Below are 113,483 nucleotides of genomic sequence, written 5' to 3'. Positions count from 1 at the left end.
GCCCGGGTGCACTTCATCGTGCGTACCGACCCGGCCTCGCCGCCCGCCGAGCTGGACCCGGACCGGCTCGCCGAACTGCTCGCCGAAGCCACCCGGCTGTGGGAGGACGACTTCCGGCTGGTGCTGGAACGCAAGCTGGGCGACGAGTCGGCCAAGTCGCTGCACCGGCGGTACGCCGGCGCCTACCCGGAGGGGTACAAGGAAGAGCACACCGCGTACGAGGCGGTCCAGGACCTGGCCAAGCTGGAGCTGCTGGAGGAGCCCGGCCAGCTGGAGATGCACCTGTTCCGGCCGCCCGGCGGCGCCGAGGTCGACGAGCGGGACGTGCGGTTCAAGGTCTACCGGTACGGCGAACCGATGGTGCTGTCCGATGTGCTGCCGGTGCTGCACTCGCTCGGCGTGCAGGTAATCGACGAACGGCCGTACGAGATCGACCGGGTCGACCAGCGGATCTACCTGTACGACTTCGGGCTGCGGCTGCCGGTCGGCGCGCGGGCGATGGCCGAGGTCCGGCCGCACGTGGAGAACGCGTTTTCGGCGGCCTGGCGCGGTGAGGTGGAGATTGACGGGCTCAACGAGCTGGTGCTGCGCGCCGGGCTGACCTGGCGGCAGGTGGTGGTGCTGCGGGCGTACGCGAAGTACCTGCGCCAGGCCGGCGCGGTCTTCTCCCAGGAGTACATGGAGTCCACCTTCGTCGCCTACCCGGCGATCGCCGCGCTGCTGATCCAACTCTTCGAAACCCGGTTCGCGCCGGGGCCCGCCGTTGACGACGAGCGCCGCCGCCGGCGCGGCCAGGAACTGGTCGCCGTGATCGGCCGCCAGTTCGACGAAGTGGACAGCCTCGACCAGGACCGGATCCTGCGCAGCTACCTGACCCTGATCCTGGCCACCCTGCGGACCAACTTCTACCAGCGCGGCACCGACGGTCGCCCGGTCCCGTACGTAGCGATCAAGCTCGACCCGCAAGCCGTCCCGGACCTGCCGGCGCCCCGGCCGGCGTACGAGATCTTCGTCTACTCGCCCCGGTTCGAGGGTGTGCACCTGCGCTTCGGCGAGGTCGCCCGGGGCGGGCTGCGCTGGTCGGACCGGCGGGAGGACTTCCGTACCGAGGTGCTCGGCCTGGTCAAGGCGCAGATGGTGAAGAACGCGGTGATCGTGCCGGTCGGCGCCAAGGGTGGCTTCGTGGTCAAGCAGCCCGGCGGTACCGCGCGCGGTCGGGCGGCGGCCGAGCCACCGGACCGGGAAGCGGCCCAGGCCGAGGGGGTGGCCTGCTACCAGCAGTTCATCTCCGGTCTGCTCGACGTCACCGACAACATCGTCGCCGGGCAGATCATGCCGCCGGATCGGGTGGTGCGTCACGACGGCGACGACCCGTACCTGGTGGTCGCCGCCGACAAGGGCACCGCGACCTTCTCCGACGTGGCCAACGCAATCTCGATCTCCCGGGGTTTCTGGTTGGGCGACGCGTTCGCCTCCGGCGGGTCGGCCGGCTACGACCACAAGAAGATGGGGATCACCGCGCGGGGGGCCTGGGAGTCGGTCAAGCGGCACTTCCGTGACCTGGGGGTGGACGTCCAACGGCAGGAATTCACGGTGGTCGGCATCGGTGACATGTCCGGCGACGTGTTCGGCAACGGGATGCTGCTGTCCGAACACGTCCGGCTGGTCGCCGCCTTCGACCACCGGCACATCTTCCTCGACCCGGATCCGGACGCGGCCACCTCGTACGCCGAGCGGCGGCGACTGTTCGACCTGCCCCGGTCGTCGTGGGCCGACTACGACACCGGACTGATCTCGGCCGGCGGTGGCGTGTACCCGCGTACCGCCAAGTCGGTGCCGGTCAGCCGGCAGGTCCGCGCGGCGCTCGGCCTCGACGACGGGGTCGACCTGCTCTCCCCGCCGGAGCTGATCCGGGCGATCCTGCGCGCCCCGGTGGACCTGCTGTTCAATGGCGGCATCGGCACCTACGTCAAGGCCTCCGACGAGTCGCATGCCGACGTCGGCGACAAGGCCAACGACCCGATCCGGGTCGACGGCCGGTCGGTGCGGGCGAAGGTGGTCGGCGAGGGCGGCAACCTGGGGCTCACCCAGCGTGGCCGGATCGAGTACGCGACCGCCGGCGGGCGGATCTACACCGACTTCATCGACAACTCGGCAGGCGTGGACTGCTCCGACCACGAGGTCAACATCAAGATCCTGCTGGGCGGCGCGGTGGCCGATGGCGAGCTGACCGTACCGCAGCGTGACGCGTTGCTCGTGGAGATGACCGACGAGGTCGCCGCGCTGGTGCTGCGGGACAACTACGACCAGGCTCGGGCCCTGGCCAACGCCGGCGCCCAGGCACGTCCGCTGCTGCCGGTGCACCGGCGGATGATCACCGACCTGGAACAGTCCGGGCAGCTGGACCGGGAGTTGGAGGCGCTGCCGTCCGACGACGATCTGGCGGAGCGGATCCGCGCCGGCGCGGACGGGTTGACCCTGCCCGAGCTCGCGGTGCTGCTCGCCTACGCCAAGATCTCCATCGAGGGGCAGGTGCTGGCCGACGGGCTGCCCGACGAGGCGTGGACCGACCGGGTGCTGGCCGACTACTTCCCGACGCCGCTGCGCGAGCGGTACGGCGCCCGGATGACCGACCACCGACTGCGCCGGGAGATCGTGGTGACCAGCCTGGTCAACGAGGCGGTCAACCGGGGCGGCATGTCCTTCGTCTACCGGACGATGGAGGAAACCGGAGCGTCGGCCGCCGACGTGCTGCGGGCCTACGTGGTGGTCCGCGACGTGTTCGGGCTCGACACGCTGTGGGCCGACATCGACGCACTGGACAACGTGGTTAGCACCGCCGCGCAGATTGCGGTCTACCTGGAGAGTCGGCGACTGCTGGACCGGGCCGTCCGCTGGCTGGTCACCAACCGCAAGTCCCCGCTGGACGTGTCGGGGGAGACCGCCCGGCTGCGCGAAGGGGTGTCGCGACTGCTGCCGGAGCTGGGCGACTACTTCCGGGGCGACGAGCGGGAGTCGCTGCGGGCCCACGTCGACACCATGACCGGTCGCGGTCTGCCGCCGGATCTCGCCGACCGGGCCACTCGGATCATGTACAGCTTCGGGCTGCTCGACGTGGTGGAGACCGCCGCCGACACCGGCTGCGACGTCACCGAGGTCGCCTCGGTGTACTTCATGCTCTCCGAACGGTTCCGGGTCGACTGGCTGCTGAGCAAGATCTCGCTGCTTCCCCGGGAAGACCGCTGGCAGACGCTGGCCCGTACCGCGCTGCGCTACGACCTGTACGCCGCGCTGGCGGCGCTCACCGTCGAGGTGCTCACCGCCACCCCGGGCGAGCTGGCGGTGCAGGACCGGGCCGAACAGTGGGAGCAGGACAACGCCAGCGCGGTTGCCCGGGTACGGCGGGCGATGGAGGACTTCGCCCACTCACCGGCCGACCTCGCCGCACTGTCGGTGCTGCTGCGCCAGATCCGGACACTGGTTCGCACATCTTCGGCCAACTGACCACATCGGCCGGAAAAGCTGCATACTTTCGGCAGGGTAGACAGAGGCGTTTCCGGGCGGGTGAACGGCTTCTCCATCAGGGCGGCGTGCGGGCCGTTCCGTACGGCAGGAGGCAGGCAGGATGCTGGACAAGCGTCTCTACCACCATCTGGTCAGCTGGCTGGGTCAGTGGCCGGCCGGCCGGGCGTTGCAGGTGGTCGGCTCGGAGCGGCGAGTCCGACCGGGCTGGGACGGCCGGCCGCATCCGGTGGTCGGCGTCGGGGCGCCCGGCGGCGCGGTGCTGTCCGTGCCACCCGACAAGGTCGAGGCGGTCCGCGCGTTGACCGACCTGCCGCTCACCGATCTGCTGGCCAAGTTGCCCACCGCGGTCGGCCGTCCCGGCTGGCGGGCGCAGCGCACCGTGTTCCGGTACTGTCTGGCGCCGGCGCCGCTGCCCGACGCCGGGGACTGGGTCGGCTCCGCTGACGAGTCGTTGCCACCCTGGCTGCGGCAGTTCACCAACCCGGTGCTGGTCGCCCGGGACGCCGATGGGACGTTCCTGGCCGGGGTCGGGCTGAAGCGGCACGACGCGCACGGCCAGGAGATCGCGGTCGGCACCGTACCGGCGGCGCGTGGTCGTGGCCTGGCCCGCCGGCTGGTCGCCCAGGCCGCCCGTCGGGTGCTCGACGGCGGCGCCGTCCCCACGTACCTGCACGCGGTGGGCAACGCCGCGTCGGCGAAGGTGGCCTCGGCCGCCGGGTTCCGCGACCGGGGCTGGACTGCGTACGGCATCTCCGCCGACTGACGTCCGGGCCCGACTGACACCCGGGCCGGCTTCACCCGGTACGGGTGATGCCGTACCACCCGATCGGCCGCGACCCTGCCACTGGGTGGAGGGAGCGGATGATGCCGCAGACGACGCAGCGGGCGCAGACCACACGGACCGCCTCGGCGCGGGAACCGATGCCGGCGACGCGGGAGTTCTTCGACCGCCTCGGCCGTAAGGAGAACGCGTCGCTGCTGCGGCAGATCTCCGGGACGGTGCGGTTCGACCTGGCACACGACGAACAGGTGGACTACTGGTTCGTCACCTTCGACGACGGTCGGGCCAGCCTGCTGCGCGAGCAGCGGGACGCGGAGAGCGTGCTGCGTACCGATCAGGAGGTCTTCGAGGGGATGGCCCGGGGCGAGATCAACCCGATGGCGGCGATGTTGCGCGGCGACATCATGGTGCTCGGCGATCTCCGCCTGCTGATCCTGATCGAGCGGATGATGCCCGGCCCGCCCAATTCCCACGACCCACGCGCGTTCGCCCGGCGGGAGAGGACTGAGCGATGACCGAGGGAATGGTCAGTATCCTGGACGGCAACACCTTCGTGGTCAGCGACAGCCAGGGCGACATCGACGCCTCTCCGGCGGCACCCACCGGGCTGTTCTCGTTCGACACCCGCTTCTTGTCGAAGTGGCAGCTGACCATTGACGGTGAGCGGTTGTCGTCGCTGTCGGTCGACGACCTGCAATACTTCGAGGCACGGTTCTTCCTGGTGCCCGGCGAGCCGACCCACTACGTCGACGCCGAGATGTCGGTGATCCGGCAACGCTGGGTGGGCGGCAGCTTCGACGAGGAGATAACCATCCTCAACCATGCCCAGGAGCCGATGGAACTGAGCGTCCGGCTGGAAGCGGGCAGCGACTTCGCCGACCTGTTCGAGATCAAGGACGTCCGGAACAAGGTCGGCAAACATTACGCCCACGTCGACCGGGACTGCCTGCGGCTCGGCTACCAGCGGGAAAGCTTCCATCGGGAGACGATCATCTCCAGCAGCGAGCCGGCGGCGATCGACGAGCACGGACTCAGCTTCACCATCGTCGTCGAGCCGCACGGCCGGTGGGTCACCCACATCAAGGTCAAGACCACCGCTATCGGTCCGGACGGTCGTGACCTGCGCGAAGGAATGCTCGGCCAGCACTTCGACCGGGCCAAGCCGGAGATGCGCCGGGAACTGGACGAGTGGATCGCCCGGGCACCCCGGCTGTCCTGCGAGTGTGAGCCGCTCGCGTCGACGTACCGGCGGAGTCTGGTGGATCTGGCCGCGCTGCGTTACACTCCGCTGTCGCTGGCCGGGCAGTCGGTGCCCGCCGCCGGTGTGCCGTGGTTCGCCACCATGTTCGGCCGGGACAGCATCTTCACCAGCCTGCAGGCGCTGCCGTTCGCGCCGGAGCTGGCGGCGTCGACCCTGCGGCTGCTCGGCGGGTTGCAGGGCAGCAAGCTTGACGACTTCCGGGACGAGGAACCGGGCAAGATCCTGCACGAAATTCGGTACGGCGAGTCGTCGGCCTTTGAGGAGCAGCCGCACACTCCGTACTTCGGAGCAGCCGACTCGACCCCGCTGTTCGTCGTGCTGCTCGACGAGTATGAGCGGTGGAGCGGCGACGTCAAGCTGGTCCGGGCACTGGAGGCCGAGGCCCGGCAGGCGCTGTGCTGGATCGACACCTACGGTGATCTGCTCAACAACGGCTACCTCTGGTACGAGCGGCGCAACGAGGAGACCGGTCTGGAGAACCAGTGCTGGAAGGACTCCTGGGACGCGATCTGCTACCGCGACGGCCGGCTGCCCGGCTACCCCCGGGCGACCTGCGAGCTGCAGGGGTACGCGTACGACGCCAAGATGCGCGGCGCCCGGCTGGCCCGCGAGATCTGGCACGACCCGGGGTACGCCGACCAGTTGGAGCGGGAGGCGGCCGACCTGAAACATCGGTTCAACCGGGACTTCTGGGTCGCCGATGGGGAGTACTTCGCGCTCGCGCTGGACCCGGAGGGCGGCCAGGTCGACGCGTTGTCGTCGAACATCGGCCACCTGCTGTGGAGCGGTATCGTCGATGCCGGCAAGGCCAAGAAGATCGCCAAACACCTGGTCAGCCCGCGGATGTTTTCCGGCTGGGGGGTGCGGACCCTGGCCGAGGGGGAGGGCCGGTTCAATCCGATCGGCTACCACGTCGGCACGGTCTGGCCGTTCGACAACTCGTTCATCGCCTGGGGCCTGCGCAAGTACGGCTTCGTCGAGGAGTCGGCCCGGATCGCCGATGGGATCATCAACGCCGCGCAGTACTTCAACGGCCGGCTGCCGGAGGCGTTCGGCGGCTACGACCGGGCGCTGACCAAGTATCCGGTGGAGTATCCGACCTCCTGCAGCCCGCAGGCCTGGTCGACCGGGGCCACCCTGCTGCTGCTGCGGACCCTGCTCGGTCTGGAGCCGCAGGGCGAGCACCTGGTGGTCGACCCGGCGTTGCCGATCAGCATGGGCCGGATCGAACTGTTGGATATTCCCGGCAGATGGGGACATATCGATGCGTTCGGTCGCGGTCGGATGGACATCCACGAGCGCGAGCCGGCCTGACCCGGGCGCCCGGCCGGCCCAGCGGCATCCGGGCGTAGGGTGTCGACCGTGCGGGTAGGGATCGTGATCTTGCCGGACGAGCCGTGGTCGGTGACGTCGCGCCGCTGGCGCCAGGCCGAGGAGTGGGGCTTCGACCACGCTTGGACCTACGATCATCTGGGGTGGCGGGACCTGGTCGACGGGCCGTGGTTCGACGCGGTCCCGACGCTGGCCGCCGCCGCGTCCGTCACCTCCCGGATTCCGCTCGGCACCCTGGTCGCCTCGCCGAACTTCCGGCACCCGGTGCACTTCGCCCGCGAGGTCACCGCGTTGGACGACATCTCCGCCGGCCGACTGCTGCTCGGGGTCGGCGCGGGCGGGATCGGGTTCGACGCCACGGTGCTCGGCGCCGGTCCGTTGTCACCGCGCGCCCGGGTCGACCGGTACGCCGAGTTCGTCGAGCTGCTCGACCTGCTGTTGCGCACCGATCGGGTGACCTGGCAGGGCCGGTACTTCCAGGCGGTGGACGCCCGCAGCACGCCCGGCTGCCGCCAGCGGCCCCGGCTGCCGTTCGTCATGGCCGCCAACGGGCCCCGGTCGTTGGACCTGGTCGCCCGGTACGGCGCCGGCTGGGTGACCACCGGCACCGTATTCGACGACCAGGCCGCCTGGTGGGCCTCGGTGGCCCAGTTGACGCGGCGCTGCGACGCGGCGGTGGACCGGGCCGGGCGGGACCGGGACGACCTGCGCCGGTACCTGTCGCTGGACTCGGCACCGGTCTTCTCGCTGACCAGCGCCGACTTCTTCGCCGACGCGGTCGGTCGGGCCGCCGCGCTCGGCTTCACCGATGTCATCACCCACTGGCCGCGCCGGAGCAGCTGGTACGCCGGTGACGAGCGGGTGCTTGCCGAGGTGGCGACCGACGTACTGCCGCAGTTGCGGGCCTGACTCTGCCCGCCGAGCGCCGCCCGCCGACGAGGCGTCAACCGGACCGGTCGGCCGGCCGTGGTTCGGGCAGCTCGGCACGGGGCTGGCGGTCGGCCCGCAATCCGGCCACCTCGGCCCGCAACGCAGCGAGTTCCTCGGTGAGCGCGACGACGTCGGCGCGGGTCGCCGGCGACTTGGCGGTGTCGGCCTCGCCCGCTGCGGAGATGCGTTCCACGATCCAGCTGGCCAGCGAACCGGTGACGAAACCGATCAGGCCGATACCGCCGATCATCAGCGCCAGCGCCACGAACCGGCCGGTGCTGGTGATCGGGTAGTAGTCGCCGTAGCCGACGGTCGTGATGGTGACCACCGACCACCACAGCGCGTCCGGATAGGTGTTGATCGCACCGTCCGGGTGGCTGCGTTCGGCGTCCAGCACCGCCAGCCCGGAGACGATCACCAGCAGGACAGTGGTCGAGCCGACGTAGAGCGCCAGCCGGCCACGCGCCCAGACCTCGGTGCGCCGGGTCAGCAGGAGCACTGCGGTGACCAGCCGGAGCATCCGCAACGGCCGGAGAATGGGCAGCAGCAGCACGATCAGGTCGAACAGGTTGGCGCGGACGAACCGCCACCGGTCGCCGGCCAGCCACAGCCGGACGAGGTAGTCGGCCCAGAAGAGCGCCCAGATCACGATGTTGGCAGCGACACACACGGCGTGCCAGCGCGCCGGCATCTGCGGGTAGAGAATGGGCGCGGCATAGACGACGAGGAACGCCACGGCGAGCACGGTCAACCCGGCCGCTGTCCGGCGCTCCCACCTGGCGGTTCGGTCCTCGCGGTGCGGGCCGGACCCCGGATCCTGGAGAGACATGCCCGACAGGCTGCCTGATGGCGGCAACCGGCCCGCCACCGGCCCCACCGGTGGCGGGTCCCGATGTGGCGGCGCGGTGCCGACCGGTTCCAGCACCCGGCCCGGGTGATCGCCGGCGGGTTCACTGGGCAAAGGCGATCAGCCGGCAGCATGGCCGGATTCTGGAACGGGTCGGCGCCCACCACGTGATCCTGCCGGAGCACGATATGGGCGAGCGGGTCGCCGAGTCCGGCTGACGCCCGGCGGGCGAGCGGTTCAGCGGTCAGCGGCGCGGCCGGGAAGAGCGGTCAGCGGCGCGGCCGGCGGGCGTGGTAGACGAAGGCCGGCGGCAGGTTGCCGAGCACCGTACGCCCCATCACCACCTCCTCGAACCGGTCCCGCAGCAGTTGCCGGAACCGACGGGCCGGCGGGGTCTGCGCGGTCAGTACGTACGCGAACGTGGTGAACGCCCCGTCCGGTCCCAGCACGTCGCACACCGCGCCGAGGGCGGACGACTGCAGATCACGCGGGAAGGAGACCCACGGCAGCCCGCTGACCACCACGTCGGCGGTGGCCAGGCCCTGCCCGGCCACCAGGGCCCGGCAGTCGGCGGCATTGCCGACGATCACCTCGACCTGCGGGTGTCGGCCGGCCAGCAGGTCGGCGAGGGTCGGGCTGAGCTCGATCGCCAGGTGTCGACCCCGGCCGCCGAGCCGCCGCTGGATCACCCCGGTGAAGGCGCCGGTGCCGGGCCCGAGCTCGACGACGACCGGGTCGCCGCGTTCCGGGATCGGCGCGGTGATCGCCTCGGCCAACCGCTGCGAGCTGGGAGCGATCGCACCGATCCGGGTGGGCGACCGGAGGAACTCGCGGAGGAACGCCCCGGCGTCGCCGCGCCGGGCAGCCGGAACCGGCGCGGGCTGCGACGTGGTGGCGCTCTCCGACACGGGAACGGACATGAGGGGAACTCCTCTGCGCGGGTGCTCCGGCGAGCCGGGGAGACAGGGGCCCGAGACACAGCATGCCTATTGCGGCACACCGCGTCAAAAGGGTAGCCGGTCGCGGTCAGCTGGTCGCGCTGAGCAGCCCGCGGAGCCACCCGGCCTGACCTACGTGCTGCAGGTCGTCGTTGGCCACGCTTACCAGCCGTGCGCCGAGGGTGACCGGCGGGTTCCACCGTTCGTCGACGATCCGGTCCAGGTCGGCGTCGGTCAGGCCGACCAGGAACCGCCGGGTCCGGTCGGCGACCGCCATGTAGTAGTCGACCAGCACGGCGGCGCTCTCCGGCGCCACCGCCGCCACCTGCTCGGCGCTGTGCCCGTACCCGGTGTCGGCCGGATCGGCGGTCAGGCCGAACCGCCGCGCCCAGCCGTCGCCGACCCAGACCTGCGGCTCGCCGATCACCTCGGCCAGATGGTCGTCCTGGACCCGGGTCAGGTGCCAGACCAGCCAGCCGATCGGGTTCGTGCCCGACCCCGGCGACCAGCGCAGCTGCTCCGGGCCCAGGCCGTCGACCGCCGCGCGGACCAGCTCGGGCAGCCGGTCGAAGGTCTCCACCAGCAGTGCGCTCGCATCCACCGTGCCTGTCTCCTCCCTGGAGCGTCGATGTCCCCGGTCCTGGGCTGGGCCGTGGCGGACCCTGCCCGGCCGGCCACGGCGGCCGTAGGCTATCAGCGCGCCAGGGCCCGCTACCTGCTCTTCCCCGGTCGGCACCACGTTCTCACCCGGTTCCAGGCCGACTATCTGAGCCGGCTGGCCGTCCGCGAGGCTGCGGCGTCCGACGGGCCGTGCACCCTCGTCTGGGCGGTGACGTCGGCCAACCACGGCAACACCCGGCGCAACCCGGTGCCGTACCACCGGCTCGCCCCGGTCGCATCCCGGTCCACCCTGAATGGTCGTCCGATGGACTGGCCGCTCACCCACGTCCTGCTGGTGGCCCGCCGGCCGGTGAACAGCTGAGCGGTCAGAGCCGCTCGAACGGTTCGGCGTAGCGGAACCGGCCCGGTGTCAGCGTGGCCCCGCCCAGCGGACGGGCCTGAAAGTAGGGCCCCCACCGCGGATCGGGCGCGACGATGCCGAACTCGCTCGCCGGCCGCAGCCCGAACCGGCGGTAGTACGCCGGTTCGCCGAGCAGCGCGACGAGTGTCTCGTCGCGGGCTTCGGCGGCGGCGAGCACCGCGTGCGTCAGCGCCGAGCCGACGCCGGCGCGTTGCCGGTCCGGGCGTACCGCCAGCGGGCCGAGGCCCAGCACCGCCCGGACCGCCGCGACGTCGCCGGCTCGTTCCCGTCTGACCAGCATGGCCGCCATGCGATCAGGCCGGGCCCCAGGCCGGCAACCGGATTCAAGGCGCGGCTTGGGACAATGGAACGCGATGCTCATCGACCTGTACGACGTCATCCATCGGCGCCGTGACGTGCGGGCCGAGTTCACCGGCGCGCCGGTGCCGGACGAGGTGCTGCACCGGGTGCTGACCGCCGCGCACGCCGCGCCGAGTGTCGGGCTCACCCAGCCGTGGGACTTCGTGCTGGTGCGCGATCCGGCGGTGCGTGACGCCTTCCACGCACATGTGCAGCGGGAACGGCAGACGTTCGCGCAGACCCTCGACCCGGTCGCGGCGGCCCGGTTCGCGCACATCAAGATCGACGGGGTACGGGAGGCCACCCTGTCGATCGTGGTGACCTACGACCCGCAGCGAGGCAGCCCGGCGGTGCTCGGCCGGCACGCCATCGCCGACGCCGGCCTCTACTCGGTCTGCCTGGCCATTCAGAATCTCTGGCTGGCGGCCACCGCGGAAGGTCTCGGGGTCGGCTGGGTCTCTTTCTACCGGGAGCCGTTCCTGCGGGACCTGCTCGCCATACCGGCCGGCATCCGACCGGTGGCCTGGCTCTGCATCGGGCCGGTCAGCCGGCTCGCCGACGAACCCGACCTGGAGCGGCACGGCTGGCGGCGGCGCCGGCCGGTGACCGACGCCGTGCACCACGACCGGTGGTGAAGCCCCGCAGAGCCTGCCGACCACCGGCGTTTGCCAAAACGGCAAGAAAGTTTGCCGCTACGCTGGCAGCGGCGGATCGTGGGTGCCGGAGGTGGTCAGGATGGCTGACAACAAGGTGGGGGGACCCACGTACCGGGTCGCCGTGGCGGTGATCGGCGGCGGTGCCGCCGGGTTGAGCGCGGCGCTGACCCTGGCCCGGGCCCGGCGGGCCGTGATCGTGATCGACGCGGGTGAACCCCGCAACGCGCCCTCGGCCGGCGTGCACGGCTTCCTCAGCCGCGACGGCATCAGCCCGGCCGGGCTGGTCGCCGCAGGCCGGCAGGAGGTCGAACGGTACGGCGGCGTGGTGCTGCCCGGCCGGGCGGAGGCGGTCGAGCGGGTCGACAGCGGATTCGAGATCAGCCTGGCCGACGGCCGTACGGTGGCCGCCCGGCGGCTGCTGTTCGCCACCGGCGTGGTCGACGAACTGCCCGACATCCCCGGGCTGCGGGACCGCTGGGGCCGTGATGTGCTGCACTGCCCGTACTGCCACGGGTGGGAGATCCGGGACCAGCCGGTCGGGGTGCTCGCCACCGGCGAGATGGCGCTGCACCAGGTGCAGCTGTTCCGGCAGTGGACCTCCGACCTGGTGCTGTTCACCCACACCGGTGTCGACCTCACCGACGAACAGGCTGAACAGTTGGCGGCCCGCGGCGTCCGGGTGGTGCCGGGCGAGGTCGTCGGGCTGGAGGTGACCGACGACCAGCTCACCGGGGTACGGCTGGCCGACGGGACCGTGGTGCCCCGGTCGGCGGTGACCGTCGCTTCCCGGCTGCGGGTCGACTACCGGCTGCTGACCAAGCTGGGGGTGCCGGTGACCAGCCATCCGAGCGGGATGGCCGAACAGGTCGAGGCGGACCCGACCGGCCGTACCCCGATCCCGGGAGTCTGGGCGGCCGGCAACCTGACCAATCCGTTCGGCCAGGTGATGGCGGCGGCTGCGGCCGGCACGATGGCGGCCGCGGCGGTCAACGGCGACCTGGCCGAGGAGGACACCGCCGACGCGGTACGCCGGCACCGGGCCGCCGCCGCCGGCGAGGACGACTCCGGCCTGTCGGTGCACCACGGGCCGGCGGACGTGGCCGCCATGGTCAGCCAGGAGTTCTGGGACGAACGGTACGGCTCCGTCGACCGGGTGTGGAGCGGCAACCCGAACCCGCAACTGGTCACCGTCGCGACCGAACTGCCTGCCGGCACCGCCTGTGACGTCGGCGCCGGCGAGGGCGCCGACGCGATCTGGCTGGCCGGCCGAGGCTGGGAGGTGACCGCCGTCGACGTGTCGGCGGTGGCGCTGCGGCGCGGTGCCGAGCAGGCGGCGACGGCCGGCGACGACGTGGCCGGACGGCTCACCTGGCAGCCGGCCGACCTACGGACCTGGGATCCCGGACCGGACCGGTTCGATCTGGTCACCGCCCAGTTCATGCACCTGCCGGACCCGGACCGGGCGATGCTGCACCGCCGGCTCGTTGCGGCGGTACGCCCCGGCGGCACCCTGCTGATCGTCGGCCACCACCCGTCCGACCTGGACGTGCCGGGGCTGCGCCGGCCCCGGATGCGGGACCTGCTGTTCACCGCCGAGCAGGTGGCGGCGGTGCTGGACCCGCAGGAGTGGGCCAGCATCCGGGCCGAGACGGTACCTCGGCCGGGCATCGACCCGGACGGAAACCCGGTGACCGTCCACGACGCGGTGCTGCACGCCGTCCGCCAGCGCTGACAGACGCCCACCCGGCGGTCCGGGCGGACGTCTGTCAGCAATGATCGGCAGTTCCCAGCCCTTAGTACAGGACGAGGTCACCACCGGACGCGGTCAGGTTGATCTCCTCGGTGGCGGTGCCGGTCCAGCTCGACGAGAACATCAGCGTGTCACCGTCCCAGACGGTGATCCCGATCTTGTCCAGCTGGCCCGGCCCGCTGACCAGCGTCGCGCTCACCCGCATGGTCAGTCCGGTCGCCACCGCCACCGGCTGCTGCGGGGTGGACAGGTCGAACAGCGTCACCTGGTAGCGCAGCTGCGCCGTGGCTGGTCCACTGCCGAGAGCGTACGAGCCGTACGACTCCAGAACGTTGCCCTGGAACTTGTACCGCTGGTCGCCGGAGCGGTAGCCGACCAGCACCTTGCCGACCAGCCTCTCGCCGTAGGTGATCCGGCCGTCGAGGTCGAACTCGATCCGGTGATCCGGGTCCAGCGGGTAGGCGCCAGCGGTCGACTCGCTGCGCAGGTAGCCGTCACCGAGGAACCGCAGCCTGGTCGGCGGGGAGACGGTCACCGTCGCGGTGACGGACCCGGTGTAGCGGCCGTCGACCGTGGCGGTCACCGGGTGGTTGCCGACCGGAAGGGTCGCCGTACAGCTGGCCATCCCGCCGGTGCGGTCGCTGCCCCACAACTTCACCTCGGTGGCACACAGTGTGGTGTCGCCGCTGGTGAAGGCGAGCTGGGCACCTCGGACGTCGCCGGCCTCGGCGCTCACCGCCGTCCGCAGCAACACCTGCGCCTGCTCCGCGCCACCCTCCGGGTGCACCAGCGTGTCCCCGGTGTACGCCAGCTCGGCCGCGCGGACCTGGTCGATGCGGATGTCGGCGTCGTTGAGGTCGAAGAAGACGTTGCCGACCGCTTCGATCTTGATCCGACCGGTGGTGGTGTCGATGTTCGGCATCGTCACCGTGGCGGTTCCGTTGTTCGGCACCGCCTCGGCCAGCACGTACGGGAAGGTCTTCGCCCCATCCGTCGACAGCGAGATCCGCACCTGCGCCGCGTTCACCGGCGCCGCGTCGGTGCCGGCCACGTCCCAGGTGACCTCTTGAGTGGACCCGCCGAGGTAGAACGCCGGCGCCGGCTGGGAGGTGACCAGGAACGGACCCGCCTGCGGGGCCAGCACGACCTCGGTCTCAGCGTTGCCGACCCCGCCGCCGCCGATCCGGCCGTCGCGGGCGGTCAGCTTGAAGCGCATGGTCCGGTCGTTGGCGAAGCCGACCCAGTCGGCGGTCGGCAGAAACTCCGAGTAGCAGTCGACCAGCGCCTGCGGCAGGTTCGACGCGCTGCCGCTGCCCGGCGGTGCCGGCGCCGCCGGGCAGGCCCCGGTCACCGCGTTGGTGTTGCCGGCCAGGATCTGCGCCATGTCCGGGAAGACCCGGGTCGGGTCGTCGTCGACCGCGTTCAACCCGGGGGAGTAGTACTGCTCGGTGTCGTCCGGGCCGACCAGCGCCGCCGTGCCGAACACTCGGAACAGCGGTCCGTTGGTCTTGACGTTGTCGGTCAACGCGGTGCCGGCGTTGCTGACTCCGGCGATGCCGCCGCGGTCGTTCTGCTCCCACAGATAGGTCAGGGCGTCACCGTCGGCGTCGGTGGCGCTGCCGGTCAACGCGAACGGGGTCCGTACCGGGATGGTGAACTGGTCCGGCACGGTCACCACCGGGGCGTGGTTGGTGGTCTCGGTAACCTGCCAGCCGCCGTTGTCGACCGGGCCGCCCTTGGCGGTCTCACCGACGAAGCCGTCCATGCCGGAATAGGGGATCAACTCCAGCGGCGATACGTTGGTCTGCGCCACGGCTCCGCCGTTGAACGTCACCTGGAAGCCAGTGTTGTCGAGCGCGCCGACACCGCCGAACGCCCCGACGGTCACCGTCGCGCCGTCCGGCCAACCGGTCATCGACTCGATCGTCTCCTTGATGTAGGCAGTGGTGTAGCTTTCGCCGTAACCGATCAGCCGGGAGTTTCGGCCGTTGAAGGTGAACTGGAACGAGTCACCGACAGTGTCGAAGTCGCGCAGCGACACCGTCTGCACCTCGTTGATCGCCGGCCGGGACGAGTTCACGAACGTGGTGATCTCGTGGTAGCTGCGCTGCGACCAGTACGGGTCGGTGTGCGGCTGCAGGTTGTCCTGCTGGCAGATGCCCGCGTACGCCATGATCGACGAACCACTGCCCGGCTCGTACGAGTTGGCGGCGCTGCGGTTGCCGCCGGAGCAGTTCCACTGGGTGCCGTTGAAGGTGTGGTTACCGGCGAACTGGTGGCCGATTTCGTGCGCCACGTAGTCGACGGCGTAGAAGTCACCGATCGGGTTCGGCAGGCCGGTGCAGCCGCGCGCCTTGCCGTCGCCGCCGACCACCCCCAGCCCGGCGACGCCGCCACCCGGCAGGCCGAAGCCGATGTGCCCGACGTCGTAGCTGCTCGCCCCGACCAGTTGGCCCAGCACGATCCGGTTGCGGTTGAGCGTCGCGCCGGAACAGCCGGTCAGCTGCGCCTCGGAGAAGCACGGCGCGGACCCGCACGGCCCGTCCGGGCCGGTGGCCGCCGCCACGGTGTTCAGGTTGGTCTTGTCGGTGTCGTTGATCAGCACAAGCCGGATCGCGGTCTCGTCCTCGTAGATCTGGGTGACCCGGTTGACCAGCGTCACCTTGGCGGCGGTCACGTTCTGCGCGCCGAAGTAGTCGGCGTACGACGGGTCGGTGAGCAATGCCAGCCGGTAGGTGCGCAGCTTGACCAGCGGACCGGCCGGGTCGTCGGCCTGCGCCTGGTCGATCTCCGCGCCGACCTGCTCGGCGGCCGCGTCGACGTCGCCCCGCTCGGTCAGCGGGCCGTGCCGGTTGACCAGGTCACCGGCGTGGTAGCTGGCATAGACGCTCTGGTCGCGATGGTACGGGTCGACGTACCAGGACCCGGTCGACGAGCGGACCGAGGCGTGGAAGCCGAGCGGGGTCAGGTCGGCCCGGATCGTCGCCGTCGGGTCGTCGACGCCGGTGCCGGCGTACGTGCGGATGTCCGGGTGCCGGGCGGCGAGCCCGTCCTGCATCACCGGAGAGTCGACCACCGCGAACCGTTGCACCACGCCGTCCGGGTCCGGCACGGCCAGCACCAGCGGTGCCGTCGCGGCGGCCCGGTCCGACTCGTCCGGCGCCCGGTCCAGCTGGGCGGCGATCACATCCCGGTCCAGGGTGTACGCCGCGAACCGGTGTGCCTGGATGTCCTGGGCGCGACCGGACCGGCTGGCCGTCGGTACGTCGTCGAGCACGGCCCACGGGGTGCCGGCGATCGGCGTACCTTCCTGCGGCGCGGCACTGGCGGCCGACGTCGGGCCGACCGCCGGCAGCAGCGCCGCCGCGACGACGGCGACGAGCAGGGCGATCAGGCGGCGGTTGCCGGACCGGCCGGTCCCGGGCGGTGGCTGCGAACGGCCGTTCGGCGACGAGTGGCGCCTCGTCGAGGGCTTCCTCAAAATGTCTCCTCGGGAGTCCGTGACGATCCACGACCCGAACGGCCAGGGGTGCGCTGGTCGATAAGCCGTGGCTCTCAAGGGTCGAGAGTCGACGCTAGGCCCCGAGCAGCGGGTACAGCCATCATCCGTACGGATGAGACGGTGCATGATGGCCGGTACTGCGAGACCGGCTCACGTGACGAGCGGAGCCGATCTGCCCGTGACGAGCGGGGCGGCCTACTTGAAAGCGGTGAGGAACCGGTCCCGGAACGAGTCCATCTGCCACACCGGGGCCTGCGGACCGGGGCGCAGCCCTTCCTGCCAGTCCCAGCCGGCGACCCGGTCGAGGACCGCCTGGTCGCTGGTGACGATGGTGACCGGCACGTCGTGGCTGGCCCCCGGACCGGTCACCACCGGCGCCGGCTGGTGGTCGCCGAGGAAGACCACCACCAGATCGTCGTCGCCCTGCGACTCGATGTAGGAGATGATCGTGCTCAACGAGTACGCCACCGCCTTCGGGTAGTCGCTGCGCAATCCGTCCTCCGCGGACTTATTGGCCTGGCCGGCGGCCATCGCCTCCCGGTCGAAGACCGAACCGTCCCGGACCGTGTTCCAGTTGACCAGCTGCGGCAGCGGGGTCCACGGCGCGTGGCTGGACAGCAACGCCACCTCGGCCATCACCGGCTGGTCGTTGTCGCGCCGTTCGAAGCGGTCGAACGCCGACAGCACGTACTGGTCGGGGATGGAGGCGAAGTTGAACCTGTCGCCCGCGTACCCCATGTTGCGCGAGTCGTAGACTTGGTCGTAGCCGAAGAACGCCCCCTCCGGCCAGGCCCGGCTGTTGCCGGGGAAGAAGCCGGCGACCCGCCAGCCGGCGCGTCCGAACGCCCGGGTCAACGTCAGCCGGTCACTGGTCACCAGGCTGCGGTAGCGCTGCTGGTTGTCCACCCACAGCCCGGACAGGGTGCTGGCGTGCGCCAGCCAGCTGCTGCCTCCGACCGTTGACGAGGTGAGGAAAGCGCTGCGCGACTGGTAGCCCCGCGCCGCCAGCCGCTGCGTGCCGTCGTCGAGCAGGTCACCGATCAGTGGGCTGAAGTCGGGGTGGGTGACCGCGTCCCGGCCGTAGCTCTCCACGAACGCCAGCAGCACGTCCTTGCCGCGCAGCGCGGTCAGCAACTCGTCGGCGGGCACGTCCCGGAACGCGTCGACCGCCGCCAGCTCGGCGAACTCCTGCCGGTCCTGCAGGCTCGCGCCGATCTGCATGGTGTGGTCGTACGCCAACCGGGCGGTCGCCCGGTCGGCGACCGGCAGCCCGATCGTGCGCCACTCGTCCTGGTAGACCACCACCTGCGTACCGAGCAGGGCGAACACCAGCCAGCCGGCGGTCAGCGCACCGACCGTACCGCCGCCGATCCGTCGGTGTGCGGCCAACAGCCGGGCCAGCCGCAGCGTCGCGGCGACCAGCAGCGTCAGCACCCCGATCGTGAGCACGACGGTGCCGACCGCCGCGCCGACCGCCGCGGCCCGGCCGTAGGAGGCGTCGACGAACCGGTATCCGTCGGCCAGCAGACCCCAGTCCAGGACCGGGTCGAACGGCCGGTCCAGCACCGAGAAGAAGCCGATGTCGGCGACCTTCAGCGTGATCAGTACGCCGAGCAGCGCGCCGAGCGTGGCAGCCACCGGGGTGCGGACCCGGCCCGGCAGCACCAGCAGCAGCGCGGCGGCGACCAGCGCCTCGACCGGAATGCGGGCGAACGCGACCGGGACCACCAGATCCAGCTGGTATGGCAGGGTCATCGCGGCCAGCACGCCGCCGACCGCCAGCACGTCGGTCGACCGTCGGGCGGTACGCCGTACCCGCTGACGCCATCCGCTGGTCGGCGGTGCCGTCTCGTCCGCCGCCGTCGTCTGGTCCGCCGCCGTCGTCTGGTCCGCCGCCGTCGTCTGGTCCGCCGCCGCCGTCGTCTGGTCCGCCGCCGCCGTCGTCTGGTCCGTCACGTCGTCGGCGGTGACCGGGGCGGAGTTCGTGGCGGAGGACAAGTTGGGACCTTCCTGGTAGTCGGCCAGGCGGTGCGCCTGCCGGACCGGACTCTGCACGATATCCGTACCACCGGGCACCCACAAATACGCACGACCAGCCGGACCGGATCGATCTGCGGACCACCGGCTTGCGGCCGTGACCGGTCCGCCGCGTCGACCGGTCTACTTCTGCATGGACCAGTTGCGGACGTACTTCGACCGGGCGCTCGACGACGAACCGGCACCTGCGGTGCCACCGGACGACCTGGCCCGAGCGGCCATGGTCGGCGGGAGCCGACTACGCCGACGCAGACGGCTCACCATCGGCGGTGCCGCCGTCGCCGTGACCGTCCTCGCCGCCGTCGCAGCTAGCCTGGCAGCACCCGTCCGGGACGCACCGGCCCCGGTGCCGGCGCAGGCGGCGATGCCGTCGGTCTCGCCCGGCTGTGAACTGGTGCGTCCCACCACCGCTGAGGCGGCGACCGAAGCCGCCGTCTACCTGAGCGTCAACGTGACTGCCGAGCAGCGGCGCGCTGTCGACGCGGCGCTGCGGTCCAATCCGCAGGTTGGGTCGGTGGCGTTTGAGAGCCGGCAGGACGCCTACCAGCGGTTCATTCGGCGGTACAAGGACGATCCTGCCGTTTTGCTCGATCATCCAGACCTGATGGAGAAAGTGACCCCGGACCAGTTGCCAGAGTCCTTCCGGATCACCTTGGCGAACCCATCGGCGTATCAGCAGGTCAGCGGCGGACTACAGGCGATGCCCGGTGTCGAGACGGTCACCGGCTGGTTCTGCCTGTACGGCACGGACAAGCAGGTGGACGAGTGAGTGGGGTTCGGGTCGTAGCGCCGGTCGCTGCCGACCTACCGGTGGAGCCGGCACCGACGAGGTCTGAGCGCGGCGGCGGACCGCTGGCCCGGTGGGCCGCCAGCCGTCGGAAGCAGCGAGTGGCCGGGGACGAGGCGTTCACCGCGTTCGTCGTCGACGCGGCTCCCCGGCTGCGCCGCGTCGCGTACCTGATGTGCCGGGACTGGCATCTCGCGCAGGATCTCACCCAGATCACCTTCACCCGGATGTACGCCTCGTGGAACCGGATCTGGCCCACGGCGAACCTGAACGCGTACAGCCGTCGGGTCCTGATCAACGCGGTCTCCGACGCGATGACGCGGCGCAGCCGCACCGAGGTGCTGCTCGCCGAGCCGCCCGAGCCGGCGGGCCGGCCCGCCGGCTCGGGCGGCTCCACCGAACTGCAGGTGGCGTTGCTGCGTGCGCTGGCGGAGATCCCGGTGCGCGACCGGGCGGTGCTGGTGCTGCGGTACTGGGAGGACCAGAGCGTGCAGGCCGTCGCCGAGATCCTCGGCATCACCACGTCGGCGGTGAAGATGTGCAGCATGCGGGCGCTGCAGCGGCTGCGTACCGTCCTCGGCGAGGACTTCCCGACCAGCTGATCGGAGCCGCGCCCTAGGCTGGGCGGCATACCACCCGCGTCGACCTCGCCGTACCGGCCGACGTCGCAGTACCACTGGACTGCTCGCCGCCCCGAACGTGCCGGCGTTCCACGACGTCGCGATGCTGATCGCGATGGTCGCGGTGGCGACCCACGCCGGCCCACCGGTGTACGACTGGCTTGCCGGCGGGTTGGTGCTGGTCGGGGTCGTGGTGGTGGCTGTTGGCCGGGTGCTGCTCCAGGAACTGCGCCATCCGGCGACGCCGCCGGTCTGGATCGTCTACGGTGCTGTTCCAGCGTTCCGCTTGCACGAGCGGCCAGTCCACCATGTTGTCCAAGTCGTCGAGCGCCGTGGTGAAGGCTGACGTTGCGATCGCTGCGTTGTCGTCGGTCGCGAGCCACGCCGCACCAGCCTCCACGACCGCACCGACTGTCACAGCGAGGTAGACCAACGGGCGGTCGCCGTCCGCGTACCGGCCGGCGATGCTGTCGCGATGGTCGCAGGCAATCCGATACATCATGGGTGAACGTGGGGCGAAGTGGAACGGGACGTAGTCCCCAACGTAGCCCCGTGGGCCGATCGGGATCCGCCGTCGGCGGCGAGAGTCCTTGATCGCGGGATCGCCGACCTCCGTGCGCATGATGCCGGCGCGGGCGGAAACATCGCAGGCCAACGGCCTTCTGCAGAGATACTGGCATGATTGTCGATGTCGGTGAAGTGCAGTATCCATCGGCTTCGTGCGGACGTCGACGCCGCTGGGGACATCTGGGTCAAACCTCCGCTGACGTGACCGTGAGGACGGGAGTCTATCGGACTGCCTGTCTGCGAGCGTCGAAGCTCTGACCTGGGGTGGTGGCGCGCCCGGTAGGGTTCGAACCTACGACCTTGGGATTAGAAGTCCCCTGCTCTATCCGCTGAGCTACGGGCGCTTGCTGATCTTCGTCCTAGCGTGCACATAGTAGTGGTCGCAAGTTGCCGTGACGAGTCAGTCGGTCTCCGGTAACCCTCGGTCGACCGGGCGTTGCGCCCTTACCGGTTGACCAGGGTCCGGGCCAGCCGGCTCGGTGGTGAAGTAGCCACGCAGCCAGCGGTCCAGCTCGCTGAACAGCTCGTCGCGGGCCGGCTGGTGGGACAGGGTCAGGTCGTGCAGGCCGCCGTCGATGCGGACCACGGTGACGTGCCGGCCGAGCCGGGGGGCCCACCGGGCCATGTGCTCGACGTCGAGTACCGCGTCGGCCAGGGTGGCCGAATCGTGCCAGCTGTGGCTGCGGTAGGACCGGGAGGAACAGGCCAGCAGGACCGGCGCGGTGATGTGCAGTCCGGCACGTAGCCGCCGCTGGGCGCGTCGGATTGCGGTCAGCCAACCGGCCCGCACCGGGAACCCGGCGAGCGGCTTCCACTCCAGGTCGTAGTCCCAGTGTCCGCGCTGGGAGGCGTGCACGCTCTGCCCGTACACCCGGGAAAGCCCGACCGGGACGACGCGGTAGGGCGAGCGGCCGGTGAGGCGGCAGATGGCCGCCGCTACCGGCCGGCGGAGCAGCCACGGTGCGTTGAGGTCGAAGAACGGGCTGTTCAGGAACAACCCGTCCGGTGCGATGCCCTGGCTGGCCCGCGCGTTGGCCCAGATCGCGGCGATCAGCCCACCGGTCGAGTGGCCGTTGACCAGCAACGTCTCGTTGCCGTCCTGCTCGCGGATGATCCGGGCGGCGGCGTCCAGTTCCGGAAAGTAGTCGCTGAGGTCGCGGCAGAAGTTCGGGGTCTGGTGCGGCAGCAGGCTCCGGCCGTACTTGCGCAGGTCGAGGGCGTAGAAGTCCCAGCCGCCGCGGACGAAGTGGTCTGCCAGATGGGTCTGGAAGAAGTAGTCGACGAAGCCGTGCAGGTAGAGCACCGCCCGCCCGGCCGGGCGGTCCGCCCGGCGGCGGACCAGGGTCGCGACGACCGGACCCTCGTCGTCCGGGTCCAGTTCGATGACCTGCTGCTCGTACGGGGGTCCGAGGATGTCAGGCTGCACGACCTTGACCGTACCGCCGGACGGTTACCTCCGGGTAGCACCGCGCTGCGCGTCGCACAATCATAGGCGGCACTGGCGGCGGCCGAGCGGCGGTGCGCGGCGCGAGGAGGTGCGAGATGAAGGCCGAACAGGCGACGGCGTTCCTGCGGGCGAATCATCGGGCGGTGCTGGTGACCCGGCATCCGGACGGCCGGCCGCAGACCAGTCCGGTGCTGGTCGCGGTCGACGACGCCGGTCGGGTGCTGGTCAGCACCAGGGAAGGCGCGGTCAAGGTCCGCAACCTGCTGCGCGACCCACGAGTCACGTTCTGCGTGACCACCGACCGGTTCTTTGGCGACTGGGTGCAGATCGACGGAGAAGCAGAGGTGGTACGGCTGCCCGAAGCCCTCGACGTGCTGGTCGACTACTACCGACGGATCTCCGGAGAGCATTCCGACTGGGACGACTACCGGGCTGCGATGCGCCGCGACAAGCGGGTGGCGATCCGGGTGAGCGTCACTCATGCCGGTCCGGACGTGCACAGGTGATGGTCCGGATGAGCCCAGGCAACTGCCTGGACGGCCGGCGCGTAGAGCCCACGGGCACGGCAAATGCGGCGGGTGGGGTGTTTAGGTTGGTAGAAGCTCCAGGAGTTCGAGGATCCGTCGGTTCTTGCGGGCGTTGTATCGCAGGGCGGCGTCGATGTTGGTGGTGTCGTGGATTCTGAGCAGGCTGACCACTACGTTTTGGGGGTCTACTGTAGTGGGTAGGAGGCCTGCTGAGTGAACTCAGTCTTCCCAAGTTCATGGCCAAGAGCCGGTCCGAGGTCGGTAGCTGAGCCTACCGGTCACCACCGGACACCGTCCGACCTCCACCCGCCGGTTCCGATGCGCGTCTTAGCAGATCAACTCGGTATCGGAGCGGTTGTCCACAGCCGGGGATCTGTCCACAGCGCCGCCGGACCGTGGCTGGCCGGCAGGGGTGCCGTCCATCAATGCTGAGCATCGAGTCGACTCGATCAGATCAATCCGACGAGCCCCTTGCGGAGATGCGATGTTCGATACGTACGTGACGGTCGTGACAGATCGCAGACAACGAAGACGTCTACCAGCGGAAACGCACCTCAACGCGGTCCGCTTCCGGCTCCCGCCACCTCGCGGCGGCCCGCACCACGACCCGGTCGACGACCGACCGTAGCGCCTTGACCCGGTCGGCGTGCGTCGCCTCCGGCAGCTTCCACAGTGCCAGCAGCGCGTCGACGCCCCGCGCGGCCACCTCCGGATCCGGCGACTCGTCAACGTCGCCGAGCCGGGCCAGTTCGGCGGCGGCAGTCTGTTCGGCGTCGCGCAGCTCTGCTAGGGCCTGCTGGTAGACCTCCACCGGCAGACGCGACATCGCGTGGTCCTTGGCGAGCTTGACCATCGCCTGCCGGGCGTCCGCGACCTGCCGCTCAAGCGTGGCCCGATCGGCACGTGCCGCCGACAGCTGCGCCAGCCGAGTCGCCCGGGCAACGTGGTCGGTGCGCAGCCGGGCGGCCCAGTTGGCCACCTGCCGCAGCACCTCCGCCTCCACCCGGGCAATCAGCGGCCGGCCGACACCGGGGCAGGTGCCGCCCTTGACGTCGCCCCGGCCGTGCCCGTCGACGAGCCGGGAGCCTTGCCGCTGCAGCCCGTGCCCGTCGGGGCAGACGGCCAGTCCGACCATCGACCAGGTGGGTGCGAGGTGACGGGGCGGTACGCCGGCCTCGGCGGCGAGACGCCGTTGTACCCGTTCCCAGGTGTCGGGGTCGGTGAGGGCGTCGTGGGTGCCGTCGAGGACCTGGCCGGCGGCGACAACCTTCCCCAGGTACGACGGGTTGCGCAACATCTTCTTCACGTTCGCCGTGATCATCGGCTTTCCCCTGATCGCAGCCAGGTAGCCGGCGATCTCGCCGACCGGGTCACCAGCGGCGTACCTCCTGAACACCTCGGTGACCGCCGGCCCGAGCGTGGGATCCGGGCGCAGCTGCCGGTTGACCTTGACGTAGCCGAGGGGTCGGCCGTGGTGTTGGCCGCGTTCGGCGCGGCGGGCGATGGTGCCCGACCAGCCCCGCCCGATCTCGCGACTGCGGTACTGGGCGATGTTGAGCATGTTGATGAGCATCATCTCGCCGGCCGGCGTGGAGGTGTCGATCTGCTCGGTGGCGCTGATGATGGTGACTCCGGCGTCGGCGAGCTCACGGAGGAACAGCAGCGACTCGAGCACGTTGCGGCCCAGGCGGCTGACGTCGTAGACGGCGATCGCATCGATCTGCCGGGCGAGCACCATCGCCCGAATCCGCTCGATGCCCTCGCGGCTGAAGTGGCGGCCGGTGCGGTCGATGTCCTCGACGACGGCGATCTCCCGCATCCCGGCGACAACACGTCTCATCGCGCCGAGCTGCACATCGGGTGAGTGGAAGTCGTCGCCGGCGCGGCCCATCAGCGCGGAGACGCGGACGTAGAGCGCGACGCGGCCGGGTTGGTCGGGGACGGCGGCCAGGGATCGGCGGGGCATCAGCTGGCCGTACGGTCGGCGCCCGGTTGCCGGTCGGCGAGGTCCGCGAGGTAGCGCAGCGTGGCCCGGATGGTCGCCTTCTCCGCCTCGGTAGCATGGGCGGACCTGAGCCGTCGAAGGATGATCCGCACGTCCTCGTCGAACTCATCCTCGCTGACGAGACCCGAGTGGCTCGCCGCCCGGAGAGCGGTTGAGACGTCGTCGCCGAGAGCCTCAGCTATGGCCTGGACGCTGGCCATGTTCGCCCCCGCCTTGCCAGACATCCACTTGAAGATCGTTGCTCGGTGGACCCCGGACTCGCGGGCGAGCTTGGCGACGCTCCAGCCGGGTCGCTCCGTCATCCGACGGAGATACTGCGCCCAGCTCTCGCGGATTTCTCGACCGTCGCTCATATGCATACGGTAGGCCGCCGCGTGCGGGTCATGGTGGTTCGGTGGACGTCGTTGTTTCGCGGCGCTACTGCGCAGATCAACCCGCTGTTTGGTGCGTCGCGATCCAACGACTACAACCCTCTGCGCCATGGCCATCTACCCCTCGCCTGTCGTGTAGATGCGACGATACGGCAACTTGTGGACAGTTGACCAGCCCGGGGTTCGGTGGCAAAAAAGTCGCGCTATCGCGCCGATCCTCTTGCGTCGCGCTATCGCGTCGGTCTACGGTGTCGACATGCAAGCGTCGTGCAATGGCGACGCATCGGCCACCCCGAGCGACGCGAAGATTCGTCTCCGCCTCGAGGTGTACGACGCGCTCGCAAACCAGAAAAACGTCCGGCATGTCGTAGCCCAGGCACGCCTCCACGGCATCGGCAGACAGCACATGTTCAACATCCGCGCCGGTCGACACCTGCCTAGCCTGCCGCTCGCGATGCGGATGGCTGCCGACATGGGCACGACCGTGGACGCCCTGTTCGAGCAGGTTGCGCCGTGAGCCGCGTCGTCGCGCCGATCGACCCCGACACGCCCGCCGGCCAAGCTGCCGCCGACGCCCTGTCGCAGGCGCTCGGCGAGATCTACGCCGGCATCGCCCGGCGGCGGGCCACCGCCAAGGGTCGGCCGCCCTCGCCGCAGCCGAAGCCGCCCTCGCCGCCGCCGTACGCCCCAAGGCCGCCGGCAGCACCGCAGACGCCGCCGCCGCCAGCTGGGCCGCGCACGACGCAGGACGCCGCCTGATGCGCCGTCCGTACCCGCGCCGCCTGTCGGCCCTGCTCCAGGCGCTGATCCTCGCCGTCGTGCTGGCCACGGCGCTGCCGCTCGGCCTGTAGACCCCCGGCCGGCGCGCGCACGCCGGGGAGGGCCGCGCGCCGGGGAGGGCCGCGCGCCGGCCGGGCCACCACCCACCGAACAGAGAGAAGCCCCGGCCGCTGACACGACCGGGGCCCACCAGAGAGATCGGAGTCTCAATGACCACCCTAGCTGATCTGACCGCCCAACTGGCGGCCGAGCCGTCACACGACGCGGCCCGAGCGCGGGCCCTGGAGCTCATCCAGTCGGCCGTGACCCGCGCGTCGCTGTCCGGCGACGAGCAGTCCGCCGAGGTGCGCCGCATCCTGGTCGCGCTGGACGGGGCCACCGAGCCGGTCGCCCCGGCCCTGCCGGCCGACGTCGAGGCCGACCTGCGCCGCGTCGCCGCCGAGACCGGCGAGGACTACCGCCACGTCCGCGACCTCTACGACGCCCTGTCGTCGATGGACGAGGAGGAGGAGATCGCGCGCGTCGAGGAGGACGCCGCCACCCGCCGCGAGCACGACGCCGAGGCTCAGGCGGAGGTCGACGCCGAGGCCGCCGAGCTCGCCGCCCAGCTGCGCGCCGAGTCCATCACCGCCACCGAGCTCGCCGCCGTCGAGCTCCTGACCGGCGCCGGCATCCACGCCATCGACGGCTTCCCCGTCCACCGCCTGGCCGGCGGGGCGTCGGGCTGGCGGGTCCGCTGGGATCGGCTGCGGGTCGGCGACGGCTGGCGGATGGACGTCGGCCGGCTCACCGACGAGCAGGCGATGGTGCACGACCTGGCCGTGGCGCTGGCGACCGGTGAGCGGATCGACCTGCGCGAGGTGATGCAGGCCGTCGCGGACGACGAGCAGCTGCGTGGCCTGATCCTCGGCGCGGTCCGGATCGCCCTGAGCCCGATGCCGGCGGTGACCCGGTGAGCGCCCGGCACGTGTCCGCGCTGCGCCGCGCCCTGCGCCAGTGCTGCGGCGGCACCGCCGCCCGCACCGTCATGGTCCGCACCGTCACCGCCGACCCGACCGGCGTCGTCGACCCCGACGTGGCCGCCACGGTCCGGGTGTGCTCGGCCGACCTGGCGCGGCTGATGACCGAGCTGCGCGGCACCGGCGAGCTGACCGGCTACGAGCTGTCGCCGCCGTGGGCGCCGGGCGGTGCCCGGTGCGGTGCGGCGGACCTGGCCGACGGCGAGTCGATCGCCGCCCCGGACGACCAGCGGACGCGGGTGATCGCCGGGCTGAGGCAGCTGGCCGACCTGATCGCCGACCGGCCCGACCTGGCCATCGGCAGCAGCGTCAGCGTCGGCCTGGGCATCGTCGCCGACCGGGCCGCGCTCGCGCCGTGGGCGGGTCTGCTCGGCACCAAGGTTCGCATGAGCGACGACACCCCGGTCGTGGGCGCGCCGCTGGCCGGCGTCAGCCTCTTCGTCCAGTCCCCGGAGGAACGGCCCGCCGATCCTCGTGTCGCCGAGCTTGAGCGCCGCCTGGCCGAGGCTGAGCGCAAGCTGGCCGAGCGCGACGACGAGCCGGAGGACCCGATGGCGTCGGGCCGCGACATCGAGGTGACGGTCAAGCCGCCGCCGCCGGGGGTGGAGGGCATCCCGGTGTCGTCGCCGCCGTCGTGGTCGGGCCGGCCGGTGTCCGCACCGCCCGCGACCGCCGACCAGGCCGATCCGGACCCGATGCACATCGGCCGCGCGTTCGCCGGCAACCAGGTCGAGCAGGCTTGCGCCTGCAAGCTCGCTCAGTGCGGGCTGGTCGACACGTCCGACGTCGACCCGGACTGCGAGCACCACCCGGCTGAGCGCCGCAAGACGATGCGCCAGATGCACCGGGCGAGCGCCTGCCCGGCCCTGCGGGGTCCGCGATGAGCGACTACCAGACCGGCGAAACCGTCGACATCACCATCGGGCGCGCCCTGATCGACCACGTGCACGAGGCGCCCGGCCTCGGCCAAGTGCTGCACGTGCTCTACGTCGACCCGATCGGCGACCAGCGGGTCATCGAGGTGGCGGTCGACGCCGAGTCGGTGACTGTCGAGTACAGCTCCCCACCCGGGTGGCCGCCGCAGTCCCGTGACGTGTGGATCGACAGGGACGGCGACGCCTGGATCGGCCTCGGCGTCGACCTCGCGCAGGCGCTGGGCGACGGAAACATGGTCGCTCCCGACGTGGCAGCAAGGCGGTATGGGCCGCTGCGGCTGGTCTACCGGCCAGGCGGTGACTCCGATGCCTGACTGGTTGCTCATCGCCGGCTGGCTGCTGGTCATCGCCGCCGCCGCCGCGCTCGGCTGGCTGGCCGGTCAGCGCCACTGCCCGACCTGCGCCCGCGACCGCCGGGAGGCGGACCACGCCGCGACCCTGCCCGACGCGCCGCCGCCGGCAGCCGTCGCCGCACTCACCCCCGACGCCCTGCCCGACGGCGCGGCACCGATAGTGCCCGGACCGCCCGCCGACCCCGGCCCGGCGATTGCCGCTGCGATCGAACACCTCGCGTCCGCGATCGCCGCCGAGCGGATGGGCTGCCCGCCGCACATCGCCGACCAGTGGACCGCGCGCGCCATCCGGGCGCTCCACCGCCTCGACGCCGACCAGCTGCGCGACGCCCTGCTGATCGAGCTCGACGCCGCGGCGACGTGCCGCGCCGACGAGCTGGTACCCGCCACCCCGCAGGAGTCCTGACATGCCCCTACCCCCGCGCAAGTGCCCCCTGTGCCTCGTCGGCGCCTGCCAGTCGTGCACCGGCCGGCTGGTCGTCCAGACCGTCGCCGGTGACCGCCGCGACGTGCCGTGCGAGCACCACCACCAGGCCGGCACCGGACCGGCCGCCCGCGTCATCGCCGACATCCCGATCCAGATCGGAGCCTCATGAGCACCCTGATCGCCACCGCCCTGGCCCTGGCGGCCGCCGCGCCGCTGGGCACCATCGTCGCCCTGATCCGCCGCGACGGCGGACCCGCGCCGGCCGAGCCCGCCCCGGCCGAGCCCGCCCCGGCCGAGCCCGCCCCGGCCGCCGCCGAACAGCCCGACACCACCGACGAGACTCCGGCGCCGCCCGTCGACGGGGGCGAGCGGCGCCGGCTCGCCGACGACTGGCGCGACCAGCTGTCACCGCTCGACCCGCCGGAGCTCGAGCACCGCCACCTGATGGTCCGGCCGTACGTGTCCAAGCACCACGAGGACACGGTGGAGATCGTCACCGGCTACTGGCCGCTGGTCGGCCGGGCCCGGGTCCGTGCCGCGCTCGACACCGAGGTCATGCCGGCGGTGCGCTCGTGACGAGCGCGCCCAGCCTGCCCCTCGGCCCAGACGACGCACCCAGCACCGGCCTCGGCCCCGGCGTCCACAACATCCCCATCAACCCCGGAGAGACCCCGTGAAGATCGTCCGCCGCCAGAACGGCCGCAACCACTGGTACATCGACCTCGACACCGGCGACCGCATCCCCGGCGTCACCACCATCCTCGACCAGGGCCTCCCCAAGAAAGCCCTCATCAACTGGTCGGCCACCGCGACGGCAGAGTACGCCGTCGACAACTGGGACGAGCTCACCCAGCTCGCCCCGTCCGCCCGGCTCAAGAAGCTCCAGGGCGGCCGGTACGCCGCCAAGGACGAGGCAGCGAACCGAGGCACCCAGGTCCACAAGATGGGCGAACGGCTCATCAACGGTGAGGCCGTCGTCGTCCCCGACCTGATCCGCCCCTACGTCGACAGCTACGTGCGGTTCATGGACGAATTCCAGCTCCGCGCCAAGCACATCGAGGCCGTCGTCTACTCGGAGACGCACCGCTACGTCGGCACCCTCGACATCTTCGGCGACATCCTGCTGCCGGACATGCCGGAGTACGACCACCTGCCGCGCGACGACGACGGGTTCGTGTGCGACGTGCTGATCGATGCGAAGACCAACCGCAGCGGGATCTTCGGCGAGACGGCGTTGCAGCTGGCCGGCTACCGGTTCGCCGAGTTCATGCAGGCTGACCCGTCCGATCCGGACACGGCGTTCCCGATGCCTGAGGTGGCGTGGACGGGCGCGGTGTGGATCCGCCCGGACGGCTATTCGCTGATCCCGGTCGAGGCGGGCGAGGAGCAGCACCGGTCGCTGTTGTACGCGCGGCAGGTGGGGCTGTTCGACCAGGGCGCCCGGGATCTGATCGGTGCGCCGGTCGAGCCGCCGACGGCGTCGCGGTACGCGCTGGTCAAGGCCGACGACGAGGTGTCGTTTTGATGGCCGCGCCGACGAACATCAACGAGGCGCTGCTCGCCCTGCAGGCCGATCCGCCGGTGCTCACCAAGAACAAGAACGGCCACCAGTCGCGGTACGCCGATTTGGTGCAGGTCAACCGGGAGGTGCTGAGCCGGCTCAACGCCCTCGGTGTCGTCTGGTCGTGCCTGCCGACGCTCACCGACGAGGGCAAGTTCGTCCTGGACTACGCGCTGGTGCACGTGGCGTCGGGCTCCAAGATCTGCGGCCAGTGGCCGTTGAAGCTGTCGGAGAACCCGCAGCAGATGGGCAGCGCCACCACGTACGGCCGGCGGTACGCACTGCTGGCCGTAACGGGCATCGCCGCCGAGGACGAGGACGACGACGGTCAGGCCGCGTCGGGTCGGCAGGTTGCCCAGCGTCGGCAGCAGGCCCGGCCGACGGCGCGGCGCGCGTCCGGTCCCGCCCCGGCACTGCCCGGTGAGGACAAGGCGCGCGGCAAGATGTTCGCCCTGCTACGTGAGGCGGACCTCGGCGACCGGGATGCCGGTCTGGCGTTCATCGGTGAGGCGCTGGCCCGGCCGGTCGAGAGCACCAAGGACCTGACCGGCGACGAGGTGAGCACGGTCATCGACCGGCTGACCGCGTACCTGGAGCAGTCGGAGCCGGGTGGTGACCAGTGAGCGCGCCCCGGGTCGTGGGCCTGGACCTCAGCCTCGCCAGCACCGGCATCGCCGTCGGCCACTGGACCTTCTCGATCAAGCCAGGCGACCGCCGCGACCTGGCCCGCCTGGAGTACCTCCGGGACGCCGTGCTGGCCTACGTGATCGACAACAGCCCGGACCTGGTTGTCGTCGAGGGCCCGTCGTACGGCAGCGCTCGCGGCGCACAGGCCGGCCACCACGAGCGAGCCGGCCTGTGGTGGCTGGTGCGGATGGCGATCACTGGAGGTGCCGGCGGCTGGCCGCTGGCGGTAGTACCCCCGGCCACGCTCAAGCTCTACGCCACCGGCAAGGGGACCGCCGACAAGCCCGCGATGGCGGTGGCCGCCTACAAGCGGCTCGGCATCGAGGGCGTGTCTGACGACGAGGTCGACGCCGCATGGTTGCGCGCCGCCGGCATGGACCACCTGGGGCATCCGCTCGCGGTGATGCCGGCGGCGCAGCGGGCCGCGCTGGACAAGGTGACGTGGCCGGAGGTGACCCGGTGATCCTGGAGCTGGTCCTCGCGCTGCTGATCGCGGTCGCCGCCGGCGTGGTCGTCTGGCTGGCCGGCCCGGACGGCAGGCGCGTGCTGGCGCGCACCCTGGCCGGCATCACCGTGCTGGCCGTCCTGGTCGCCGCCGTCGCCGCCGCCGGCGTGCTGCTCGCGGGAGCGCTGCAGTGACCGCCGACCCCGTCGCCGTCAGCGCGGTCCTGCGCATCCCGCTCGACCGCATCGACCCCGGCCCCAACCTGCGCACCGATCTGGGCGACCTCACCCAGCTCGCCACCAGTCTGCGCACGATCGGCCAGCAACAGCCGGTCACGGTCGAGCGGCCCGACGACGGCCGGTGGCAGCTCGTCGACGGGCACCGCCGGCACGCCGCCGCCCGCAAGGCCGGACTGACGCACCTCGACGCCATCGTCCGGCCGTCGCTCAACGCCGCGCACCGCGACGTCATCCAGCTGGCGATCCAGGCCGGCAGCAAGAGGTTCGACCCGATCGCCGAGGGGCAGGCGCTGCACAGCCTGATGTTCGACGCGGGCATGACGCGCGAGCAGATCGCCGCCGCCGTCGGGCGGTCGCCCATCTGGGTGCGCGACCGGATCGCGCTGACCCACCTGGAGCCGGACGAGGTCCGGCAGGTGCGGGCCGGTCGGCTGACGGTCGGTGAGGCACTGCTGCGTCTGGCCGGCCGACGCGCCGAGCGGACCGGCGAGACGGCCGCACCGCAGCGACCGGCGCCGGCACCGGCGGCAGCGCCCACGTCGCCGCCGTCCGGCGCGCGGCTGCCCGTGCAGCAGATCGCGGTGCTCGCGGCGATCGCCGAGGGGCTGGAGCGAACCGAGATCGCCGCCCGGCTCGGTATCGCCGTGGCGGGCGTCAAGAGCCACACCACCCGGGCGTACGCCGCCCTGGGTGCTCGTAACGCAGCGCACGCCGTGCACCTCGCGCACCTGGTCGGGCTGCTGCCCATCACGACCACCGAGGCCGGCGGCACCGGCCACCACTCCCGAGGAGAGCAATGACCGCCATCAAGATCGACGGCAAGCCCGCCGTCGCCGCCGGCTACGCCCTGGAGCGCTACGGCGCGCAGCTCTACGCCCGCCCCGGCATGCGCATCGTCGGCGTCGTCGAGCTGCGCCACGTCGAGCGCACCCAGCCCGCACCGGACGAGGACAAGGAAGCGTCGGTCAAGCTGCGCATCACCGGGCTGGAGATCGCCGGGCCCGAGCAGGAGGACGCGATCCGGCAGGCACAGGAGGCGCTGTACCGGCACCGCACCGCCTACGGAACGCTCGGCGAGGACGGCGAGATCGCCCTGTCCGAGCAGACCATCAAGCTGACCGGCGGGCTGCTGGACGCGATCGAGGCGGCCCGGATGCGGGTGGCCGTGGCGCACTGGGCGACGGCCGGCCGTCGGGCGTTGGGCGTCGAACAGATCACCACGACGGAGATGCGTCACGAGCTGGACGCGATCGTGTCCGGCCTGGAGTCGGTGCTGACTCCGGACGCGGGCGGCACCGATGGGTGAGCCGCTGACCTGCCCGCTGCCCGACTGCGGCGCCGACCTGCACCTGCGGTGGACGCTCACCGTCGGACTCGACGCCATCGAGCTGGACGCCGCGGGGACCGACAGCATCGGCGACCCGATGACCCCGACCGACGCCGACACGGCCACCTGGCGCGTCGAGTGCGAGGCCGGGCACGTGGTGCTGCTGCCCCGCGACCCGCAGTGCGACGCCCGGTGCCCGGGTGGTGAGGCGTGCGACGCCGAGGACGAGTCGTTCCGGGAGTGGCGGCGGTCGGACGTGGCCCGGCTCGCCGCGCTCCTCCCGCCGACGGGAGGTGCCGCCGATGCCCAGCGCTGACCAGTGCCCCCGCAGCGGCCAGCCGCACGAGCCCCACCGGGTGCACCTCGGCCCGTGGGGCGTGCTCGACTGCCCCGGCGTCCCGGTGCCCGTCGACGAGCAGCCGGCCGCCGAGCTCGACCTGGCCGACGCGACCGAGGCCCGCGCCCTGCTCGCCTCCGGCCTGGAGGCGCGCGGCATCGAGGTGCCGCACCTGGCCGGACCGAAGGCGCTGGCCGAGATCGCCCTCGCCTGCCTCGACGCCGACGACCAGGCCACCGCCGCCCTTCGGGCCGACCTGGCCGAGGCGCGGACTATGCGCGGCGCACACGCGCCCGCCGGCAGTGCGCATGGCCCGGACGGGGCCGCGCATAGCCCGCGCGCATCCGATCTGCGGACCGCGATCCTCCACGCCGTCAGCCCACACGTGCGCGACGGCGGCTGCCGGGTCGACGACGTGTGCGTGCTCTGCCGGTGGGCCGAGGAGCGGACCGACGCGGTGATGGCCGCCGTCGCCGACCACATCCGCCAGCTCGTCATCCCCCGCAGCCACGCCGACCCGCCGGGTCGGCAATGACCGAGCTCGCCGACCTGCTCGCCGAGCGCTACCCGACGCCCCGGGAGACCACCACGGTCCCCCGGGGCGTCCCCGCCCGCCCAGCCCGCGCCCGCCTGGTCGCACGGCTCGTCGCCGCCGGACTCACACCCCGCGCCGCGCGGGCCGTCGCGGCAGGGCGGCGCGAACTGGCACCCGGCATCCGAATCGAGGTGGATCGTGAGTGACATCCTGCTGGTCACCAGCCTCCAAGCCACCGTGCCCTGGCTAGTGCGCGACCTCCAGCGGCTCCCCGCCAAGGTGCGCGCCCGCCGCATCGACCAGTGGGCGGCCGCCGCCGTCGACCAGGTCGGCCACCGAGGCGACATCCTGCAGTTCCGAGGCGGCAAGCCCGGCGAGACCGCCCAGGTGTGGACCGCCCTCGCCCGAGGCCTCGCCGCCGCGGCCATGGCACCCGGCGGCATCACGTTCATGGGCCAGCACTGGTGCGCCGACCACACCATCTGCGACAAGGCAATGGAGGCGCTCGCCACCGAAGCCGCACTCGACGCCATCGGCCCAATCCACGGGCCCGACCCGCTGCCCACCCTCGACGGCCGCCCGGTCGCCACCATCCAGCCCGCCGGCGGTGTCCTGTGACCCGCGCCGACGTGGTGCTGGCCCACGGATTTCGGCTGTCCGACCTCCACCGGATGGCCCGCCAGTCCGCCGCCACCAACCGCACCATGGCCGCCGACCACCGCGACCTGCTCGACACCGCGTGGTCCGCCATCGCGCTGGAGCTCTACACCGCCGACACCCCGCCCAGCGAACATGACCTGCTCGCCGTCGGCAAAGGCGCCATCTGGGCCATGACCAAACAGCACCGCCAGGCCTACGGCTACCGCGACCGCGAGGCCGCCGCCGGCATGGGCTCCGCACCCCGCTGGGCGACGTACTGGTGGGACTTCGGGCGACCTACCCCGTCACCGGAGCCGTCGGTCGTCGAGCGCCTCACCCTGCCCCGTCTGCTCGCGGCACTGAGGGCACCGTACCGGGACGCGATCGCCGCACTCGCCGCCCACGACGGCGACCGCGAGGCCGCCGCCGCCGCGCTCGGCATCTCCATGGCCGCCATGCAGCGCCGCATCCACGTCGCCCGCGCCCGGTGTCTCGCGCTGTGGCTGGAGGGCGAGACACCCGCCCGCAGGGTCAAGGCTCAGCCGGACCGCAAGCGGTCGAGCACCCCGCTGGCACCGTGCGGAACGCCGGCCGCCGCCCGCCGGCACCGGGCCCGCCGAGAAACGCTCTGTCCGGAGTGCCTGACCGCTGAGACCGCGGCGCGGAAGGCCCGGAGGGCGGCCGCATGACGACCTACCGCATCTACCGCCGCCAACCCACCGGACTCCTCGACGCCCTCATCGGCGCCCGCTACCTCACCGTCGCCCCCGACGGCACCGTCATCACCGCCACCGAAACCCTGTCCGGCGCGCACCGGGCCATTCGCCGCCACCAACGCGACCAGCACGACGCCGCGCAGCTGATCCGGTGCGCCCGGCTCGTCGACCAGGTCCCGGTGGCCAGGACGACGTGATGGCCACCGAGCAGCCGGCGTTGTTGCACGACGGCCAGACCGCGATCTGGCCGAGATTCAGGCTGCCGACCGGGCGCATCAACGCCGCCCCCTGGCACCACGCGCTGTCGGCCGGCGAACTGGTCGGCACCTGCCACTGCGGCGGCTACCTCAAACCCGGCCGCCCGTACCAGCTGGGCCGCGTCGACTGGTTCCCCGCCACCTGCCACGCCTGCGGCGCCGACACGGCGCACCGCGGGCCGCTCCCTCGAGGAAGGAAACCCACCCGATGAACACCACCACCACCACCACCCGCCGAGGCCGCCGCCAGGCCGGACCGACCCGCGAGCAGCTGGCCCGCGACACCGCCCGCGCCGTCGGCGGACCCGCCGCCTGCCTCTGCGACGGAGGCCCGACCGTCGTCGCCCGGTTCGCCGATCAGCGCCTGGTCGACGTCGAGCACCGGCACCTGCGAACGGACGGCTGCGGACTGCCGACGACGCACGTCGACCCGGCCGACTGGGTGCGGCAACCGGCCCGCCGCCGACGGCGCTGACGCAAGCGGGAAACGGCGCAGATCAGCAGCGGAATGTGTGAGAAAGAAGGCTCCGACAATGCGACTCAGAACGGCCGGAACGGATATGATCAAGTCGGGCGGAAAGGGTGCTGGTAACACCCGATCCGCCCTGAGGCACCCATCCGAATCGACCGGAAGGAGCCCTGTGGCCATCATGGCACAGGGTGGCCGCGCGTACCCGCGTGCCACCGCACACACCGCGCCTCGCGCCACCGTAGGAGGTGGCCGCTGATGGCCCGTTCCTACGCGAACATCATCACCGCGATCTGGCGTGACCCCGAGTTCCGGGCGCTCACCGCCGACGCTCAGCGCCTGTACCTGCTGCTGGCGACGCAGCCGAACATCTCGGCCGTCGGCATGCTCCCCGTCACCGTCGGACGCTGGGCTGCGATGGCCGCCGACACCACGCCCGCCGACATCCGCGCGGGCCTGGGCCGGCTGGTCGCCGCCCGGTTCATCGCCGTCGACGACCTGTCGGAAGAGCTGCTGATCAGGTCATTCGTCCGACACGACAACGGATACCGCAACAGCAAGCGCGTCCCGGTGATCCGCGACGCGGCCGGCGAGATCGAGTCGCGGACGCTGCGCCAGGTGCTGGCCGTCGAGCTGGTCAAGCTGGGCCTGCCGCCGGAGTGGACCGGAGAGCTGCCGGTCGAGCCGGATGGCCCTCCCGATGGCCCATCGCATGCCCCATCGGATAGGGCATGCGATGGCCCATCCCGGCCCACGACCGCCGCCGAACCGCCTCGCGTCACCGAGCCAACACCGACCGTAGAAGCTTCCGCGTTTTCGCAGGTCGATAGCCTATCCGATACGGCATCGGATAGGGCATCCGATGCCGTATCGGATGGCATATCGGGTTCCGAACGGGTTGTGGTTACTAGAGGTACGTACGTAGAACCCCAACCCCCAACCCGCAATCCGCACTCCGCAACCTCTGCGCTCGCTCCGCTCGCGGCCGCGCCGCCGCTCGCGCTCGTACCGCCGCCCGTCACCACGCAGACCCTCGTCGCCGAGTGGCTCGACCACTGCCGCAAGCGGCCGCCCGAGAACGTCATCGGCCACGTCTCGCGACTGGTGAAAACCATGCTCGGCGAAGGAATCGACCCCGCAGACGTCCGACGCGGATTCGCCGAATGGGCCAGAAAAGGCCTACACCCGTCGACCCTGCCGTCCGTCGTCAACGAAGTCATGAACGCCGGAATAGCCGGCGCGCCCAGAAAACCATCCACCACCGACCAGCGCGTAGCCGACGGGCTCGCGCTCGCCGCGAAATACGACGCAATGGAGGCCAGCGCATGACCCCCGGAGACACCGCCCGCGTGCTGGCCAAGGCCGCCGCCTTCGACCAGCGCACCATCGGAGAGGCCGACATCGCCGCCTGGCACGAGGCCCTGGCCGACCTGGACGGCGCGGACTGCCTCGCCGCCGTCACCCGGCACTACGCGACCAGCGAGAAGCGGCTCATGCCCGTGCACGTCCGCGCCATCGCGGTCGAGATCCGGCGCGAGCGGCAGCAGCGCGACCGCGAGGCCGACCAGCGTCGACAGCTGGCCGCGTACGCCGACAACGCCGTGGGGGTCCGTGACCGTTCCGCCGAGGTCGGCGACCTGCTGGCCCGGCTCGCCGAGAAGCTCGGCCCGTCCGACCCCACCGTGCTCCGCCGCCGCGAATGGGTCCGCCACGAACGGCACCGTCGGCTGTCCGAGGCCCCGCCGAACCCGCACTACCAGGGACCGCCGCCGCCCGGAGGCTGGCCAGTGCCCGGACAGGAGAGCGCCTGATGGACCCCCTCGACCCCGAGCGCGGCCCCACCCCGCACACCCGCGGCTGCGGCGAACTGCTCATCGCCGCGCTCGCCGCCGTCGCCCTCGTCGTCACCTGGCTGTGGGTCGGCTGACCGTGTCGACCCGCAACTACCGCTCCAGGCTCGGCCCCGCCCCGTGGGACCCGCACCCCGACGCGCCCACCCAGCCCGCCTGCCGCGACCACCCGGACCTCGACCCCGAGCCTGGTTCCCCGGCGCCGGCACGCTGACCGCCGCCAACATCGCCGCCATCGCCGTCTGCGGCGGCTGCCCGCTCCGGGTGCCGTGCCGCGACTGGGCCCGCGAGCAGATGCCCGCCGGCACCTGGGGCGGCGAGACCGAGGGCGACCGCTGGCGCCGGCACGCCCGACGACGCAAGGCCGCATCCCGCAACCGCACCGACCGAGAGGCCATCCGATGACCCAGACCTGCGTGACCGACGGCTGCGGCCGGCCCGTCGACGGCCAGGCCTACGCCTGCACCAGCTGCGCCGACCGGGCCGCCCGCGACCTCGACCAGATCGCCGACCTGGCCGACGCCGCCCACGACGTCGCCACCGGGCAGACGCGGCGCGGGCCCGCCGTCCACGGCTCGGGCGACAGCGCCCGGTTGCCGATCCGCCTGGAGGTGATGGCCCGGCTCGACAGCGCCACCACCGCCGTGACGACGTGGGCCCGGCACATTGCCTCAGAGCGCGGCATCCACCCGCCCAGCGCCGCCGTGGGCCGACGATCACCCCGTCCCGAGGGGGATCGGGTGGGCCAGAGCGGCAGAGACGATCTCAGCGGGCCGCTGGAGGCCGCCGCGCGGTGGCTCCCGGCGCACCTGGAGTGGGCGCGGCACCGCCGCGAGTGGCCCGAGCTCGCCCGCGACATCCACGCCGCCGCACGGCTGGTGCGCGCCATCACCGACAGGCCCGCCGACCGGCAGCTCGTCGGCGCGTGCCAGTGCGGCGAGGTGCTCTACGCCCGCGCCCACGCCCGCACCGTCGACTGCGGCGAGTGCGCCGCCGTGTGGGACGTCGACGCCAGCCGGCAGGCGCTGCTCGACCACCTCGGCGACCGGCTGCTCACCGCCGCCGAGATCGCCGGCCTGGCCGTGGTGCAAGACCCGGAGCGCGACCGGCAGCGGGTGCGACGGCACATCAACGTCTGGGCCGGACGCGGACCCGTCAGGGGCATCGCCCAGCGCGGGCAGACCACCGACGGCCAGCCGCTCTACCAGGTGCGCGAGGTGCTCGCCCGCATCGCCCAGGCCGAGGCACGAGCGGCGGAGAGGCTCGCGTCGTGATCGTCTGTTATCGTCGGCTGCAGCGCCATGAGTGTCCCCGGACCCCAGGAGTGACGCCGTGAGCGACCTGATCGCCTGGCTGCGGGAGCAGCTCGACGAAGACGAGCGAGTAGCGCGGGAGGCCAGCACGGCGAGTGCGGAATGGCGCGAGGGATCATCCTGGCTCGCCGACCTCCGCGACCCGCTGCCGAGTCAGCGCCGCGCGCTCCGCCCCGGGGCAAAGCTCCTGTCCGACGCCGATGCCCGCCACATCGCCCGCCACGACCCGGCCCGCGTACTGGCCGAGGTGGAGGCCAGGCGGGCGATCATCGACGAGCACGAGATGTGGGCCAGATACCAGGACGACGACCACGAGCGCGCCGTCACCGCCGCTGCTGGTCGCCATCCGCATGCTCGCCCAGCCGTACGCCGGCAGGCCCGGATGGCGCGAGGAGTGGCGGCAGTGAGCGAGCTGGCCGACAACGACGAGATCCGCCGGACCACCTTGGCCGCCCTGTCGGAAGCCCACGCCGTGGTGACCTTGAAGTGCTGGATGTGCGGCGTCGAGCCGACCGGCCTGGCCGAGGTCACCAGCTTCGGCGACCTGGCGGGCGGACGCCGCGTGGTCGTGTCGACCGGATGGCCAGACGGTGACCACGACCACGAGGTGATACCGCCCAGCCCCGGCGAGCTGGCCGAGCGAGGCGACCGGGCGGCACGGCGCATCCTGGCCATCGCCGCCGAGTAGCCATGCCCCGCGCCATGCGGGTCTGCAGCACGCCAGGCTGCCCCGAGCTCACCACCGGCGGACGCTGCCAGGCGCACCGACGCCAGGCGGAGCAGACCAGGGGCAGTCGGCAAGCACGGGGCTACGGACCCGGGCACACCGGGAGGTTCAGACCCGGAGTCCTGCAACGTGAGCCCATGTGCGTCTGCGAAGACGCCAGCCACGGACACGGGCCGCGATGCCTGCGCCCGTCGACCGTCGCCGACCACTGGCCGCGCGACCGCCGCGAACTGGTCGCCGCCGGGCTCGACGCCGACGACCCGCAGTACGGCCGCGGACTGTGCGCCCGCTGCCACAACCAGCACACCGCCGTCGCCCAACCGGGTGGCTGGCACAGTCGCTGACCTGTCGACGGTGACCGAGCGTCACCACCCCAGGGGGAGGGCCCCCACCCGATGGGGCTTCCGGACCGCCGGGGAGGTACCTCGCTGTCCAGACCCCTGAGTTTCCCCAGGAGGTGACCCGCTGTGACCGATGCCCCGCCCCGACCCCCGGTCGGCCTCGGCACCGGCGGGCGCGCCCTTTGGCGAGACATCGTCAGAGACCACGACTTGGACGCGCCGCAGCGGGTGCAGCTCCATGAGGCGTGCCGGGCCAAGGATCGGCTGGACAAGCTGGACGCCCTGCTGCGCGGCGACGTCGGCTCATGGGCCCGGCTGACGCACGACCTGCGCACCGAGGACTACGAGCTGAGGATCGACGCCGCGCTGTCCGCCGCCAACAACACCGCGAACCTGATGAAACAGCTGATCGCCGCGCTCCGGCTGCCCGACGAGGCGACCGGCAAGCGCCCGCAGTACCGCGGGCCGCGTGGCGCGCAGAAGCCGTCGAAGCCCGGCGGCGGCACGGTGACCGCGCTCGACCGGGCCCGCGCCGCCCGCAGCGGCTGACATGGCCGGCCGCGTCCAGCGGCACGAGCGGTGGGCCGGCCCGCTGTTCGACGGCCACGTCTGCTCGCTCGGCTACGAGCTGATCGACTGGATCAACGCCTACACATGCCACGGCCCTGGCGACGTCCAGGGCGAGCCGGTCAACATCACCCCGGAGACGGACCACGAGTGGTTCAACTTCCTCGTCGAGGTGTACCGGCTGGACCCGGCCACGGGCCGGCGGGTGTACGACGAGGGCGTGTTGTCCCGGCCGAAGGGCCGGGCGAAGTCGGAGCTCGCCGGCCTGATCGGGACCGCCGAGGCGTTCGCGCCGGCCCGGTTCGACGGCTGGGACGCCGACGGCCAACCGGTCGGCAGGCCGGTGCGGTCGCCGCTGCTGAAGTGCATGGCCACCGAGGAGAGCCAGGCCGGCAACACGTTCGAGAACATCGCGTTCATCGCCGGCACGTGGGGGCCTGACGTCCACCCCGACATCTACGGCGGGGTGTCCGGCATCCGGCAGTACCAGTCGGCGAGCGCCATCTATCTGCCCCACGGTGGCGAGATCAGGGCGTGCACGTCCGGCTCGGCCAGCAAGGACGGCGGCAAGGAAACGTGGTGCTGCGCCGACGAGACGCACCTGTACGTGCTGCGCGAGCTGAAAGCGATGTACGGCACCATCCAGCGGAACCTCGGCAAGCGGAAGCTCGCGAACCCGTGGCTGTTGCAGACGACCACGATGTACCGGCTCGGTGAGCAGTCGATCGCCGAGGAGACGTTGACGGCGTGGCGCAAGGGCGAGCTGCCCGAGTCGGTGCTGGTCGACCACCGCGAGGCCAAGGGCCGCATCGACATCGGGAACCGGGAGCACACGCTGCGGCAGCTGGTCGACGTGTACGGTCCGGCGGCCGGGTGGCACGACATGGACCGCAAGTACCGCGACATGCGCGATCCGCGGATCTGTCGGGACGACGCCGAGGCGGCCCGCTACTTCCTGAACCGGGGCATCCCGTCGGCTGATTCGTGGATCGCTAAGGACGTTGTCGAGCGCCAGGCTCGGGCGGACGTTGTGGTGCCGGGTGAGTCGATCGCGCTGGGCTTCGACGGGTCGCTGTACGACGACTCGACCGTGTTGATCGGGTCGCGGATGTCGGACGGCTTCCTGTTCCCGGTGGGCATCTGGGAGCGCCCCGCCGGCCGGGCCGGCATCGGCTGGGAGGTGCCGCGGTCGGATGTGCTCGACGCGGTCCGTGAGGCGTTCGGCCGGTACGACGTGATCCGGATGTACGCCGACCCGCACGAGTGGCGATCCGACATCGACGACCTGTCGCAGGAGCTTGGCGCCGAGCGGGTGCTGTCGTGGGAGACGCGGCGGGACGTGCAGATGGCCGCTGCGTTGGACCGGCTGCACGCCGATCTTGTCAACGGCGTGGTGTGGCACTCGGGCGACGGCCGGTTCGTGGAGCACTTCGGGAACGCGTACGTGCGGGAGCGTGGCCGGCACCGGTTGGTGCGCAAGGAAAACGACAAGTCGCCTCGGAAGATCGACAGCGTGGTTGGCGCCGCACTGGCCCTGGAGGCGAGGGCTGACGCGATCGAAGCGAAGCTTTGGCCGTCGACGGGTTCGTACGCCTACAGCGCATAGGAGGTCTACGTGCCACTGACCTCCGATGAGGCGCTCGCCCAGGTCGCCGCCCTGTACGACGTGATCGCCGGGCGCCGTGCCGACGTCCAGCGCGCCGACGAGTACTACCGCGGCAAGCAGCCGCTGCGGTTCGCGTCGGACAAGTGGCGGGAGTACCACGCCGCCCGGTACGAGCGTTTCTCCGACAACTGGTGCTCGCCGGTCGGCAACAGCCCGAACGAACGGCTGCGCGTTGACGGGTTCCGCCTCGACGACGACCCGGGCCGGTCGGACGACGAGAAGGCGTTGTGGCGGGACTGGCAGGCCAACGACATGGAAGCCCAGTCGTCGCAGGGGTGGCTGGCGTCGATCATCTCCCGGCGCAGCTTCGTGCTGGTGTGGGGCGACGACGACGACGAGCCGGTGGCGACGTGGGAGCGGCCGGATCAGGTCGCGATCGCCTACGACGTCGAGCGGCCAAGTCAGCGCCTTGCCGCGCTGAAGACGTGGCACGACGGGTCGACGGAATTCGCGACACTGTACACGCCGGACGAGGTGTGGAAGTGGGAGCGGCCGTACCAGGACGTGACGCCGGTCGACCTGGTTGGGCTCCCGCCGACCGCGGGCGAGTTCTTCGCTCGCACGTCCGGCCTGGTGGTGCCGGCCGTCGACCGCGGCGCGTGGAAGCCGCGGGCGGGCGTTGACCCGAACCCGATGACGAACCCCATCGGCGTGGTGCCGATGGTGGAGATGCCGAACCGGCCGATGCTCGGCGGCGACCCGCTGTCGGACATCGCCGGCACGATGGCGATGCAGGACGCCATCAACCTGCTGTGGGCGTACCTGTTCACGGCAGCGGACTCGGCGTCGATGCCGGCGCGGGTAGTGATGGGCCAGGAGCCGCCGAAGATTCCGATCCTCGACGACAACGGGCAGAAGGTCGGCGAACGCACGGTCGACCTGAAGAAGCTGGCCGAGGACCGGATCTTGTGGCTGACCGGGCAGAACACGAAGATCGGCCAGTGGGACGCCGCGAACCTGGCCGCGTTCACGCCGGTGATCGAAACCTGTGTGACGCACGTGGCCGCGCAGACCCGGACGCCGCCGCACTATCTGGTGCTGGGCAAGGGCATGGTCAACGTCAACGCGGAGGGCATGAAGGCCGCTGAGACGGGCCTGGTGATGAAGGTCCGGGAGATGCAGCTGTTCCTGGGCCCGGCCGTCCGAGAGGTCTTCAGGCTGTTCGCGCTGGTGCGCAACCAGCCGAAGCTGGCCCGGCAGGCCCGATTCGGTGTGACGCAGTGGAAGGACGCCGAGAACCACAGCGAGGCGCAGCGGGCCGACGCGCTGCTCAAGCTGGGCAGCCTCGGGTTCCCGTTCGCCTGGTTGGCCGAGCGGTACGGGCTGTCGCAGCCGGAGGTGGCTCGCCTGCTGGAGATGCGCGAGGCCGAGCGTCGGGCGGATCCGATCGCCGAGCTGGCTCGCGCGCAGGCTGGTTCGCAGCCGCCCGACGCACCGCCGCCGGAGTAGCTGCGGTGAGCCTCCAGGGCGTGGCGCTGGAGCACTACCGCGACCGTGAGCGGCTGGTGCGTGGTGTCGACCGGGTGGCGTCGCAAACATGGCGCCGGGTGGATCCTGGCAGCATCGCGGCGTCGTGGCGATCACTGCTACCTGCGGTGCTGGCCGCGCTGGTCGGCGCGCAACGCCTCGCCGCTGGCGCCGCCGGTGGCTACGTCAGCGCGGCGTTGGTCGAGCAGGGCCTGCCGACGGCGGCCGAGGGCCGGGTGGTCGTCGACGCGCTGACCGGTGTCGCGTCGGACGGCAGAGACCTGGCGTCGCTGCTGTACCGGCCGGTCGTGACCAGCCTGGTGGCGATCCAGGGCGGCACCTCGACGACGCGGGCGCTTGCCGGTGGTGAGGCCGCGCTGCGGATGATCGTCGGCACGCAGGTCGCGGACGCGGGCCGGGCCGCCGACCAGGTGGCGCTGACGGCGCGACCGGCGGTGTCGGGCTACCGGCGGATGCTGGTCGGCCGTTCGTGCTCCCGCTGCGTGATCCTGGCCGGGCGCTGGTACCGGTACAACCGCGGCTTCGACCGGCATCCGCGCTGCGACTGCACACACGTGCCGGCCCGCGAGGACACCGGTCAGGACGTGAGCACCAACCCGCGCAAGTACTTCGACAGCCTGTCGGCCGCCGAGCAGGATCGGGCATTCACGGCGGCCGGTGCCGAGGCGATCCGGCTCGGCGCCGACATCAACCAGGTCGTGAACGCCAGGCGTGGCATGTCGACCGCCGGCCCGCCGGGGCGCCGCCGCCTGGTCGCGGTCGACGCGTTCGGCCAGCGGGTCTACGTCACCAGCGAGGGCGTTACGACTCGCGGTGTGGCCGGCCGCCGGCTGGGCGCACGGGAGACCGGCACCCGGGCCGGGGGCGGCCGGTACCGCTCGGCGCGAGTGCCCCGGCTGATGCCGGAGACGATCCTCGCGGTCGCCGATGACCGCGAGGACGCCGTGCGCCTGCTGCGCAGGCACGGCTACATCACCTGACCACCGACGCGCAAGGCGTCGGCCGACCCCGCAACGGAGTCACCACATGTCCGACCAGGACGACGACAGCACCAAGCCCGAAACCGACGACGTCGACGCCGATCGGGTCGACGACGAGCCGGACGGCGCCGACCAGCTCGGCGACGCGGGCAAGAAGGCCCTCGACGCCATGAAGGCGAAGTGGCAGCGCGAACGCGACCAGCGCAAGGCTCTCGCGGACGAGCTCGCCAAGCTGAAGGCGCCGAAGGGCGAGGAAGAGGACCAGGTCGACCCGGACGAGATTCGCAAGCAGGCGCAGGCCGAGGCCCGCGCCGAGGTGCTGCGCGACCGGGCCCTGGACAAGGTCGAGGCGAAGGCAGCGAAGCTGTTCGCCGACCCGGAGGATGCCCGCGCACTGCTGGCCGCCCGGGTCGACGACTTCGTCGACGACGGTCAGGTCGACACCGACGCCATCACCGAGGCGCTGGACGACCTGCTGAAGAAGAAGCCGCACCTGGCCGCCAAGGCCGACAAGCGGTTCGCCGGCTCAGCCGACGGCGGTGCCCGCAAGGGGTCCAAGCCCGACCAGCTCACCCGGCAAGACCTCAAGCGCATGACGCCCGCCCAGATCGTCAAGGCCCAGGAAGAGGGCCGCCTGGCGGACCTGATGGGCGTCGACACCTGACCCTGAAGGGGCAACCATGGCCATCGACCGGTTCATCCCGGAGATCTGGGCCGCACGGCTGCTGACCGCGCTGAGCAAGTCGCTCGTGTTCGCGCAGCCGGGCATCGCCAACCGCGACTACGAGGGTGAGATCTCGGAAGCGGGCGACACCGTGCGGATCACCTCGATCTCCGACCCGACCATCGGCAACTACACGCCGAACTCCACGGTCATCACGCCGGAGGAGCTGACCGACGCGCAGCGCACCCTCAGCGTCGACCAGGCGAAGTTCTTCGCCTTCAAGGTCGACGACGTCAACGCCCGGCAGGCGGCCGGCAACGTGATGCCGGAGGCAATGCGGCGCGCGGCCTACAAGCTGCGCGACGAGGTGGACCGGTACATCGCCGCGTTCTACACCTCGGTGCCGTCGGGCAACGACCTCGGCACCGTCGCGGTCGCCGCTGCGACGCCGGAGGACTTCTACGACGACGTCCTGGTGCCGCTCGGCGTGCTGCTGGACGAGGCCGACGTGCCGACGGAGGGTCGCTGGACGGTGGTCCCGCCGTGGCTGCACGGCCGGGCGCAGCGCGACGACCGGTTCGTCGACGCGTCGAAGTCGGGCACCACGGAAACGCTGCGCAACGGCTTCATCGGCCGCGCCGCAGGCTTCGACATCTACAAGAGCAACAACGTGGTCAACTCGACCGGCGACGACTACGAGGTGCTGGCGGGCGGCGGCGACATGGCCATCAGCTACGCCGAGCAGATCAACAAGGTCGAGGCGTACCGGCCGGAGTCCTCGTTCAGCGACGCCGTCAAGGGCCTGCACCTGTGGGGTGCGAAGGTCATCCGCCCCGAGGCGCTCGCCGGCGCCACCGTCTCGCAGACCTGATCGGAGATCAGCATGGCAATCGTGGCACTCCCGTACACCAGCCTGGTCGCCAACGGCCAGTCTGCCGACCTGAACAACGGGGCCGGCACCGCGTTCGAGGGCGACGGCATGCGCATCTCCGACGCGGTTCCGGAGCGCACCATCCTGCGCGTCGAGAACGCCTCGGGCGGCGCGGTCACCGTCACGGTGTCGGCGGGCGACAACCCGCCGGCCCTGGCCGCCGGCCTGGGCGACTTCACCACGACGTCCCTCGCCGACAACGACATCGCCTACCTGGGCCCGTTCGAGTCGGGCCGGTTCCTGCAGGCGGACGGCAGCATGCTGGTCACCCCGTCGGCCGAGGGCGACGGCGGCGGCCGGATCACCGCGCTGCTGGTTCCGAAGGCGCAGTGATGTCCGAGGAGATCGTGTACCTGGCCACCGCCGCCCGGGTGCGGCCCCACCGGCTGCCGCTGCCGGCCGCGGTCGCGCAGCAGCTCGCCAAGGGGCAGGTTCGGCGGGTCAACGCCGACGGATCCGAGTGGCGTCCGGACGCCGACGGGGCGGTGCACGCCCCGTCGGACGGCGTGGTCGCGCCGGTCCGCCCGGCGGACAAGGCGACCAAGGCGGAGTGGGTGGCGTGGGCTGTCCACGTCGACCCGGACCTGCCGCTGGACGACGCCGAGGCGATGACCAAGACCGACCTGGTCGACCGGTACGGCAAGTAGGGGGGCGGGGGCGATGGCTGACCAGCTCGCGACGCCGGAAGACCTCGCCTCCCTGCTCCAGCAGGACCTGGACGCCGCGACCGCCGACCTGCTGCTCGACCTGGCGACCGCCAAGGTGCAGCGGGCGGCGGGCGGTCAGCGGATCGTCGAGGCGACCAGTACGGCCGTCATCGACGTGATGCCGTACAGCGATGACCGGTTCCTGGCGCTGCCGCAGTTGCCGGTGCGGTCGGTGTCGTCGGTGACCCTCAACGGCGTCGCCATCACGGACTGGACGCTGACGGCGCAGCAGCTCTGGCGGCTGGTCGGCTGGAATCCGCTGTGGTGGCGGCCGTCACAGGTGGCGGTGACCTACGCGCACGGGTACACCACCGGGTCGCAGTACCTGCAGCTGGCCCGCGACTGCACGCTGTCGCTGGCCCGGGCGGGCTACTCCAACCCGGCCGGCGATCTCGGCGGCGAGGCGATCGACGACTACCGGGCGCCGAGGCGGGCGGAGGTGGATGCCCGGATGCAGTTGACCGAGGACATGCGGGCCGCGATCGCCGACGCCTACGGCACCGGTGCCCACGTCACGATGTCGCGATAGGGGGCAGCGTCATGGCCGTCCGTATCTCCACCGCCGCTCGCAACGCCGCCGCCGACGCGATCGCCGCTCTGGCTGACGGCGGGTCCGGTGCCGGGGTGATCCGCATCTACACGGGCAGCCAGCCGGCCGGCCCCGGCTCGGCGGCGACCGGCACCCTGCTGGCCACGGTCACGCTCAACGATCCGGCGTTCGCCGCGGCATCCAGTGCTGAGGCCGCGCTGGATGTGGACCCGGTGCCGTCGGGTACGGCGGTCGCATCCGGGACCGCCGGCTGGTTCCGGCTGCTCGATTCGACGGAGGCCGGCTCGACCGGGCTGGGCATCCTCGACGGGTCGGTGACTGCCACCGGCGGCGACGGCGATCTGACGCTGGCGACGGTGACCATCACGACCGGGCTGACGGTGGAGATCACCGGCGGAGAGCTGACGATGCCGGCCGAGCCTGCCGGAGCCTGACGTGGCCGAGGTGTGGTTCGACTTCGGTGAGCCTGCCTCGCCGGACCTGATCGACCCGGGCGAGGACTACACGCTCGCGCTCGGATTCGCGGCCGGTGAGGACTGTCCGTGCCTCGGCGTACGGTGGCGGGTCCCGGACACCGCGCCGACCGGCACCTGCTCGGCGGCGGTCTGGCGCGTTTCGGACGAGCAGCTGCTCGCCTTCAAGGACTTCACGATCACGACCGAACAGGGCGCCGAGCTCAACATCTACTTCGACCAGGTGGACGTGCCGACGCTCTCGGCGTCGGTCGGCTACAGGGCGTCGATCTACACCCCCAACCGGTACGTGGCTACCACCTCGTACGGCTGGCCGGTAACCGAGGGCATCTTGACCGCCGGGTCAGCCAATGGCTGGCTGGCAACGGCGCCCCAGTTCCCGGCGATTCAGTCCGGCAACAGCGCCAATTACCACGTCAGCCCGATCATCGAGGGCGCGACCGTCGACGGCGTCCTGGCCGTCGCGCTGCCGGCCGCCGCCGGATCACTGGCCGCGACGCTCACCGTCAGGGGCGCTCTCGCGGCGATACTGCCGGCCGTGGGGGTGTCGCTGCGGCAGTCGGCGGGGACGGTGATCCGCCCCGCCAGTGGCACAGTGTCTCGCCCGGACGCCGGCACGGTCACCAGGCCGAACACCGGGATCGTCTCGCGCCCGTAGGAGGTGGCCCGTGTCTGTTGCATCCGCGCTGGCCGCTGGCCGCCGTGCCGCCGAGGCGCTGATGGTGGACAGCTGCGTGATCCGCCGCCGGGTCGGTGAGTCGACCAGTCCGGACACGGGCGTGGTGACGCCGACGTACAGCACGATCTACTCCGGCGCATGCCGGGTGCAGCAGCCCGGCGCGCAGGCCCGACCGGTCGACGCCGCCGAGGACTACGCGCTGATGCTGCGTCTGGAGGTGCAGCTCCCGGTCGTCGGGTCGGAGGGTGTGCGCGCCGAGGACGAGGTGGTCCTCGGCGCTGGTGCGCTGGACGCGGACCTGACCGGCCGGGTGCTGGTCGTCCGGGATCTGGCGCACAAGTCTCACGCCACCAGCCGGCGGCTCGGCTGTGAGGAGCGGACCTCGTGAGCACGATGAGCGTCGACCACCGCGACGTCGACCGGTGGGTGCTCCGGCTGGACGAGGCGGTCAGCGCCGCGCCGGAGGAAGCCACGAAGGTGGTCGCGAAGGGCGCGCTGAACATTAAGAACGGCGCCAGGCAGCGACGTGCCGGCTCGCGGTGGGCACCGGCATACCCGGCCAGCATCGGCTACGACATGATGCAGGGCCTGCGCGGCCCGGTTGCCGAGATCGGCCCGGACAAGCTGAAGCGCCAGGGCGCACTCGGCAACATCTTGGAGTTCGGCACGATCCACAACGCGCCGGAGCCGCACATCCGCCCGGCCGTCGACGAGGAAATCCCCCGCTACGAGCGGGCGATGACGGATCTGGCGGCCAGGCTGCTGGAGGGTCGATGATTCAGGCGCACGCCGACGCGATCCTCGACCTGCTGCGCGCAGACTCGGAGCTGACGGTCATCGACGGGCCGGTGCCGCAGGGCACGGTGCCGCCGTACGTCGTCGTCTACATCGACGACAGTGATCCGGAGCTGCCCGACTCGCGGCCGCTGACCGGCGATTCGGAGCGCCACGTCACCCGGGGCTACATCCACAGCGTGGGCAGCAACGGCGTCGCGGTCCGGGCGGTGCGGCAACGGGTACGCGCGGCACTGCTGGACGTCCGCCCGACGATCGCGGGCCGGTCGTGCATGCCGATCCGGCGGGAGGACGGGCAGCCGGCCCGCAGCGACGAGGAGACCGGCAGTCCGCTGGTGTCGGCCGTGGATGTGTACCGGCTGGAGTCGGTGCCGGCCTAACGCCGACCGAGCAGGGCCCACACGAGCACGGCGACCACCACCCAGACGACCAGGGCCGCTGCCGGGTCGCCACCCAGCAGCCCCACGACGAGTTGGGCCACAAACCCGGCACCGATGCCGATGAGAATCCGGGGTCCGCGCCCCAGTCCGGTCCTGCGTGCATCTCCATCCATGGCCGTCGACCGTACGGGCACCGCGCAACCATTCGCCTCCACCGATCGGGTGGGGGCTCTGTCGCAGAGGAGACAATCATGGCGGCACTGACCGCTCAGACCGTGACGGCGGCCGGCGCGGAGCAGACCGCCGCCGTCCAGATCAGCGCCTGGTCGAGCCCGGACACGATCGCGTCGAGCGTGATCGGCTCGCGCGGGGTGGTGGCGATCGTGGCCAACTCGTCGGGCGGCCCGCTTGAGTTCCGGGTGCAGGACCCGGGCCGGACGCCGGCCGGAAATCCGGCAGCGGACGGCTACACCACCGTGACCGTGCCCGACGGGGAGACGCACGTCGCGTTCATCGGCCCCAACAACGTGGACCCGGCCGACGGGCTGTGCGACGTCGGCGCGGACACGACCAACGCCGGCTTCGTCGTCCAACTGCTGCGGTACTGAGCGATGGACACCCACGTCTGGCTGCACCACGCCGAGACCGGCGGCTACTGGGAATGCCCGGTGCCGGCCGTCGACGACTGGCGGTCGCGCGGCTGGGTCCCGTCCGATCCGCCGCCGCCCGCGCCCGATCCGGCCGTCGCCGAAGGCCTGGCCTGGCGCGAACAGCAAGCCGCCGCCTCGGCGGACACCCCGCCCACGACCACCCGCGCCCGTCGCGGATCGACTAAGGAGCAGTGATGGCCGACGTCTTCGCCGACGGCAATGTCCGGGTGGCCTTCGTGGCCTCCATCGCCAACATTGCGGCCCCGACCGTGGCCGAACTCAACGCCGGGATCCTGCTGCAGTCGACGCTGACCGCAGACGGACTGGTCGGCTACGAGGCGACCACCGCCGAGGTCGACACGACCAGCCTCGCGTCCACCTTCGACACGAAGAACATCGGCAGGGACGCGTACAGCGGAACCATGCTGCGGCTCAAGAAGCAGACCGTCGGAGCGGACACGATCCGGTCGACGCTGACCCGGGCCACCACCGGCCACATCGTGATCCGGCGCGGCATCGCCGAGACCACGGCGTGGGCAGCGTCGCAGCAGGTCGAGGTGTACCCGATCATCTGCGGCCGCCGCAAGGAACTCGCACCGGAGGCGAACACGGTGATGCGGTACGAGGTGCCAACCATGGTGTCGGCCCCGCCGGAGCCAGACGCTGTCGTCGCAGCCTGATCCACTCGTCAGCCAGCCCCGGTCGGTCCCCATCCCGGCCGGGGCTGCTCGTCTCGATGGGGGCCGATGGGGACGACATGAGCAAGGACGTCAAGGCGCTGATCAGGGGCGGGCGGCTGCCGGAGCGCACCGTGCCCGTCTGCCTGCAGGCGGACCTGGTCGCGGAGCACGAGCTGGCCGAGCGGCAGCTGGCCGAGGCGACCCGGCGGGCCAGTGACTCGCTGGCCGGCGGGTCCGGGATGCGGGAGATCGCCGAGCGGATCGAGGCGCTGCGCGTCGAGATGCAGGACCACACGATCGACTTCCGACTCCGGGCGATGCCGCGCCCGAGGTGGAAGGCGTTCATCGCCGCGCACCCGCCGCGCAAGGACGACGCCGGCAAGGTCGACGAGCGAGACCGGGCGATCGGCGTCAACACCGAAACGTTCTTCGACGCCCTGGTGCGCGCGAGCGTGGTCGAGCCGGAACTCGACGCCAGCGACTGGGATCTGCTGCTCGACGAGCGGCTGACCGACCGTCAGTTCGACGAGTTGGCGGATGCCGCCTGGGGGCTCAACCGCAGGGATGTGGACGTCCCTTTCTCGCCCGCCGCCTCCAGAGTTCTCCGGGGCTCCGAGCCCGAGTAGAGGCGGCCGAACGACTCGGGATCAGCCCGCGCCGCCTCGACGGGTGGGAGCCGACCGAGACCACCGTCTACGAGTACGACGAAGATGGCCGGCTGGCTCGCAGCGTCACCACTCGTGAGAGCGAGTGGTCCGACGACGACACGGCCTGGCTGGAGGCGCTCGCCGAGTGGCGGGCGTCGCGATGTCCGCACTGCGGCCGCGACCTGGACGAGTGCACCGACGCCTCGGCCGACGGGGCGTACACCGTACCGCCACCGACGAGATGCCACGCCACGACGGCGGTCGAGATCGCACAGCAGGCGTACCGCGAGCAACCGCAACCGGGCGCGCTGCTGTGGCGGGCCGAGAGACGGAGGTAGGGCGTGGCGCTACGCACCGTCGGAGTCAGGTTGTCTGCCGAGGTGGCGGGTTACGTCGCCGGCATCAAGCAGGCCAACCGGGCCACCCGCGACTTCGCCGGCGAGCTCGACAAGGCTGCGCGCGCCGGGTCTCTGGACGCGGTCGCCGACCAGGCGGCCCGGGTCGGCACCGGCATGGTCGCCCTCGCCGGCATCACCGTGGTGTCGGCCGCACGGTTCGACAAGGCCATGTCGGGTGTGGAGGCGGCGACGCACGCCTCCGCCGAGCAGATGGAGCTGTTGAGAGAGGCCGCGATCCAGGCCGGCAAGGACACCGCGTACAGCGCCACCGAGGCGGCGGGCGCGATCACCGAGTTGTCCAAGGCCGGCGTGAGCGCGGCGGACATCCTCGGTGGTGGCCTGGACGGCGCGCTGGCCCTGGCGGCGGCCGGTGAGCTCGACGTCGCCGAGGCGGCCGAGACCGCGGCCAGCGCGATGACGCAGTTCAAGCTGCAGGGCCGGGACGTCACGCACATCGCGGACCTGCTGGCCGCCGGTGCCGGCAAGGCGCAGGGGTCGGTGCACGACCTGAGCATGGCTCTGTCGCAGGGCGGCCTGGTCGCCGCACAGATGGGTCTCAGCGTGGAGGACACCACCGGAACGCTGGCGGCGTTCGCGAACGCCGGCCTCATGGGCAGCGACGCCGGCACGAGCCTCAAGACGGCGCTGCTGATGCTGGCCAACCCCAGCGGCGAGGCCGCCGACCTGATGCGCGAGCTGGGCATCCAGACCTACGACGCCAGCGGCAACTTCGTGGGCATCACGGCGCTGGCGGGCCAGCTGCAGACGCAGTTGGGCACGCTCACCCAGGAGCAGAGAAACGCGGCGCTCGCGACGATCTTCGGCGCAGACGCGATCAGGGCGGCGAGCATCTTGTACGAGCGCGGTGCCGACGGCGTGCAGGAGTGGATCGACAAGGTCGACGACGCCGGATACGCGGCCGAGACCGCGCGGATCAAGACCGACAACCTGATCGGCGACATCGAGAGGTTGACCGGCGAGCTGGAGACCCTGGCTATCACCTCGGGCTCCGGCGCGACCGAAGGCCTCCGCTGGCTGGTGCAGGCGGCTGAGGCGCTGGTCGCGCAGCTGGGCGGCTTGCACCCGGCCATCGGCGGCACCGCCGTCGTCATGACCGCGCTGACCGGCGCCGCGCTGCTGGGTGCTGCGGCGTGGATCAAGATGCGGTCGACCACGGCCGAGGTGACCGCCCAGCTGCGCGAGGTCGGCCCGGCCGGCCGGAGGGCAGCCCGCGGTCTGGAGCTGACCACGAAGTGGGGCGGCCGCGCGGCCGCGGCGTTCGCCGGCTTGCAGGTCGTCGGCGCGGTCGCGGCTGGCTTCTCCGACGCGGCGGCCGACATCGACCGGCTGGTCAAGTCGATGGAGGAGTTCGCGAAGACCGGACGCTCGTCCGGTGAGCTGGCCCGCATCTACGGCGAGGACCTGGCGCAGCTGTCCGACGACATCAAGGTTCTGTCGAACAACAGCTTGGCCGACCTGGAGAAGGCCGCGAACATCGAGACGCTCGGCGGCCTGGTGCAGACGATGCGCCTGATCGACGACTCGATGGTCAACACGCTCGACCGCACCAAGGCACTCGACGCCGCGCTGACGCAGCTGGTGCAGGGCGGCAACAGCGAGGCGGCGGCTACCCAGTTCGGCGAGATCCGCCGCCGCGCCGAGGAGGCCGGGATCAGCGCGGAACAGCTGGCTGAGCTGTTCCCCGGCTACACCCAGGCGGCGAAGGACGCGGCAGCCGGGTCTGGCGACGCGGCTGATTCGATCGGCGGTGTGGGTGATGCGGCGGCCGAGACCGCCAAGGACATCGCCGATCTCAACGACGCGTTCGACAAGCTGTTCGACGGTGCCATGTCGTTGGACCGGGCGACGATCGCCTACAAAGAGGGCCTGATCGAGCTGCGCGAAGAGCTGCAGTCGGGCGCGCGATCTCTCGACGTCAACACCGTCGAGGGGCGCAAGAACCGCAGCGCGGTGCTCGACCAGATCGACGCGATCAAGGACCTGCGGGACAGCCGCCACGAACATGGCATGAGCCTCGACGAGGCCAACCGGAAATACGTCAAGGACATCGACGGCTTGCGCCGGAGCATGCTGCAGGCGGGTTTCACGAAGGACGAGGTCGACGACCTGATCCAGACGTACCGCGACATCCCCGGCAAGGCCGCGACCGACGTGCAGGTCACCGGAGCCGACGGCGCAATGCGGGTCATCCGCAATTACACGGACTGGCTCAATGCGATTCCCAAGACGGTCTACACCCGGCTGATCGCCGAATCGCAGACGTCGCGCGGCGGCCACCGGGAGTTCCGGTGGGGCGGCATCGTCGAGCACGCCGAGAGCGGTCTGCTGCGGGAGGCAGCGACGTGGGGCCCGGGGCAGACGCTGTACGCCTGGCGTGAGCCGGCGACCGGCGGCGAGGCGTTCATCCCGCGCAACGGCGACATGGACCGCAGTCGCGCGATCGCTGAGCACGTGGTCAGCAAGTGGCTCGGCGGTCAGGTCAGCTGGGGGCAGCAGCAGCCGACGGCGGAGGTGCGGCCGGTGATCGTCGAGTCGGTGACCGTCCAAGCCTGGAGCGACCGATTCAGCCTGCGCCAGGTGGAGCAGGAGCTGGCCTGGCAGGGGGCGATCTGAGTGCCACTGGCCGAGGGGCAGATCCAGATCCGCGACCTGGTGCTCGGGCCGGGCACGCCGTACAACCTGTCGCCCGACAGCAACCCGCTGGCGCTCGCGGCCAGGGCGACGCAGACCGGGGCGCGCGCGTGGGCCAACGGGTCCTGGTCGGGCGTCGAGTGGGCCGACGAGCGTGCCATTCCGCTGCGCCTGATGATCCAGGCGCAGCCGGCGTCGACGGCCGGATGGCTGACGGCGTGGCAGCAGCTGGCGGCGGCGATGGCGCCGAGCCACACCGACGTGCCGCTGCGCTGGGCGCTGGGTGGCGTCGAGCGGCTGATGTGGGTGCGGCCGCGGATGGCGGAGCCGGATCTGCATCTGATCGCGGATGGTCGGGGTCGGGTGCGGCTCGGCCTGGTGGCACTGGATCCGCTGGTGTACGCCGGCGACGAGTCGAGTGATTCGACCGGGCTGCCGGTGTGGTCGGGCGGGTTGACGGCGCCGTTCACTGTGCCGGTCACGATCGGCGCGACCCGGTCGTCGGGTGCGATGACGGTGGTCAACTCGGGCACCGCTGACGTGGGGCTGATCCTGCGGGTCGACGGCCCGGCGGTGACGCCGAGGGTGACGCTGGTGCCCGCGACCGGTGACCCGCAGGTGTTGACGGTGGACATCGAGCTCGGCACCGGGCAGTGGCTGGACATCGACACGCGGGCGCGGACGGTGCTGCTCAACGGCACGTCGAGCCGCCGGGGGGTGGCGTCCGGGGATTGGCCGATCGTGCCGCCCGGCACGAGCGAACTGCGGTACGACGCGGCGCAGTACAACGGCACGTCGACGCTGACCGCTACATGGCGGTCGGCATGGTGGTGAGGATGAGAGGGCAGCGTCGTGGCAGCCAGTGACCCGAAGTGGATCAACGCCGACGGCGGTAGCCCCGCGTACGCGGCTGTGGAGCTGCGCCGGCTCGACGGCGCCGCCTGGTGGAAGGGCGGCGAGGCGGATCGCCTGGGCGCGCGCGCCGGTGTGCTGCCGGGCGGGTCGGCGGTGCTGTCGCTGTCCGGCACCACGGTGACGGTGCGGGACCTGCAGGCCGTGGTCTATCCGGGCCTGACCGCGACGAGTGGCCCGTACACCGTGGCGCACCTGGAGGAGACACACGAGCTCGATCCGGCGGACGTCACCAACGCCCGGGTCGACATCGTGGTGCTGCGCGTCTACGACGACGACGAGGACAGCTCCGGCGACCGGGAGGCCGTCACCGAGCTGATCACTGGCACCCCTGCCGGGTCGCCGACCGCGCCGTCGACGCCGGCCGGGGCGGTGCGCCTCGGCTTCATCGACGTGCCCGCCTCTGGTGGCGGCGATCCGACACTGACGGTCGACGCGCCGTGGACCGTGGCGGCCGGTGGCATCCTGCCCGTGCGCACCGACGCCGAGCTGACCGGTGCGTCGTCGGGGCTGCACGACGGCGCGATGCGCTGGCGGCAGGACGCCGGGGTGCTGGAGGTGCACAACGGGTCGTCGACGTGGACGGAGATCGCGCGGCGGACGGTGCCACGTGCCCGGCTGCGGCGCACCGCCGGCCAGGCGATCACGAACAACACGGACACTACGGTGGACTGGAACGCCGAGGACTGGGACACCGCAGCCGGCCACGACAACGGCACCAACCCGTCGCGGTACACGGCGACGGTGGCGGGGTTCTATCGGGTCGAGGCGAGGGTGCAATGGGAGTTCGACACCACTGGCCGCCGCATGGCGTGGCTGTGGCTCAACGGGTCGTCGGTGGTCGGGTCGCGGCAGATCGACGAGCCGGGGACGAATGAGACCTGGTGCACGCCGACGGCCGCGACGGTGCAGCTGTCGGTCGGTGACTACGTCGAGGTAAGGGTGGCGCAGACCAGCGGCGGCGACCTCGATGTCCAGGGCGGCACCACCCAGGCGTCGTCGACGCTGACGGTCGATTACCTCGGTCCGCTCTGATGGCGGTCACGCACGCCTGGGTGGGTGCGACTACCCAGGCCGGGGCGTGGGTCCGGGCCAAGGTCTCGGGCTCGTCGGCGCGGCTGGCGGTCGCCGACAACGTCGGCCTGACCGGCCCGACGTGGCTCGGCCCGGTCAGCCCGGACGCGCAGGGCATGGTGTCGTGGGAGGTCACCGGACTCGACCCGGACTCGCGGTACTGGTGGGCGGTCGAGGTTGACTCGGTGGTCGACACCGACTGGTCGGGGCAGCTGCGAACCCACCCGGTGCTGGGCGACCCGGCGTCCTTTACCTTCGCGGCGAGTTCATGCGCGGGGTACGTCGGGTCGACGCCCGGTGCCGGCTACATCACCGACCAAGTGAGCGACCATCCCGTCTTCGACACGATCCGTGCCTCCGACCCGTTGTGGTTTTCGCACCTGGGCGACCTGCACTACCGGGACATCAACAGCAGCGACCCGGCTGACTACCGGACTGCCTACGACGACGTGCTGACCTTCAATGGCAGCCTGGGCGCGGCATCGAGGCAGGGGCAGCTGTACCGGGCGGTGCCGCTGCAGTACGTCTGGGACGACCACTGCTACGGGCCGGGTGACAGCGACGGCACCTACAGCGGCAAGGCAGCGGCCGCGCAGGTGTACCGCGAGCGGGTGCCGCACTACGCCCTGCCCGGGGAGGGCGTGCACCAGAGCTGGCAGGTCGGCCGGGTGCTGTTCATCGCGGCCGACTCGCGCTACTACCGGTCGCCGAAGACCGATGCGGACGGTCCGGCCAAGACCATGCTGGGCAGCGAGCAGCTGGCCTGGATGGAGTCGACGCTCGCCTCATCCGACGCCGCCGCGCTGGTGTGGATCCATCCGGTCGAGTGGCTGGGCGACCCGCAGTCGGGCGGCGACAACTGGCGCGGCTACAGCTACGAGCGCGACCAGGTCACGGCGATGTTGCAGGATCTGGGCTGGGCCGACCGGATGATCATGCTGGTTGGCGACCGGCACAGCATGGGCATGAGCACGGGGGGCGACAACAACCCGTGGGGCGGCTGGCCCGTCTACATGTACAGCAGCATGGACTCGTCGTACGGAACGCTCACCGCTGCGCCGTACTACGACCTTGGCCTGTCGCCCGGCCGCAACCAGTGGGGCCAGCTCGTCGTGGTCGACGACGGGTCGCAGATCAGCATCACCAACCGGGGCATGATCGGCTCGTCGCCCTGGCGCATCCACACGCACACGATCGGGGCATCCGCCCCGCCGCCGGCACCGCCGCCCACACGCACCCAGGCGGTGCCCCGCGACAGGGTGACGTGGCTCGGCTGCGACCTTGTTTCGGGTCGGATCATCGCCGAGCTGCCGGAGATCACCGGCCGGATCTCGCGGGTTCTCGGCGCGTACACGTCTACGGAGTTGACGTTGCCGATCCCGCTCGGCGGACCCGGCGCGGTGCCGATCGGCGTGGTCGAGGAGGCCACTGTCCCGGCGCAGACGATGATGGTCGCGGTTGTCAACGACGTGCCGACCTGGGCCGGGATCGTGATCGCCCGGCAGGGCGGAACCGACGCGACGTTGCGGCTCGGCTGCGTCTCGCTGGAGGGCTACCTCGACCGGCGCTACGTCGGCGACCACGCGTGGACCGGGCAGGACCAGGCGTCCGTGATCGCGGCCGGTCTGATCGCGGACGCGCAGGTCGAGGGCATCGGCCTGGACGTCGACGCCCCGGCGTCCGGGGTGCTGCGCGACCGGACCTACGCCGACCAGGACGACGCAACCGTCTATAGCCGGCTGCGGGAGCTGGCTGCCGTCCAGGGCGGCCCGGAGTGGACCGTCGATCTCGACTGGGCGTCGCCGACCCGGCAGGCGGTGGCCAAGGTCGTGCGCGTCCGGTCCCGGATCGGCGAGGCCGCCGCCACCCCGCACGCGGTGTTCGCGTCGGTCGGCAGCAGCGACGCCACCTACACCTACACGGAGGACTACAGCGACGGCCGCGGCGCCAACCACGTCGTGGCCACCTCGTCCGGTGAGGGCGAGTCACGACCGCAGTCGACACCCGCCGCTGATGTGCCGGCCGGCCGCGCCCGATGGGAGCGGCGCTGGTCACCCGGCAGCAGCATCACCGACCAGGCGGTGCTCGACGCACACGCCGTCGCCGAACTGGCGCTCCGCCGCGACGGGGCCACGACGATCCAGATCACCGCCCGCTGGGATCAGACACCACGGCTCAACGTCGACTGGCAACTCGGTGACGACGTCGGATGGGACCTACAAGGACATCGGCACCCCGGTGGTCTTGTCGGAACCGGCCGGGTCATCGGCTGGGAGCTCGACATCCAGGCCGGACTGATCCGGCCGATTCTTTGGCAGCCGGGAGGCACCCTGTGAGCGTCGGGGACGCGGCCCTGAGCCAAGGCGACGTGATGCGCCGCCTGCGGGACCTGGAACGGCAGATGCGAGAGCTGCAGGCCGGCCGCCGGCTGCAGGCCGCGACTATCGGCGCCGGTGGGATCGCGATCCGGGGCGGCAGTCTCCGCACCCTGGACGACCTGGGCCGGCTGGTCGCGCAGGTCGGCGAGTTGCCGGACGGCACGCACGGTGTGGCGGCGGTCGACCCGGCCACCGATGAGCTGGTGTCGCTGGCGACGCTCGCGTTCGGCGTACGCGCCGACCGGGAAGGCGGCGCGACCTCGGTTACCAGCACCTCCTACGCGCCGCCGGGTGACGCCGCCGGCCCGGAGGTGACCGTGCAGGTCGGCACCTCGACCAGGATGTTGGTGTTCGTGTCGGCGCGGATCAGCATCACCGACGACGGTGGCTTTCCGACCGCCACCGGCTACATGGGATTCCAGGTCGACGGGCCGGGCGGCTACTCGGCAACCCCAGGGGATGCCGCAGCGGCGACCTGGACGGGTGCGGAGTCGACCGGCGCGGTCAGCACCGTCGCGACCTTGCTCGGGCCGGGTGGACCGCTGGAACTACCGGAAGCCGGGGCCTACACCCTGTCGGCCCGGTACCGGGTCAACGGCGGCGAGGCGTCGGTGCAGAGCCGCACGCTGATCGCGCTGCCCTACTGATGGGAGGCACTGATGGGCTGGCGGAACGCGCGCTCCCTCGACGTCCTGGCCGACGAGATCGAGGCGGTAGCGCCCGGCACCACGGTGTGGACCATCGGCGACGAGGACCACCAAGAGGACTGGTCCGACCACAACCCCAACGAGTGCTGCGACGTGGTGTGCGCGGCCGACGTGCTCGACGACGCCGGCCTCGACCTGCAATGGCTGGCCGACACGATCACCCGGACCGATCCGCCCGCACTCAAGTACGTCATTTGGCGCGACCGGATTTGGCTGCCCGGCTACGGCTGGCAGCCCTACCGGGGCCAGTTCCACACGCACGTGCACGTGTCCGTCGGCTGGGGGCCGGACGGCAGGTCAACCGGACCGTACGACGACACCAGCCCATGGGGAGTAGACGAGGGAGACGACATGCTCGTACGGCAGGGACAGAAGAGCGAGATGGTCGCCTACTGGCAGCGCGTGGTGCGCGACTGCGGGCACGATCCCGGCCCGATCGACGGCGACTACGGACCCAAGACCGCGGCCGCCGTCAACGCCCACCGCGCCAAGCACAAGCAGTCGCCGGCGTCCAGCATCACGGGTTGGCAGGCGTGGCAGCTGCACACGGAGCTGGCCCGCAAGCACGGCGGCGGCGAGCGTGGCCCAGCCGGCCCGGCCGGTGCGACCGGACCGCAAGGACCCGCAGGGCCCCGGGGACCGCAGGGCGAACGCGGCGAACCGGGACCCGCCGGGCCGCCCGGCCGGACGCCGACCCGGATCGCCATCACCGGCGAGGTGACCGAGACCGCACCGGCGACCGGCACGTGATGCCCACCCCGCCGCGTCGCGGTGACGATCCACTCGCGGTCAAGATCACCGGCCGCGAAATCTACGACGCCGTGGTCCGGCTGACCGGCCGCGTCGACGTCCTGATCGAACAGCAGACTGCCGTGCGTGCCGACCTGGCCGACCACGAGGAGCGGATCCGGACGGTGGAGCGCCGCCTGTGGCCGCTGCCAACCGTGTCCGTCTTGATCGCCGTGGCCGCGCTGGCGGTGGGCCTGCTGCCCCGCCTCACCAGCTGACCGCGTACCACTGACCCGAGAGGATCCACCGTGACCCAGCCCACCCCCAACCCCGACAGCAGCGAGCCGTTGTGGTCGGTCGGCGGCATCACCGCCGCCGTCACCGCGTTCCTCAGCCTGGTCGTCGCGTTCGGCGTCGACCTGACTGCCGACCAGCAGACCGCGATCCTCGGCGTCGCAGCGGTGCTCGCGCCCCTCGCCGTCGCCCTGGTCGGCCGGAGCCGGGTGTTCTCCCCGGCCACCGTGGCCCAGATCCGCGACGGTGACCGGTGAGCACCATCGTGCGGACGCACACCCGCACCCACGTCGAGATCACGTTCGCCGACCCGCACCTGCAGTGCACCAAGTGCCGGGCCTGGGTGACGGCGTGGCACAACCCGGAGCGGTGCGGTCCCGGCTGCACCGAGCCGTTCGCCAACTCGCCGTGCGGCTGTGAGCGGGCCGGCGTCGACAGCATGTGCCCGTCGTGGGGGCCGGTCGACGGCTGCCGCTGCGATCCGGCCGACCACCCGGTGCCGCCCGGGGCGTGACCCCCGCCGGTAGCGTGTCCGGCATGGACACCACCACCAGCGACGCCGACCTGCCCCTCGTCTCCGGCGACATCCACAACACCCTCGACGGCCGCATCCTGGTCGACGGCCAGCAGCTCGCGCCGGGCCGCTACCGGTACGCCGGCGGGGTGCTCGAGGTCGCCGACACCGAGACCGACGAGGAGTACGCCCGGCGCATCGCCCGCGACGGCGACTGACCCACCAACGACAGCGCCCCCCGCAGCCAGGCCGGCTGCGGGGGGCGCTTCGTCGTGCCCGGGGTCAGTCGTCGACCAGGCCGACCGGCTTGCCCAGCGCCAGGCGCCGCACGATCCGGTAGTACTCGGCCACCAGTTCGGCGGCCGCCCGGTCACCCACCCCGGTCGCCCGGATGTGCGTCTGCGCCGCCCAGATCCCATCCAGCACCGGCACCCGGGCATGCAAGTCGGCCGCCGCCGACCGGTCCCCCTCGGCGACCCGGCCGGCGCACATTACCGTCTCTCGCCAGGCCGTGTCGTCGTCGGCGGCCTTGTCCAGGTAGGTGCGGGAAATCCCGGACAGGTCGGCGGCGGCGTTGCCACCGACCAGCGGCCCGGCGTCGCGGTCGAGCCGCATCAGCTCGCCGAGCTCGGCCATCGCCGCCGCACGCGCGGCCTTGGCTGCGCCGGCCCGCCGGCCGGCCGCGGCGAACGCGGCCGCCAGCCGGGCACGCTCGGCGAGCTGCTCTGGAGTCTGGGCGTCGATCCGGATCGGGTGCGGCTGGCGGCGGTAGACGCTCGGCCGCCGACCGACGGTCGGCCTCACCGGCTGGCGCCGATCGCCGCGCCGACCGCCATCGCGATGACGAGGATGAGGGCCAGGCGGGCGAGCCGCCATCCGGTCCGGCCGGCGCGCGGGTGTGGTCGGTGCACGATGTCCTCCCAGGGCTGGGAGGGCGCGACCCGGCGGGAGCTCCTCCTCAGCCGTCGGGCCGCGCCCCAGTGGGCGGGCCCGGCGGGAGCATTGTGGGTTACCGCCGGGCCCTGTCTGGGTGGGTGGCGGCCACGGGGGTAACCGCCACCCACCAGCAGGATGCGCATCACATCGGGTGACGGTCTACGCGCCGCGCGGTTACGCGGACGGTGCGGACAGGGCGCGGACACCTGCGGACGCCCTGGCCGCGAGCCGTTCGTCGCCGGTCGCGGCCGCCAGCGAGGCGGCCTCGGCGTACGCGGCCTCGGCGTCTCGGTGGGCGCCGACGTGCGCGTGCGCGTCGCCCAGTTCGCACAGATGCGCCCCGGACCACCCCGGCCGGCGCCGGTCCGGCGCGAGACCGGTAGCGAGCAGCTCAACCGCCCGGTCGGCGAAGCCGGCGTGTCCGGCGTCGGCGAGGTTGAGGTACACGATCCCGCGCTGAACCGCGAAGAACTCTTCGGTGTGGAAGTAGTTCCACGCCGGCGGCGGCCGCTCGCCCTGTCGGGCGGCGTGCTCGGCGGACCGATCGAGAACGCCCAGCACCACGCTCGGTTGGTGCCCGCTGGACGCCATGCCGCGCGCCTCCTGCCCGGCCGAGTAAGCCAGCTGACCGGGGTGGACGCCCGGCTGGTGCTGCGCGGCCTGAGACAGCGCGATCATCGCGCCGACCTGGCCCTGATGCTCGGCGGCGTAGCCACGGAAGCTCAGGATCGTGGCGGCGAGGTCGGTGTCTCCGGTCTCGGCGGTCCACGCGAGCCCGGCGGACCACGTGCGCTCAGCTCCGGCAGCGTCGCCCACGGCCGCGTGCAACCAGCCGACGAACTGCGCCCACTGGGCGGCGACGTCGACCAGGGCGTGCCGGTGAGAACCGGCCGCGTCGACGACCAGTCCGCTGATGACGTCGAGCTGCATCGCGGCCGCCGGCAGTACCGCGCCGGACCCGACGGCGTCGTCGAGTCGCCGCTGGGCCGCGAGGAGATCGGCCAGCGCGGTGATCCCGCCTGCGCTGATCTGGCTGGTGCGGCTCGCGTGGTGGAGCCGGGCGACCTGGTCGCCGTCGAGCACCGTGGCGGGCGTGTGGATCATCGCCGTGAGCCGGCCGCCGGCCTGGAGGGCGTCGTCGAGGCGGCCGAGCAGATCGGGGGGTGGCCGCCGGCGGCCGTGCTCGATGTCGTGCAGGTGGGACCGACTGCTGTAGACCCGCTTGGCGAGGTCCCGCAGGGACAGTCCGGCTTGCTCGCGCAGTGCCCGCAGGGTTGCGGGTAGGCGCGGATCGACGACGCGCATCGTGTGCTCCCCAGGTAGCGGTCTGGGCGGCGGCGTGCCGGTCCGCTACTCCCGGCGCGCCGCCATCGACGACTGTACCGGGTCCGGGCCAGACACTCAGTGATTCCAAGTTGACTCCGGGCCGGGGGTCTCGTTGACGGGGTTTGAGCGCCGTCGGTCGACGGCGGCCGACTGTCCGGATGGGACGGATGCACTATCTGCAATCGCGGTCGTCACGCGCCGCAGACCCCTCGCCCCTCGCCCCGCCGGATGATCACGGAGCGTGGAAGATCCACCGCGCAACCTTCCGCCAATCTCACTCTCGGTGGTGGCATAGCAGCATTACAAGATCGACACCAGCCTCACAGTGGATGATCTCGCGATCATCCACTCACCCACTGTCGCGGCCAGCAGTCCACGGAGTGGGATCAGGCCCTCAGCTCCGACCAGCTGAGTCACACAGGGGGACCGATGATCCAGCTCCCGGCCACCGCCGGACTCACCACGACCCGACTGACCACCACCGCCCGCGCTGCCGGCAGCGCCGCGGCACTCCTCGCCCTCACCGCCGGCGTGGCCGAGACCGTCCGCCACACCAGTGGTGTCGGGCCGGGCGCGCATCGGCTGCTGCTGACCGCCACGGTGGTGGCGGTCCTCGCGGCCATGTCGGCGGGGGTGACCGCCGGCATCCGCCGGCTGATCACCACCGCCACCACGGCGGTGCTGGCCGACCAGGCGCGGATCTCCGAGACGCTGCAGCAGCTGACCGCCGAGGTTGCCCGGCTCCGGAGCCTGCTGCGCGACCGAGACGAGCTGATCGCCGAGCAGACCCGCGCGGTCGCCGAGCTGGTCACCGCCGCGCAAGGCCTGGTCGACGCGGAGACCTCGGCGGCCGTGCAGCGCATCAACCTGCGGTTGCTCAACGGCGGACGACCTGGTCACGGGGGCAGGTGACCGTCCGTTGGTGGCGGTTACCTGTCTCCCACGGTTGTCGGTAACGTGCTGACCACGCCGGAGTGGCGGCGTACCACCCAGACCAACACACTGGTCGCCAACTTCAAAGTGGCCTCGACGGCGCGCCGGCTCGACCGGGAGAGCAACCGCTGGGTCGACGGCAACAGCCTGCGGGTCCGGGTGAACTGCTGGCGCAAGCTGGCCGAAGGAGTCTGCTCCTCGGTCATGCTCGGCGACCCGGTCGTCGTGGTCGGCCGGCTCTACACCCGCGACTGGGTCGACGGCGACGGCAACAACCGCCTGCAGTACGAGATGGAGGCCGTGGCGGTCGGCCATGACCTGGCCCGAGGACGGGGTCGGTTCACCCGCAACCGGCCGACGTTGGCGACCAGCGAGGTTGACGGGGACGACCCGGAGCGGCGGGTGCAGGGTGAGGTCACCGCCGAGGTGCCGGCCGACGAGGTGCCGGCGACCCGCAACGAGCTGTTCGACGGTGACGACGACCCGATGTTCCTGGAACCGTCAGTGCCGTCGCCGGTCGAAGGGGAACCGAACCGTCCGGGTGGCCGGCCGGTCACCCTCGCCGTGGACCTGCTCGCCGCCGAGGCGGCCGAGTCCGCCTCGGCTCAGGCCGGCACAGTCGCCGCTTCGACCGAGGACCCCGGAGCCGGCATCGCGACGACGGGCGGCGACTCCGGTCACCGCGACGAGCCATCGGACATGCTGATGGATACGCCGTCGTCGCGGTCGCCCGGCGGCGACGGGAATTCCGACGACCCGATCGGCGATCCGCTGCCGGCCGAGGAGCAGCCGGCTTCGTCCAGCCGGGCCCGGCGGTCGCGGAGCCGGACGGCGGTGCCGGTCTGACCCTGGCCGGCCCCATGCCGACGAGCGCGGTGGTACGGACCCGTCTGCCGTACCACCGCGCCGACGGTCGACCGACCGGTGACCGGTGACCGTCAGCCGACCCGTCACCCGTCACCCGTCACCCGCCACCGGCCACCGGCCACCGGCTCCACGTAGGCTGCCGGAGTGGCTACCAGCGCTGGCAGGGTCAACGCGTCGGCCGCCGCCGCCACGGTCGGCGGTCTGGTCGCCGGCTACGCCCTGGACACCCTGTTCGGCGACCCCCGCCGCTGGCATCCGGTCGCCGGGTACGGCCGGTTGGCCGGTGCCGCCGAGCGCCGGCTGTACCGGCCGACCCGTCGGGCCGGCGTCGCCTACACGGCCGTGGCCGTCGGGGGGCCGGTGATCGCCGCCGTGGCGGCGTCGGTGCTGACCCGACGACATCCGATCGCCCGGGCTGCTCTCGTCGCCGGCACCACCTGGGCGGTGCTCGGCGGGCGGACGCTGCGGACCGAGGCACAGGTGATGGCGCGGGCGCTGCACCGGGCAGACGTACCAGCGGCCCGACGCCGGCTCAACCATCTCTGCGGCCGGGACCCGGCCACGCTCGACGCGCCGGAGCTGGCCCGGGCGACCGTCGAGTCCGTCGCCGAGAACACCTCGGACGCCGTGGTCGCGCCGTTGTTCTGGGGGGCCGTCGCAGGTCTGCCCGGCCTGGTCGGCTACCGGGCGGCGAACACGTTGGACGCCATGGTCGGGCACCGGTCGTCGCGCTACGAACGGTTCGGCACGGCCGCGGCGCGACTCGACGACCTGCTGAACTTCGTGCCGTCGCGGCTCACCGGGCTGGCCGCCGTGTGGTGGTCGCCAGCGGTCAAGGGCGACCGGGCACGGGCCTGGCGGGTGTGGCGTCGGGACCGCGCCGACCATCCGAGCCCCAACGCCGGTCAGTGCGAGGCGGCGTTCGCCGGGGCGCTCGGGGTCCGGCTCGGTGGGCGCAACGTCTACTTCGGGCGTTCCGAGGTGCGTCCGTATCTTGGTGACGGTCCGCGCCCCTCACCTCGGCAGATCCGCCGGGCAGCGACGCTGTCCCGGCGGGTCGGCAACACCGCTGCGGCAGTGTCCGTGTTGGCGGCTCCCGTGGTGCAGCTGGCCGCCGCGCAGCTGACCGCGCAGGCGGTCAGAACCGCCGTGCGGGCCATCCGCCGCCGGTAGCGGTAGGACCAGGAGCGGAAGGGAGGCCGGGGTGCCGGGGAGTGCTGGCCCTGTCGGTGGTGGCCTACTGGTCGCCGGGACCACCTCCGACGCGGGCAAGAGCCTGCTCACCGCCGGAATCTGTCGATGGCTGAACCGGCGTGGGGTGCGGGTCGCGCCGTTCAAGGCACAGAACATGTCCAACAACTCGGCGGTGGTCGTCGGGTCGGACGGTCGGGGCGGCGAGATCGGACGGGCGCAAGCGGTGCAGGCAGCCGCTTGCGGGCTGGAGCCGCAGGTACGGTTCAATCCGGTCCTGCTCAAACCGGGCAGTGACCGGGCCAGCCAGGTCGTGCTGCTCGGGGAGGCGGTCGACACCGTCACCGCGACCAACTACCGCGCGATGCGCTCCCGCCTCGCCGACGCCGTGCACACCACCCTCGCCGAGCTGCGTGGCGAGTACGACGTGGTGATCTGTGAAGGAGCCGGCAGCCCAACCGAGATCAACCTGCGGGCTGGTGACTTCGTCAACCTCGGGCTGGCCCGGCATGCCGGGCTGCCGGCGATCGTCGTCGGTGACATCGACCGGGGTGGCGTCTTCGCCGCCATGTTCGGCACCGTAGCCCTGCTCAGCGCCGAGGACCAGGAACACATCGCCGGGTTCGTGATCAACAAATTTCGTGGTGATCAGGAGTTGCTGCGGCCCGGGGTCGACATGCTGCACCAGGTGACCGGCCGACCCACCTACGGGGTGTTGCCCTGGCAGCCCGATCTCTGGCTGGACGGTGAGGACTCGCTGGCGTACGGCCAGACGATCGGACGACCCACGGCGCCGCGCGGCCGCGACATCCTGCGGGTCGCGACGGTGCGACTACCCCGGATGTCCAACGCCACCGATCTCGAAGCGCTCGCTGCCGAGCCGGGCGTGCAGGTCCGGCTCACCGTCGACCCGACCGAGGTTGCCGCCGCCGACCTTGTCGTCCTGCCCGGCACAAAATCGACCGTGGACGATCTGGCCTGGTTGCGGGGGACCGGGCTGGCTGCGGCGGTGACCACGCACGCCAGCGCTGGCCGCCCGCTGCTCGGCATCTGCGGTGGTTTCCAGATGCTCGGCCGGGTGATCCACGACGAGGTGGAGAGCCGCCGGGGCACGGTACCGGGGCTTGGCCTATTGCCCGTCGAGATCACCTTCGCCGAGCACAAGACCGTGACCCGCAGCGCGGGGCGGGCCTACAGCGACGTCCCGGTGCGCGGCTACGAGATTCACCACGGGTACATCTCCCGGTCCGACGGGTCGATCTCGCCGCTGTTCACCGGCACCGGCACCGAGGTGGGCACCGGCACCGGCCCTGGCGCGACGGGCGGCACCGAGGGCGTACGGCTCGGTCCGGTGTGCGGCACCCACTGGCACGGTGCCTTCGAGTCCGACGAGTTCCGTCGCCGCTACCTCACCGACGTGGCCCGCCAGGCCGGCCGGCACGGCTTCACCGTCGCGCCGGACACCAGCTTCACGGCGCTGCGCCAACGCGGACTCGATCTACTCGGCGACCTGGTGGAGGAGCACCTGGACACCGCCGCGCTGTGGCGGCTGATCGAGTCCGGGCCGCCGGCCGGACTACCGTTCATCCCACCCGGAGCTCCCCGGTGACGCGGGGGATCTCGACCTTCGAGAGTCTGGCCCGGCGGGTGTACGCCGCCCCGGCCCGCCTCGGCCGGGTCCGGCTCGTCGTCGTCGACGGCCCGAGCGGCGCCGGCAAGTCCACCTTCGCCGACCGCCTGGCCACTGCCTGCGCGACGATCACGGCGACAGCGCCGGAGTCGGCCACGGAGCCGTTCAGCACCGCCGCCGACCCCGCCGTGGCGGTCGTGCACACCGACGACCTGCTGGATGGCTGGCGTGACCAGTTCACATTCTGGCCCCGGCTCAGCACCTGCGTGCTCGACCCGCTGCGGACCGGCCGGCCGGCCCGCTACCGACGATACGACTGGGCCGCCGGGCGGTTCGGCGACGGCTGGACCGTGATCGAGCCGCCCGCCGTACTCGTGATCGAAGGGGTGAGCGCGGCCCGCGCGGCGGTCCGGCCGGCCGCGACGCTGTCGGTCTATGTCACCGCACCAGAATCGGTGCGCCTGGCCCGGTCGCTCACCCGCGACGGGGCCGCGATACAGCCGACGCTCGACCGCTGGCGGCGGGCCGAGGAGCGGTTCATCTCCGCCGACGGTACGCCCGGTGCGGTCGACCTGCTCGTCGACGGCGCTGCTGAGCCCGAGTCCGGCCAGCTCCGGTCCGGCCAGCTGGCGTACGGGTGGATCCGGGACTGGCCGGACGTAGACGCCGGTGGCGCCGGTGGGGCACCATCGGCCGGGTAGGCCAGTCAGCCGATCCCGGGGAGCGTCCGCCATGACCGCAGACGACGACGGCACCACGCCCACGGCTGCGGCCAGCTGCGGTACGCCGGACGTCACCACCCCGCCGGACCGGCGGCGGATCACGTTGACCGGGATCAGCTCCCGTGCCTGGGAGCACCCGGCCGACCGGGGCGCATTGACCGCGCTCCGTGAGCTGCGTGGCTTCGACGACGTGGTCCGGACATTCTTCGGGATGTGGAACGAGCGGGCCTTCCGGCTCAGCTACCTGGCGTCGGTGATCCGGGTCGACCACCGCCAGTACCCCCGGGTGCACCGGTTGCTCGCCGAGGCGGCAACCGCGCTGGACGTGCCGGAGCTGCCGGAGCTGTTCGTGACCCAGTCCCCGGTGCTCGGTGCTCAGGCCATCGGCTTGGACAAACCGTTCATCGTGATCAACACCGCCTGCGTACAGCAGCTCGACGACGCCGAGCTGCGGACGCTGCTCGGCCACGAGCTGGGGCACGTCCGCAGCGGTCACGCCGTCTACCAGACGATTCTCACCATCCTGACCCGCTGGGCGGCGAACCTGAGTTGGCTGCCGGTCGGCGCGATCGCGCTGCGGGCGATCAGCGCAGCGATGCTGGAGTGGTGGCGCAAGGCGGAGCTGTCCGGCGACCGTGCCGGGCTGCTCGCCGGTCAGGACCCGGCGGCGGCGCAGCGGCTGCTGATGAAGCTGGCCGGCGGCGGCGACCTCAGCCAGATCGACACCGCCGCGTTCCTGGAGCAGGCCGCCGAGTACGACGGCGGCGGTGACCTGCGGGACAGCCTGCACAAGTTCCGGATGACCGCCTGGAGCACCCACCCGGTGCCGGTGGCGCGGGCTGCGGCACTGCGGCAGTGGATCGACTCCGGTGGGTACGCGCAGGTGCTGGCCGGTGACTACCCGCGCCGTGCCGACGACCCGACCGCTTCGGTGACCGATGAGATCAAGGCCGCCGCGCAGGCGTACCGCGAGGAGTTCGGCCGCAGCCAGGATCCGTTGGTCGGCCTGCTGCGTCGGCTGGGTTCCGGCGCGGCCGACGTCGGCGAGTGGGCCAGCGGCGCCGCCGGCCGCGCTCGGTCCTGGATGGGCGCGGCCAGCTCCACCGGCCGGCCGGGTGGTCGGCGGAGCTGACTTCAGGCCGGCCTGGTGGCCGGCGGGGCCGACCTGCCGCCGGTCAGCGCAGCGCGGCCAGCCGCCGCTCGATCACGTCGGGATCGAACCGCTCCGGGTCCAGGGGTGCCTGCCCGTCGTCGAGACCGAGCCAATCGCGTCGGTCTGCGTACTCCGGATGGGACGGGTCGGCCAGTACGTTGAGCAGATGGGCGTAGCCCAAGACGCCGCCGCAGTCCTCCGGCGGGGCAGCCCGCTCGCCTCCCGTACACCGGGGGTAGACCGCCGTCGGGTCGCGGTCGGTGACCGCCGCGACGGTGATCTCGTGGGTCCAGTCGTCGCCGAAGTCGTACCGGTAGGCAATCGTGTCGCCGACGGCCGGGGCGACCTGCTCCAGGGTGACCTTGCGCTCCGACTGGTGCCCGGTCCGGTCGCCGGGCGGTGCGAAATCGCCGTACGGCGTCTCGAACAGGTGCAGGTGGCTGTCGTCCCAGTCGAACGCCGACTGGATCACGTGGTGCAGGTCCTCCAGCGGAGTATCACCCACGACCTCCAACTGCCGCCGGACCGGCGGCTCGCTGTCGGCCAGCACCACGTCGACCCGGTAGATCGGCGCCGGTCCCTGTGACTTCTTCCGTTTGGCCGGCAGCTTGCGCGTCGGTGCCGGCCGGACCGGCCCGGGACGGCGCTGCGCGGGGAACCCGCCGCCGTCCAGCAGGCCGGGGAGCAGGTCCGCCAGGTCGTCGGGACCGGCGTCATGGTGCGGGGCCGGCGGCCGGTCCGACTCCGGCATGGTGGCCAGCCGGGCGTCCAGCAGGGTGGCCAGCACCGGGTACGGCGGCCCCTCGTCGTCGTCGAGCTCCGGTTCGTCGTCGAGTTCGGCGTCGGCCTCGTCGTGCACGCTGCGGGCGTCCAACGCCTGCTCGACGTGCCACCGCAGGTCGGCCGGGTCGAGTCGGGTCCGGGTGGTGCCTTGATCCCGGGTCAGTTCGTCCAGGGCCGCCGGCAGCTGGTCACCGTCCAACAGCAGGATGTCCTGGGCGGCAGCGCAGTCGGCGTGATCGACGATCACCATCATGGCGTGCCTACGGCCGGCCCGTCGGAAGGCGACGGTGAAGACCGAGTCGGTCCCGTCGGGGCTGTCGATCCGCCAGCAGTCGTCCACCGTCACCTCGGCGGCGACCTCGTCGGCCCACTTCGGCCACGGTACGCCTGTCCCGGCGATGGTCGCCGCCGCGGCCCTGGCAGCCTCGGCGGCGGGCGGTGGCGACACCGCGGCGATCGCGGTCAGCAGGGCCACCGCCTCGGGGCCGCCTCGGTCGGCGAGCTGCGGGATGAGCCCGTCGCGCAGCGGGCGGACGCCGTCGGGGTCGGGTTCGTCGCCGACCATCGCGACGAACATCGCGCCGGTGAGTTCGGCGGCGATCGGGTCATCGTCGTCGACCAGGGCGGCGGCGCCGCTCAGCAGGGTGCCGATGACATCGCCGGGTGCCTCACTGCAGCCGGGGCAGTCGCACGGTTCGGGGTTGTCGGTGCCGTCCATCGCGCCAGTGTGCCCGTTCGCTTGCGGCGGCGCGAGGCGAGCCCCCGGCGTGTCGTCGGGTGAGCACCGGACGGCCCCTACCATCGTCGGATGACGACTGCCATTCCCACCGCCGCCGACCTGCGGTCCGCCATCGCCCGGGAGCTGCCCGGGGTCCGCGCCGACCTGGAGCGGCTGATCCGCATCCCCGGTATCGCCTTCGACGGGTTCGACCACAGCCAGGTGGAGCGGTCCGCCGCGGCGGTCGCCGAGCTGGCCCGGGGCTGCGGGCTGGACGTGCAGGTGGTCCGGGCCGGCGGGCAGCCCGCAGTGCTCGGCCGCCGGCCGGCGCCGCCCGGCGTCCCGACGGTGCTGCTGTATGCCCACCACGACGTGCAGCCAATCGGCGATCCGGCGCTGTGGTCCAGTGACCCGTTCGAGCCGGTGGAGCGGGACGGTCGGCTGTACGGGCGGGGCGCCGCCGACGACAAGGCCGGAGTCATGGCGCACATCGCCGCGTTGCGGGCGTTCGGCGACGCGTTGCCGGTCGGCGTGGTGCTCTTCGTCGAGGGGGAGGAGGAGTACGGCAGCGAGTCGCTGTCCCGACTGCTCGACGCCCACCGCGACGAGCTCGCCGCCGACGTGATCGTGATCGCCGACTCGGCGAACTGGGAGATCGGCGTACCGGCGTTGACCACGTCGCTGCGTGGTCTGGTCAACTGTTTCGTCGAGGTCCGCACCCTCGAGCAGGCGGTGCACAGTGGCATGTTCGGCGGTCCGGTGCCGGACGCGCTGACCGCGCTCTGCCGGCTGCTGGCCACCCTGCACGACGAGGCCGGCGATGTGGCGGTGCCGGGCCTGGTCGGCCGGACGGGCTCCGCCGTGGATCTGCCGGAGCAGCGGATGCGGGACGAGGCCGGCATGGTCGACGGGGTGGGCTTCACCGGCACCGGCGCGTTGACCGACCGGCTGTGGACCAAGCCAGCGCTGGCCGTGCTCGGTATCGACGCCCCGGCCACCGACTGTGCCCCCAATGCCCTGGTGCCGGCGGCGCGGGCCAAGCTGAGTCTGCGGTTGGCCCCGGGCGATGATCCGTCGGCGGCGTACGCGGCGTTGACCGCACATCTGCGGGCAAAGGCCCCGTGGGGCGCGCGGGTCGAGGTGAGCCTGGAAAGTGACGGCGACGCCTGTGTGATTGACGCGACTGGTCCGTACTTCGACGCGGCCCGCGCGGCGTTCGCCGCGGCGTGGGACGGCGTGGCGCCAGTGGACGTCGGCGTCGGCGGTTCGATTCCGTTCATCGCCACGTTCCAGGAGATGTTTCCGGACGCGGCGATCCTGGTGACCGGGGTGGAGGACCCGTACACCGCCGCCCACGGGCCGAACGAGAGCCTGCATCTGGGCGAGTTCGCCCGGGTCTGCCTGGCCGAGGCGCTCCTGCTCGCGGCGGTGGCGGATCCGGCGATTCAGCTGCGCGGGCTTCCGCCGGTACGCTAGTGTTTCGAACATGAGTACGAACGAGGTGATTGCGCGGCTCGACGCCGCGGTCAGTGCTCTGCGGGGCGTCAGCGTCTCCGCTTGGTCCGAGGAGTCGCTGCGCGCCCAGCTCGGCGAGGTCTCGGTCGCCCTCTGCGCCATTGATTCCGCGTTGACCCGGGTGGCCGACGAGGTGCGTGCCCACGGTCTGCGGGTCGAGGAGCCGGTCACGGCTGGCGTCTCAAGCGGGCCGTGACCTGGTCTGTCGGTCGGCCGTGACCTGGGTCCCGGCCGACCGACGGAGGGTCAGGGCCGACGGACGTCGGTCTCAGGCCAGCGGAGTGTGGTCGGCCGGCACGCGCTCGGCGGCCGGTGGCGGCCCCGGCGGGCTGCCGGTGCCGAACGGGCGCCCGCCGAGCCTGTCGCGTCCGTGCGGGGTCAGCCAGTTGGTCAGGTCCGGACCGGCCGGTACCACCCCGGTCGGGTTGATGTCCCGGTGGACCTCGTAGTAGTGCCGTTTGATGTGGTCGAAGTCGATGGTGTCCCCGAACCCCGGCGTTTGGAACAGATCCCGGGCGTACGCCCAGAGCACCGGCATCTCAGTCAGCTTCTGCCGGTTGCACTTGAAGTGTCCATGGTAGACGGGGTCGAAGCGCACCAGCGTGGTGAACAGTCGTACGTCGGCTTCGGTGATAGTGTCGCCGACCAGGTAACGCTGGTTCTCCAGTCGCGTGGAGAGCCAGTCGAGCCGGTCGAACAACCGTCGGTACGCCGCTTCGTAGGCCTGCTGGCTGCCGGCGAACCCGCATCGGTAGACCCCGTTGTTCACGTCGGCGAAGACCACTGAGTTGACCTCGTCGATCTCGTCGCGCAGCGGCTCCGGGTAGAGCTGCGGCGCGCCGCTGCGGTGGTACGCGGTCCACTCGGTGGACAGGTCGATGGTCATCTGGGCGTAGTCGTTGGTCACCACCTGCCCGGTCGGCACGTCGACGAACGCCGGCACGGTGATGCCCCGATCGTAGCCGGGGAACCGGGCGAAGTAGGCGTCCTGCAGCCGTTCGACACCGAGTACCGGATCGCGTCCGTCCGGGTCGAGGTCAAAGGTCCAGCTGCGCTTGTCGTGGGTGGGCCCGGCCACGCCCATCGACAGAGCCTGTTCCAGACCGAGCAGCCGGCGGACGATGATCGCCCGGTTTGCCCACGGGCACGCCCGGCTGACCACCAACCGGTATCGATCCGGCTCCACCGGATATCCGTCGCGCCCGTCGGCGGTGATCCGGGTCGCGATGTACCGCTGATCGCGGGTGAACTCACCGCCGGGGTTGACGTAGCTGCCGTCTGCCGTCTTCGCCATGTCTGCACCGTACCCATTCGACGCGCGCCGCACCTGGTCCGGACGCAGTCGGGTCGACAGCGGCAGCCTCCTGTGCGGTATCGGTCGTGCCGGTGGCTTCGGTGGACGTCGGACGGGGATTGGTAGTCTGCTCAGCCAGTTATCGCCCGGCGACGTGCACCCTGGCTCATCGTCGTGCAACTCTCCGGTGGGCGTTGACCCACCTGAAATCACCCGGAGGCAGGGCATGGCTTCACTCGACACGGCACTCAAGGACGCGATGAGCATCGAGGGTGCCATCGGTGCCGCGCTGGTCGATTATTCCAGCGGCATGACACTCGGTACCGCCGGTGGATCCGCTGAGATGGATCTCGCGGTGGCTGCGGCAGGGAACACGGACGTGGTCCGGGCCAAGATGCGCACCCTGGAGATGTTGAAGATCGCTGACGGCATCGAGGACATTCTCATCACGCTGGACACCCAGTACCACCTCATCCGCCCGGTCTCCTCCCGGTCCGGTCAAGGCCTGTTCTTCTACCTGGCGCTGAACCGTTCCCGGTCGAACCTGGCCCTGGCCCGGCACCACCTGCGACAGGTCGAGGCCTCGCTCGAGCTCTGACCGGGTCGGTAGGAGTTTTGTCTGCTCGCCGGGGCGGGCAGCCGGGTGCGCTCGGTAGCCCTTCCTGGCGAGGACGCTACCCGGGGTGGAACGACGACAGTCGCGCCGTACCGTCGAACGGAGATCAGTCATGTCTGGAACCATCGGCGGCGTTCCGTCGTCTCCGGATCCGGCGTCCGCTGAACTTGCCTCGCTGAAACACGGCGTCACCGGCGTGATCGGCTCGGTGATCGCCGGTGTCGACGGGCTGTTGCTGCTGCACGATCTGACCGACGGGACAGAGCCGCACGACCTGGCGGCGCTCGCGGCGGCGACCTTCGGACTTGGCCGGCAGACCGGCCTCGCGCTGCGGCAGGGCCCGTTCCGGGAGTCCACCGTCCGTAGTCACAAGGGCTATTTCTCGGTGTACGCGATCAACGACACGGCGTTGCTCGCGGTACTCGGCGCCGACGGGCTGAACGTCGCCCGGCTGCACATTGAGGCGCGCGGGGTGGCCGGCCGGTTGACCACGATGCTCGACGAGCACCTGGCAAATCAGGTACGGCTCTGAGAAAACGTCAACCTCGGGTTGACGCCAGACATGCGTCAACCTAAGGTTGACGCATGTCCGAATACCTGCCGCTCGGCACTCCGGTCCGCCTCGACGACCTGATCGCCGGGATCAAACGAGCCAGTGACGACCGACTCGCCCAGCTCAGCAACGCCGTCGTCGTCGGCGACCACCTCGGCGAACTCGCCGATCACCTGATCGGCCACTTCGTCGATCAGGCCCGCCGGTCCGGCGCGTCATGGACCGACATCGGGCGCAGCATCGGGGTCAGCAAACAGGCCGCGCAGAAGCGGTTCGTACCGAAGACCCCGGAGGAACCCAACGACCTCGACCCACAGCAGGGTTTCAGCCGATTCACTCCGCAGGCCCGCAACGTGGTGGTCGCCGCCCAGCACGAGGCCCGCCGGGCCGGCAACGACGAGATCACCACCGGGCACCTCGTCCTGGCCCTACTGGCCGACCTGGACAGCCTCGCCGCCCGGGTTCTGGCCGATCAGGTGGGCGACCTGGACCGGATTCGTCAGGTGGCGGCGACGGCCCTGCCGCCGGCGGTCGACCACGTTCCGGAGCTCGTCCCGTTCGACGCCCAGGTGCGCAAGGTGCTGGAGCTGACCTTCCGCGAGGCGCTACGGTTCGACGACCGGATGGTCGGGACGGCCCACATCCTGCTCGCCCTGCTGGAGTACGCCGCCGGGGTCGGCCCGCTGGCCGATCTGGGAGTCACCAAACCCGACGTCGAGACGTACCTCCGCTCTGCGGCCTCCCGGGAGGACCTGCCGGCGGCCTGATCGACCGTCAGCCGTCGGTCTCGGCGGCAGGCGGTTGGCGGTTGGCGGGCAACTTCCGGGTGTCCCGCAGCTGAAGGTACGGCTCGCGGCCGTCCGGATGCCCGGCCGCGATCGCCCGGCCCCGCTCCAGTTCGGCGTCCAACTCGCCGCCGAGCAGGATCGCGATGTTGGTCAGCCACAACCAGACGAGGAAGACGATCACGCTGGCGATGGCACCGTAGGTCTCGTTGTACGACCCGAAGTTGGCGACGTAGAACGCGAAGCCGGCGGAGACCAGCAGCCAGAGCAGCACCGCCAGGACGCTGCCCGGGCTCACCCACCGGAACCCGCCCTGTCGGGCGTTCGGCGTGGCCCAGTACAGGATCGAGAACATCAGGCTGACCAGAACCACCAGCACCGGCCACTTGGCGATGTCCCAGGCGGCGACCGCCTCCGGCCCGACGCCCAGCAGTTCCCCGGTCCGGGCGGCCAACTCCCCGGTGAAGACCACGATCAGCGCGCTGGCGATCAGCATCAGCCCGATGACTGCGGTGACGCCCAGCCGGATCGGCAACGTCTTCCAGATCGGGCGACCTTCCGGCACGTCGTAGATGGCGTTCGCGGCCCGCATGAAGGCCCCGATGTAGCTGGACGCCGACCAGAAGGCGGCGAGTAGACCGACGACGGCCACCAGGCCGGCCGTATCGGAGTTTTCCCGGACCTGGGCGATCGACTGGTCGAGAAAGCCGCCGATCTCGCCGGGCGCGAGACCACCGATCACACCCTGGACGTCATCGGTAGCGCCGCCGCCGAGCAGCCCGAGCACCGACACCAGCACCAACAGACCAGGAAAGATCGACAGTACGCCGTAGTAAGTGAGCCCGGCCGCCAGGTCGGGCACCGCGTCGGCGGTGACCTCGCGGACCGTACGCCGAGCGGCCGCCCACAGCGACGCAGTTGACAGCCGGGCAGGACTGGCCGGCCCGTCGTCCGGCCCCACCGGCGGCTGGCCGGGATCGTCCGGGTCACGGCGGTTGGTCGCCGGCCCGTCCCGGTCCGGCTGAGTCCCTGTGGTACCCGCTGTCGACATCGTGGCGACCTCCGATCGGTACGGTACGAGGATCCTGCCCAACCGCCGTCCCGGCCAATCCTCGGGCGCCGGCCTGCGCCGGACGGGCCAATCGACTTCCAGGGCACGCCCTGGTATGCCAATTCGGGTCGGACATGTACCCGGGGCCGGATGCGACGATGAACGTCGGCCGTCGGCAGCCGGTTGTCGCCGACCGCATCTCAAGGGGCGCTGCAGTACCTGGCGGCACACTTCTGGGCGCGTGACATACACGACGGAAGGAATCCGGATGACACTTCGTGCCACGATCGTCGGTGCCGGGCTCGCCGGATCGCTGACCGCAGTCGCGTTGGCCCGTTCCGGCATCGGAACCTCCGTCTACGAGGCGTACCTCGATCCAGCCGGGACGACCGGAGGCTTTCTCAACCTGACCGCCAACGCGCTTGGAGCGCTGCAATCGGTCGGCTGTCTGGAGCAGATACAGGCACGCGGGATCGTGGTGAACCGGCTGTGCCTGTGGAACAGCGAAGGCCGGCTGCTGGGTCGACTGTCCCGGGCCCATCGCCTGGCCAACCGGCCGATGAATTTGTCGATCATGCGTGGCGACCTGGTGTCCGTACTTCGCGACGAAGCGGTCCGGGCCGGAGCGGAGGTCCATACCGGCCGCTGGCTGGCCGGTGCCACCAGCAGCACTGGTGGAGTGACCGCGCAGTTCATCGACGGGGCCCGGGTGGAGTGCGACGTGCTCGTCGGTGCCGATGGGACGCATTCGCGGGTGCGCCGGGTGATCAGCAACGCGGCGCCACCGCCCGAGTACGGCGGACACTGCGCGATCGACGGGGTGACTCGGCTGCCGGGCATCGCGGCCGGGACGTTGCATCTGGTGGTCAGCCGACAGGGCTGCTTCCAGTACACCGCCAAGCCGGACGGCACCGTCTGGTGGAACGCGCTGGTGCCCACCGGCGACCTTGACCCGGCGGAACTGGCCGGCATCAGCGAGCAGGGCTGGCGGAGCCGGCTGTCCGCGCAGTACGGCCAGGGCGACACCCCGTGCGCCACACTGATCGCGCAGTGCACCGCGCTGGGCCGCCCGGTGCCGCTCCACCTGCCGCAGCGGTTGGCGCACTGGCGGCGGGGCCGGATGGTGGTGCTCGGTGACGCCGCCCACCCCGTCGGGTACGGGCTCGGTGCCGGTCTCGCCCTGGAGGACGCCGTGGTGCTCGGTCGCTGTCTGCGCGACATCGACGATGTGCCGGTGGCGCTGACCGCGTACGAATCGATGCGTCGGTCCCGGACGGAGCGGGCGCTGCGCGCCGGCACGCGGTACGGCCGGTTCCGCAATCTGCCCGGCCGCGGCTGGCTCGACGTCGCTCTCGCTCCGCTCTACCGCCGGTACTTCTGGGGTGGGGCATCCTCCTGGCTGCTGGCGTACGACGTGGAGTGGCACCGCCAGGTCCGCGTCTGACCAGCGTCGGTCCGACCGGTGTCGGTGGTCGGATCACTGTCCGACTGACCACCGTCGGGTGGCCGCAACGACCGATACGGGCCGCCGCCCGTTCGGCGTCGATCGAACCGTTTGGTCTCGATCGACGCTGGACGATCAGCTGGCGGATTCTCTGGACGTCGCGTGGTTGAATTGCCAGCATGAGCGCCGTTGCGGAGGCGAAGGTCTTTCCTGGACGGGAATTCTGGCTCCGTCGACGCGGTATCCAGGTACGCCTGTTCGCCCTGTCCTGCCTGGCGTTTCTCGCCTTTCCGTTGAGCGTCGTGCATGACCGCAACCAGGCACTCTACGTAGGACTTGCACTGTTCGTGCTCGGGTACGCCCGGGTGGTCGTCCACAACACTCCCCAGTTGCACACCAACCGTGCGCCGGTGACGGTCGCCGTGACGTTGATCTGTGGCCTGGCGATGGTGCCACAACTGCGCTACGACTGGCTGTCCGGGCTGGCCTTCTTCAGCCTGGTGATGCTACTGATCAACTGCCCGTTACGGTGGTGGCCGGCGCTGGTGGTCGGCCACACCGTGGTCTTCGTGGCCATCGCGGTGGGCCTGCTGCGGGTCAGCGCCGACTCGGTCGTGATCCTGATCCTGTTGATCGCCATCACCAGCGGCGTGCAGGTGGCAATCTACAACCAGATCGACACCTCGATGCAGTTGTTGCAGGCGCGGGCCGAGCTGACCCAGTTGGCGGTGGCCCGGGAACGCCTCCGGATCGCCCGTGACCTGCATGACATCCTCGGCCAGCGGCTGTCCGCGGTGACCCTCAAGGCCGATCTCGCCGCCCGGATGGTGGACTCGGCGCCGGACCGGGCGGTGACCGAGATGGCCGAGGTGGCCGAGGTGGCGCGGGACGCGCTGGCCGAGGTACGGGCAGCTGTCTCCGGTTACCGGAAAGTCTCGCTGGCGGTGGAGGCACAGTCCGCCGAGGCGTTGCTGCAGGCGTCGGGTGTCGTGGTCAGTGTCCGTGGCACCCTCGACGAACTGCCGGAGCCGATCGAGGAGTGCGCGGCCTGGCTGATCCGGGAGGCCGCCACGAACATCGTCCGGCACGCCCACGCGCGTCGCTGTGCGATCGCGGTGACCCGCCGCGAGGGACGGTTCATCCTGGAGGTGCACGACGACGGGGTGGGCGCGGGGCTGACCTGCGCGCCGCCGTCCGGTACCGGGCTGACCGGCCTGGCCGAACGGGTGCAGCTCATCGGCGGGGACCTGTGCGTCGGTCCCCGCGACGGCTGGTTCGTGCTGCGTGCCGAGCTGCCACAGACCGTGGCGCCGATGGTCCGGGGCTGACCGGCTCCGCCCCGGCCGGAGGCGGTGGGTACTCGCGTCGGCCGGTCCTGATGGTCAATCGGGCCTGACGGTTACTCTGCTACCCGGGTTCGGGTCGTCCACTGGAAGACCACGGCCGTTCCGTGGTCGACGCCGGTGACGAGTTCGCGCTCGAAGTGCTCATAGCCGCCGAGCCATGGAATCTTGATTTTCCGCTGTCCGGGAGTCACCAGCCGGCGGCGCTGCTCAGCGGTGAGACTCGCCGGACCGCCGTGCAGGACGGCCGTCACCATCGCGGGGTCCACTCCGGCCGGGTGGACCGGGTTGGGGTGGTCGGACATCGGCACCTCCGGATTTCTGCGAGTCACCTGCCGGCCGATCGCTACCTGGCGTCCGACCCGGCTGCGGTGGTCCGTGGCTGTTGCTGTGACGCTAACGATCGGCGCTAGAGAAGCCCTTGAGCAGCGTGGGAGCAGCGCCGGCACCGGTGGCACCGGCTGGCGGCGGCCGGATCAACCGGTGCTCAAGGGCGGCGCAGCACGCTCGACGCATGACGATTGGACCAGGACCTGCTCAGGTGACGGGTACGGCGACGTCGCGGGTGAGCGCGACGCGTCCCGAGGAGATTGAGATCGCGTACCAGCGTCTCGGTGACCCGCAGGGTGACCCGTTGCTGCTCATCATGGGCCTCGGCATGCAAATGATCATGTGGCACGACGACTTCTGCTCGGCGCTGACCGAGCGGGGCTTCGCCGTGGCCAGATTCGACCACCGCGACGTCGGCGCTTCCACCCATCTGCACGCCGACGGGCGACCGACCATCCTGCGGATGATGCTTCGACCGGGTGCCGCGACGTACCGCCTCGAGGACATGGCGGGCGACGCGCTCGCCGTGCTCGACGCGCTCGGCTGGCAGCGGGCGCACGTGGTGGGCATCTCCCTCGGCGCGATGGTCGCCCAGCAGTTGGCGATCGAACATCCGGACCGGCTGCTCAGCCTCACGTCGATCGCCGCGACCGCGACACCCCGGATCGGCCGGCTTTCGATGCGTACCGCGATGAAGCTGCAGCGGATGCAGGACCAGCCAGTCACCGACCGCGACGACGCTGGTCAACTGATGGTGGACCTGTACGAGTTCATCGGTTCGCCCGGCTATGACATGGACGTGGACTGGCTGCGCGAAATGGGCCGGCGGGCCTTCGACCGCGGCTACGACCAGGCCGGGCGGCTACGGCACGAGGCGGCTCTGATGGCGTCCCGGGACCGTCGGGCCGGCCTGGCAAAGCTGCGCATCCCGGCGTTGGTGGTGCACGGCGAGGTGGACCGGATATGGCGGCTGCCCGGCGGCGAGGCGACGGCAGCGGCGATTCCCGGTGCCCAGCTCGTTACCTATCCAGGACTCGGGCACGGCATCCTGCCCCGCGATCTGTGGAATGACGTGATCGACCACATTCGCCAGCTGGTCCCGGCCTGACTCGGCCTGGTCCCGGCCTGACTCGGCCTGACCCGGCCTGGACCGGCAGCCGACGAACACCCGGCCGTGCGGCCGCGACCGTCGCCGCCGGTGGTGTGGTGCCACGCCGTGGCACCACACCACCGGCGTGGTCGTCAGGGTCCGGCGGCGAGATCGGCCCGGGCCGCCTCAATCAGGTCGTCGAGGGAGAGCGAGGTCAGGTCAGCGATGTCCACCGCCGACTCCACCGGCGGCGCGGGTGCTTCCGGAACCGCCGACTCCGGCCGCGCGGGTTCTGCCAGCTCCGCTGGCCCCGGTGCGCCGCCCGGCTGGTTCGCCGCCGGGAGCCGGCTGTCCACGAAGGCGGTCATTGCCCGCACCGTCGGGTGGTCCAGCGCGGCGGTCGCCGGCAACTCGACGTCGAGCGCGTGTGACAGCCGGGCACGCAGGTCGATCGCCATGATCGAATCGAGGCCCAGCTCGGCGAAGCCGCGACTGTCGTCGATCCGTCCGGTGTCGCCGATCGTCTCACCCACCAGGTCCGCGATCGCCGAACGCAGCCGATCCTGCCGGTCCGGGCCGGCCAGCCCGAGCAGCATGCCGCGCAGCCAACCCGCCGGCCGGCCGGCCTCCACCGGTTGGTCCGTGGGCCGGTCGCCCGCCGACCGGTCGTGGACCGTAGCGGAGGCGTTGGCGACCAGCTCGCGGACCAGCGCAGCCCGGGGGTGCCCGGCGGCCCGCCCGGCGTACCGGGCCAGGTCCGCGGCGATCGCGACCAGCCGGGTGCGCTGCGCGCCGAGCGCGGCGGCCAGCAGCGGTGCCGCTTCCGCGTCGGTGAGGGCACGCACGCCCAGTTGCCCGGCAGCCCGTCGGACCGCGTCCGTCGCAGCCAGGCCGCTGCCGCCCGCCGGTTCCCAGGGGCCCCAGTTGACACTGACCGCCGGTACGCCGTCGGCGCGCAGCGCCGTCGCCAGCCCGTCCAGATAACCGTTGGCGGCCGCGTAGTTCACCTGACCGGCAGACCCGAACACACTCGACACCGACGAGAAGAGCACGAAGGCGGTCAGGTCAAGGCCGCGTACCGCGTCGGCCAGTGCCCGTGCACCGCCCACCTTGCCGGCAAAGACCTTCTCGTACGCCGGCCAAGGCAGCGTCGCGAAAGCGCCGTCGTCGGTCGTGCCGGCCAGGTGCAGGACGGCCTGCAGCGGACCGAGCCGGCCCGCCGCGGCGACGGCCGTGGCACAGCCGGCCGGATCGGCGACATCCGCAGCGACGACCTCGACCCGTACCCCCCGGGCGACCAGCTCGTCGATGGCGGCCCGGGCATCGGCACCCGGGGCCGACCGGCCGACCAGAGTGACCGTCCGGGTGCCACCGTCGGCCAGGATTCGCGCGACGCTCAACCCCAGCGCGCCCAGACCGCCACTGATCAGGACACCGTCCGGCCAACTCGACACCGGACCGGGTTCGACGGCGGCCAGCCGGGGCACCTCGACCCCGTCAGAGTGCAGCCGCAGCCGGGGCTCGGTGACGCCACCGGCCAGCACCGCGTCGAGCTGTCGGCTCAGCCGGGCCGCTGCCGGCGGGGCCGGCTCGACCAGGTCGACCCGCAGCAGCCGCCGCTGCGACTCCTCCGCTTCGACGGCGGCCAGCATTCCCCAGAGCGCCTCCCGGTCGGGTGCGGCATTGTCGTCGGCCGGGCAAACCACCACGTACGGCGTGGACGTGGACCGGCCCCGTAGCGACTCGCCGAGCGCGAGCACCGGAGCGGGCACCGGCCCGGCGGCGTCGCCGGTCGGGTCCGTGCCGGTCGGGTCCGTGCCGGTCGGGTCCGTGCCGGGACCGGCCAGGGCCAGGAATCTGAGGTCGACCACGAGGTCCGCCCCGGAGGTGGGTCCGGACCGGGCGACGTCCACCGGGTGTCCGAGGTCGCGTAGCCCAGCCGCCAGCGCCTCGGCGAAGTCGGTCGCCGGGCCAACCAGCAGCACCGACCGGGACCCGCCCGGCCGGGCTGCACCCGCCGGTGTGGTCGTGTCGCGCCCGCCGGCACCCGCCAGGTCGGTGTCCGGGATTCGGCCGTCGTCGGCCGGCTGCCACCGCACCGTGTAGAGGCCCGCCGGGTCATCGCGCAGGCTCCGGCGTAGCAGCTCCCGGGGCGCGTGCCGGACCCGGAAGTCGTCGACCGCGAGCAGCGTCGCCCCGTCCGGCGTGGCCAGCCGCAGATCGGCGGCGGTGACCCGGCTGCGGCCACGGGGCAGCGGCTCGGCGTCGCGGACCCGGACCCGTCCCCACAGCTCCCCGTCGATCCGGTCCCGGGCCGGGAACTCCAGTCGGGCCGCGGCGAACGGGATGGCCAGCGCGGGAGCCTCCTCGGCGACCTCGTCGACGAGGAAACCGGCAATGCTCTGAAAACAGGAGTCGATCAGCCCCGGATACAGCTGGTAGTCCGTCGGGTCGTCGGGCAGCGGCGGCTGAACGTAGCGGACCAGCGCCTCGTCCCGGCCCAGCCAGATGTCAGCGATCCACCGGAACGACGGACCGAGGGTGTAGCCGAGGTCGCGGAAGTACGCGTAGAACTGTGCGCCGGTGACGTGCCGCTGTGCCGAGGCGATGAAGGCCGCCCGGTCGGCAGCTGGGTCCGGTGGCGTCAGGTCCGCCACCGCAGGATTCGGTGCCGCCGGGCCTGTCGTCGTCGCCGTAGGCCGTACCCGGGCCGCCAGATGCTCCTGCCAGAGGTCCCGGTCGGCGTCGACCAGACTGCTCACCGCGAGCCGGCCGCCGGCCCGGTCGACGGTCAGCTGGACGTCGTACCGTTCCTGCTCGGTGATCACCAGCGCCCGGGGGCAGACCAGATCGGTCAGCGTCACCGGGCTGCCGTCCGGTGCCAACGCCTGCACCAGGGTGGCCAGATGTGACGCGGCTGGAGTGACCACCGTGCCGTAGAGCCGGTGATCGGTCAGGTAGGCGGGGAACGCGGCGCTGCGGCTGAACTCGAAGACACGACCACGGAACGCCGGCGAACGCAGTTCCCGCCCGACATGCGACTGGGTCGGCTGCCCGGTCGGCGCTGCCGGCGGCCGTCCCGTCGTCGACCCGTCCACCGTAGCCGTAGCCGTAGCCGTAGCCGACGATGACGGCGACGGGTCGGCCAGCGGTGTCCAGTACCGGGTGTTGGCGAACGGGTACCGCGCTGCCCGCTGCCCGGCCGATCGTGGTCGCGGCGGCTGTACCGCCGCCCACCGGACCGGCTGTCCGGCGAGGTAGAGGCTGCGCACGGCGTCCAGCAGCGTGGCCCGGTCGGCGGCGCCCCGCCGTAGCGAAGTCACCACCCCGCCGTCCGGTGCCGACCCTCCTGCGGTGACCAGACCGGCCAGCGTACGTCCCGGCCCGATCTCCAGGAAGACGTCGATGCCCAGCTGGCGCAGCTGGCCGATGCCGTCGTGGAAGCGGACCGGCTGACGTACGTGCCGGCACCAGTAGTCGCCGAGGTAGGTGTCCGGCCCGGCGAGCTGCCCGGTCAGGTTCGCCACGATCGGCAGCGCCGGCGGGCGGCTCGGCAGCGACGCCAGGGCCTGCCCGAAGTCGGGGAGCATCGGCTCCATCAGCCTGCTGTGGAACGCGTGCGACACCACCAGCTGCTGGCAACGGACCCCCTCGGCCCGGCGGCCGGCGGCAAAGTCGGCGATCTCCTCGGCGACTCCGGCCACCACGACCGCGCGAGGGCCGTTGATCGCGGCGACGTCCAACGTGGTGCCGCCCAGCCACTCGGTGACCTGGTCCGGCTCGGCGGCGACGGCCAGCATCGCGCCCGGCCGAGTGTCCTGCATCAGCCGCGCCCGCCGAGCCACCAGCGCCAGTCCGTCGGCGAGGTCGAGCACGCCGGCGTGGATCGCGGCCGCGATCTCCCCGACGCTGTGGCCGATCACCGCCGACGCGTGGACCCCCCAGCTCGCCCAGAGGGCGGCGAGGGACAGCTCCAGCGCGACCAGCGCCGGCTGGGTCGCCCAGGTCTGGTCGAGCAGCTCCGGCCGTGCGCCGTGCCACATCAGCTCGGGCAGCGAGCTGCCCAGTCGTGGGGCCAGGATCTCGTCGCAGGCGTCGAAGGTCTCCCGGAACACCGGTTCGGTCCGGTGCAGTTCGGCGCCCATTCCGAAGTACTGACTGCCCTGACCGGAAAAGAGGAAAGCCGCCCGGGGTGGTCGGCCGCCCCCTGCGGCCCCTGCGGGCTGGGCCAGTGCGCGGCGCAGCTCCTCGACGGACGAAGCGAGCGCGGCCCGGCGGACCGGCAGGTGGGCCCGGCCCGCACCGGCGCTGCCGACCAGCGCAGGCAGGTCTGCGTCAGTGCTGCCGGCGAGCACTTCGTCCCAGGCCGACACCGACCGGTCCAGCCCGGACTCGTCCGGCGCGGACAGCGGCAGCAGCCACGGGCCGCCGGGCCCGTCGCCGGCCGGCTCCTGCGGCGGTGCCTCGGCGAGTACGACGTGCGCGTTGGTGCCGGAGAAGCCGAAGCTTGACACCCCGGCGAGGCGGGGCCGGCCGCCGGGGCGCCACCGTACCGGCTCGTCCAGCACCCGGACGTTCATTTCCGCCCAGCCGATCTGCGGGTTCAGCTCGGCACAGTGCAGGTTGGCCGGCAGCCGGCCGTGCCGCAACGCCAGGACGGTCTTGACCACCGACACGATGCCGGAAGCCGACTCGCAGTGGCCGACGTTGCTCTTCACCGACCCGAGGTGCAGCGGCTCACCAGGTGCCCGGCCGACGCCGAGCACCTGCCAGGCGGCCCGGACCTCGACCGGGTCGCCCAGCGCGGTGCCGGTACCGTGTGCCTCCAGGTAGGACACCTGCGGGCCGGACGCTCCGGCGTCTGCGAGCGCGGCGCGCAGCACCGCCTGCTGCGCGGTCCCGTTCGGCGCGGTCAGGCCGGACGACGCCCCGTCGGAGTTGATCGCGCTGCCGCGTACCACGGCCAGCACCCGGTCGCCGTCACGCAGCGCGGCCGACAGCGGTTTGAGTAGCACCACCGCGGCGGCCTCGGAACGGACGAAGCCGTCGGCGTCGGCGGCGAACGTCTTGCATCGGCCGGTGGGGGAGAGCATGTGGGCCCGGCTGACCGCGACCGACGCCTCCGGCGAGATGATCACGTTCACCCCGCCGACCAGAGCCGTGTCGGTCTCACCGCTGCGCAGCGAGCGGATCGCCAGATGCAGCGCGACCAGGGCCGAGGAGCAGGCGGTGTCGACCGCGATCGCCGGCCCGTGCAGACCGAGCAGGTACGCGATCCGGCCGGCAGCCGCGTTGAGCGAGGTGCCGGTGCCGAAGTACGCGTCCAGTTGGTCGAGCCCGCCACGTTGCAGTAGTCGGGCGTAGTCGGAGTTGGAGATGCCGATGTACACACCGGTCCGGCCGCCGGCCAGGCCGGTGGGGTCGACGTCGGCGTCCTCCAGCGCGTGCCAGGCACACTCGAGCAGCAGTCGGTGCTGCGGATCCAGGCTCTGTGCCTCCCGGGCGGGGATCCCGAAGAACCCGGCGTCGAACCGGTCGACGTCGCTGAGGAAGCCGCCCTGGTCGGTGGTGATCGTGCCGGTCCTCATCGGGTCGCTGTCGTGCAGCGCGGCACCGTTCCACCGTTGTGGCGGCACCGGGCCCACTCCGTCGCGGCCGTCGACCAGCAGTTGCCAGAACTCGTCGATGGAGTCGGCACCGGGGAACCGGCCGGCCATTCCGATGATCGCGATCGGCTCCCCGGCCGGGGCGGCGGCGTCGGCCACCGGGTGACGGTGGGCATCGGCATCGGTCCTGGTGCCGGTCCCGATGCCGGCCGGCTGCGGAGCGAGTGCCGGGGCCGGGGCTGGGACCGGTGGCCGGGTCGGCTCCGGGGTGCCCGGCTCGGCCGGTCGGTCCGTCGGATGCTGCCGTTGCCCGCCGGCCGGTGGTACGGCGCCGGAGTCGACCCGACCCAGCATCAGTGCGGCCAGGTCGGAGACCGTCGGGTGGTCGAAGACGTCGGCCACCTGCAGCGGTACGCCGTACTCGCCGGCCAGGGCGTCGACCAGATCGACCGCCATCATCGAGTCCAGGCCGAGATCGAAGAATCCCTGATCCTGGCGGACCTGCTCGCCGTCCGGGTGACCGAGGATCCGGGCGACGACCGCACCGACCTGGTCGCGCAGCGCCGCTGGTCGGGCCAGCACGGGCAGGTCCAGCAGACGCTCGCGTCCCGCCGCGCCGGTACCGGCGGGCGGCTCGGCGGCGCGGGCCCCGGCCGGGTCGGCAGGTCCCGACGCCGGCCCGGCCGGGGAGTAGAGGATGTTGCCACCGGCGGCGGATCCGGCGGTCAGGTCCCGGTACAGCGCCCGGGGCCGACGGGCCGACATCACTGCGGCGAACCGGTCCCACCGGACCGGGCAGCAGAGCAGCACCGCGTCCGGCCTGGCCGTGCGGGCGGTCAAGCTGGCAGCACCGGTCTGCGCGGTGACCGGGTCGACACCGCTGCGGGCCAGCTCGGCCAGATCGGTCGCGTCCACCAAGCCGTCGACCGTCCACGGTCCGAAGGCGATGCTCGTCGCGGTCAGGCCGGCGGACACCCGGTGGTTGGCGATCATGTCGATCCCACCGTTGGCGGCGGCGTAACCGCCGTAGCCGTCGGCTCCCCAGTGCGCCGACACCGACGAGACCATCAGGAAGAAGTCCAGCGGGTGGTCCCGCAGCAGCAGATGCAGCCACCAGGCGCCGGTGAACTTGCCGCGAAGGGTCTGCTCGAAGGCAGCCCGGTCGGCGTCCGCCAGCGGCGTACAGGTGAGCTGCCCGGCGGCGTGTACGACGCCGCGCAGCTGCGGCAGGTCGTCGGCGAGCGCTCGGGTCAGCGCCGCCGGGTCGTCGCAGTCCGCCGTACGGTAGTGCACCTCGACGCCGGCGTCGGCCAGCTCGGCGAGCAGTTCGGCAGCGGCCGGCGCGATGTCGTCGGCGGCCCGGCGGCCGGTCAGCAGCAGCCGACGGGCGCCCCGGCGGACCAGGTCGCGGACCAGGCAGCGGCCGACGCCGCCGAGCCCACCGGTGACCAGGTAACTGCCGTCCGGGTCGATCGGCAGCTGCGGGGCGTAGTCGGCGGGCACCGGTCGCAGCCGGGCCGTTGCCGCCGTGCCCTGGCGGACGGCGAGCAGGTCCTCCTCGCCGGCGCCGGGCAGTGCCCGTAGCGCCGCCCGCAGGTCCGCCGGCCCGGGGTCGACCGGCAGGTCGACCAGGCCGCCCCAGGCCGGCAGCTCCAGGCCGAGCACCGGGGCCAGCCCGTGCAGCAGGCCGTGGGTGCTGGCCCGGACCGGATCGTCGGCACTGATCCGTCGGGAACCCTGGGTCAGCACCACCACCCGCCGGTCGGGCGCACCACCGGGTAGCGCCCGTACGGCGGTGGTCACCGCCGCGCACAGCGCCGCGCCGGCACCGGCCAGCCCACCGTCGTCTGTGCTGACGAGCTCGGTGGCCGGCGGCTCGGCGGGAGTCGGCTCGGCGGGAGTCGGCTCGGCGGGGAGCGCTTCGGCGGCCATGGCGAGTAGCACCAGCACCTTCTCGGCCGGGTCACGCCGCTGCCAGAACGGCTGCCACTGCTGGCCGTCGGCCGGCAGCGGCTCGGTCGCGGCCGGCAGCCCGGCCGGGCCGAGGACGACCGTCGGCCAACCATCTGTCCGGGCCACGTCGGCCAGCGCGGTCAGCAGCTCGCCGTCGTCACCGGCGAGCACCAGCGTGCAGCCGTCCGGGTCCCGACCGGCGATCGGCTGCCAGTCCAGTTTGTACAAAGGTGCCGTCGGTGACGCCACGCCGGAAGACGCGGGTCCGGACTCGACCGGTGGGGCGTGCCGCTGCCGCTGCCACGGGTAGTGCGGCAGCTCCACCACCTGTCGCGGCAGGTCGGGCAGTGCCGTCGGCAGGTCCCCCTCGTGGACCTGCACCGTCGGGGCGTCGGTGCCGTCGGCCAGCGCGGCCAGCGCGGCGGCGGCCGCCGCCGGATCGGCGGCGGTGACCCGGGCGCGGACGGCGTGCCGGGTCCGGCCAGCGGTGACGGTGTACGCGAATGCGGCGTACTGCTCCGGCCGCAATTCGGCCAGCCGCCGGCCGTACCGGTCGGCGAGTTCCCGCAGCGCCGGCCGGCTGCCGGCGGAGATCTCGAACCCGGTGACCGGCACGGCGTCACCCGCGACCGGCTGGTGGCGGCCTGGCGTGGAGCCGGGCGGTCCGGCCGGTGCCTCGGCCGGCTCCGGTTCGCCGACGATGACGTGCGCGTTGGTGCCGCTCATCCCGAACGAGCTGACGCCGGCATGCCGGAGCCCGCCCGGCCGGCCCGTCCAGGGCAGTAGCTCGGTGGGCATCCGCACCCGGGTGCCGGCCAGGTCGATCCGGGGGTTCAGGGTGGAGAAGTGCACCAGCGGCGGTACGGCGCCGTACCGCAGCGACAGGATCGCCTTCACCACACCGACCACGCCGGCGGCCGCCTCCAGGTGACCGACGTTGGTCTTGGCGGCGCCGACGTACAACGGGTCGTCGGCCCCGGTGGGCCGGCCCAGAGCCGTCGTGACTGCCTCCATCTCGATCGGGTCGCCCAGCGCGGTGCCGGTGCCATGGGTCTCGATCAGCCCAATGTCGGCCGGGGTGAGCCGGGCGTCGGCCAGCGCCGCCCCGATCAGTGCGGACTGGGCCAGCACGTTCGGCGCGGTGAACCCGGACGACCGCCCGTCCTGGTTGACCGCGGATCCGTTCAGGACGGCGTGCACCACGTCACCGTCGCGCCGGGCGGCGTCCAGCCGCTTGAGCACCAGCACGGCGCAGCCCTCGCCCCGGATGAACCCGTTCGCCCGGGCGTCGAACGCCTTGCACCGCCCGTTTGGAGAGAGCGCACCCATCTGCGGCCCGAGCAACCGGGTGGAGCGGGGCGACATGATCAGGTTGACGCCGCCGGCCAGCGCTACCTCGCACTCGCCGCGCCGCAGCGCCGAACTGGCCTGGTGGATCGCGACCAGCGACGACGAGCAGGCGGTGTCGACGGCGACCGCCGGGCCGGTCAGCCCGAGCGCGTACGCCACTCGCCCGGCCGCGAAGCAGTGCCCGTTCCCGGTGGCCCAGTAGGCGTCGGCGCCGTGCGGCTCCCAGTCCCGGTAGTCCTGGTGGGTGATGCCGACGAAGAAGCCGGTACGGGTGTCGCGTAGCTGCTCCGCCGGCCGGGCCGAATGCTCCAGCGCCTCGTGGCAGACCTCCAGCAGCAGCCGGTGCTGCGGATCGAGAGCCCTGGCCTCCCGTGGGCTGATTCCGAAGAACGCCGCGTCGAAGTCGAGGACCTCGTCGAGGAACCCGCCGAGCTGGGGCAGCTGTGCCCACTCCAGCTCGAACGGGGCCCGCCGGGCGGCCGGCAGCAGCCCGATCAGGTCCCGGCGCTGCGCCAGGGCCTGCCAGAACCCGTCGAGGGTGTCGATCCCGCCGGGCAGGCGCAGCCCGAGACCGATCACCGCGATCGGCGGGTTGTCGCCACTTGCCTCCAGCTGCGCCCGCAGCTTGCGGATCGTGTCGAGAGCGCGCGACAGCGGCGTCGGCGCGGACGGCGTCGTGCCGTTCGAGGTGGTCGTCACAGCGGTTCCTCCGCAGGTCGCAGGTCGCTACTCGGTGGCGGGCACGGCGTCGGGTGCCGGCACCGGCCGCTCGTCGTCGCCGGCGGGCAGCCGGTCGCAGAGCATGCCGGTCAGCGCGCCCGACGTGCCGTACGTCCACAGCAGGGTCGGCGACAGCTTCAGGTCGAAGGCCGCCTCCAGTCGGTTGCGCAGTTCCAGACTCATCAGCGAGTCCAAGCCGAGCGCCTTGAACGGGGTGTCCCGGTCAATCACCGTCGGGTCGATCCGCAGCACCCGGCCGGTGAGTTCCCGTACCTTGGCCTCGACCAGCGGGGCCCGGTCGTCGGCCGGGGTGTTGCGCAGCTGGTCGAGGAACTGCCCGCCATCACCGCCGGCCACTGCCGCTGCCCGGCCAGCACGCAGCTCCTGCCAGCTGGGCAGCGCAGCGGTGTCCGGGTAGGCGTCGAACCACTGCCGCAGATTGAGCGGCAGGTAGCCGACGACCGTGGCGTCGGTGGTCAGCAGTCGGGTCAACGCCGGCCAGGCCTGCTCGGCGGGGAAGCTGCCCATGCCGCGTTCTGCCAGCCGGTCACCCCGGTTGCCGTCCCGGGCGGCGAGCCCGACCCCGGCGAACGGCCCCCACTGCACCGACAACGCGGCGAGCCCGCGTCGGCGACGGTACTCAGCGAGCCCGTCGAGGTACGCGTTCGCGGCCGCGTACGCTGCCTGCCCGGCGTTGCCGACCAGCGCGGCGGCCGAACTGAACAGGACGAACAGGTCCAGCGAATCGGTGCCGGTGAGGGCGTTCAGGTGCCGGGCCCCGTCGACCTTGGGAGCGACTACCCGGTCGAGCTGTCCGCTGTGCAGCGTGGCGATGGTGGCGTCGTCCAGCACGCCGGCTGCGTGTACCACCCCGCGTAGCGGCGGCAGGTCGGCGCGTACCTGGGCGAGCACGTCGGCCAGCGCGGTCTGGTCGGCGACGTCGACCTGATAGGTGCGTACCTGGACGCCGCCGTGCCGGACCGCGTCGATGCGCGCGGCGGCGTCGGCGTCCGGGGCTGAGCGGCCGAGCAGCGCGATCGCCCCGCCGCCGGCGGCGGCGACGAACTCCGCCAGGGACAGCCCCAGCGCGCCGAGGCCACCGGTGATCAGGTAGGTGCCGTCGTCGCGGAACCGGCCGTCGGGCAGCGGCTCGGGCGCCACCGACGCGACGCTGTCCGGCCGGCTGAGCACGAACTTGCCGATGTGCCGCCCCTGCGACATTTCCCGGAGCGCCTCGGCGGCCTGGTCGAACGGGTAGTCGATCACCGGAAGCCGGCCGAGCTGGCCGGTGCGGACCAGCTCCCACACCTGCCCGAACTGTTCGGAGAACCGGGCCGGCCGGCGTTGCATCAGACCGGCCACGTCGACCGAGGCAAGCGAGATTCCCTTGCGGAACGCGCTCAACGAGATGGTGCGGTCGGCGTAGATGTCCATTTTGCCGACCTCGATGAACCGGCCATCCTCGGCCAGCACGTCCAGGCCACGGGTGAGCGCCGCCCCGGTCAGCGAGTTGAGGATCACGTCGCAGCCGCGTCCGTCGGTCGCGGTTAAAACCTGCTCGGCCCAGGACAGGTCGCGGGAGTCGAACACGTGCCGGATGCCGAGCCGGCGCAGGTGTTCCCGTTTGCTCTCGGTGCCGGCGGTGGCGATCACCTCGGCACCAAGGTGCCGGGCGACGGCGATCGCGGCCAACCCCAGCCCGCCAGCGGCCGAGTGCACCAGGACGGCGTCGCCGGGGCCGGTTCGGCCCAGCTCGGCGAGCCCGTACCAGGCGGTCACCCCGACCAGTGGCAGCGCCGCCGCGTCCTCGTCGGACAGCTCCGGCGGGATCAGCCGGACCCGGCCGATGTTGACGGTGACGTGCGAGGCCAGGGCACCGAAGACGCAGGCGACCACCCGGTTCCCGACGGCGAGGCCGGTCACCCCGGCACCCACTGCGGTGACCCGGCCGGCACACTCGCCGCCGAGCAGCCCGGCCCCGACTGGGTCGGGGTAGGTGCCGACGGCCTTCATCACGTCGATGAAGTTCAGCGCCGCAGCGGTGACCTCGACCTCGACCTCACCGGGGCCGGGGCGGCGGCGGCGTAGTGGGCGGAACTCCAGGCCGTCCCAGCCGCCTGCGCGGGCCGGGATGAGCCGGAACGGCTGACGCGGGGTACGCCAGCGCGGCCGCGTACCAACGGCGACCCCGTCCAGGTTGGCCCGGCCGGTGGCCAGGATGCGGCCGACGTACCGGCCGTCGGGGCGCAGCACCACCTGGTCGTCGCCGTCGGCCGCACCGAGCTCGGCGACCAGCGCGGCGGCGGTGTCGGTCGGCTGAGTGCCGGCGGAACCTGCGGTGCCGGCCGTTCCGGGTAGATCGATGACGGTCGCGGCAAGCTCCGGGTGCTCCCGACGCAGCACCCGGGCGAAACCCCAGAACAGGGCGGCGCCCGGGTCCGGCTGGTCGGTCGCCGTCGCGGTCTGGGCGTCCACGGTGACCAGCACCAGTCGGGGCGGCGCCGGGCGGGTCAGGCAGGCCCGGACCAGGTCCGCCAGCCCGACGAGGGCCTGCCGCTGGCGGTCCAGGCCGGCCGAGGCGGGCGGTGCCAGATAGACCAGGCCGGTCAGGTCGCCGTCGCGTACCGCGTCGACGTCGTCGGCGGACGGCACGCCCACCTCGGCGCCGACCCGGCGTAGCTCGGCCGCGATGTCGGCGACGAGGCCGGCGGCGGGGCTGTCGCCGGGGGTGGTGCCGGCGGCGGTGTCACCGGAGCCGACGATCAGCCAGCGGCCGTCGGGCGCACCCGGCTGCTGCACCGGTCGTGGCAGGAACCGCAGTTGGTGCAGCAGCCCGCCGTCGGGATCGGCCGGCCCGGACACGTCCAGCTCCTGCAACGTCAGCCGGTGCAGGCTGAGCAGCGGGGTCCGATCTGCGTCGTAGAGGTGCACGTCGTACCGGCCGTCGTCGTGACGGAACACGTACGACCAGGCCGCGACGGTCGGCTCGGCGAGTTCGCCGTGCACATCGATCCGGTCCACCCCGGTCGGTACCACGGTCGCCGGGCCGGCGTGCAGTGCCAGACTGACCTGCAGCGCCGCGTCCAGCAGCGCCGGGTGTAGCGGGTACGCCGCCGCCCCGGCCCGGCACCGGGCGGGCAGCGCCAGCTCGGCGAGTGCCCAGTCGGCGCCGTGGCGTAGCCGCCGGATCCCCTGGAAGGCCGGCCCGTAGCGCAGTCCGCGCTGGTGGCAGCCGGCGTAGAAGGTCTCCGGGTCGACCTCGGTCGCCGGGTCGGCGAGCCGCTGCCCGGGGAACTCCACCGGGCCCGCCGCCCCGGTCGCGTGCCGGACCTGGGCGGTGGCGTGCCGGAACCAGCTGGTGCCGTCGGAGCCGAGCGACTGCAGCACGAACGAACCGCCCTCGGTCACGTCGTCGCGCCACAGCAGGCCGAGCCGGGCCGGTCCGTCGGCCAGCGTCGAATTACTGTGGAAGGTGGTTCGGTGCAGGCTGGCCGGCAGCCGGCCGGTACGGGCCCGGCCGGCGCCGAGGCCGAGCACGATCATCGCGGCACCGGGCACCACGACCGCGTCGTGCACCCGGTGGTCATCGAGCCAGGGCTGGTCGTCGATGCCGAGTTCCAGTTCCGCCTGCCACAGGTCGGTCTCCGACGGGGACGGCACCAGGGTGATCTCGGTTCCGGCGGTACGGGAGCGCCGTCGGGCGGCCGGCGGCCAGTGCGTCGACCGCTGCCACGGGTAGCCGGGCAGGTCGACGCCGAACCCGTCGGGCAGCCCGGCGAACGGGGCCAGCCCGGCGACGTAGCTGCGGCCGAACGCGGCAGCCAGGTCGGCCGGGGTGCCCTGGTCTCGGCGCAGGGTGGACAGCACCCGTGGCGGCTCCGGCCGGGCCGCCGCGAGCTGCTCCAGCGCCGGTACCAGCACCGGGTGCGGGCTGATCTCCACGACGTGGGTGACGCCGTCGTCGAACAGTCGGCCCATCGTGTCGTGGAACTGCACGGGCTGGCGCAGGTTGTCCACCCAGTAGCGGGCGTCCATCTCCGGCCCGGCCAGCGGGGCGACCCGGACCGTGGACATCAGCTCGACCTCGCCCTGACCGGGCCGCAGCTCGTGCAGCGCGGCGAGCAGGTCGTCGGTGAGCGCGTCCATCTGCGGGCTGTGTGAGGCGTAGTCGACGTCGACCAGCCGGCAGAAGACCTCGTCGGCGTCGAGCAGCTCCTTGAGGGTGAGCACCGCCTCGGTCTCGCCGGACAGTACGCACGAGCTGGGACCGTTGTGCACCGCCAGGGAGACCAGCTCCTCGAAGCCGGCGAGCGCGTCGAGCGCCGCTTCCCGGTCCAGCGAGACGGCGAGCATCCGGCCGTTACCGGAGGTACGCAGTGCCAGTGCGCTGCGCCGGGCCACCACCATTGCGGCGTCGGAGTAGCTGAGGATGCCGGCTACCGTGGCGGCGGCGACCTCGCCCTGGCTGTGCCCGACGACCACGTCCGGCACGACGCCGGTGGCCCGCCACAGCTCGGCCAGCCCGACCGAGGCGGCCCACAGGGTCGGCTGCAGCATGTCCACCTGGGACAGCCAGCCGTCCCCGGCGGCGCCGGAGACCACCTGGGTGAGGTCCCAGTCGACGTACGGCCGCAGCGCGTCGGCGCACCGGTCGATGACCTTCGCGAACGTCGGCACCTCGGCGTAGAGCCGTTGCCCCATGGCCGCCCACTGGGCACCCTGCCCGGGGAAGACGAACGCGGTCCGGCAGGCGGTGTCGGCCCGGCCGGCGGTGATCCCGGCGAGGTCCGCCTGTGGGTCGTCCAGATGGGCGTCGATCAGCGCCACGGCCGATTCGGCGTCAGCCGCGACCACGGCGGTACGCAGCGGGAAGTGGTCGCGGCGGTGCGCCAGCGCACCGGCGAGTCGCTGCGGCTCGGCCCCGGCGGCGAGCCGGTCACGCAGGTCACGCAGGCGCTGGGTCAGGGCCTGGTTGGTGTGCGCGGAGACCGGCAGGACGGCCGGCACCCCCGGCCCGGTCGCGGCGGTGGCCGGCGCTGGGCGGCGGTTCGTGCCGGCCGGCGGGTCGGCGACCACGACGTGGGCGTTCGTGCCTCCCCAGCCGAACGAGTTGACACCGAGGCAGACCGCCTCGTCGACCGGCAGTGGCAGCGGTTCGCGGACCAGCCGCAGGTTGAGGCCGGTGAAGTCGATGGCGGGGTTGAGCTCGGTGGAGTGCAGGCTGGGCGGCACCACCCGGTGTTCGAGGGCGAGCAGCACCTTGACCAGGCCGGCGAGCCCGGCGGCGGCCTCGGCGTGCCCGATGTTGGTCTTCACCGAGCCGATGGCCAACGGAGCACCCACCTGACCGCCGTCACCGTCCCGACTGCCGGTACCGGCGCGGGCGCCGGCCCGGCCGAGGACCCGGCCGATGGCGCCGGCCTCGATCGGGTCGCCCCGGCCGGTGCCGGTGCCGTGCGCCTCGACGTAGCGCAGCCGGTCGACCACGCCGTCCAGCCCCTGGTACGCCCGGCGCAGCAGGTCCTCCTGACCGGCCGGGTTCGGGGTCACCAGGCTCTCCCCGCCGCCGTCGTTGTTCACCACGGTGCGCACGATGACGCCGCGGATCCGGTCGCCGTCGGCGATCGCCCGGTCGAGCCGCTTGAGCATCAGCGCCGAGACGCACTCGGCCCGGACGAACCCGTCGGCGGTGGCCGAGAACGCCTTGCACCGACCCTCCGGGGAGAGCCCACCGAAGGCGGTCAGCCCGATCGACACGTCGGGGGCGAGGATCAGGTTGACCCCGCCGACCAGCGCCGCGTCAGTCTCGCCGGCCCGCAATGCCTGACCGGCCAGGTGCAACGCCACCAGCGACGACGAACACCCGGTCTCGACGACCAGTGACGGCCCGGTCAGTCGCAGGAAGTACGAGACCCGGGCGGCGATCACGTCCAGGGCGTTGCCGACCGCGCTGTGCGTGGTGGCCCCCAGGCCGCGTTCCTTGCGCAGGATCTCGTAGTCGTGCCAGGAAGCTCCTACGTAGACCCCAGTACGGGAGCCGCGCAGTCCGGCCGCCGGCTGACCGGCGTCCTCCAGGGTCCGCCAGACGGTCTCCAGCATCAGCCGCTGCTGCGGGTCGATGTCCTCGGCCTCCCGGGGGGAGATCCCGAAGAAGCCGGGGTCGAACAGGTCGACTTCGTCGACGAATCCGCCGACGTCCTGAACGTGCCGTTCCGGGTCGAGCTGGGCGCTGGCGTCCCACCGGTCGCCGGGCACCGGGGCGATCGCGTCGCTCCGGTCGCGGAGCAGCCGCCAGAAGCTGTCCACGTCCGGTGCCTGGGGAAACCGGCCGGCCATGCCGACGACCGCGATGAGCTGGGTCGGGTCGGTGCCGTCGTTGTCGAACATAGCGAGACCGCCTCGGGAGACAGGGGTGCGGGAACAGGTCGGGTCTGATGTGGTACGGGTTGGGCGAGGTCAGTCGCCGGTGCCCACTGCGGGTCCGGTCCGGACGTCCTCGGCGAGATCCGCCGGGTCGATCTGATGCGGCGCGTTGAGCACGCTGCCAAAGATCCGGTACTTCAACGGCAGCACGTCGAGGGTCCGGTAGCGGGCCCGACGCAGCAGCACCCCGACGGTGCCGCCCTGAGCCAGAGCGGACTCCTGGATCCGTTGGAACCGGGTGACGAACGCCTTGTGCCGCTGCCGTTGCGTGACGAAGTCGGCGGTGTCGGCGGCGGTGACGACCGGGCCCCGGTCCGCTGCCAGCGCGGCGGCGATCACCGGGGCCAGGCAGACCGCGTCCTGGATGGCCACGTTCACGCCCTGGCCGAGGATCGGTGTGCAGGTGTGCGAGGCGTCGCCGACCAGGATCAGCCCGTCTCGGCTCCACTGCGGCACCTCGGCGGTGAAGATCTCCAGAAACGAGGTGTCGTCCCAGGTCCGCAGGTGTTGCTGGACAAGCGGAGCGAGCCGGGGGTCGAGGGCGGCCACCACCGAACGGAACGCGTCGAAGCCGGCCTTGCGCAGCGCGCCGAGACTGCGTTTCGGCAGGTTGGTGCCGATCCGCAGCGAGTCGGGGAAGGTGGGCAGTACCACCAGGTGCCGGTCCCGGTTGATCACCAGCTCGGCCTGTTGCCCCCACTGCGGCGGCCGGGGCAGCCGGAACGACAGAAAGTCGCGGGCCATCTGCTGCACGTCGGCGGTGAACCCGGCGGCGTGCCGCACCTTGGAGAACCGTCCGTCGGCGCCCACCACGAGCCGGGCCCGGACCTCGACCGACGAGCCGTCGCGGCGGCGCAGCCAGGCACCGCGGATCGCACCGTCCTGCTCGACCAACCGGGTGAAGGTGGTCCCGAACTGGTAGTCGAACCCGCGATGTTGCTGCCCGGCGTCGATGAAGATCTTGATCAGGGCGGGCTGCGGGATGTCGATCGGCACCTCGCCGACGCCGAAGCGGCGGTAGTCGACGTGCATCACCCGCCGCCCCTCCATCCGCATGGTGACGCCCTCGGTCGGCAGGTAGCCGTGGCCGTCCAGCGCCGGGCCGAAGCCCAGCCGGCGCAGGGTCACCACCGACGGGGCGGCGATCGTCTCGCCGCGGAACTCGCGCTCCAGGCTGGTCTGCCGCTCGGCCACCAGCACGTCGATCCCGCGCCGGGCCAACAGGTGACCGAGCAGCGCGCCGGCCGGTCCGCCGCCGACGATCAGGACGTCGGTCCGCATCGTCTGGTCGCTCACCGGACCGGCCCTTCGACCGCCGGGACCGGTGCGACCAGCGCCGCCAGGTCGGCAACGGTGGTGGCGGCGGTGAACCGTTCGTAGTCCACCGACGCGCCGCTGCTGCGCTCCAGGTAGACCAGCACCCGCAGGGCGTTCACGGAGTCCCAGCCGTCGATCGCGGTCAGCGGGGTGTCGGCGGTGACCTGCTCGGACTCCAGGTCCAGCAGGTCCGCGAGGATGTCGGCGATCAGATCGACGCCGGAGTCAGGCCGGTCAGCGGACATCGAAGGGCTCCTCGTTGTTGGTGATCTCGATCCAGCCGGGCAGCTCGACGAGGTCGCCCAGTTCGTGGCGGAACTCGGCGGCACCCGCCGGCTCGGTGGCGTCGGCGGTGCGGTCGGCGTCGGCGGTGCGGTCGGTCGGGTCGGTCGGGTCCACGGGGTGGAAGCCGAGCCGTGGGTAGAAGTCGGCGAACCGGGCGTTGCGCTCGGTGCGGCGGAAGCTGCCGTGCACGGCCGGCACCCCCCGGGCGAGCGCGCTGCGCAGCACCAGGCCGACGATCGCTGCTTCCACGTCCCGGGAGAAGACCCGGCAGCTGAGGACAAGGTTGTCGATGCTCCAGGCACCGTCGGTGCGTCGGGTCAGGGCCAGCGCCGCGATCAGCCCGTTGTCACCGAACCGGTCGGTCAACCGGGCACCGTAGAAGGCCGTGGCACCGCCGGGCGTGTCGTCGCTGCCGGGCGCGCTGCCGCCGTCGGGTACCTCACCACCGTCGGATACGTCACCACCGCCGTCGCCCAGCTCGGCGGTGCCGTACCGGATCCCGGTCAGGTTGAACTGGTTGGTCTTGGCGAACAGCTGGGCGATCCGGCCCGCGTTGTGCCGGTCCAGCGGCTGCACGGTGAGCCGGGACTCCAGCCCGGCCAGGTAGTCGTCCAGGCTGCCGGCATCCCGGACCAGCTCCCGTCGGCGGGCGCTGGCCTGGTACATCGCGACCCGCTGCCGGTCCTCGTCGGTGAGGCTGAGCACGGTGAAGTCGCCCCGGGCGGCGAGGCGGTGGGCGTACCCGGCCGGCTCGCCCGGCAGGTCGACGGTGCCGACCTGCGGTGCGAGCCGGTGCATCAGGTCCCGCTCGGCCGGGTTGTCGTCGACGAACACCAGCGCGTCGAGACCGATGTTGAGCTCCTCGGCGATCGCCCGCAGGTTGTCCGGCTTCGGCTCCCAGTTGATCCGGGTGGCCACGAAGGCGTCCGGCCGGAGCACCATCTCGGGGTGCCGGGCCAGCGCCTCTACCGCGACGTCGTGGTCGTTCTTCGAGGCGACGGCGAGCAGTACGCCCTGCGCCGCCAGGTCCCGGGCCAGCTCCTGCAGTTCGGTGTGCGCCGAACCGGGGTAGCCGCCACCCACCGTGACGGCGTCCGGGCCGATGTCACCGACCACCCCGCTCCACAGCGTCTCGTCGAGGTCGAGCACCAGGCACTTGGCGGCCCGGCCGAGGTCAGCGGCGGCGATCCGGGCCAGCTCGTGGGCGAAGGCCGACAGATAGCCGGGGGAGTACGCGTGACCGGCGACGTGGCGCATCCGGTCGTCGGCGAACGTGCTCCCGGCCCGTTCGGCCAGGTCCGCCGTTGACAGGACGACCGTCGCCGGATGGTCGGCGGCGAGTTCGGCGATCGCGGCGTTCATCCGCGACCAGACCGCGTCGAGCCGGGCCTGGGCGGCGTAGCTGATCAGCCGGTGCCGGCGCAGCGGATGCAGCGGTACGGTGCCGAGCACGGTCAGCCCGCCGAGCACCTGCCGGCACGCGGTAAGCCAGGACGCCAGCTCGGCCGGGAACGCGGCGCACCGGGCGGCGATCTCGTCGACGTCGACCGGGTCGGCCAGCCCGGACAGTACGGCGGAGTCGTCGAGCAGCAGGGCGACGATCCGGGGCTGCAGCTCGGCGAGCTCCGGCGCGCCGGCGGCAACCTCCAGCCGCCACTGGTCGAAGCCGGCGGTGCGGATCTCGGGCAGCATCGCGTACCGCGCGCCGGCTGCGGTGAGCAGCGCCGGCAGCGGGTCGAGCGTGGCGCTGCCGAGCAGCGCGATCCGGGTCGGCGCCAGCTCGGCGCGCAGCTGGTCAGCGGCCCGGCGGCCGCGCAGCAGCGAGCCGGCGGCCTCCAGGTCGAGCGGGTCGGTGAGCCGGTCCAGGAGCGGCCGTAGCCGCCGGACGTCGCCGGCCGACCCGGCCCGGATCAGCGCCCGCAGCTCGGCCAGCGGCGGGCCGGCCGACGTCGGCGCGGAGACACTGTCAACGGACATCGTCGGCCTCCTCGGGCCGGTGCCGCAGCGCCATTCCGGTCAGCACCCACTTGGACGACTCGACGGTGGTGACCAGCAGCCGCCCGCCGACGCCGGTGCCCGAAGCGATCCGCCGCATCGCCCGGTTGAGCTGGATGAACGGCAGCGCGTTGCCGTTGTTGCCGGTGTCGGCGACGCAGCTGACCGCCTGCTCGGGCCGAACCCCGAGGTAGCGCCGGATCTTCTCGGTCATCACCCCGTTGAGCTGGGGGATCAGCAGGTGTTCGACGTCGTCGACGGGCCAGCCGGTGACCGCGACCAGCTCGTCGAGGATCGCCCGGGCGGCCTCCGGCACGTGCTGCTCGATCGCCTTGTAGTCCTCCTCGGACATTGCTTCGCGGACCGGTGCGCCGCGCGGACCGGCGACCGTCGGCGCGCCCTCCGCGCCGTACCAGCGGACGACCTGCGCCGGCGACCGGCCCTTGCCGACGGTCCGGGTGAACAGGTGCTCGACGACCAGTCCCGGCCCGTCGGTGCCGGCGTCCACCACCGCCGCGCCAGCGCCGTCGCCGAACAGCGCGAAGCTCACCATCTCGGCCGGCCGCAGCTGGGCGATCGCACCGTCCGACGGCCACAGGTTGCGGCAGGTGTCGGCCCCGATGACCAGGCCGCGCCGCAGCTCTCCGGCGGCGAGCAGGGCACGTGCCGTGTAGAGGCCCTGCAGGGCGCCGGCGCATCCCGAGGTGAGCTGGAAGGTCGGGATGTCGTTGAGTCCGAGCCGGTCGGCGACCAGGTTGACGGTGGCCGGCATCAGGTGGTCGGGCGACGCGGTGGTCAGGATGACGAAGTCGAGGTTGGCCGGGTCCAGACCGGACCGCAGCAGGGCCTGCTCGCCGGCGGCGGTGGCCAGGTCGCTGGTGGACCGGGGCACCCCGGGCGGGCCGTCCGGCCGACAGAAGTATCGGGTGCGGTTGCCGGTCATCGCGTCCAGCCACCGTTCGTGCAGGCCGAACCGGGCGGCCATGTCCGCGTTGGTGACCGGCTCGCCGGGAAGTACCTCACTGAGGGATACCAGTCGCACGGCTGCGTCCTTACGTCGGTTCATGCGGGTACGGGGATCGGGTTGCCGGCGGGTCAGGTTGCAATCTGCCGGCTACGGCGCCGGGGCCGGGTCAGCCGTACCGGCTGACGTCGTGGAAGAAGCCGGGCACGCTGTGCAGTCCGCCGGCCGCCGCGATGCTGTCGTAGACGTGCTTGGCGAGCACCAGGTCCAGCACTCCGAGCCCGAACGGGGAGAAGATCACCGGCTGGTCGGCGGGTACGTCGATCCGCCCGGTCAGCACGTCGTCCAGCGTGCCGGCGACGAACCGGCGGTGCCCCACCCGCTGCTCGGTCAGGTGCACCGAGGTGTCCGCCTTCATGCAGTGCTCGACGTCGTCGACCACGTTCGTCGAGGCGAGGATCAGCTCCGGGGACAGGTCACGCAGCGAGACGTGCAGCACCAGCGGATTGTGGGCGAGCAGCTGCGGATCGGACAGGTGGGGCCGGCCGGCGACGGTGGCGAAGACGATCAGCGGGTACGACCGGACCAGCTCTTCGGCGCTGCCGTACAGCTGGACGTCGTCGTGCCCGCCGCGGACCAGATGGTCGCGGAACCCGCCGGCGTGCTCGGCGGACAGGTCGTACAGCCCGACGCTGTCGAACTCGCACCCGTTGCCGACCAGGTAGGTGTGGATGTAGCGGGCGATCAGGCCGGTGCCGACGAAGCCGACCCGGCGCGGCACCCCGCCGCGGGCGGCGGACAGCCGCAGCGCGGCGGACGCGGCGGACGCGGCGGTCCGGGTCGCGCTGATGATCGACGACTCCAGGCAGGCGATCGGATACCCGGTCTCGTAGTCGTTGAGCACCAGCACGGCCGAGGCCCGGGGGATCCCGCCGGCGACGTTGTCCGGGAAGCTGGAGATCCACTTCATGCCGTGCACCTCGACCTTGCCCCGTACCGAAGCGGGCAGCGCGATGATCCGGCTGTTCGGGCGGTCCGGGAACCGCAGGAAGTACGAGTCCGGGTTGGTGGTTTCCCGGGCTCCGTGCAACCGGTACGCGGACTCAATCAGCTCGGTGACCTCCGGCTCACGTCCACTGATCGTGTCGTGCACCTGGGCGCCGGAGATGACGGCGAAGGGCGGAATCTCTGCCATGGGGGTGGTGTGCTCCGTCGTTTCGGGACCGCCGCGTCGTGGGCGGCGGTCGTCGGCGTACGACCGGCCGGGTCGGGCACCCGGCCGGTCGTCGGGTCCGGTCAGTCGGTCGAGCGCGCCGCCATCGCCCGGCGCAGACCGGCCGGGCGCAGATCGGTCCAGGTCTCGTCGACGTGTGCCGTGCACTCGTCCTCGGTGCCCTCGAATCCGGCCGGTCGCCACCCGCCGGGTGCCGGTCGGGCGGCAGGGAAGAGCCCGTACTGCTCCTCGTCGTTGACCAGCACGGCCCACCGCTCGACGGGTTCGCCACTCATGCCGGGGCCACCTGGTTGAGCCGTTCGTTGACCGCCTCGGTGAAACCGGCGAAGGTCGGGTTGCGGAACAGCAACTGGGTGGGCACCTTGACGCCACCCAGTTCGGCCCGCAGCCGGCTGGCGACCTGCATCGCGCTCAGCGAGTGACCGCCGATGTCGAAGAAGTCATCGGTGTCGCTGATCGTGTCGATCTTCAGAATCTCGCACCAGACGGTGCGTACCGTCTCGGCGGCGTCAACTGGCATCGGAGGCTCCTCGTCGTTGTCGGGTCCTGGTCCGTCCGGACCGGACGTCAGGCGGTTGATCAGTGCGCCCCGGTCGGCCTTGCCGCCGACGGTCAACGGGATCGTGTCGACCACCGTGTAGTTGCCCGGGCGCATCCAGGACGGCAGCTGGCTGGCGGCGTGTTCGCGTACCGCGGCCAGGCCGGCACCCGGGCGCAGCCGGACCACGGCGGACAGTTGGCCGCTGTCCACCTCCGGGTGGTACAGCACCACCGCGCGGGCGACCCCCGGATGGTCGGCGATCACCGCCTCGATCTCACCCAGCTCCACCCGGTGTCCCCGGATCTTGATCTGGTCGTCGGTGCGACCGATGTAGCGCAGCGTGCCGTCCGGCTGGCGGACCACCCGGTCACCGGTGCGGTACATCCGGGCACCGTCGTCGGCGCGTGAATCCGGGACGAACTTCGCCGCGGTCAGGCCCGGCCGTCCCGAGTAGCCGCGGGCCAGGTACGGGCCGGCGACGCACAGCTCGCCGGGGGTGCCGTCGGGCACCGGCGACAGCGTCGCGTCGACGATCCGGGCCTGCACCCCGGCCAGCGGGCGACCGATGTGCGGTGCCTCGCCCGGCACGATCGGGGTGCCGGCCACGTTCACCGCGGCCTCGGTTGGGCCGTACAGGTTCATTGCCGTCAGCACCCCGTCGGAGATCAACTGCTCCAGGGTGGCCCACAACGGCGGCGGCACCGCCTCACCGGCGATGAACAGCCGGAGGAACCGGTCCCTGGCGGCCACCGTGGCCAGCTCCTCGATCAGCATCTGGGCGTGCGACGGGGTCATGTCGGCCTCGCTGAGCCGGTGCTCGACCATGAACTCCGCGAACTCCTCCGCGTCGCGGCGCATGTCGTCGGTGAGCACACCGACCGTGTCGCCCCGCAACACCCGGACCCACTCCTGCACCGACGCGTCGAAGGCCACCGAGGCGTTCCAGGCCAACCGGGCACCGGGCGGGCCGAAGAAGCCGCCCTGCTCCATGCCGTTGAGGAAGCTGACCAGCGCCCGGTGGGAGATTTCCACTCCCTTGGGCCGGCCGGTCGACCCCGAGGTGAAGATGACGTACGCCAGGTTGTCCGGATGCAGCGGCACCGGCGCGGTACGCGGATGCGCGTCCCAGCCGATCCGGTCGAGGACCACCGGGTCGCCGACGCCGGTGTCCGGCACCGACCCGATCAGGTCGGCGTGGGTGATCGTGGTGACCAGGTCCGCGTCCCGGGCGATGCGGGCCAGCCGCTGCGCCGGCTGCTCCGGGTCGAACGGAACGTAGACGGCACCGGCCTTCAGGATGCCGAGGATCGCCACCAGCAGGTCGACCGACCGGGGCAGCAGCACCCCGACGGCGCGTTCCGGGCCGGCGCCCCGACCGGCCAGGATGCCGGCGAGTCGGTCACTGCGGTCGTCGAGCTGCGCGTAGCTGAGCCGGCCGTCGGTGGCGATCACCGCGTCCCGGTCCGGGTGGGCGGCGACCACCTCCTGGAACGCGGCGATCGCCGACCCGTGCCATTCCGGCCGGCCGCGCCGGTCAGCGGGCACCGCGGTGCGCGCTTGAACTGTCCGGGTCATCGGGTGGCCGCCTCCTGCTGCGCGGCGACCTGCGCCAGCAGCGCCTCGGTGTCCTGCAGCGGACCGGCCTCGGTCTGCAGCACCACCCGCCACCGGTCGTGGTCGCGCAGCCAGCAGGTGACGTGCACGAAGGTGATGGTGGTGTCGGCCGAGTCGAAGCGGACCACCTCGAGGATCTGGCCGCTGATGCAGTTCTGCACCACCGACTTGATCGGCGTGACGTGCAGCGTCCAGGTCGGCTCGTCGAAGTACTCGCGCAGAATGCGCCCCCACGCGTCCCGGTTCATCCCGACGGTCCCGTCGGCGCCGAGCCCGGTGGCGTTCTCGTTGATGAAGAACGAGATGAACTTGTCGTAGTCCCGCTCGGCGAACGCCCGGTCGAACTCCTCGCCGGCGACGGTCAGCTCGGCGACACAGCTGGGGCATCCCGCGTCACCGGCCTGGCCGGCGGTGAACGCGGTCTGCGGGGCGGCCGCACCGGCCAGCGGCGCCGCCTGCGGATCGATAACCGCGAGCTTCTCTCGCATCGTTACTCCTGTCTCGGTGTGGTCGGCGGTTGCGGGGTGTGCCGCATCAGCAGCAGCACCCCGTCGGGGCACATCGGGTCGGGGATCGTCCCGTCCGGCATGAAGCCCTCGGACGCGTACAGCGTCCGGCCCTTGGTGTTGTCCGGCTTGACGTCCAGCCAGACCTGGCGGGCGCCGTGGACCCGGTAGGCCCGGTCCACGGCGGCGCGGAACAGCCGGCGCCCGTATCCCGCGCCCCGGTGCCGGTGCGACACCACGATGCGGCGCAGTTCGACGACGCGGTCCGGCCGGCGCAGCCCGGCCAGCACGACGAAACCCACCACCGAGGTGCCGGCCTCGGCGACGATCTGTTCCTGGTCCGGATCGGCGTAGGCCCGCTCGTGGTAGGCCAGGCCGGTGATGCCGAGGTACCGGGTCGTCTCCGGCCCCTGCTCGATCCCGACCAGCGCGTCGAGTTCGTAGACGGTGGCCGGCCGGACGCCGAACTCGGTCGGGACATCCGTCGTGGGGGGTGCCACGGCGGTTACGGCTCGACCGGAGCGTCGGAGGCCTCCGCCATCGCGATGGCGATCCGGCGGCCACCGGTGAACGGCTCCCGACCGTGCGCGGTGAGCATGTTGTCGATCACCACGAGGTCGTCGGCCCGCCAGTCGAACCGGGTCAGCGCCGCGCGGTACGCCTCCTGCAGATGCTTCATCACGTCGTCGGGGATCCGCGCGCCGTCGCCGTAGTAGCTGTTCGTCGGCAGGTTCTCTTCGCCGTACATCTCCAGCATCTCCTCCTGGTAGACCTGCGGCAGGGTGCTGATGTGGAAGAACGTGGCGTGGTTGAACCAGACCGGTTCGCCGGTCACCGGGTGCGGGTGCACGGGCTCGCGGACCGCCCGGGTACGCAGCCCGTCGGTGCCGACCCATTCGACGTCGATGCCCTGGCTCCGGCAGTACCGCTCGACCTGCGAGCGGTCCTCGGTGTCGTAGAAGTACTGCCAGCTGCCGCCCATCTCACTGAACGTCCGCACGTACATCCACTTGCGCCGGATGAACTCCTCGGCCACCGACGGGTCGATGTGCCGATAGACCTCACGGACGTCGGCGAACGGGGTGGCGCCCTGGGTCTCGGCCGGCTGCAGACAGTAGAAGAACACCTTCATCGGCCACTGCGCCTGGTAGGAGCACTCGTTGTGCAGGAAGATCTCCTCGGTCGGCGGGTAGTCGGTCGAGGTGAAGACGTTGCCGGAGAGGCTGCTGCGCGGCGACGTCCGCTCGGTGTAGTCCAGCGGAGCGCCGGACAGCGCTCGGACCACGTCGTGCAGTCCGTCGACGCCACCCACCTCGAAGCCACGGAACATCGCCGCCCCGGTACGGGTGATGAGCGAACGGATCTCCGCCCGGTTCTCCTTGATGACGTCGAGAATCGACAGGCCGTTGTCCGGTTCGATGATTGCGGGGAGGCTCTGCCCCGGCAGTGTGGTTACCAACATGGTTTCCCCTTTGCTGATCAGTGCCGGCCGGCGGCGGCGATCCCGGACTCTTTCCACAGGTGTGACACGTCGCCGAAGTTCTGTTGAACCCACTGGTCGGAATAGATGGTGTTGAGGTAGCGTTCCCCGCGGTCGGGGAAGACGAGGACGCAGGTCGCACCGGCCGGAATGCGGTCGCGGAACCGTTCCAACGCTGAGATGACCCCGCCGGAGGATCCGCCGGCGAGAATTGCCTCCCGGGCCATCAGCCGGCGGCACCCGACGACGCAGTCGAGGTCGGAAACGTGCACCACCGGGTAGGTCTCGGCGGCGGCCAGCAGCGGCGGCCGGGCCGCCGCCCCGTGGCCCGGGATCAGCCGGTGCCGGCTCTCGTCACCGAAGATCGCACTGCCGACCGCGTCGACGGCGACCACCCGGGTGGACAGCGCCTGCTCCCGGACGTAGTCGAGAACCCCGGTCAACGTCCCACAGGTGCTGGTGGCACAGAAGATGAAGTCCGGCGGGGCCGGCAGAGCGGCGACGATTTCCCGCATCGTCCGGTGGTGCGCGGCCGGGTTGCGCGGGTTGGCGTACTGGTTCGGCCAGTAACCTTCCGGATGTTCGGCCAGCAGTTCGCGGACCCGGCGGATGCGTTCCGGCAAGTACTCGCCGGTGACCGGGTCGGGCCGGTCGATGATCTCGATTTCGGCCTGGAACGCCCGGAGGATCGCGATGTTCTGCGCAGTCGTCTTGGCGTCGACCACGCAGATGAAGCGCAGTCCGAAGTAGCGGCAGACCTGGGCGATGCCGATCGCCAGGTTGCCGGAGCTGGATTCGATGACCACCGAACGGTTCGGCACCAGTTCCGCCGCGTGGATCTTGTGGAGCAGCATGTTCAATGCGGTGCGGTCCTTGATGCTGCCGCCCGGATTCGCCAACTCCAGTTTCGCGAACACTCGCGCCGGAATATCCCGCAGCAGGCCGTTCAGCTCGACCAGCGGCGTATCCCCGATACATCCGAGAATCCCTTGCACGCTGCGTTGAACCCGTTGCTCGGTGCGTTGGGTCACGTTGCCCCCTCTGGTCGCGCCATTCGTGCCGACCGGTCGCCTCGGACCGCGTACGCATTGCGGTTCAGGCGTGAACGGCAACGAGTCTTGCCGGGGATGCTTGAGTGAACCTTGACGCTCTCGCAGGCCGGCGGTGCGGCCGGCGGTCCCAAGGTCCGCTCAAGCGCCGCCGGTTACGTTCGGCCAGCTTCGATCACCATCCCCGCGCCAACGGACATCGAGGATCGACGTGGAGACAACAGACCTGCGTACGCTTGTCGAAGAGCAACTGCGACTGTCGCACCGGCTGCGGGCGAGGATCCGCGAACTGGAAGCCGAGCGCGCGGCGCCCCTGGCCATCGTCGGAACGGCGCTGCGCTTCCCCGGCGGCGCGACCACCCCCGAGCAGTACTGGGAGTTGCTCACCGGCCCGACGTCCGGGCCGCAGCAGATCCCGACCGACCGACCGGGCCTACGCTCGGTGCACCACCCGGAGGTGGGCCGGCCCGGTCGTTCCTACGTGGAACGGGCCGGCTTCCTGGACGACGTGGCCAGCTTCGACCCAGACTTCTTCGGTATCTCGCAACGGGAGGCCGAGTCACTGGACCCGCAGCAGCGTCTGTTGCTGGAGACCTCGTGGGAGGCGCTGGAACGCGCCGGCGTCGCAGTCCGCCGTGCCGACCGGCTGGACGCCGGCGTCTTCGTCGGCCTGATGGCCGCCGAGTACGGCGAACGGTTCACCGACGCCGACCCGGACCGGCTCGACCCGTACTTCGGCACCGGCGGCGGGCACTGCTTCGCCGCCGGCCGGATCAGCTACGCGCTGGGATTGCGCGGCCCGGCGGTCACCCTCGACACCGCCTGCTCGTCGTCGCTGGTGGCGCTGCACTCCGCAGCCCGCAGCCTACGGTCGGGAGAGTGCCGGTACGCGCTGGTCGGCGGGGCGAATCTGATCTTCTCGCCGAGGCTGATGGTGTCGCTGTGCCAGAGTCGGGCGCTCGCCCCGGACGGCAGGTCCAAGCCGTTCACCGCCGCCGCCGACGGCTACGGCCGCGGCGAGGGTGTCGCCACGGTGGTGCTGATGCGGCTGGCCGACGCGGTCGCCGAGGGCCGGCCGGTGCTGGCGGTGGTGCGTGGCAGCGCGGTCAACCACGACGGTGCCTCGTCCGGCTTGACCGTGCCGAACGGCCCGGCCCAGCAGGAGGTGATCCGGGCCGCCCTGCGCGACGCCGGGGCCGATCCGGCCGACGTGAGCTACGTCGAGGCGCACGGCACCGGCACCGCGTTGGGTGACCCGATCGAGGTCGCCGCGCTCGACGCGGTGTACGGCCAGCGGCGGTCCGACGCCCGGCCCCGGCTGCTGGTGAGCAGCGTCAAGGCCCGACTGGGTCACCTGGAGGCGGCAGCCGGCCTGGCCGGGCTGATCAAGCTGGTGCTGATGCTGCGTCACGAGCGGATCGTGGCCGACGTGCCGGAGGCCGACGGGCCGCTGAATCCGCTCGTGTCGTGGGCGGACAGCCAGATCGAGATCCCGCGCCGGGCGGCCGACTGGTCCGGCGCCGGGCGGATCGCCGGGATCAGCGCGTTCGGGCTGAGCGGCACCAACGCGCACGTGATCGTCCAGGCGGCGGACCCGGCCCCGGCCCGGCCGTCGGACCCGACGGCCCAGCCGGGGCGTCCGGAGCTGCTGGTGCTGTCCGCCCGCAGCCCGCAGGCGCTGCAGGCGCTCGCCGCCTCGGTCGGCACCTACCTATTCCGCAGCGAACCGGCCGGGCTCTCCTCGGTCTGCCACACGCTGCGCGCCGGGCGGGCGCCGGTGGCGTACCGGCTGGCGGTGACCGGGACGTCGGCGCGCGACCTCGCCCGCAAGGTCAGTCTCGCTGTCGACGCCGCGCCGGAGCCGACCGGTCCACTGCCCGGTCCGGCCCTGGTGCTGCGCCCGTCGGCATCGGACGCGTTGGTCAAGGGGGTCGCGGCGATCGCCTCGGAGCTGCCGCTGTTGACCGACGAGGGCCGGGCACCGGAGCTCGACCCGGCAGGTTGGCTGACCGGGGCGCTGGCCCTGCTCGGCGTACCGACGGTCGTACGGGAACCGGACGCGGACGCTGCCGGCCCCGGAGCCGACCATGTCCACCCTGCTCTGCTGGACCTCGGCGGGCAGCGGGTGGCGTTGGTGCCGGCCGATCCGGACCGGGCGACCGCCGTGTTCCTCGACGCGCTGGCGGCGTTGTTCCGGGCCGGCGCCGACCTGCGGATGGACCGGCTGCGGGCACCGGACGCCCGGTTCGTCGGGGACCTACCGACCTATCCGTTCCAGCGACGCCGCTGCTGGGTGCCGGAGCCGGTCGCGCCGTCGCCATCCGCGCGCGACACCGGCGCCGCCGCACCGCGCAACGAAGTCAGGTCGCTGCCCCAGGACGCCGCCGGCCCGGCCCCGGATGCCGCCGATCAGGCCGCGGTGGAGCGCTTCCTACGTACGGAGCTGGCCGAGGTGCTGAAGGCGAACGGCGAGTTGGACCTGCGGCTGACCTTCGCCGAGCTGGGCGGCGACTCGTTCACCGCGATGCTGTTCCTCAGCCGGGTGCAGGAGTGCTACCAGCTCGACGGGTCCACCGCCGAGCTGGCCGTGGACGAGCCACTCACGGCGCTGCTCGCTGGCCTGGCCCGGGACGTCGCCAGCGCGGCGGTGCGGGGATGAGCCGGTTCGTCCGGCCCCGCCCGGCCGGTGACGCCACCCTGCGTTTCATCGCCTTTCACCACGCCGGTGGATCCGCCGCTGGCTACCACCCGTTGGCCAGGGAACTGCCGCCGGACTGGGAGGTGCTGTTGCTGGATCTGCCGGGGCGGGGCCGGCGGTACGCCGAACCGCTGCTGCGGGCGATGACCGCCGTCGTCGACGAGGCGACCCGAGCGGTGTCACCGCACGCCGATCGACCGTACGTGCTGTTCGGGCACAGCATGGGTGCGGTCGTCGCGGTCGAGGTCGGGCGCCGGTTGTCGACGGTCGGCGCGGCGCCGCTGTGGGTGGGGGTGTCCGGGCGGGCGGCCCCGACGACGCCCACCCCGCCGGTGCCCGGTCTCGGTCGGCTCGGCGACCTGGCGGACACTGAGCTGCTGGAGGTCCTGCTGGGCCTCGGTGGCACGCCACACCGGCTGCTCAAGCTGCCGGAGATGCGGGAGCAGTTTCTCCGGGTCGCGCGTGCCGATCTGCAGGCGGTCGACTCGTACCGGCCCGAGGCGGACCGCTCGCCGCTGTCCTGCCCGCTGACCGTGTTCAGCGGGCTGACCGACTCCTGGGCGCCGCTGGACTGCCTGCCGGCCTGGCAGGTGGAGACCGCTCACCAGCTGCGTCAGTGCTTCTTCCCAGGTGGACACTTCTACTTTCACGGTACGGCGTACCCGCACCTCGCCCGGGAGATCCGTACCGAGGTGACGGCCGTGCGGGGCGCGACCGAGCAACGGCATGAGTTCTTCACGGTCGGCAGGTGATGGCGTCACTGGATCCGTGCCCCGATCCGTCGCAGACTGTTTTCAATGAGTGGCCAAGTCTGATGGCGAATTGGGGAACGAGTCATGCGAATCAACCTGCTCGGACCATTGCAGGCGATAATTGGCCAGACGTCGATCGTGCCCTCTGCGGCCAAACCGTGCCAGATTCTGGCACTGTTGGCCCTGAACGGCGACCGGCTGGTCACCAAATTCGCGATCTTTGAAGAACTCTGGGAGAACAACCCACCACACAGCGCCACGACCACCCTGCACACCTACATTCACCAGCTCCGGCGGCAGATCAGCGTGGCGATGGCCGGCGACCCGTCGGGTGATTCCCGTGGCGTTCTGGTGACCGAACGTGGTGGCTATTCGCTGCGAGTGTCCGGCGGCCTCACCGACGTGCAGGAGTTCCAACGGTTGGGCCGGGCCGGCAGTGAGGCGTTCGAGCGGCGTGACTATCACGCCGCGAGCAGCCGGCTCCGCGACGCCCTCGCGCTGTGGCGGGCACCGATGCTGTCGGACATCCAGCTCGGACCGCAGTTGGCCATGCATGCGCTGTCCCTCGGTGATCTGCGGCTCGCCGCGCTGGACCGGCGGATCGAGGCCGACTTGCGGCTGGGCCGGCACTTGGAGGTGCTGGGGGAGCTGCGTACCCTCACCGCGCAGCATCCGCTCAACGAGAGCTTCGCCGCCCACTACATGGCGGCGCTCTACCTGTCCGGTGACGTCGGTACGGCGCTCGGGGAGTTCCGCCGGATCCGTACGCTGCTCGTCGATGAGCTGGGTGTCGAGCCGGCGCGTCGGCTGCACGAGCTGCAGCAGGTGATCCTCAGCGGAGGCGTTCCGTTGCCGGGGCGTGACATGGTCGGCGTGGCGTAGTCGGTAGATCCACTACGACCGATGGGTCCGGGCCAGGGCTGTTGCGTAGTCGGTTGAGGGGCTCTTGAGCTGGGGTTTTCGATGGGATTCGGCGAGTT

General features: G+C 72.0%; 114 protein-coding genes and 1 tRNA gene (1 of these 115 running past the window's edge). 84 read left to right on the top strand and 31 right to left on the bottom strand.

Translation table 11 applies throughout. The features are described 5' to 3' along the window. The 5 genes from ACFHW1_RS05265 to ACFHW1_RS05245 all read left to right on the top strand — a co-directional run. Positions 1-3,504, top strand: the 3' portion of a protein-coding gene (locus tag ACFHW1_RS05265; RefSeq protein WP_416556184.1) for an NAD-glutamate dehydrogenase. It extends 1,563 nt beyond the left edge of the window; 3,504 of the gene's 5,067 nt are visible here — the last part of the coding sequence; the start codon falls outside the window, past its left edge; its stop codon occupies positions 3,502-3,504. Positions 3,505-3,625: 121 nt separating this feature from the next. Then, positions 3,626-4,288 carry a GNAT family N-acetyltransferase gene (locus ACFHW1_RS05260; RefSeq protein ID WP_416556185.1) on the top strand — a complete coding sequence of 221 codons (663 nt, stop codon included), beginning with the start codon at positions 3,626-3,628 and terminating at the stop codon, positions 4,286-4,288. Between the two features lie 101 nt (positions 4,289-4,389). Next, positions 4,390-4,821, top strand: a complete 432-nt coding sequence (locus tag ACFHW1_RS05255; protein WP_416556186.1) for an SCP2 sterol-binding domain-containing protein — start codon at positions 4,390-4,392, stop codon at positions 4,819-4,821. Next, positions 4,818-6,881, top strand: a complete 2,064-nt coding sequence (locus tag ACFHW1_RS05250; RefSeq protein ID WP_416567772.1) for a glycogen debranching N-terminal domain-containing protein — start codon at positions 4,818-4,820, stop codon at positions 6,879-6,881. The genes ACFHW1_RS05255 and ACFHW1_RS05250 overlap by 4 nt, the downstream gene beginning before the upstream one ends. A gap of 48 nt (positions 6,882-6,929) precedes the next feature. Beyond that, positions 6,930-7,808 (top strand): LLM class flavin-dependent oxidoreductase, encoded by an 879-nt coding sequence (locus ACFHW1_RS05245; protein ID WP_416556188.1) that lies wholly within the window; start codon positions 6,930-6,932, stop codon positions 7,806-7,808. Between the two features lie 34 nt (positions 7,809-7,842). Here ACFHW1_RS05245 and ACFHW1_RS05240 read toward each other — a convergent pair whose 3' ends face one another. The 3 genes from ACFHW1_RS05240 to ACFHW1_RS05230 form a co-directional block, all read right to left on the bottom strand. Continuing rightward, positions 7,843-8,658: a potassium channel family protein gene (locus tag ACFHW1_RS05240; RefSeq protein ID WP_416556189.1), complete on the bottom strand. Its 816-nt coding sequence runs from the start codon at positions 8,656-8,658 to the stop codon at positions 7,843-7,845. Positions 8,659-8,945: 287 nt separating this feature from the next. After that, positions 8,946-9,596 (bottom strand): class I SAM-dependent methyltransferase, encoded by a 651-nt coding sequence (locus ACFHW1_RS05235; protein ID WP_416556190.1) that lies wholly within the window; start codon positions 9,594-9,596, stop codon positions 8,946-8,948. 106 nt (positions 9,597-9,702) lie between these two features. Beyond that, positions 9,703-10,215 carry a mycothiol transferase gene (locus ACFHW1_RS05230; protein ID WP_416556191.1) on the bottom strand — a complete coding sequence of 171 codons (513 nt, stop codon included), beginning with the start codon at positions 10,213-10,215 and terminating at the stop codon, positions 9,703-9,705. A gap of 27 nt (positions 10,216-10,242) precedes the next feature. On the opposite strand from ACFHW1_RS05230, the gene ACFHW1_RS05225 reads away from it, so the two are divergent. Then, on the top strand, positions 10,243-10,596 hold the full coding sequence (locus tag ACFHW1_RS05225) for a hypothetical protein (protein ID WP_416556192.1): 354 nt from the start codon (positions 10,243-10,245) through the stop codon (positions 10,594-10,596). Between the two features lie 4 nt (positions 10,597-10,600). Here the strand turns inward: ACFHW1_RS05225 and ACFHW1_RS05220 are convergent, their stop codons facing one another. Further along, positions 10,601-10,936 carry a GNAT family N-acetyltransferase gene (locus ACFHW1_RS05220; RefSeq protein WP_416556193.1) on the bottom strand — a complete coding sequence of 112 codons (336 nt, stop codon included), beginning with the start codon at positions 10,934-10,936 and terminating at the stop codon, positions 10,601-10,603. Positions 10,937-11,015: 79 nt separating this feature from the next. On the opposite strand from ACFHW1_RS05220, the gene bluB reads away from it, so the two are divergent. Continuing rightward, positions 11,016-11,630 (top strand): 5,6-dimethylbenzimidazole synthase, encoded by a 615-nt coding sequence (gene bluB / locus ACFHW1_RS05215; RefSeq protein ID WP_416556198.1) that lies wholly within the window; start codon positions 11,016-11,018, stop codon positions 11,628-11,630. Between the two features lie 100 nt (positions 11,631-11,730). Next, complete coding sequence (locus ACFHW1_RS05210) at positions 11,731-13,383, top strand: FAD-dependent oxidoreductase (protein WP_416556194.1); 1,653 nt, start codon at positions 11,731-11,733, stop codon at positions 13,381-13,383. Positions 13,384-13,444: 61 nt separating this feature from the next. On the opposite strand, the gene ACFHW1_RS05205 is transcribed toward ACFHW1_RS05210, so the two are convergent. Together ACFHW1_RS05205 and ACFHW1_RS05200 are read right to left on the bottom strand one after the other, a co-directional pair. After that, the gene (locus ACFHW1_RS05205; RefSeq protein ID WP_416567771.1) at positions 13,445-16,882 is read right to left on the bottom strand and encodes a M12 family metallo-peptidase; all 3,438 of its coding nucleotides are present in this window, start codon (positions 16,880-16,882) and stop codon (positions 13,445-13,447) included. A 216-nt stretch (positions 16,883-17,098) separates the two neighbouring features. Continuing rightward, entirely contained in the window at positions 17,099-18,958 is a 1,860-nt protein-coding gene (locus tag ACFHW1_RS05200) for a sulfatase-like hydrolase/transferase (RefSeq protein ID WP_416614990.1), read from the bottom strand. Between the two features lie 79 nt (positions 18,959-19,037). On the opposite strand from ACFHW1_RS05200, the gene ACFHW1_RS05195 reads away from it, so the two are divergent. Then, positions 19,038-19,709, top strand: coding sequence for a permease-like cell division protein FtsX (locus ACFHW1_RS05195; protein WP_416557144.1), 672 nt, complete (start codon positions 19,038-19,040; stop codon positions 19,707-19,709). After that, positions 19,706-20,329 carry a SigE family RNA polymerase sigma factor gene (locus ACFHW1_RS05190; protein ID WP_416567769.1) on the top strand — a complete coding sequence of 208 codons (624 nt, stop codon included), beginning with the start codon at positions 19,706-19,708 and terminating at the stop codon, positions 20,327-20,329. Before ACFHW1_RS05195 ends, ACFHW1_RS05190 begins: the two co-directional genes overlap by 4 nt. A gap of 13 nt (positions 20,330-20,342) precedes the next feature. Here the strand turns inward: ACFHW1_RS05190 and ACFHW1_RS05185 are convergent, their stop codons facing one another. The 3 genes from ACFHW1_RS05185 to ACFHW1_RS05175 form a co-directional block, all read right to left on the bottom strand. Continuing rightward, positions 20,343-20,969, bottom strand: coding sequence for a DUF4433 domain-containing protein (locus ACFHW1_RS05185; protein WP_416567768.1), 627 nt, complete (start codon positions 20,967-20,969; stop codon positions 20,343-20,345). A 213-nt stretch (positions 20,970-21,182) separates the two neighbouring features. Further along, positions 21,183-21,258 (bottom strand) — tRNA-Arg (locus ACFHW1_RS05180). Between the two features lie 56 nt (positions 21,259-21,314). After that, positions 21,315-22,340: an alpha/beta hydrolase gene (locus tag ACFHW1_RS05175; protein ID WP_416567767.1), complete on the bottom strand. Its 1,026-nt coding sequence runs from the start codon at positions 22,338-22,340 to the stop codon at positions 21,315-21,317. A 116-nt stretch (positions 22,341-22,456) separates the two neighbouring features. On the opposite strand from ACFHW1_RS05175, the gene ACFHW1_RS05170 reads away from it, so the two are divergent. Further along, a complete protein-coding gene (locus ACFHW1_RS05170; protein ID WP_416557148.1) occupies positions 22,457-22,867 on the top strand; it encodes a PPOX class F420-dependent oxidoreductase in 411 nt (136 codons plus the stop codon). 556 nt (positions 22,868-23,423) lie between these two features. On the opposite strand, the gene ACFHW1_RS05165 is transcribed toward ACFHW1_RS05170, so the two are convergent. Both ACFHW1_RS05165 and ACFHW1_RS05160 read right to left on the bottom strand, forming a co-directional pair. Next, positions 23,424-24,854: a recombinase family protein gene (locus ACFHW1_RS05165; protein WP_416614988.1), complete on the bottom strand. Its 1,431-nt coding sequence runs from the start codon at positions 24,852-24,854 to the stop codon at positions 23,424-23,426. Further along, positions 24,854-25,246: a helix-turn-helix domain-containing protein gene (locus ACFHW1_RS05160; RefSeq protein ID WP_416614986.1), complete on the bottom strand. Its 393-nt coding sequence runs from the start codon at positions 25,244-25,246 to the stop codon at positions 24,854-24,856. Before ACFHW1_RS05160 ends, ACFHW1_RS05165 begins: the two co-directional genes overlap by 1 nt. A gap of 274 nt (positions 25,247-25,520) precedes the next feature. On the opposite strand from ACFHW1_RS05160, the gene ACFHW1_RS05155 reads away from it, so the two are divergent. From ACFHW1_RS05155 to ACFHW1_RS04950, 42 genes are all read left to right on the top strand, one after another. Then, positions 25,521-25,781: a hypothetical protein gene (locus ACFHW1_RS05155; protein WP_416614984.1), complete on the top strand. Its 261-nt coding sequence runs from the start codon at positions 25,521-25,523 to the stop codon at positions 25,779-25,781. Next, entirely contained in the window at positions 25,778-26,023 is a 246-nt protein-coding gene (locus ACFHW1_RS05150; RefSeq protein WP_416614982.1) for a hypothetical protein, read from the top strand. Before ACFHW1_RS05155 ends, ACFHW1_RS05150 begins: the two co-directional genes overlap by 4 nt. Positions 26,024-26,253: 230 nt before the next feature. Continuing rightward, positions 26,254-27,000: a hypothetical protein gene (locus ACFHW1_RS05145; RefSeq protein WP_416614981.1), complete on the top strand. Its 747-nt coding sequence runs from the start codon at positions 26,254-26,256 to the stop codon at positions 26,998-27,000. Beyond that, positions 26,997-27,947, top strand: coding sequence for a hypothetical protein (locus ACFHW1_RS05140; protein WP_416614980.1), 951 nt, complete (start codon positions 26,997-26,999; stop codon positions 27,945-27,947). Before ACFHW1_RS05145 ends, ACFHW1_RS05140 begins: the two co-directional genes overlap by 4 nt. Continuing rightward, entirely contained in the window at positions 27,944-28,312 is a 369-nt protein-coding gene (locus ACFHW1_RS05135) for a hypothetical protein (RefSeq protein ID WP_416614978.1), read from the top strand. The genes ACFHW1_RS05140 and ACFHW1_RS05135 overlap by 4 nt, the downstream gene beginning before the upstream one ends. Beyond that, positions 28,305-28,757 (top strand): hypothetical protein, encoded by a 453-nt coding sequence (locus ACFHW1_RS05130; protein ID WP_416614976.1) that lies wholly within the window; start codon positions 28,305-28,307, stop codon positions 28,755-28,757. Before ACFHW1_RS05135 ends, ACFHW1_RS05130 begins: the two co-directional genes overlap by 8 nt. Before the next feature lies 1 nt (position 28,758). Further along, entirely contained in the window at positions 28,759-28,947 is a 189-nt protein-coding gene (locus ACFHW1_RS05125; RefSeq protein WP_416614975.1) for a hypothetical protein, read from the top strand. Beyond that, positions 28,944-29,354 carry a hypothetical protein gene (locus ACFHW1_RS05120; protein ID WP_416614974.1) on the top strand — a complete coding sequence of 137 codons (411 nt, stop codon included), beginning with the start codon at positions 28,944-28,946 and terminating at the stop codon, positions 29,352-29,354. Before ACFHW1_RS05125 ends, ACFHW1_RS05120 begins: the two co-directional genes overlap by 4 nt. Positions 29,355-29,451: 97 nt before the next feature. Continuing rightward, positions 29,452-30,303, top strand: a complete 852-nt coding sequence (locus tag ACFHW1_RS05115) for a hypothetical protein (RefSeq protein WP_416614973.1) — start codon at positions 29,452-29,454, stop codon at positions 30,301-30,303. Further along, a complete protein-coding gene (locus ACFHW1_RS05110; protein WP_416614971.1) occupies positions 30,303-30,962 on the top strand; it encodes an ERF family protein in 660 nt (219 codons plus the stop codon). Before ACFHW1_RS05115 ends, ACFHW1_RS05110 begins: the two co-directional genes overlap by 1 nt. After that, on the top strand, positions 30,959-31,489 hold the full coding sequence (locus ACFHW1_RS05105; RefSeq protein ID WP_416614970.1) for a hypothetical protein: 531 nt from the start codon (positions 30,959-30,961) through the stop codon (positions 31,487-31,489). The genes ACFHW1_RS05110 and ACFHW1_RS05105 overlap by 4 nt, the downstream gene beginning before the upstream one ends. Then, positions 31,486-31,665 carry a hypothetical protein gene (locus tag ACFHW1_RS05100; protein ID WP_416614968.1) on the top strand — a complete coding sequence of 60 codons (180 nt, stop codon included), beginning with the start codon at positions 31,486-31,488 and terminating at the stop codon, positions 31,663-31,665. The genes ACFHW1_RS05105 and ACFHW1_RS05100 overlap by 4 nt, the downstream gene beginning before the upstream one ends. Beyond that, a complete protein-coding gene (locus tag ACFHW1_RS05095; RefSeq protein WP_416614966.1) occupies positions 31,662-32,510 on the top strand; it encodes a ParB/RepB/Spo0J family partition protein in 849 nt (282 codons plus the stop codon). Before ACFHW1_RS05100 ends, ACFHW1_RS05095 begins: the two co-directional genes overlap by 4 nt. Continuing rightward, positions 32,507-33,016 (top strand): hypothetical protein, encoded by a 510-nt coding sequence (locus tag ACFHW1_RS05090; protein WP_416614964.1) that lies wholly within the window; start codon positions 32,507-32,509, stop codon positions 33,014-33,016. Before ACFHW1_RS05095 ends, ACFHW1_RS05090 begins: the two co-directional genes overlap by 4 nt. Continuing rightward, positions 33,009-33,353 (top strand): hypothetical protein, encoded by a 345-nt coding sequence (locus ACFHW1_RS05085; protein ID WP_416614962.1) that lies wholly within the window; start codon positions 33,009-33,011, stop codon positions 33,351-33,353. Before ACFHW1_RS05090 ends, ACFHW1_RS05085 begins: the two co-directional genes overlap by 8 nt. Beyond that, on the top strand, positions 33,340-33,909 hold the full coding sequence (locus tag ACFHW1_RS05080; protein WP_416614960.1) for a hypothetical protein: 570 nt from the start codon (positions 33,340-33,342) through the stop codon (positions 33,907-33,909). Before ACFHW1_RS05085 ends, ACFHW1_RS05080 begins: the two co-directional genes overlap by 14 nt. Further along, a complete protein-coding gene (locus tag ACFHW1_RS05075; protein ID WP_416614958.1) occupies positions 33,906-34,115 on the top strand; it encodes a hypothetical protein in 210 nt (69 codons plus the stop codon). Before ACFHW1_RS05080 ends, ACFHW1_RS05075 begins: the two co-directional genes overlap by 4 nt. Next, positions 34,108-34,527 (top strand): hypothetical protein, encoded by a 420-nt coding sequence (locus tag ACFHW1_RS05070; protein WP_416614956.1) that lies wholly within the window; start codon positions 34,108-34,110, stop codon positions 34,525-34,527. Before ACFHW1_RS05075 ends, ACFHW1_RS05070 begins: the two co-directional genes overlap by 8 nt. Further along, a complete protein-coding gene (locus ACFHW1_RS05065) occupies positions 34,524-35,237 on the top strand; it encodes a hypothetical protein (RefSeq protein WP_416614955.1) in 714 nt (237 codons plus the stop codon). The genes ACFHW1_RS05070 and ACFHW1_RS05065 overlap by 4 nt, the downstream gene beginning before the upstream one ends. After that, positions 35,234-35,461, top strand: coding sequence for a hypothetical protein (locus ACFHW1_RS05060; protein WP_416614953.1), 228 nt, complete (start codon positions 35,234-35,236; stop codon positions 35,459-35,461). Before ACFHW1_RS05065 ends, ACFHW1_RS05060 begins: the two co-directional genes overlap by 4 nt. Continuing rightward, positions 35,461-35,733: a hypothetical protein gene (locus ACFHW1_RS05055; RefSeq protein ID WP_416614952.1), complete on the top strand. Its 273-nt coding sequence runs from the start codon at positions 35,461-35,463 to the stop codon at positions 35,731-35,733. The genes ACFHW1_RS05060 and ACFHW1_RS05055 overlap by 1 nt, the downstream gene beginning before the upstream one ends. Further along, a complete protein-coding gene (locus ACFHW1_RS05050) occupies positions 35,730-35,996 on the top strand; it encodes a hypothetical protein (RefSeq protein WP_416614950.1) in 267 nt (88 codons plus the stop codon). The genes ACFHW1_RS05055 and ACFHW1_RS05050 overlap by 4 nt, the downstream gene beginning before the upstream one ends. 252 nt (positions 35,997-36,248) lie before the next feature. Continuing rightward, the gene (locus ACFHW1_RS05045) at positions 36,249-37,319 is read left to right on the top strand and encodes a hypothetical protein (RefSeq protein ID WP_416614949.1); all 1,071 of its coding nucleotides are present in this window, start codon (positions 36,249-36,251) and stop codon (positions 37,317-37,319) included. Continuing rightward, positions 37,316-37,801: a hypothetical protein gene (locus ACFHW1_RS05040; protein ID WP_416614948.1), complete on the top strand. Its 486-nt coding sequence runs from the start codon at positions 37,316-37,318 to the stop codon at positions 37,799-37,801. Before ACFHW1_RS05045 ends, ACFHW1_RS05040 begins: the two co-directional genes overlap by 4 nt. Before the next feature lie 159 nt (positions 37,802-37,960). Continuing rightward, a complete protein-coding gene (locus ACFHW1_RS05035; RefSeq protein WP_416614946.1) occupies positions 37,961-38,245 on the top strand; it encodes a WhiB family transcriptional regulator in 285 nt (94 codons plus the stop codon). Continuing rightward, positions 38,242-39,114, top strand: coding sequence for a hypothetical protein (locus ACFHW1_RS05030; RefSeq protein WP_416614945.1), 873 nt, complete (start codon positions 38,242-38,244; stop codon positions 39,112-39,114). The genes ACFHW1_RS05035 and ACFHW1_RS05030 overlap by 4 nt, the downstream gene beginning before the upstream one ends. Before the next feature lie 58 nt (positions 39,115-39,172). Continuing rightward, on the top strand, positions 39,173-39,841 hold the full coding sequence (locus tag ACFHW1_RS05025; RefSeq protein ID WP_416614943.1) for a DUF6221 family protein: 669 nt from the start codon (positions 39,173-39,175) through the stop codon (positions 39,839-39,841). A 176-nt stretch (positions 39,842-40,017) separates the two neighbouring features. After that, the gene (locus ACFHW1_RS05020; RefSeq protein WP_416614941.1) at positions 40,018-40,224 is read left to right on the top strand and encodes a hypothetical protein; all 207 of its coding nucleotides are present in this window, start codon (positions 40,018-40,020) and stop codon (positions 40,222-40,224) included. A gap of 123 nt (positions 40,225-40,347) precedes the next feature. After that, positions 40,348-40,770: a hypothetical protein gene (locus ACFHW1_RS05015; RefSeq protein ID WP_416614940.1), complete on the top strand. Its 423-nt coding sequence runs from the start codon at positions 40,348-40,350 to the stop codon at positions 40,768-40,770. A 1-nt stretch (position 40,771) separates the two neighbouring features. Then, positions 40,772-42,394, top strand: coding sequence for a hypothetical protein (locus ACFHW1_RS05010; protein WP_416614938.1), 1,623 nt, complete (start codon positions 40,772-40,774; stop codon positions 42,392-42,394). Between the two features lie 9 nt (positions 42,395-42,403). Next, on the top strand, positions 42,404-43,903 hold the full coding sequence (locus ACFHW1_RS05005) for a phage portal protein (RefSeq protein WP_416614936.1): 1,500 nt from the start codon (positions 42,404-42,406) through the stop codon (positions 43,901-43,903). 5 nt (positions 43,904-43,908) lie between these two features. After that, a complete protein-coding gene (locus ACFHW1_RS05000; RefSeq protein ID WP_416614934.1) occupies positions 43,909-44,922 on the top strand; it encodes a hypothetical protein in 1,014 nt (337 codons plus the stop codon). Positions 44,923-44,968: 46 nt separating this feature from the next. Further along, complete coding sequence (locus ACFHW1_RS04995; RefSeq protein WP_416614932.1) at positions 44,969-45,586, top strand: hypothetical protein; 618 nt, start codon at positions 44,969-44,971, stop codon at positions 45,584-45,586. A 16-nt stretch (positions 45,587-45,602) separates the two neighbouring features. Continuing rightward, positions 45,603-46,457: a P22 phage major capsid protein family protein gene (locus tag ACFHW1_RS04990; RefSeq protein WP_416614931.1), complete on the top strand. Its 855-nt coding sequence runs from the start codon at positions 45,603-45,605 to the stop codon at positions 46,455-46,457. 12 nt (positions 46,458-46,469) lie between these two features. Continuing rightward, the gene (locus ACFHW1_RS04985; protein ID WP_416614929.1) at positions 46,470-46,850 is read left to right on the top strand and encodes a hypothetical protein; all 381 of its coding nucleotides are present in this window, start codon (positions 46,470-46,472) and stop codon (positions 46,848-46,850) included. Beyond that, entirely contained in the window at positions 46,850-47,164 is a 315-nt protein-coding gene (locus ACFHW1_RS04980) for a hypothetical protein (protein WP_416614927.1), read from the top strand. Before ACFHW1_RS04985 ends, ACFHW1_RS04980 begins: the two co-directional genes overlap by 1 nt. Positions 47,165-47,177: 13 nt before the next feature. Beyond that, complete coding sequence (locus tag ACFHW1_RS04975; protein WP_416614925.1) at positions 47,178-47,753, top strand: hypothetical protein; 576 nt, start codon at positions 47,178-47,180, stop codon at positions 47,751-47,753. Positions 47,754-47,764: 11 nt separating this feature from the next. Next, entirely contained in the window at positions 47,765-48,208 is a 444-nt protein-coding gene (locus tag ACFHW1_RS04970) for a hypothetical protein (RefSeq protein WP_416614923.1), read from the top strand. A 1-nt stretch (position 48,209) separates the two neighbouring features. After that, a complete protein-coding gene (locus ACFHW1_RS04965; RefSeq protein WP_416614921.1) occupies positions 48,210-48,905 on the top strand; it encodes a hypothetical protein in 696 nt (231 codons plus the stop codon). A gap of 10 nt (positions 48,906-48,915) precedes the next feature. Further along, positions 48,916-49,314: a DUF6093 family protein gene (locus ACFHW1_RS04960; protein ID WP_416614919.1), complete on the top strand. Its 399-nt coding sequence runs from the start codon at positions 48,916-48,918 to the stop codon at positions 49,312-49,314. Continuing rightward, the gene (locus tag ACFHW1_RS04955; RefSeq protein WP_416614917.1) at positions 49,311-49,703 is read left to right on the top strand and encodes a hypothetical protein; all 393 of its coding nucleotides are present in this window, start codon (positions 49,311-49,313) and stop codon (positions 49,701-49,703) included. The genes ACFHW1_RS04960 and ACFHW1_RS04955 overlap by 4 nt, the downstream gene beginning before the upstream one ends. After that, the gene (locus ACFHW1_RS04950; RefSeq protein ID WP_416614916.1) at positions 49,700-50,101 is read left to right on the top strand and encodes a hypothetical protein; all 402 of its coding nucleotides are present in this window, start codon (positions 49,700-49,702) and stop codon (positions 50,099-50,101) included. Before ACFHW1_RS04955 ends, ACFHW1_RS04950 begins: the two co-directional genes overlap by 4 nt. Here the strand turns inward: ACFHW1_RS04950 and ACFHW1_RS04945 are convergent. Continuing rightward, complete coding sequence (locus ACFHW1_RS04945) at positions 50,098-50,274, bottom strand: hypothetical protein (RefSeq protein WP_416614915.1); 177 nt, start codon at positions 50,272-50,274, stop codon at positions 50,098-50,100. The two genes, ACFHW1_RS04950 and ACFHW1_RS04945, sit on opposite strands and share 4 nt — an antisense overlap. A 78-nt stretch (positions 50,275-50,352) precedes the next feature. Here ACFHW1_RS04945 and ACFHW1_RS04940 point away from each other — a divergent pair, with 78 nt between their 5' ends. The 14 genes from ACFHW1_RS04940 to ACFHW1_RS04875 all read left to right on the top strand — a co-directional run bounded on the left by ACFHW1_RS04940 (position 50,353) and on the right by ACFHW1_RS04875 (position 61,954). Next, complete coding sequence (locus ACFHW1_RS04940) at positions 50,353-50,709, top strand: hypothetical protein (RefSeq protein ID WP_416614913.1); 357 nt, start codon at positions 50,353-50,355, stop codon at positions 50,707-50,709. A 3-nt stretch (positions 50,710-50,712) separates the two neighbouring features. Next, entirely contained in the window at positions 50,713-50,946 is a 234-nt protein-coding gene (locus ACFHW1_RS04935) for a hypothetical protein (RefSeq protein WP_416614911.1), read from the top strand. Then, on the top strand, positions 50,946-51,431 hold the full coding sequence (locus ACFHW1_RS04930) for a hypothetical protein (RefSeq protein WP_416614909.1): 486 nt from the start codon (positions 50,946-50,948) through the stop codon (positions 51,429-51,431). The genes ACFHW1_RS04935 and ACFHW1_RS04930 overlap by 1 nt, the downstream gene beginning before the upstream one ends. Positions 51,432-51,508: 77 nt before the next feature. After that, a complete protein-coding gene (locus ACFHW1_RS04925; RefSeq protein WP_416614907.1) occupies positions 51,509-52,057 on the top strand; it encodes a hypothetical protein in 549 nt (182 codons plus the stop codon). Positions 52,058-52,419: 362 nt separating this feature from the next. Then, positions 52,420-55,110, top strand: a complete 2,691-nt coding sequence (locus ACFHW1_RS04920; protein ID WP_416614905.1) for a phage tail tape measure protein — start codon at positions 52,420-52,422, stop codon at positions 55,108-55,110. Further along, a complete protein-coding gene (locus ACFHW1_RS04915) occupies positions 55,111-55,962 on the top strand; it encodes a phage distal tail protein (RefSeq protein ID WP_416614903.1) in 852 nt (283 codons plus the stop codon). Positions 55,963-55,980: 18 nt separating this feature from the next. After that, positions 55,981-57,075: a hypothetical protein gene (locus tag ACFHW1_RS04910; RefSeq protein ID WP_416614902.1), complete on the top strand. Its 1,095-nt coding sequence runs from the start codon at positions 55,981-55,983 to the stop codon at positions 57,073-57,075. Positions 57,076-57,095: 20 nt separating this feature from the next. Further along, positions 57,096-59,450 carry an alkaline phosphatase D family protein gene (locus ACFHW1_RS04905; protein ID WP_416614901.1) on the top strand — a complete coding sequence of 785 codons (2,355 nt, stop codon included), beginning with the start codon at positions 57,096-57,098 and terminating at the stop codon, positions 59,448-59,450. Then, positions 59,447-60,139: a hypothetical protein gene (locus ACFHW1_RS04900; protein WP_416614899.1), complete on the top strand. Its 693-nt coding sequence runs from the start codon at positions 59,447-59,449 to the stop codon at positions 60,137-60,139. The genes ACFHW1_RS04905 and ACFHW1_RS04900 overlap by 4 nt, the downstream gene beginning before the upstream one ends. 12 nt (positions 60,140-60,151) lie before the next feature. After that, on the top strand, positions 60,152-60,949 hold the full coding sequence (locus tag ACFHW1_RS04895) for a hypothetical protein (RefSeq protein ID WP_416614898.1): 798 nt from the start codon (positions 60,152-60,154) through the stop codon (positions 60,947-60,949). Next, a complete protein-coding gene (locus ACFHW1_RS04890; RefSeq protein ID WP_416614897.1) occupies positions 60,949-61,206 on the top strand; it encodes a hypothetical protein in 258 nt (85 codons plus the stop codon). The genes ACFHW1_RS04895 and ACFHW1_RS04890 overlap by 1 nt, the downstream gene beginning before the upstream one ends. 30 nt (positions 61,207-61,236) lie before the next feature. Beyond that, positions 61,237-61,479, top strand: coding sequence for a hypothetical protein (locus tag ACFHW1_RS04885; RefSeq protein ID WP_416614895.1), 243 nt, complete (start codon positions 61,237-61,239; stop codon positions 61,477-61,479). Next, positions 61,476-61,736, top strand: a complete 261-nt coding sequence (locus ACFHW1_RS04880) for a hypothetical protein (protein WP_416614893.1) — start codon at positions 61,476-61,478, stop codon at positions 61,734-61,736. The genes ACFHW1_RS04885 and ACFHW1_RS04880 overlap by 4 nt, the downstream gene beginning before the upstream one ends. A 23-nt stretch (positions 61,737-61,759) precedes the next feature. After that, the gene (locus tag ACFHW1_RS04875) at positions 61,760-61,954 is read left to right on the top strand and encodes a hypothetical protein (protein ID WP_416614892.1); all 195 of its coding nucleotides are present in this window, start codon (positions 61,760-61,762) and stop codon (positions 61,952-61,954) included. 64 nt (positions 61,955-62,018) lie between these two features. Here the strand turns inward: ACFHW1_RS04875 and ACFHW1_RS04870 are convergent, their stop codons facing one another. After that, the gene (locus ACFHW1_RS04870) at positions 62,019-62,540 is read right to left on the bottom strand and encodes a hypothetical protein (RefSeq protein WP_416614891.1); all 522 of its coding nucleotides are present in this window, start codon (positions 62,538-62,540) and stop codon (positions 62,019-62,021) included. Between the two features lie 306 nt (positions 62,541-62,846). Further along, the gene (locus ACFHW1_RS04865; RefSeq protein WP_416614889.1) at positions 62,847-63,977 is read right to left on the bottom strand and encodes a helix-turn-helix domain-containing protein; all 1,131 of its coding nucleotides are present in this window, start codon (positions 63,975-63,977) and stop codon (positions 62,847-62,849) included. Between the two features lie 450 nt (positions 63,978-64,427). Between ACFHW1_RS04865 and ACFHW1_RS04860 the strand changes: the two genes are divergently transcribed. From ACFHW1_RS04860 to ACFHW1_RS04835, 6 genes are all read left to right on the top strand, one after another. Continuing rightward, a complete protein-coding gene (locus ACFHW1_RS04860; RefSeq protein WP_416614888.1) occupies positions 64,428-64,910 on the top strand; it encodes a hypothetical protein in 483 nt (160 codons plus the stop codon). A 45-nt stretch (positions 64,911-64,955) separates the two neighbouring features. Continuing rightward, positions 64,956-65,777 (top strand): single-stranded DNA-binding protein, encoded by an 822-nt coding sequence (locus tag ACFHW1_RS04855; RefSeq protein ID WP_416614887.1) that lies wholly within the window; start codon positions 64,956-64,958, stop codon positions 65,775-65,777. Between the two features lie 165 nt (positions 65,778-65,942). Then, the gene (locus ACFHW1_RS04850; protein WP_416568987.1) at positions 65,943-66,971 is read left to right on the top strand and encodes a cobalamin biosynthesis protein; all 1,029 of its coding nucleotides are present in this window, start codon (positions 65,943-65,945) and stop codon (positions 66,969-66,971) included. 31 nt (positions 66,972-67,002) lie between these two features. Then, complete coding sequence (locus ACFHW1_RS04845; protein WP_416590344.1) at positions 67,003-68,598, top strand: cobyric acid synthase; 1,596 nt, start codon at positions 67,003-67,005, stop codon at positions 68,596-68,598. Further along, positions 68,595-69,320, top strand: coding sequence for a uridine kinase family protein (locus ACFHW1_RS04840; protein ID WP_416568985.1), 726 nt, complete (start codon positions 68,595-68,597; stop codon positions 69,318-69,320). The genes ACFHW1_RS04845 and ACFHW1_RS04840 overlap by 4 nt, the downstream gene beginning before the upstream one ends. A 31-nt stretch (positions 69,321-69,351) precedes the next feature. Further along, entirely contained in the window at positions 69,352-70,473 is a 1,122-nt protein-coding gene (locus ACFHW1_RS04835) for a M48 family metallopeptidase (RefSeq protein ID WP_416568984.1), read from the top strand. Positions 70,474-70,516: 43 nt separating this feature from the next. Here the strand turns inward: ACFHW1_RS04835 and ACFHW1_RS04830 are convergent, their stop codons facing one another. Next, the gene (locus ACFHW1_RS04830) at positions 70,517-71,995 is read right to left on the bottom strand and encodes a plasmid pRiA4b ORF-3 family protein (RefSeq protein WP_416614885.1); all 1,479 of its coding nucleotides are present in this window, start codon (positions 71,993-71,995) and stop codon (positions 70,517-70,519) included. Positions 71,996-72,085: 90 nt separating this feature from the next. On the opposite strand from ACFHW1_RS04830, the gene ACFHW1_RS04825 reads away from it, so the two are divergent. Both ACFHW1_RS04825 and ACFHW1_RS04820 read left to right on the top strand, forming a co-directional pair. Beyond that, positions 72,086-73,471, top strand: coding sequence for a dipeptidase (locus tag ACFHW1_RS04825; RefSeq protein WP_416614883.1), 1,386 nt, complete (start codon positions 72,086-72,088; stop codon positions 73,469-73,471). Positions 73,472-73,481: 10 nt separating this feature from the next. Beyond that, on the top strand, positions 73,482-73,706 hold the full coding sequence (locus ACFHW1_RS04820) for a hypothetical protein (protein WP_416557156.1): 225 nt from the start codon (positions 73,482-73,484) through the stop codon (positions 73,704-73,706). A 72-nt stretch (positions 73,707-73,778) separates the two neighbouring features. Here ACFHW1_RS04820 and ACFHW1_RS04815 read toward each other — a convergent pair whose 3' ends face one another. Continuing rightward, positions 73,779-74,804 carry a glutathione S-transferase family protein gene (locus ACFHW1_RS04815; protein WP_416568982.1) on the bottom strand — a complete coding sequence of 342 codons (1,026 nt, stop codon included), beginning with the start codon at positions 74,802-74,804 and terminating at the stop codon, positions 73,779-73,781. A 226-nt stretch (positions 74,805-75,030) separates the two neighbouring features. Here ACFHW1_RS04815 and ACFHW1_RS04810 point away from each other — a divergent pair, with 226 nt between their 5' ends. The 3 genes from ACFHW1_RS04810 to ACFHW1_RS04800 all read left to right on the top strand — a co-directional run bounded on the left by ACFHW1_RS04810 (position 75,031) and on the right by ACFHW1_RS04800 (position 76,740). Further along, positions 75,031-75,402 carry a hypothetical protein gene (locus tag ACFHW1_RS04810; protein ID WP_416557158.1) on the top strand — a complete coding sequence of 124 codons (372 nt, stop codon included), beginning with the start codon at positions 75,031-75,033 and terminating at the stop codon, positions 75,400-75,402. 130 nt (positions 75,403-75,532) lie between these two features. Continuing rightward, positions 75,533-75,952, top strand: a complete 420-nt coding sequence (locus ACFHW1_RS04805; RefSeq protein ID WP_416614881.1) for a roadblock/LC7 domain-containing protein — start codon at positions 75,533-75,535, stop codon at positions 75,950-75,952. Between the two features lie 53 nt (positions 75,953-76,005). Beyond that, a complete protein-coding gene (locus ACFHW1_RS04800; protein ID WP_416614880.1) occupies positions 76,006-76,740 on the top strand; it encodes a Clp protease N-terminal domain-containing protein in 735 nt (244 codons plus the stop codon). Positions 76,741-76,747: 7 nt separating this feature from the next. Here ACFHW1_RS04800 and ACFHW1_RS04795 read toward each other — a convergent pair whose 3' ends face one another. Then, positions 76,748-77,809 (bottom strand): YihY/virulence factor BrkB family protein, encoded by a 1,062-nt coding sequence (locus tag ACFHW1_RS04795; RefSeq protein WP_416590347.1) that lies wholly within the window; start codon positions 77,807-77,809, stop codon positions 76,748-76,750. Positions 77,810-78,077: 268 nt separating this feature from the next. On the opposite strand from ACFHW1_RS04795, the gene ACFHW1_RS04790 reads away from it, so the two are divergent. Together ACFHW1_RS04790 and ACFHW1_RS04785 are read left to right on the top strand one after the other, a co-directional pair. Continuing rightward, positions 78,078-79,253: an FAD-dependent oxidoreductase gene (locus ACFHW1_RS04790; RefSeq protein ID WP_416568980.1), complete on the top strand. Its 1,176-nt coding sequence runs from the start codon at positions 78,078-78,080 to the stop codon at positions 79,251-79,253. Between the two features lie 179 nt (positions 79,254-79,432). Next, entirely contained in the window at positions 79,433-80,581 is a 1,149-nt protein-coding gene (locus ACFHW1_RS04785; RefSeq protein WP_416568979.1) for a sensor histidine kinase, read from the top strand. Positions 80,582-80,652: 71 nt separating this feature from the next. Here the strand turns inward: ACFHW1_RS04785 and ACFHW1_RS04780 are convergent, their stop codons facing one another. Beyond that, positions 80,653-80,901, bottom strand: a complete 249-nt coding sequence (locus ACFHW1_RS04780; protein ID WP_416568978.1) for a DUF5988 family protein — start codon at positions 80,899-80,901, stop codon at positions 80,653-80,655. 209 nt (positions 80,902-81,110) lie between these two features. Between ACFHW1_RS04780 and ACFHW1_RS04775 the strand changes: the two genes are divergently transcribed. Beyond that, the gene (locus ACFHW1_RS04775; RefSeq protein ID WP_416568977.1) at positions 81,111-82,034 is read left to right on the top strand and encodes an alpha/beta fold hydrolase; all 924 of its coding nucleotides are present in this window, start codon (positions 81,111-81,113) and stop codon (positions 82,032-82,034) included. A 134-nt stretch (positions 82,035-82,168) separates the two neighbouring features. Here the strand turns inward: ACFHW1_RS04775 and ACFHW1_RS04770 are convergent, their stop codons facing one another. From ACFHW1_RS04770 to sbnA, 13 genes are all read right to left on the bottom strand, one after another. Next, entirely contained in the window at positions 82,169-91,624 is a 9,456-nt protein-coding gene (locus ACFHW1_RS04770) for an SDR family NAD(P)-dependent oxidoreductase (RefSeq protein WP_416614878.1), read from the bottom strand. A 27-nt stretch (positions 91,625-91,651) separates the two neighbouring features. Further along, entirely contained in the window at positions 91,652-98,032 is a 6,381-nt protein-coding gene (locus ACFHW1_RS04765; RefSeq protein WP_416614876.1) for an SDR family NAD(P)-dependent oxidoreductase, read from the bottom strand. A gap of 69 nt (positions 98,033-98,101) precedes the next feature. Then, on the bottom strand, positions 98,102-99,364 hold the full coding sequence (locus ACFHW1_RS04760) for an FAD-dependent monooxygenase (RefSeq protein ID WP_416614874.1): 1,263 nt from the start codon (positions 99,362-99,364) through the stop codon (positions 98,102-98,104). Then, positions 99,361-99,630 (bottom strand): acyl carrier protein, encoded by a 270-nt coding sequence (locus tag ACFHW1_RS04755; protein WP_416568973.1) that lies wholly within the window; start codon positions 99,628-99,630, stop codon positions 99,361-99,363. The genes ACFHW1_RS04760 and ACFHW1_RS04755 overlap by 4 nt, the downstream gene beginning before the upstream one ends. Continuing rightward, positions 99,620-101,647: an HAD-IIIC family phosphatase gene (locus ACFHW1_RS04750; RefSeq protein ID WP_416568972.1), complete on the bottom strand. Its 2,028-nt coding sequence runs from the start codon at positions 101,645-101,647 to the stop codon at positions 99,620-99,622. Before ACFHW1_RS04750 ends, ACFHW1_RS04755 begins: the two co-directional genes overlap by 11 nt. Further along, the gene (locus ACFHW1_RS04745) at positions 101,637-102,707 is read right to left on the bottom strand and encodes a 3-oxoacyl-ACP synthase III family protein (RefSeq protein ID WP_416614872.1); all 1,071 of its coding nucleotides are present in this window, start codon (positions 102,705-102,707) and stop codon (positions 101,637-101,639) included. Before ACFHW1_RS04745 ends, ACFHW1_RS04750 begins: the two co-directional genes overlap by 11 nt. Before the next feature lie 91 nt (positions 102,708-102,798). After that, positions 102,799-103,824, bottom strand: coding sequence for a 2,3-diaminopropionate biosynthesis protein SbnB (gene sbnB / locus ACFHW1_RS04740; RefSeq protein WP_416568970.1), 1,026 nt, complete (start codon positions 103,822-103,824; stop codon positions 102,799-102,801). 101 nt (positions 103,825-103,925) lie between these two features. Then, the gene (locus ACFHW1_RS04735) at positions 103,926-104,138 is read right to left on the bottom strand and encodes an MbtH family protein (RefSeq protein WP_416568969.1); all 213 of its coding nucleotides are present in this window, start codon (positions 104,136-104,138) and stop codon (positions 103,926-103,928) included. Further along, positions 104,135-105,979, bottom strand: coding sequence for a non-ribosomal peptide synthetase (locus ACFHW1_RS04730; RefSeq protein ID WP_416568968.1), 1,845 nt, complete (start codon positions 105,977-105,979; stop codon positions 104,135-104,137). The genes ACFHW1_RS04735 and ACFHW1_RS04730 overlap by 4 nt, the downstream gene beginning before the upstream one ends. Continuing rightward, complete coding sequence (locus tag ACFHW1_RS04725; RefSeq protein WP_416568967.1) at positions 105,976-106,506, bottom strand: hypothetical protein; 531 nt, start codon at positions 106,504-106,506, stop codon at positions 105,976-105,978. The genes ACFHW1_RS04730 and ACFHW1_RS04725 overlap by 4 nt, the downstream gene beginning before the upstream one ends. A 2-nt stretch (positions 106,507-106,508) precedes the next feature. Beyond that, positions 106,509-107,024: a GNAT family N-acetyltransferase gene (locus ACFHW1_RS04720; protein ID WP_416568966.1), complete on the bottom strand. Its 516-nt coding sequence runs from the start codon at positions 107,022-107,024 to the stop codon at positions 106,509-106,511. A gap of 5 nt (positions 107,025-107,029) precedes the next feature. Further along, the gene (locus ACFHW1_RS04715; protein ID WP_416568965.1) at positions 107,030-107,986 is read right to left on the bottom strand and encodes a TauD/TfdA family dioxygenase; all 957 of its coding nucleotides are present in this window, start codon (positions 107,984-107,986) and stop codon (positions 107,030-107,032) included. A 17-nt stretch (positions 107,987-108,003) separates the two neighbouring features. Further along, complete coding sequence (gene sbnA, locus ACFHW1_RS04710; protein ID WP_416568989.1) at positions 108,004-108,990, bottom strand: 2,3-diaminopropionate biosynthesis protein SbnA; 987 nt, start codon at positions 108,988-108,990, stop codon at positions 108,004-108,006. A gap of 274 nt (positions 108,991-109,264) precedes the next feature. Between sbnA and ACFHW1_RS04705 the strand changes: the two genes are divergently transcribed. The 3 genes from ACFHW1_RS04705 to ACFHW1_RS04695 all read left to right on the top strand — a co-directional run bounded on the left by ACFHW1_RS04705 (position 109,265) and on the right by ACFHW1_RS04695 (position 113,385). Continuing rightward, complete coding sequence (locus ACFHW1_RS04705) at positions 109,265-111,712, top strand: beta-ketoacyl synthase N-terminal-like domain-containing protein (protein WP_416568964.1); 2,448 nt, start codon at positions 109,265-109,267, stop codon at positions 111,710-111,712. Then, on the top strand, positions 111,709-112,503 hold the full coding sequence (locus ACFHW1_RS04700; protein WP_416568963.1) for a thioesterase II family protein: 795 nt from the start codon (positions 111,709-111,711) through the stop codon (positions 112,501-112,503). The genes ACFHW1_RS04705 and ACFHW1_RS04700 overlap by 4 nt, the downstream gene beginning before the upstream one ends. An 84-nt stretch (positions 112,504-112,587) precedes the next feature. Beyond that, positions 112,588-113,385 carry an AfsR/SARP family transcriptional regulator gene (locus ACFHW1_RS04695; RefSeq protein WP_416568962.1) on the top strand — a complete coding sequence of 266 codons (798 nt, stop codon included), beginning with the start codon at positions 112,588-112,590 and terminating at the stop codon, positions 113,383-113,385. Positions 113,386-113,483: the final 98 nt, after the last annotated feature.

Source organism: Micromonospora sp. LOL_014 (assembly GCF_048060245.1).
Lineage (GTDB): Bacteria > Actinomycetota > Actinomycetes > Mycobacteriales > Micromonosporaceae > Micromonospora_E.
This window is presented reverse-complemented; position numbering and strand designations above follow the sequence as displayed.

Bases quoted from the DNA above. Each gene is read 5' to 3' on its own strand.
- ACFHW1_RS05260 (WP_416556185.1), top strand. From the start codon at position 3,626: ATGCTGGACAAGCGTCTCTACCACCATCTGGTCAGCTGGCTGGGTCAG.
- ACFHW1_RS05255 (WP_416556186.1), top strand. From the start codon at position 4,390: ATGCCGCAGACGACGCAGCGGGCGCAGACCACACGGACCGCCTCGGCG.
- ACFHW1_RS05250 (WP_416567772.1), top strand. From the start codon at position 4,818: ATGACCGAGGGAATGGTCAGTATCCTGGACGGCAACACCTTCGTGGTC.
- ACFHW1_RS05240 (WP_416556189.1), bottom strand. From the start codon at position 8,658: ATGTCTCTCCAGGATCCGGGGTCCGGCCCGCACCGCGAGGACCGAACC.
- ACFHW1_RS05235 (WP_416556190.1), bottom strand. From the start codon at position 9,596: ATGTCCGTTCCCGTGTCGGAGAGCGCCACCACGTCGCAGCCCGCGCCG.
- ACFHW1_RS05225 (WP_416556192.1), top strand. From the start codon at position 10,243: ATGTCCCCGGTCCTGGGCTGGGCCGTGGCGGACCCTGCCCGGCCGGCC.
- ACFHW1_RS05220 (WP_416556193.1), bottom strand. From the start codon at position 10,936: ATGCTGGTCAGACGGGAACGAGCCGGCGACGTCGCGGCGGTCCGGGCG.
- ACFHW1_RS05210 (WP_416556194.1), top strand. From the start codon at position 11,731: ATGGCTGACAACAAGGTGGGGGGACCCACGTACCGGGTCGCCGTGGCG.
- ACFHW1_RS05185 (WP_416567768.1), bottom strand. From the start codon at position 20,969: ATGCGCACGGAGGTCGGCGATCCCGCGATCAAGGACTCTCGCCGCCGA.
- ACFHW1_RS05170 (WP_416557148.1), top strand. From the start codon at position 22,457: ATGAAGGCCGAACAGGCGACGGCGTTCCTGCGGGCGAATCATCGGGCG.
- ACFHW1_RS05165 (WP_416614988.1), bottom strand. From the start codon at position 24,854: ATGCCCCGCCGATCCCTGGCCGCCGTCCCCGACCAACCCGGCCGCGTC.
- ACFHW1_RS05160 (WP_416614986.1), bottom strand. From the start codon at position 25,246: ATGAGCGACGGTCGAGAAATCCGCGAGAGCTGGGCGCAGTATCTCCGT.
- ACFHW1_RS05155 (WP_416614984.1), top strand. From the start codon at position 25,521: ATGCAAGCGTCGTGCAATGGCGACGCATCGGCCACCCCGAGCGACGCG.
- ACFHW1_RS05145 (WP_416614981.1), top strand. From the start codon at position 26,254: ATGACCACCCTAGCTGATCTGACCGCCCAACTGGCGGCCGAGCCGTCA.
- ACFHW1_RS05135 (WP_416614978.1), top strand. From the start codon at position 27,944: ATGAGCGACTACCAGACCGGCGAAACCGTCGACATCACCATCGGGCGC.
- ACFHW1_RS05130 (WP_416614976.1), top strand. From the start codon at position 28,305: ATGCCTGACTGGTTGCTCATCGCCGGCTGGCTGCTGGTCATCGCCGCC.
- ACFHW1_RS05125 (WP_416614975.1), top strand. From the start codon at position 28,759: ATGCCCCTACCCCCGCGCAAGTGCCCCCTGTGCCTCGTCGGCGCCTGC.
- ACFHW1_RS05120 (WP_416614974.1), top strand. From the start codon at position 28,944: ATGAGCACCCTGATCGCCACCGCCCTGGCCCTGGCGGCCGCCGCGCCG.
- ACFHW1_RS05110 (WP_416614971.1), top strand. From the start codon at position 30,303: ATGGCCGCGCCGACGAACATCAACGAGGCGCTGCTCGCCCTGCAGGCC.
- ACFHW1_RS05090 (WP_416614964.1), top strand. From the start codon at position 32,507: ATGACCGCCATCAAGATCGACGGCAAGCCCGCCGTCGCCGCCGGCTAC.
- ACFHW1_RS05085 (WP_416614962.1), top strand. From the start codon at position 33,009: ATGGGTGAGCCGCTGACCTGCCCGCTGCCCGACTGCGGCGCCGACCTG.
- ACFHW1_RS05080 (WP_416614960.1), top strand. From the start codon at position 33,340: ATGCCCAGCGCTGACCAGTGCCCCCGCAGCGGCCAGCCGCACGAGCCC.
- ACFHW1_RS05075 (WP_416614958.1), top strand. From the start codon at position 33,906: ATGACCGAGCTCGCCGACCTGCTCGCCGAGCGCTACCCGACGCCCCGG.
- ACFHW1_RS05060 (WP_416614953.1), top strand. From the start codon at position 35,234: ATGACGACCTACCGCATCTACCGCCGCCAACCCACCGGACTCCTCGAC.
- ACFHW1_RS05055 (WP_416614952.1), top strand. From the start codon at position 35,461: ATGGCCACCGAGCAGCCGGCGTTGTTGCACGACGGCCAGACCGCGATC.
- ACFHW1_RS05050 (WP_416614950.1), top strand. From the start codon at position 35,730: ATGAACACCACCACCACCACCACCCGCCGAGGCCGCCGCCAGGCCGGA.
- ACFHW1_RS05045 (WP_416614949.1), top strand. From the start codon at position 36,249: ATGGCCCGTTCCTACGCGAACATCATCACCGCGATCTGGCGTGACCCC.
- ACFHW1_RS05040 (WP_416614948.1), top strand. From the start codon at position 37,316: ATGACCCCCGGAGACACCGCCCGCGTGCTGGCCAAGGCCGCCGCCTTC.
- ACFHW1_RS05030 (WP_416614945.1), top strand. From the start codon at position 38,242: ATGACCCAGACCTGCGTGACCGACGGCTGCGGCCGGCCCGTCGACGGC.
- ACFHW1_RS05020 (WP_416614941.1), top strand. From the start codon at position 40,018: ATGTGCGTCTGCGAAGACGCCAGCCACGGACACGGGCCGCGATGCCTG.
- ACFHW1_RS05010 (WP_416614938.1), top strand. From the start codon at position 40,772: ATGGCCGGCCGCGTCCAGCGGCACGAGCGGTGGGCCGGCCCGCTGTTC.
- ACFHW1_RS04995 (WP_416614932.1), top strand. From the start codon at position 44,969: ATGTCCGACCAGGACGACGACAGCACCAAGCCCGAAACCGACGACGTC.
- ACFHW1_RS04990 (WP_416614931.1), top strand. From the start codon at position 45,603: ATGGCCATCGACCGGTTCATCCCGGAGATCTGGGCCGCACGGCTGCTG.
- ACFHW1_RS04985 (WP_416614929.1), top strand. From the start codon at position 46,470: ATGGCAATCGTGGCACTCCCGTACACCAGCCTGGTCGCCAACGGCCAG.
- ACFHW1_RS04980 (WP_416614927.1), top strand. From the start codon at position 46,850: ATGTCCGAGGAGATCGTGTACCTGGCCACCGCCGCCCGGGTGCGGCCC.
- ACFHW1_RS04975 (WP_416614925.1), top strand. From the start codon at position 47,178: ATGGCTGACCAGCTCGCGACGCCGGAAGACCTCGCCTCCCTGCTCCAG.
- ACFHW1_RS04970 (WP_416614923.1), top strand. From the start codon at position 47,765: ATGGCCGTCCGTATCTCCACCGCCGCTCGCAACGCCGCCGCCGACGCG.
- ACFHW1_RS04950 (WP_416614916.1), top strand. From the start codon at position 49,700: ATGATTCAGGCGCACGCCGACGCGATCCTCGACCTGCTGCGCGCAGAC.
- ACFHW1_RS04945 (WP_416614915.1), bottom strand. From the start codon at position 50,274: ATGGATGGAGATGCACGCAGGACCGGACTGGGGCGCGGACCCCGGATT.
- ACFHW1_RS04940 (WP_416614913.1), top strand. From the start codon at position 50,353: ATGGCGGCACTGACCGCTCAGACCGTGACGGCGGCCGGCGCGGAGCAG.
- ACFHW1_RS04935 (WP_416614911.1), top strand. From the start codon at position 50,713: ATGGACACCCACGTCTGGCTGCACCACGCCGAGACCGGCGGCTACTGG.
- ACFHW1_RS04930 (WP_416614909.1), top strand. From the start codon at position 50,946: ATGGCCGACGTCTTCGCCGACGGCAATGTCCGGGTGGCCTTCGTGGCC.
- ACFHW1_RS04925 (WP_416614907.1), top strand. From the start codon at position 51,509: ATGAGCAAGGACGTCAAGGCGCTGATCAGGGGCGGGCGGCTGCCGGAG.
- ACFHW1_RS04895 (WP_416614898.1), top strand. From the start codon at position 60,152: ATGGGCTGGCGGAACGCGCGCTCCCTCGACGTCCTGGCCGACGAGATC.
- ACFHW1_RS04890 (WP_416614897.1), top strand. From the start codon at position 60,949: ATGCCCACCCCGCCGCGTCGCGGTGACGATCCACTCGCGGTCAAGATC.
- ACFHW1_RS04875 (WP_416614892.1), top strand. From the start codon at position 61,760: ATGGACACCACCACCAGCGACGCCGACCTGCCCCTCGTCTCCGGCGAC.
- ACFHW1_RS04865 (WP_416614889.1), bottom strand. From the start codon at position 63,977: ATGCGCGTCGTCGATCCGCGCCTACCCGCAACCCTGCGGGCACTGCGC.
- ACFHW1_RS04860 (WP_416614888.1), top strand. From the start codon at position 64,428: ATGATCCAGCTCCCGGCCACCGCCGGACTCACCACGACCCGACTGACC.
- ACFHW1_RS04835 (WP_416568984.1), top strand. From the start codon at position 69,352: ATGACCGCAGACGACGACGGCACCACGCCCACGGCTGCGGCCAGCTGC.
- ACFHW1_RS04830 (WP_416614885.1), bottom strand. From the start codon at position 71,995: ATGGACGGCACCGACAACCCCGAACCGTGCGACTGCCCCGGCTGCAGT.
- ACFHW1_RS04825 (WP_416614883.1), top strand. From the start codon at position 72,086: ATGACGACTGCCATTCCCACCGCCGCCGACCTGCGGTCCGCCATCGCC.
- ACFHW1_RS04820 (WP_416557156.1), top strand. From the start codon at position 73,482: ATGAGTACGAACGAGGTGATTGCGCGGCTCGACGCCGCGGTCAGTGCT.
- ACFHW1_RS04815 (WP_416568982.1), bottom strand. From the start codon at position 74,804: ATGGCGAAGACGGCAGACGGCAGCTACGTCAACCCCGGCGGTGAGTTC.
- ACFHW1_RS04810 (WP_416557158.1), top strand. From the start codon at position 75,031: ATGGCTTCACTCGACACGGCACTCAAGGACGCGATGAGCATCGAGGGT.
- ACFHW1_RS04805 (WP_416614881.1), top strand. From the start codon at position 75,533: ATGTCTGGAACCATCGGCGGCGTTCCGTCGTCTCCGGATCCGGCGTCC.
- ACFHW1_RS04800 (WP_416614880.1), top strand. From the start codon at position 76,006: ATGTCCGAATACCTGCCGCTCGGCACTCCGGTCCGCCTCGACGACCTG.
- ACFHW1_RS04795 (WP_416590347.1), bottom strand. From the start codon at position 77,809: ATGTCGACAGCGGGTACCACAGGGACTCAGCCGGACCGGGACGGGCCG.
- ACFHW1_RS04790 (WP_416568980.1), top strand. From the start codon at position 78,078: ATGACACTTCGTGCCACGATCGTCGGTGCCGGGCTCGCCGGATCGCTG.
- ACFHW1_RS04785 (WP_416568979.1), top strand. From the start codon at position 79,433: ATGAGCGCCGTTGCGGAGGCGAAGGTCTTTCCTGGACGGGAATTCTGG.
- ACFHW1_RS04780 (WP_416568978.1), bottom strand. From the start codon at position 80,901: ATGTCCGACCACCCCAACCCGGTCCACCCGGCCGGAGTGGACCCCGCG.
- ACFHW1_RS04775 (WP_416568977.1), top strand. From the start codon at position 81,111: ATGACGATTGGACCAGGACCTGCTCAGGTGACGGGTACGGCGACGTCG.
- ACFHW1_RS04765 (WP_416614876.1), bottom strand. From the start codon at position 98,032: ATGTTCGACAACGACGGCACCGACCCGACCCAGCTCATCGCGGTCGTC.
- ACFHW1_RS04755 (WP_416568973.1), bottom strand. From the start codon at position 99,630: ATGTCCGCTGACCGGCCTGACTCCGGCGTCGATCTGATCGCCGACATC.
- ACFHW1_RS04750 (WP_416568972.1), bottom strand. From the start codon at position 101,647: ATGTCCGTTGACAGTGTCTCCGCGCCGACGTCGGCCGGCCCGCCGCTG.
- sbnB (WP_416568970.1), bottom strand. From the start codon at position 103,824: ATGGCAGAGATTCCGCCCTTCGCCGTCATCTCCGGCGCCCAGGTGCAC.
- ACFHW1_RS04735 (WP_416568969.1), bottom strand. From the start codon at position 104,138: ATGAGTGGCGAACCCGTCGAGCGGTGGGCCGTGCTGGTCAACGACGAG.
- ACFHW1_RS04730 (WP_416568968.1), bottom strand. From the start codon at position 105,979: ATGACCCGGACAGTTCAAGCGCGCACCGCGGTGCCCGCTGACCGGCGC.
- ACFHW1_RS04725 (WP_416568967.1), bottom strand. From the start codon at position 106,506: ATGCGAGAGAAGCTCGCGGTTATCGATCCGCAGGCGGCGCCGCTGGCC.
- ACFHW1_RS04715 (WP_416568965.1), bottom strand. From the start codon at position 107,986: ATGTTGGTAACCACACTGCCGGGGCAGAGCCTCCCCGCAATCATCGAA.
- ACFHW1_RS04700 (WP_416568963.1), top strand. From the start codon at position 111,709: ATGAGCCGGTTCGTCCGGCCCCGCCCGGCCGGTGACGCCACCCTGCGT.
- ACFHW1_RS04695 (WP_416568962.1), top strand. From the start codon at position 112,588: ATGCGAATCAACCTGCTCGGACCATTGCAGGCGATAATTGGCCAGACG.